We start from the raw sequence: 111,596 nt of genomic DNA, 5'->3' as shown, positions 1-111,596 counted from the left end.
TAAAAAATTCTGAGTGAAAATAGTGTACCTAAGTTCAGCTCCCTTTTCTTAATTAAACTTGTAATAAATTTACTAATACAAGTCTAAAGGAGTGAATTTGGACCTGCGCTAGCAGGAACAAATTTGTATCGAGAATGACGGAGTAGATTCCTGCCTCTGTTCTCGATACAATTTTCTCTCTCACTATCGTTCGAGAAAAAACTACTCGAACTGACGGCACTGCCACTTCTCGAAACATTTTCTCCTGCGCTTTTGCGCAGTAGAAACCACTCGAAGTGAAGGCACTGCAAATTAATTCGTACTTCTAACTTCGTCCTTCTAAAATCCGATCACTTCCACAAAAATATCCGGTTTGGGAGTAGCGCTTTTCAGGTCTTCCCTTTTGAAGCCTGATGAAATGCTGATGATCTGACCCAGGTGGTTTTCGAACAGCAAGTGCGGATAACCTTTGGCTGCAACCGTTGTCACCTTGCTGGTAGTAAGGTTGTAGATTTTGACCTTCTTTTCATGAAAGGATTCGTTGGTGATATTCTCCGTCGGATCGTTATTGCTGCCCAGGATCAAATTTCCATCCCGGCTGATGCCGGTAGGGAACTGAGGCGTCTCAAAGAATCCCTGCTCGCTCCAGGTAAGGGTTGAAAAGAGCTTGTTGTCCTGTAAATTGATCACATAATTCTGGTCGGGGCTGTACAGGGTTTTCTTTTGCCAGCGGGAGGTAATTGGAATATTAACCAGCTCCCCACCCGAGATTTCCCCACCCGCGTTAATGGTGAACTTATAGCTTTTAGGTTCCCGGTAGTGCCCCACCAAAATTTCTCTGTTTTTTAGAGGCAGCAGGTGATAATCGGTATTGCCGTAATGGGTGGTAAAATGCGATTTTTTGGCAATGAATTCCATGCTGTTACCCGAACGCTTAAAGGTATATAGCGTCTCATTATCGGTAAAGCCATAAATATTATCCCCCAGGTAAGCGAAATCATAGAAGAAAGGGGCATTATTAAGTTTCAGAGTGTATTTATAGGAAAGGTCTGCAGCATTATATACAGCCAGTGCATTGCCCTGGGCGAAGAATAACTCTGTTTCATTTTGGGTGCTGTGTACCTGCATCTGCACGCCGGTGCTGGCCTGCGGAGGCTTACTGGCTGTAGCTGAAACAGTGTGATCCCCGTAATTGTATTTGATCAACTGATATTCTCCGGCTTCCGTTCTTCCGTAGAAGAAGATTTCAGAAGAATTGGGAGCAGGGACCGCGAATTCTATCATTTCCAGATTCACTACTTCCGGATGGGTCCAGTTGAGTTCCCATGCATTTTTTTCAGCATAAAACTCTGTATTCACATTTCCGAAGATATCATAGGCATAAATGGCATACACAGGATCTTTGAGTCGGGGAGGGGTTTTATCGACATAACTTGTAATTTCTTTGTCTTCTATGACAGCTACCGGATATTCCTGGTAGCCATACCCGGTGCCGCCTTTATAATTGCGAACCCTGATCTCATAATGTGAAAAATATTTGCCTTCGAAGGCAGCCCATTCCAGCTTCACCTCTGCATTCTGCATCTCAACCTTAACAAACTCCACTTCGACCGGCCTCAGGTCTTCTGTAAAGAAGGTGATTAATTCACTTTCCCCAATCAGGCCTTTTTCGTTAAAGATCTTCAGGTAGTAACAGATTTCTTCGGCAACCGGCGGATTTTCATCTATAAAAAAGGTTTTTGAACTTTCCTTTATACTGGCCACCAGGGTTGCATTGGCCTTGCTACAGCCAGAGTCGCTCCTGTAAATTTCGTAACGGTCGAACTTATAAAAACCGTTATAAGCCTGCCAGGTAAATTTTATCTCATTACGGTTCTCATCTGTAATTTCAGATCCAAATGTATAGGAATATAAATCAAGATCGTTTGGCGGGGAATAGCGACGGGCTACAAAAATCAGCACTTCCAGGTCGGGATCATCATCTATGTCCATCTTCATCTTGAACACCAGTTTATCGCTTGTAAGCCCGGTGATCACCATTTCTTCTGAAGCGCCCCAATCATTGTGAAGGGTGACTACGCCTTTCTCCAGATCATAATTTAGATCCTGGACTTCCTTTTCACATTGATAGCTGGAGGTATAATAGTAATCTCTGTAGGTATTGGTGGCGGTGAATTGAAAGAAATCCCGGCCACATTCTTCATAGGTTGCAGCCACATTTGCACTCTTTCCTTCAAAAGCCACTTCATAGATCGCCCAAACTCCGGAAAGTTGCTGTATGGAGGCAGAGGTTAGTGCGTCTTTATAAAACTCATCCTGCGGTTGAGCGACTTCATCATCATCTTTTGAACATCCCGTGATTAGAATTAAAAACAAAAAGATAAGACTGCGGTTGATATTTATCTGTAAGGCAAAGGTAGAAAATGGTAGATGCATGTGTTTAGATATGAGCGGGATAGGTAGGGGCTATGCCTTTATTGTTGTTCAAAAATATCAAATAATTTGAATAATGTTAATTTAATTAACATTAAAAATGTGTTCATTAATTATTTTTAATTGCACTGGGAAATGGATAGAAAAAGGTGGCATTTTTATTCCTTCGTGAGGGAATTAGATCTGATTCTGATGCCTATTAAGTCAATGGGCACAGCTTCAATTTTGAACATATTTTCCTGCTTGCCTGGGTTTTTAGATATCTTAATCATTTTACCTTATACAATGTTGTCACCAAAACTCCTTTAAATTCGGGAGCCGGAACAGACAGCAAGTGTATTTTCTCTTTGATTTTTAGATTGAACGGTGATGACAAAAGATCTACACCACTTTGTTTTTTTAACCTGATTCCCTGTCCGGAGATAATATCCTTATTGGGTTCAAAATTCCCTTCCGGTAAGTGCTCGGTGAGAATCACATATTTGAAATCGTATAACTTTTCTACCACCCTCTTTATTTCCTCATTCGATAGGTGTTGCAACACCTGCCTAAGGATTGCGCAATCTCCCTTGGGTAGATCATCGGTTGCAATATCTAAAACATGAAATTCGAGATGATCTGCCTGGAATTGTTTTTTATTATGCTCTATTAGCTCCGGTACTATGTCTACAGCGGTGTACCTCAGGGTGTATTTCACGAGTCCCTTGCCAATATTAAAATCCCCGCACCCCAGGTCACAGACTACTGGTGGAATTTCAAGATCTTTTAAAAAACCGGAAACTACCCTAATATATTCATCTACTGTTTCAGGATGATGGGAGCCTAAACCGGAGTAAAATTCAATTTTATTGCCACCCCACAAATTGTTTTTATAGATCTGCGCCATGGCATCCTTGGTTGGCCAGGGTGTTTTTATTTTATTGTTTTTTGTCATTCTATAATAGTCAAGACTGGCATTTTTAGAGGGTCAATTTATTGGAGATTAGGCCTCACAGGTTTTTAAAACCTGTGAGGTATTTTTGACAAAAAGCAGATTAATCCCTCATCTCAATACTCACGCTGTCAGGTACCAACCATTCAGAAAAAGAACCATCGCTTTTCACTTTTCTGAATTTATAAAAATTTTCATCGAAGCTGTATTCATAAAGCACCTTGCCCTTGCTCTTTAAAAACCCGTTCTGTGGAGTTTGCTTAATTCTCACTTTCCAGTTCTGCCTGGTGCCGGGGAGGTTAAACAGGAGATACTCCGGGTAAATTCCGGTTCTCTCAAATTCGCGCATGCCACCCTGAACATGGGTCACCTCTAGTTTCATATATCTTTTATTTAACTGCCTGAAAATCACAAGAGCTCAGTTTTTTCAGCCGCCGTACAAATTTTTTTAAGTATGCTTCAAATCAGCAAGTTAAGCTTTGCCCAATTGATTTAATTTTTCCTTCAAATAGCACTAAATTCAGGTAGGAATTTAAGGTTTATAAAGATGTACCGGTTAATTTTGTTCTTCTTTTTCTGCAGCTATAGCTGTTTTGGGCAGTTCTATACGGGGATCGCAATAGATCCTAATAAAGCTTTTGGGATCATTGACAATCCCAGGACTGAACAGGATCACCGGGGGCTTCATTTTGATATTGAAACAGGGTTCATTAATAATGATTTTGCCATTTACTTACTCTACGGAAGATTTGAAGCAGCAAATTACCAGAAACTGGCTTTGGGAGGCGACTACTTCTTTTTAAAAGATAACAAAATAGAATTGGGGATTGGAAGCAGTGTTTCCAACATTTGGAAAAAGCAGGCTGATCAATCTAAAACCTCCACCTATTTTGGGTGGCTTGGACGGCTAACCGGAATCTTGTGGGTCTTTCCCAGGATAGGAATGGTGGGGCATTTTCAATATCAGAGCCGCCCCGATCTGGAAGTAACAGGTATCCTGGAAGGAAAGATCGGGTTGAGATATTTTTTTAGAAACTGAATTCATTTCATTGCTTAATTTCCACTCTAATCCCTTTGGTATGACTTGAAAATTCAGGTGCATACATGCTCTCAATAGAAGTGATCCCGTTTGAGAATTTTCCTGCGTTGTTTGCTCTTACTGTATACTCCAGCACATAGGTTCCCTTCCGCAGGTCATCAAAGAAAAAATGGGTCGCGGCGTCGCGGGTGCTTTCGTAGTAGGCGGTGCCGTCCTGATATTTGTATTCACTCAGCACATTGACGGGTTCAAATCCGCTGGCGCGCATGTCCTTCAGATGAATGAAATCCATGTCGGCCGTAGATCGCACAACCAGTCTTACCGTCACCAGATCCCCCAGCTCCAATATAGTCTCGGTGGTGATCTGTTTTAAGGTAGTACCGTCATTGCCGGAGATATTCAGATAAAGTTCTTTTTCTACATTGAGCGGACTCGTGCCGTGATCTTTTATCTTGTCCAGGTTTTCGAAGTACTGCAAGTAAGCTCCGCCATAACCTGCAGTAGCATTATTATTTTCCACTGTGATGCGACTAAAATCCTCAGTGATCTCTTCGGCTTTCCAAACCACTTTGCGATAACCTGTTCCCGCCTCTTTTTTAGTTTCTGCAAGTTTAGCATCTGCTATAGGTTTTTCCCCCAGCTTTAGCACGGTTTGATCTTCTGTTTGCAACCAGTCCTCTCCCTGCATGAGCAGCGCATAAGAAGCTTCGGTTGTGGCTTTGGTAGTGGGCCAGTGATTGGTGCGTTTGTTCTGTAGCAGCCATATCTTCATTTCTTCTACAGCTTCCGTTTCTCCCAATTCTGTAAAGGCTTCAATGAGCAGCGCCTGAGTTTCCACAGGAGCACGGTACCAGAACCAGCCCGACACATTTTCCTTCCAGTACATTCCGTAATCTTCAGACTTTACCGCCTTTTCTTTTAAAGAAAGACCAATTTTTTGGGCAAATTCAGTACCTCCGGTCCTGTCAAGGATAAGCATGAGCATACCTTTGTTGTACAAATCTTTTTCCAGCCAGTCCTTTTTATTAGCGGCAAGAGCTTTTTTCATAAGCTGCTCTATTTCTTCTGAAGGTGGAAACTTTTCCAGATAATAGGTGCGGGCATAGAGATAGTGCAGCAGGTAATTGCTGTGGTAAAAATTTTCTTTCTGGTAGCTTTCCTTTTCTCTTGTTAGTATATCCCTATCCAGGTAAGCGACTGCAGATTTTGTCATTTCAGAAACCTCCAGTTCTACTCCCAGTTTTTCAAGATGTGCCAGGCCGGCAACAATATGACGGGTGATGAAGGTATTGGTCCTCCCACCCGGAAACCAGGGCCACCCGCCTGAGGATTGCTGCATTTGCGCCAGCTTTCTTAAGTTATTCTGCTGCTCCTGTCGCAGTCTCTCTTTGTCGAACAGCTGAGCCATCACCTGTTTCTGAGCGGTTTCGGAAGCTGCATCGCGAACCCAGGGAGTTTCGGCCAGAATAAAATCCTTAAGATCTTCCCTTTTTTCGAGATCACTTACCAAAGAGGAATCCTTTTTCCATGCATCAAAAACTTCTCTAATCACCGGTTTTGAATTCACAATTTCACCCGCAACAGCGTTGGCGTAAAGTCGGGCAAAGGTCTGCTCTGAACATTCGTGTTCGAATTCCATAAGATACGGCAGACTTTGAAGCGCATACCAGGCAGGATTTGAACTGTATTCCAGCGTGTATTTGTGATTTTGAAGCGTTGGAGAATCATTCTCCTTCATGTTCTTAAATATATAGGATTCCGTTTCTCCTGCTCTCACAAAGAAGGGCAGGCTTTCTTTCACCAGCATCCTGTTGGATAATACTGGTAGGAAATTCTCTTCCCCGTCGGAGAAGTCTCCTGCTTTGGCAAGCACACGATAGGTAACCGCCTGCACTCTTTCAGGAATAATAAGCTCCCAGGAAAGGACTGTATTGCCCGATTCCGAAACACTAAAGTTTTTTAGCTTTTCGGTATTTCCTAAGAGATCATCAATGGGCTCCATAGTAAGAGCGTCATATAACTCCAGCAGTGCAGTTCCGGTCATTGCTTCCGGAGTAAGATTGGAGATCTTCGATTTGAATACGATAGTATCATTTTCCCGCAGGAAGCGCGGGGGATTAGGCACTACGCTGAGCTCCTTTTGGGTACGCACAGTATTTTCATAGCTGCCGGTGGTCCAGTTATTAGTGTGGGCCAGCAGGCGCAGTTTCCATTGGGTCAGTGCTTCGGGGGTAGTGAAACTGAATTCCAGCCTGCCATCTTTTCCCAGCCGCAGATCGGGATAGAAAAAAGCCGTCTCATCAAGATCTTTTCTTGCTTCTACATTTTGCAGGTCCTCCAGTGCCTTTTTGGTATTAATGATCACCACTCCGCCGGCAGCACGGCTGCCATACAGGGCAGTGGCTTCTGCTCCTTTCAAAATATTGACCGATAGTATGTCTTCACCCGTAATTTCATAATCGGTTACAATTTTCCCATCTACAACATATAGCATTGCACCTTCTGTAGTGGACGAGGTCCCTCTAATTCTAATTGTATTGGCCGATGTTACCTGTACGCCTGCTACTTTACCCTGCAGTAGTCTCACGCCGGCATCTTCTGCCTCTTCCTGTACCTCGCCATAGCCTGTAACCACCACCTCTTCCAGGTTAGAAGAATCTGCAGTGAGACTCACATAGACCTCCTGATTCTTGGTTACGAGCACTTCTTCGGGCATAAAACCAAGGTAGCTGAACACCAGAATGTCGCCGGGACTTGTATCCAAAGCGAACATTCCATCGAAGTCGGTGGTTGTGCCGGTGCTTGTGCCTTCAATGATCACATTTACCCCGGGCAGCGGAAGTCCCGCTTCATCGGTAACTTTTCCGCGGGTGTTGCCCGTAAGAGTACCGCTGCCCTGGCGCACTTCTTTGTTTCTAAGGTAGCTGCGGTATAAGTAGGAGTCGGGGTTGGACATAATAAACCCGAAGAGATGCAGCCTGTCAAATTTACGCTCCCGGGGCCGGTAATGCCAGGGAGAAGGAAATCTGTTGTATAAGCCTGTAGTACCACTCATGTTATCCAGTTTGTAGGAAGGAAAAGAGAGATAAGGCTGATAAAATCCCGGGTTTGTATTCCATTTTTCGGTTTTGAACTGGTCCAGGGACATATCATACATGGAAGCCAATACTTCGGCGTCGGGAATTTGCTGCTCAGCATCTTTTATCTGGAAGCTCCAGGTTTCTTCGACACCCGGGGAAATTTTGCTGCGGAAGGTTTCTGTGGTTATTTGTAAAAAATGCTCTGTCTTTGGCAGCTTCACACGGAAAGTTTCATTGAAAGCAGAATTGTTCTTTACTCCGGTGATCTGTACCTCAAGTTCTTTGGAACCGTTTTTCTTCAGCGGAATTTCCAGGAGTTTGCTACCCTTAACCTGTACGTATTCCGAATATATCTTATCATATTGATCGTAAACTCCCACATGCAAGTTGAGATTTTCGTAGTTCGTTTGCAGCAGGAGTCTGAGTTTTTTTTCTTTTTCCAGGTCCCGGTTGATCATGGAAGCGGCGAACCTCTGATTGTCCGGCAGGGAAGGATCGGCAGGATCATTAACATCAAATAACTTTTTCGCGGTAGTGGTATTGTCACCACTTTCTGCTTCTATAATGGTCACATATTTTCCGGTTTTCCAGTCGGAGGTAATTGGAATCTCGGGTTCGTAGCTACCGTCGGTATCCCACTTGGCTTCAAAAAACAGTTCTGCCAGCGGCCAGTTTTCCGGATCGGGTACATCTTCGTAAGGCTCCTCGGGGAAAAGTTTAATAAACTCTTCTTTGGGAATCGTCTGTATCTCGGGAGCCGGCCAAAGTCTGTCCCGCAGCAACCTGTCGGGGCCGCGCAGCTTATAGATCTTCAGGCTTCCGGTGACCGGAACAGGCGTGTCATTTAAATTGGTGGCCAGGATTTGAGGGCGGAGCGTATCCCGGCGGCTAATAGTTTCAGGCAGATCCAGCTTGAGCAACAGGTTCTTTTTTCCAATTTTCAGAATGGTGCTGCCTTCCCGGGTTTCCCCCGAAATATCCGTCACTGTGGCATTTATGCTGTATTCATAAATAAGTTCGGGTTTATGAGCATCTGTTCCCCGCATTTCCGCAGGAAAGCTAAGCGTAAAATTCCCTTTTTCATCGGTGAGTAAAGTGTCAGTCTTTACAGTAGAAAATTCACCACCGTCATAATACCACCAGCGGTACACCATTTCCCGCTGCTTTACGGTATAGATCACACGGGCATTGCTTACAGGCGAACCCATAAAAGCTTTTGCGATACCGTTTACTTTTATACTGTCCCCAAAGCTGTAGCTCTTTTTAATGCTGTCAAGAGAGACCTCAAAAGATGGCCGCTTATATTCTTCCACGTTGAAATACAGCTCGTCATAATGGTAGGCATCTTTGTCCCACACCTTCTCCCAAAAGGAAGTCTCAGACTCTGTGTCTTCCTCTGTATAGATGCTAAAGCTCCCGGTAATTCCATTTTTGGGCAGTAGGAATTCCCCGTGAAAAGAACCGTACTTATTCGTTTTAAGCCTGAAATTTGCAACCTCCTCATTGTTGGGGTCGTCAACATATACCACCACAAATTCGTTGGGAACAGTACTGGTTTTTCCGTTTTGATGGCTCAGCAATACCCCTTTAAAATGCACTTTTTGACCGGGGCGGTAGATGGCGCGATCCAGGTAAAGCAGCGTCTTCACACCAAACTGTTCTTCTTTGTCTTCCGAATAACCATAGTAGCCTTCCCAATAGCGGGAGATAAGAGTGTCCCTGCCTTTTGCTGCAATTACATAATCAATATTGCCGTAATTGCGCGGTTTATTAACCAGTACCTCTCCTTTTTGATCGGTCTCCTTTTCCCTCACCGGGTTTCCCTTATACATCCAGGTGAGTTGCACGTTGTTTTCAGGAAGACCTGTAGTGCGGTTCAGGACACGGTAGAGAAAGGCGTCATCAAAAGATGTCTGGGAGAGGCTGAGATCTGTAGCTCTCAAAAAGCCGAAACTGTAGCCTTTTTTCCCGAAGCTGTTCTCTCCTGAAATATGGATCATATAAGTTCCCCGTTCCAGCGGCGGAATAAGAGCTTCGGTGGAGTGAGGATTATAATCTCCGGCACCGGGAAGAGTGATGGTCTTGCTGAAAAAAGAAGTATGTTCTTCTGTAAAGGCTTTAATTTCGTCCTGCCGCCCGTACCATTGTGTCTGGTCCGGAAAGGTAGCCGGTACTTTAAAGATCTTCAGGTGCACCGAGTCTATGCTCTTATAGGAAAGCAGCATTCTGCCAGCATTGTTGGGCAGGAGAGTTTCGGGAATGCGCACGTCGAGTTGTACAGATTTGATGGCACTGATAAGGGAGAAAGCCCTTTGCTCCATTTCGGTATTGGGATAATTATCAACCACTTTTTGCGCCAGGTCCACAGCTTTGCGGTTAAAATCGGGGTGCAACAATTTACCGTCTTCCCCGGTTTCTCCCGCTCTTTCATAATAAGAGTGGGCATAGGTGTACAGCAAAAGTGGTGCAGCCGGGCTATTCTCGTATTTTTGAGAAAGCCTGTTGAGAGCCTCCAAGTATTTTTCCCATTTTTCACTCCCGCGGAATTTGGAATTCACATATTCCAGCCTTTGCAGCTGCGCATAGACCAGCGCGGTAGGATCTTTTTCTGCGGAATGCAGCTTTTCCAGCTGCTGATAGATCTTTAGTACATATACTTCGGAAGTATGCTGCGCCGCCTGCGGAAATTTTAATTGCTGAAATTCTTCAGTAGCACCATAAAGATCTGATGTGGTGAAGGCATATTCATCTTCGGGTCGTACTGCCGGAAAGTTGGAGGAATTCTGAAAATAATCCAGGGCTTCAAAAGCCAGCAGGTCGTACAGGGTAGGCTTGTACTTTCGGTTCAAAGGTTCCGGAATAAGTATTTCAGCAAGATCGCCTACAGGGGTGGCGATCAGCATTTCAGGGTTGTGAAGGGAGCGTTCGTAGCTGCTCATAATGCTGTCCTGCAAAGTGGCTTCCGCCCAGGTGGCTATGTCAGCAGGATCGGGATTATCGATCTCTTTTCGCTTTCTGATCTTCCACCGGTGCTGATTGTAATACTGCTGTAAAAAACGGCCTTTATAGCTTTGAAGTACATTTTTGAAGGGGACGGGAAGCTGGCCGATCGTCTGGTTAAGGTCCTTCAGAATAAATTGATCTGAGTTTTCATGGTTGACCTGGTAAAACTTGTATTGGAAGATCTTTGCTTTAATAAGCTGCTCATAATCCTTCTGCTTGCTGGCAGTTTTTAAAATGTCAGACACGATTTCGGCGGCGGAAGCCACTCTTCCCTGCAGTTCAAGGGAATCAACTTGTTGCCACCGGGAGGAATACTGGGAAAAGGCCACGGCCGAACATAACAAGGCAGCCGATAAAAATACATTTTTCATACGGGGGGATTTGTCGCTGCGCCGGTAGGGAAGACGTAGTAGCAGCTGAAGATACTAAATTTTGATTGTATAGTAATTCCAAATTTTAACGAGTGTATCTGCTTAAAGGGAATCAGCAATTTGTACCTGAAAAAAGGTGTCAAAAAAAGACATTTCAGAAAGGAATGTCGGGCTCCAGGGTGTAGGCTCTGGTCTCAAAGCCTTTTCCTTGTCTGATGCTGTTCATGTTAGCCTCTAAACATTGCTGAAAAGTAAATAAAAAGTTGTTTGCTTCAGCTGATGAACATCAAGCTTTTAAAAAAAATCCACGGTTATATACCGGTTAGTGGAAATGTTACAATTTATACTCCAGCCCAAGTGTAAATACAGAAGATTTTATGCTGTTATCTCTTTCAAGTATTCCAAAAAAGTAGCGGGCATTGATGATAATATCTTCCGATAGCTTATAGCCGGAGCCAAGACTAAGACTGAGATCAAAATTGTCAAAATCATAGTTTGGGGCAGTCCGGGGATCACCGGGCTCTTCAAAAGGGTCATTCTCAACCTTCTCATTTCTGTCGATAATGAAGCCAACCCGGGGGCCCGCATCCACAAAGAAAGAATCGGTGAAGTAATATCTCAGGATCAAAGGAAGCGCAATAATTGATTCTGTAATCCTGGTTTCAACGTCAAGCACAGTACTTCCTGCGTTAGGATCATTTGTTCTTATTTCGACTCCATTTGCAACAAAATTAGTTCGGTGCAGGGCGAAGTGCAATTCCGGTTGAAAGTATAATTTTTCTGAAAGCGATTTGCTGAAGAATCCTCCCAGGTAAAAGCCGGGTTTTCTTTGGTATTCGGCATAAACTCTTCCGTCAAGGCTAAAGTCGGGAGTGAATTTAGAATAGTTTGCTCCTGCTTTAATTCCGATTTCAGGATTTGAATTTTGGGCGTGAGTAGAGGTAAAAAGGCTAAATAGAATTGCTAATAATAAAAGGTTGTTAATTTTCATTTTTGTTTTTTCAGTATAGTTTAATTGTAGAATTGCATTGGCTATTTCGGGTCATTGTTCAAATCTTTCCGAAGAAAGCGGGTGATCTCCCTTACAACCACTTCAGTATTTTCAGATTTAATATCGCTTCCCAAGAAATGGTTTTTTGGTTTCACTAATCTCACAAGGCTTTTCAGCGAATCGGGCGTTTCAAGTAACTTATGGATTTCCGGATAAACCTCCACCTCAACATGCTCATCCTCCTTCAGAAAATTTTCATAATAATAGAGCGTCAATACAGGGCAATGTACCTCCTTAAACATATTTGCAGTAGTAATTGAAGCTAACAGCACCTGCAAGTCTACCAAAGCCTCCGAGGGATAGACCGTATCAAAATATTGTGCGGCTGTTTCGCTGCTGTGTTCGACTTTCATGTGATCACCCCAGGAAATAAGGTGAGCCAACTCATAGCCCCAGCGGGTATTCAGCAAAAATGCTCCATCTGTGTCATCTTCAATATAGGGGGATAAATTGATCAACGCATATACCTTTTCCGGATAGGTAGCAGCAAGCTTAAAAGCAAGCGTGCCCCCGGTGGAAGTGCTGATTATTATGACCTTCTTGCCAATTTTCTCCCCAATGGCCAATGCTTCCTTAGCCGACTCCCATGCGGCTTCGGGAGAAAAATTTTCCAGGGCCTCCTCTGCTACCATGCCATGACCTGCCCAACGGGAAAGGAAGATATTTGCGCCCAAAGTATCGGCTATTTTTACGTTAACGGGAAATCCATCCCGGTAACTACCGCCAAATCCATGAAGATAAACCACGCTGTAGTCGGTTACGCCGGGCTCCTGCTGTTGCCAGAGGATCCGCGCCTGATTATCCTTTCGTAAAGGAAGAAGGCTTTCCTTTTGCTGTATCAGGTTGTCCAGGTGTCTTAAATCCTTGGGCATGTCGGGAAGCTGGGTTCCGTATTCAGGATTGGGTGGCGTGGGCCCGAGGAAGTATGTAACAACCAGAACGAGGAGAACAAGGGCAGGGATCCAGAATCTTTTCTTCATTAGAGAAAGGCAATGAACAAGTATAGCTATTCCGGGGTTAAACAGCAAATTGGGGAGAGAAAGTAATAAGTTTTATTCCTGTTTTTTCGATTAAAACTATTCTTTCTTCTTTTTACATTTTTATGTATAGGCTTGATAATAAGTGCAGTGAGGATCTAAGGACGGCTTCAGGAAGCGGATTGTCAAAAATGGCTTTTTAAAAGGTAAATTTTTGAAGGACTACCAAATTACAGGGAACAAATTACCCTGAACAGGTTTGGGTTGCTCCATTGTTCCCGATACATTTTTTCCAGGCTTCCGCATTGATGAAAACACCTGAACTGATGGGGGAAAGTGAGCTCACCTATACCGCTTCTGAAAAGTATAGGCTAATCTTAGGTCTACGAATTCGGCTATGTGCCGGTGAGCCAGCAAATGGAATCCGGTGCTAAAGTGGCGGTTAATTCGGTACTGCAAGCCCCAGCGATGGAAGATGCGGTCATAGTAAGGCGTTTCGTCAAAAACGTACACGCCCAGTCGCTGACTAAACTGAAACTGACCCAACAAAAATTCATGCCCCAATAATAGCCCTGCCTTTACCGGACTGGCATCAATGTCCTCTCTGCGGAGTTTTTCCTGCAGCTCCCCGTCATGATAGGCTTCTGCTCCCAAAGTCAGCATATGTAAATTTCCCACCTGCCTTCCTGCCTGCAATGCAATTCCCGTTACAGGATATCTCTCACGATCACCCCCTTGAGTATAGCCGCGACGCAGGGTGCCAAGCAAAGCCATATCATATCGCGTAGAATAATTCTTCCAGTATTTTTCATTTGTTCTTGTGCCGGTGTACCATGGGCGGGAGAGGGGCTGGTAACTTACTGCAATTCCGGCAGTGGGCCAGTTAATACCTTTATTTGGCTGGCGCGTTCCCCCATTGGAAATGTGCTGATAGTTTAATCCCGGGTTTACCCACCAGGCTTCCGATATCTGTACCCAGATACCCACACCCACCAGTAAATAGGGGCTAAGATGGGTGCTGTAGGACTGGTTACCGGGATTGACAATGCTATCAAAGGGGTTGCTCAAATAGGAAACGCCGCCGGCACCTTTAAAGGAGAAAAGCACCCGATCGCTGATCCGGTAGGTAGGTTCCAGAAAATAAGCTGCGGTACCACTCTTGCCCAGCAACTCCACATCGTAATCATAATATGCCAGCAGCAGGCCCTGCCGCGGGTAACAGTGGCAAAGCTCAAAGATGGCGGAATCGTTGCGTTGCCAGCTAAGAATGGTTTCTATGCCCGATGGCCGTGCCCCGCGGGTATTTTGCACCTCCCTGGAATGGGCGAAGATAGAACCGTGCTGTACGCCCAGACCAACAGAAAAAAGCGGTTTCTGCTTAGCCGGTGCTACGATTGCTGCTGTAGAATCTGTTTGAGCAGTAGCCCGGGGTATACCGCATGCAGTATAAACGATAAGCCACAGCCACAGCAGGATCTTTACCTGCCTGCCCAACTCTCTAAAGGAACATTTATCTTTATACCACAGCATTTTTAAAAATACTCAAAAAGGACATTTTTGAGAGGTAAATATTTTTAAGTGGTAATATGAGATAAATGAGAATGTGTATTCCGCCGGAAAAATGAAAATTCCTTATTTTCAGGATCAAATTCAGTTTAGCGTGAAAAAAACGAAGAAGAAATACATTAAATATTTTCCTATTCTGGGTTGCATTTCCACCGGGCTAATTTATACAGCCATTGGAATAATTGCCATTCTTTCCCTGCTAAGGCTTAAGGAAGGAGGCGCTTCAAAAAACAGCCTTCTTGCCTTTTTGCAGGATTGGCCGGGAGGGGAAATTGTCATCTGGGCTATCCTGCTAGGCATGCTCTGTTATATCGTATGGCGAATCTATGAATCCTTTCGGGATCCTTATCATTACGGGAATGGGTGGAAAGGTCTTGCCCGTCGTACCGGGATCGGCCTCAGCTCTCTTGCCGATGCGCTTATAGCTTACTCTGCCCTGGTAGTTTTACTGGGTTCAGCGAACTATTCTGAACACGGCAGTCCGGAGCAAAAGAGGGAAATGACGGCTAATATGCTGGATTATAACTGGGGTAAATGGCTGGTTGTGGGCTTGGGCGTGCTAATAGCTGTAACTGCCGCAGTGCAATTGTTCTACGGAATTACCCGGGGATACCGGGAGCGACTTGATATTGTGCAGTTCAGCGGAAAGAAAAAGGCCGCTATTTTTTTCCTCGGATTTACCGGCTATGTTGCCCGCGGAGTCATTTTAGGCGTTATTGGCTTCTTTTTCATCAAATCGGGCATTCTTAAAAATCCCGGATACGTCGTCAATACAGATAAAGCTTTCAATTTAATTGGAGAACACCTTGGGAAAATTCCTTTTGCAATAATCGCCTTCGGAATTATTTGCTACGGACTTTTTATGTTTGCCCTTGGTATTACCTACGATTTGGATAATGATCCTTCAGACCCGAATTTTCATCCGCAGAAAGGCTGAGTTAACCGGGTAAAGAGTCTTGCTCTGTAATACCAGATTAAAGTGGACGCAGCAAGCTTCAGTAGCAACAAAAGGATTGGCGCCCGGAACATGAGGATTGGCGTAAATTCCCGCACCTACCTGCTCCCCGTAAATATAGCTTTCTTAAGCTCTCCGGCTTTAAAGTCAAAGCAAATATTCGGATGAAGTTTTTACCTACATTTGGCGCTCAAAATATTATGAGAAGAGCTTTAGCAAGATATAGAAACAGTGCTTTTGGAAGGTATGTTATTCGCAATCAAAAGTACGCTCCCATTCTTTTTTTTATGGGCGGTTTTATTTTTGATACGTTGACCTTAGGGCGAATAGATCGTGTTTATGATACGGTGGTGCTTTGCTCGCATATGACCTTATTATCCCTAACCCTTTATTTGTATAATACAGTGGATGAGGACAAGTGGGAAGGTACTTTTATCAGAGGTTATTCCGAATATTTTCCGCTGGTCATACAGTTCTTCTTTGGTGCACTTTCAAGTGCTTTTGTCATCTATTTTTTCAGGAGTGTGTCGATGTCAAAGACCATGTTTTTTTTCATACTGCTGGTGCTGCTCTTGTTTGCAAACGAATTTCTTAAAAAGAAGATCTCCAATAAATACCTTCAGTTCAGTATTTATTTTTTTATAAGTTTCACCTTTTTCGCCTTCATTATTCCCACGCTGATAAGGGAAATGAATACCTTTATTTTTATCATTTCGGGACTTGTAAGTTTGGGGTGTACGCTGGCACTCATCACGGTTATTTACAGGTCAAGCCCGGGCACACGAGCTGAGACAAGTCTTAAAAAACTGATCGGTCTTATCCTTTCCATCTATATAACGATCAATGTTTTTTACTATTTCAATCTTATTCCCCCGGTGCCGCTGGCTATGGATACCGGGTTGGTGGCTCATGATGTGCAAAAAACAAATAACGAATACATCGTTACTTACGAGAAGAATCCATGGTATGTATTTTGGCGTAAACATGACAGCAATTTTCATCGTCAGGAAGGTCAAAGAGTTTATGTGTTCACTTCTGTTTTTGCACCTACAGATTTAAAAAAATCCATTTTTCATAGATGGAAATGGTTCAATCCTGAAGCCGGGAAATGGGAAGTAACTGATAAGATTAGCTTTAAAGTTACAGGGGGGCGTGATCGTGGTTTCCGTGGATATACTCATAAAAACAACCTTAGGGAAGGCGAATGGAAAGTTGAAGTAATTACAGAAGAGGAACTGATACTTGGTGTCGTGGATTTTGTGATTAAAAACACTTCTGAACCTCATGAAGAAGGAATGGTAAAGAAATCATTCTAACAACTGTTTCCTACGCCGTCAGTTCGAGTTTTTTGGCTGAGCAGGAGCGAAGGCAAAAAGTATCGGGAACAGAGGCGACTTGGACCTCGATATGTTGTTGTTCTTTTTTGCATCGCCCAAAAAAGAACCAAAAAAGTCTAGGCTTACGAAAATGTTGCTAAAATTTTCATTCGGAGCCTAAATTTTAGGAACTCGCGGGAGAAATTTATCAAAAGAAGAAATAGCAGTTGCGCTCAAACAGCCTAAAATTTTACGGCTCGCTCATTTCAATTTTCACGCAAGATTTTCGGTAGGCCGCTTTGAAAAGGCAGTTCGATAAAAATTTGAGAATGTAAGATTCCTTATCTGTTTAAGTTTGCCGTCAGTTCGGGTTTTTTGGATGAGAAGGAGCGAAGGCAAAAAGTATCGGGAACCGAGGCGGGTTCGAAATCCTTACCCGTCACTGCCTTTTACCTGCGCATGATTGAGCACGGCAACCAGGATCACTCCTCCAAGAATATTTCCTATCAGCGCGGGCAACAGGTAGCCTCCCAATACTTCTCCCCAACTTGCTGCTCCGGAAAAGGCAAGCATGAAAGTTTCAGAAGAACCTGCGATGACATGGCTCAGCTCGGCAATTCCCACGATCCAGGTGATGATGATGATCACCCACACCCGCGCCGTTTCAGCAAAAGGTAAGAGCCAAACCATCAGGGCGATAAGCCATCCTGCAAAAATTCCACGCAGTAAAATAGTGAAAAAGTCGGGTTCCATTGCTTTTGTGCCCAGGGCTATGAAAGCCTCCTGAACTTCGGGTTCAAAAGCAGACGATTTCGCCGCGATCCATGAGACTAAAAATACGCCCAGTAAATTGGCCACCAGTACTACCCCCCATAATCGGAGCACATTTTTAAAGGTCTTCATATCCTTGCGGTGGAGCAGTGGCAGAATCGGAGTGAGGGTGTTTTCGGTAAACAACTGTTGCCGGGCTAAAATGATGGCTAAAAAGCCAATGCTGTAACCAAAGTTGGTGACCAGGGGTCTCCAATCGGCCTCCGGCAGGTACGTGTGCAAAATGCCTTCGGTGATCATGGAGAGGGTCATGGTAAGGCCTGCGGCAAAGCCGGACCAGAAAAGTGCGGTAGAAGAACGTTTCAATTCCGATTCTGCTTCCTTAAAAATTGTTTCATGAACAACGGCGGCTGAAGGGGATTGTCTTCTTTCGGTTTCGATAAAATAATCTTGCTTTTCTGACATAATTTCCTGGCTTAACTTCAAGGTAGTTCAGTCAACCGAACAGGGAAAAACTTTAACAAAACAATTGTTTTTCAGATCATCCGAATTACAGGGTTTCATGGGCGAAAAGGCCGGGTGATTTTGAAAACCGTATCGGGAACCGTGGCGTGATCCGACTTCCTTGTTCTCGATACATTTTCTTCAATGCTCCCGCATTTTCAGAAAACACCTGTCTGCCGACAGGCAGGCTCGAACTGACGGGTGTTTAAAAATGGCATTTTTGGGAGGTAATTTTTAAATTCCATCAATCTTGAATTTAAAATTTTGAATCCGGAATAATAGCGCCGTCAGTTCGAGTGGCTTTCGGCCTGCAGCGCAGGCAGAAAGGTGTATCGAGAACCGAGGCGATTACCGTAAAACAGGGATATATTTATAAGGTATAGATCTGGCTGCCATAGGCGGGTATATTCACTTGTCCTGTCCAAGGTTTGTCATCGGTGACTTTTTCTTCGGTATTCATTCCGTCGACGGGCATTTCCGAAAAATCCTCGTCATACCCCTTCCAGGCAATATTGAATCTCAGTTTCCAGTCCGTATCAGGTTCGATTCCGATGCCATAATTCTCGTAATCTTTATTGCCAAAATTGATGATCACAAGCACCGGCTGCTCATTTTCCCCGGGGTTGGTCCGCTTATAGGCAAGGATCTTTGTTTCCTGATTGAGATGTAAAACTTCGGTTTCCTGACCTCTTAAGCCTTCAGAAGCCCCAAATTCGCCGGTCCTTAATTTAAAGAGATCTGCTGCCAGGCGGGTGATCCCCTTCATGTTCTCAAATTTTCCCCAGTCCAGGGCTTCATGATCCTTAAAATATTCGTCTTCTAAAAATTCCTGACCCTGGAAGATCATTGGAATTCCGGGAGCCGTCATGACCAGTACCAGGCCTATTATAGATCTTTTCTTTGCAAAAGCACTCTCAGCATTCCCGGGATGTATCTCCTCGGGGACGCGGGCCTTTCCGTTTGCTACTTCATCATGTGATTCGGTGTAAATGACCCGGGAAAAAGCATCCTCACCATATCGATAGGTAAGTGCATTTGCAATGACCTCCAGGTCTCTGGCGTCATCTTCGGGATTAATCAAAGCCTCTCTTATGGGGTGCACAAAATGAAGGTCCCATTGAGCTCCGTAGCCAATTCCCCCGTCTTCTATCCTGTTAGTTATGAGATGCTGCCCTTTAAGATCTTCGGCTATAGTAAGTACTTTAGGGTACTTGTTCCTTATTTCAGTATTGATGTCGCGCATTAGGATAAGGCCTTCAACGATCTCGGTATCAAATCCCAGACCGCCCCCTTCATACCTGATATAGGAGGTCGCATCCATTCTAAGTCCATCACAGTGGTATTTCTCGATCCACATTAGCGCATTATCCCTCAAATACTGCCGTACTTCCGGCCGACCATAATCGGGGCGTGTATCTCCCCAGGGGGTATCACTCCTGTGGTCATTGTAGAAGTAAATACCGCCTTTTCCATTTTCACTCCATCCGTCAAACTGCCAAAGATCTACATCAGACGGACCGAAGTGGTTATATACCACGTCCATGATGATACCAATCCCATGTTTATGAGCCTCTTTTACCAGGCTATACAAACCATCGGGTCCCCCGTAGTCCTGTTCTACTGCAAAGGGATGAGCGGGATTATAGCCCCAGGAAATGCCGCCGGCAAATTCGGCTGCCGGTAATAATTCTATACAATTGATCCCCAGTTCCTTCAGATAGCCTAATTTTTCGATGACGTCACTAAAGGTGCCTACCTGGTCTGCCTGTTTTCGGTTAAAGGTGCCCACATGCAGTTCATAGATCACCAAGGAGTTCCAGGAAGGAAGTTCAAAATTATCCCCTTCCCAGTCAAAGTCCAGTCGGCGTATGATGGAATTCCCATCTGAGTTGGTTACTTCCGTCGCATAGGGATCATTTCTGAAGAACTTGTCCTCTCGGTTAAAGATCACATACTTGTATTGCTCCCCTTCTTTGGCTTTATCGGTAACACCCACCCAATATCCTGCCTCTTCTTTTTGGAGTTCCAGCCCGTCTTCTGCCCAGTCATTGAAATCACCGGCTACAAAAATACGGTCGGCATGGGGAGCCCAGACCCTGAAAGTCACCCAGTCATTCTCCACGATCGCACCCATACCTTTTGATGCCGCTATAGGTTGCATTACCTTTTCTTTGCTATTCATGTTATCCTTCTTTGATAGCTGTAAATGTACTTAGGTGAGAAATGCTACTATTTTATTTATGAGGAAATTAACCTTGATGAAAGTTCATATGACATTTTCTTCAATCATCAGGATGACCAAAATGTCATAACCACCGGTGCCCTCGCGGGTGGGCTGGAAAACAAGACTCTCATCCGGGAACTGGCTCTCTTTAAACATAGAACCTGAAAGAGGCGTTCGGTAATCAATACTTTAAAAGGATTAAATAGAAGCTCATTTGATCTTGTTGCCGTGACCTGATTTCTTTTGAAAACTATTACTAAATTTATGAGCGTTTAGCTCCTCACCAAGATTTTAAATCTCTATGAACCCTGATCCATCCTCTTCTACAACATCACGAACTATTGGATTTTTTGGAGCGCTGGGCATTGGAGTGGGAGCAATGGTGGGGGGTGGAATCCTTGCACTTGCGGGGGTGGCCTTTGCAGTAAGCGGCCCTTCGGCAGTTCTGGCCTTTGCGCTGAACGGATTAATAGCTTTTATTACCGCCCTTAGTTTTGCTGAAATGGCTTCCGCAAATCCGCAGTCAGGAGGGACCTATACCTATGCTAAAAAGGCGCTATCGCTGCAGGTAGCTTTTGGGGTGGGGTGGATCGTATGGTTTGCCTCACTGGTGGCGGCAGTGCTCTATGCGCTTGGCTTTGGGGCTTTTGCGCTGTTCGCCCTGCAACAGATCCCAGCAGAAGGCCTTAGCGGCATCCTGGAATGGGAGTTGCTGCCGGTGCTCCTGGCCCTGGCCGCTATTGGCTATTTCGCTTTCGGCCTTACGAGAGGTACCGGTGATGGCGGGGCAGTGATCAATGTGGGGAAACTGGCCGTATTCGCTGTACTCATCGCAGGCGGTCTCGCTCTTTTTGTGCAAACCCCGTTCGAACGGATTACCGAAAGTCTGGATCCATTCTTTTCCGGGGGATTTGGCGGATTGATCGCAGCGATGGGTTATACTTTTATCGCGCTTCAGGGGTTTGATCTCATTGGTTCGGCGGCAGGGGAAATAAAGAATCCGGAGAAAACAATTCCGAAGGCGATGATGGGCACACTGGCAGTAGGCCTGGCAATTTACCTGCCCCTGCTATTTTTTATGTCTACCGTGGGAGTACCTGCGGGGGAAAGTATTACTGAAATGAGCCTCGAAAATCCTGAGACGGTCCTGGCCGTCGCCGCTCAAAATTATCTCGGGGCTTTCGGATTTTGGCTGGTTTTGGTTGCGGGTATATTTTCCATGTTATCTGCTTTACAGGCAAACCTCTTTGCAGCTTCCCGCATTTCGCTTAGCATGGCAAAGGACCGGACTTTAAACCACCATCTATCAAATATTAGTAAGAAATATGGTACTCCGGTAACCTCTATTCTGGTGACCTGCGGAATTGTAGCCTTTCTTGTTTTGATCCTGCCCGACCTCGCGGCGGCCGGTGCGGCTTCCAGTTTGATCTTTTTGATCACTTTTGCCCTTGCACATCTTATCATGATCCTCATGCGCAACCGAGGCTATAAGGAGAGCAAGACCTTTAGAGCCCCCTTTTTTCCTGCCCTTCCCATCGCGGGAATAGTCACCTGTTTAGGACTGGCAATATTCCAGGCCATTGTTGTACCCGCTGCCGGTTTGATCGCGGTCTTGTGGCTTGCTGTTGGCGCCGTACTCTTTGCATCGTTTTTCATCAGAAAAGCCGAAGCTATTGAAGCGTCTGAACAGGCCCTGGACCCGGATCTTATCAGGCTCAGAGGTTTGAGTCCGCTGGTGATGCTTCCCATTTCCAACCCTGCCAATGCTCAATCCATGGTCTTTCTGGCCAATGCCCTCGCGCCGCCGGTTATTGGGAGGATCCTTATACATAATATTGTGATCCCCAGTACCGAAAAAGATGATCTTGACAAGCGTTTGTTGTCGAGCCGGGATGTGATGCAGTACGCCCTTAAAGCCTCCTTTGATGCCGGTCTACGTCCCGAATCCCTCACGACCATAGCCGACCATCCCTGGGAGGAGATAGAAAGGGTGGTAAAGGAGCATAACTGCAGGAGCCTGTTGTTGGGACTGAGTGATTTGAGTGATTTTCAAACCAGCCGGAACCTTGAAAAACTGGTGAGACATATTAAGGCCGATGTGGTGGTTTTCCGCCAGCCATTTAGCGGGTGGAAGATCACGGCGGCAAGAAAGATCCTTATTCCGGTGGCAGGGTTTGAAAGTCATGATCCCTTGCGTGCCAGGGTCGCTGCCAGCCTTTGGCGAGCCTCTCAGCCCGAGATCACCTTTATCCAGGTGCTGCCATCCACGGTATCTTCAGAAACAGTCCAAAAGAACAATATCAAACTTTCCCGCTTTGCAGGCCGCATCATTCCCGGAAAGACCGGAGTGCTCATCATTCAGAATGATGATCCTGTAGCAGAACTGGTAGCGCAGGCTTCCCGTCATGACCTTGTGATCATGGGACTGGGTAACCCAGGGAAACATCAAAAGGCCTTCGGACATGTAGCACTTGCCCTGGCCGAAAAAACAGAAACAGCGCTCATCTTTATAAGTAAAAAATGATCGGAAGGTAGAAGTACGAAATTAGAAGTACGAATTAATTAAAAGCGGTCAATTAATCAGGGAATTACAATTGGTTGAAGGGCGCGTAGCTTGTGGGATATTTCTCCATGTACATAAATTTAAAATTGAACCTGGAGCCTGGAATTTAGGATTTTTTTCTACTTAGATCCCTTTAAAAACATAAGCTGAGTATTCAATAGTAACCCCACCCTGCTAGTAAGCTTCCCGCGGCGGAATCATCCACAAGGTGTTCTTATCAGGAAACCTCATTTCATAAACAGTACCCTTAGAGCCATCACTAAAGATCCTTTACTTACCTTCGGCAATCTCTTCCCACATCATTTTATGGCTAAAGTTGACTTCAATGAAGACGCATTCCGGGATGTGGTGCTGTAATACGTATGTTGGAAAAAACGGTAATAATTTGGGAAAATACTGAGAAGGGACTGACTTCATATAAAAAAAATTGGGCCAATGCCTGTCGGCACTAACCCAATTTTAAAATGAAGACTTATTTTTTAATTCATATTTCCCGCATTCAAGTTGTTTGAGAAAAACTCAAGAGCTCTCGCTAATCTTTCGAAAACATGGGTGTGATGCCCGCCTTCATAAGTTTCAAAGGTATAATCCACATTGTAATTATCCATTTTAACTAAGACAGGTTGATGAGCAAGATGAGTGCCCAGTTCATCATATATCCCCACATCCAGATAAAGTCCGTCTAATGAATTCAAAACATCATGATAGTAATCCAGTAAATGAAATACATCATTTTGATACCATAGGCCTACAACCTCGGGAACTGGATAAAGGTTACCGTCTTCTCCAAATTCAACGGGAAGATCCACATAGAAAGGTGGGTTGTTTAAATTTGGAGACCAGGCAGCGCTAAAAGCATACATGGCAGTGGTAAAGAATTTAGTAGGATCGGGACCATTAAAACCTTCGGGGTTTTCCTGTATGAGTATCTCAGGCATTGCAAATAATGCATCTAAGTACAACAAACCGCTATGACTACCCACGGTGCCAAAAACATCCGGATGTAACATTCCAAATTTAAAAGCAGCGTATCCTCCCTGGGAATGGCCTATAACGGCTCGACCTGAAGCATTGGGAATGGTGTTATAATGAGAATCCATATATTCTACCAGGTCATTCACGATGTAGTCTTCAAAATTTCCGTTAAGAGCCGAATTGGTATACATGCTAAAACCATATGGCTCTGTACCGGCATTGGGCATCACTACGATCATAGGGTCAATAAGGCCATCGTTGATAAGACCATCCATCCAAAGTCTGAATCCCTCTTCGGGAAAATCGGGTATCTGTTTCCAGATTGGATATGGAGCTATAAAGTCAATGAACAACTGTTTATCTATAAATGCTTTTTCTGAAAAAGGCTCCCCATGTAACAGATATACTACGGGATATGAATGCTCCCCATTCTTTTTGTAGCCCGGCGGGGTATATATTTGCAGTTTTCTTGTAAACCGATTCCCTGCAAAGTTGTCCTTAAGAGCCTCACAATTCAATACCCTATTTTGCAGTTTACTTTCAATAAGTCCTGTTTCGTCCCCGACTTTATTATAATTCAAATCCAGGGATTGTTGATCCATTATCTCCTCCTCCAGGGAATCCCTTTCACAAGCGGAGACAATTAAAAACATAAAAAAAATGAACAACACTAATTTTGAGATTTTCATGACATATTATTTAATGGTTAATAATCTTTGTCAAAAAACACCATCAAAAACAGGTTAGTCCATTTTTAATCTTAGACCTGGTAGCTTCTAAAAGTAGCACATTGATCTCCCTTTTTAGATGACATAAGTCAGGATAAATTTTTTTCTCTTAAAAATTGTAAGTTATTGACTATTAAATTGTTATAATTTTTTAATTTGTTTAGCTTTAATCACCTGGTAATTGATAATTTTATCATTTCTCTCTTTTCGTCTTAACCCGGTGACAGTTAAATTCGATCTATGAAAATCTCGCTGCGATATATAATTTTTATAAGTGCGTTGTTCATGAGCATCGATCTCCACTGCCAGAATGCCGGGGACCGGTTAAAAGTTGAAAGTATATACGATGCCCTGCAGGATAGAGGTACATCCTCAAAAGATGTGGCCGGCCAAATGCCTTTCATAAACTGGAAAGATGCAGAACATTTGGAGCAAGCCACTAAAAAACATAGCATTACCCTGGCCGAACAAACAGAAACAGCGCTCATCTTTATTAGCAAAAAATAGCCTGAGGTTAGAAATACTATCCGGGTAAAGGGAGGTCTTTGCCATGCAGTCTTCACAGCTGTGAAAGAGAAGAGGTTTCTAAAAAGCCATTTTTAGAGACAATTGGTTGCTAAACCCTTTTCAATCCAGGTTTTGACGGTTTCGGTGGTATCATGTTCTTTTTAAAGGGCGAGAAGAAACAGAAGGTTGACAGGCTGCTCAAAGCGGTGTCCAAAATGTCATTTCTGAGAAGTATATGAGGTGATGAATTTTAGATTAAGGGAGATCACCTTAGGATCTTTTCCATTTTTCTTCCTTTCGCCAACTCGTCAACCAGCTTGTCAAGATATCTTACTTGTTTTGTAATTGGATTTTCGATTTCCTCTATGCGATAACCACAAATTACCCCGGTAATATGATGCGCATTGGGGTTAAGAGAAGCTTTTTCAAAAAAGGTCTCAAAAGTGACCTTTTCAGCAATCAATTGGTGCATTGTTTTTTCATCAAATCCAGTTAACCATGTTATGACCTGGTGCAACTCTGCTTTTGTTCTGCCTTTCTTCTCGATTTTGGTGACGTAGTGAGGATAAACAGAAGCAAATGTCAGATTGGCTATACGTGCGTCGTGAGTTTTTGAAGTACTCATCTTTGAGCTTTTTGAATTAGTGAAATTAAGGTACAAAAGACCTTACAAAAAAGATATCAAAAATGACATTTTTGGAAGATCTTGAATTCTGAATCCTGAATTCTGAATCCTGAATTAATTCCCCGGATTCATATAGTCATACTTCTTCCAGTTAGTTGGCAACTCGTTAGTGACTTCCAGTTTATTCGAAGTTACCGTGGGTTTGACCCTTATTACCTTCACGGTATCTGTCACCGTTACTTCATGCTCACTGCGCATGTTCACCAGATCCAGGTGCCGAAGGTTAAAAATGTGTTTTCCATTTGGCAGGTTGACAATGACGTAGTCTTTTGCACGCAATTGTCCCAGGTTTTTACCGTCCAGGACAATATTTAACTGCGAAGTATTGTCGCCTGTATGCAAGATGTTTGCATCATTATAGATTAGAATTTTACCGTTGCCCAAATTGTCTAAAGTGGTTTGCTCCTTATCCATTTGAACCAGGGTATGTTCACTCGGAATAGGCCTTAATGCACATGACGAAAAGAGGATAACCAGCAAAATCGCGAGGGGAGTGGTGGGAAGTTTCATTTTAGATTGGTTTGTTTCATGTTTGGTCAAAAACGTCATTTCTGGAAGATCTTTTTCCTTCAGCTTTTGATGGTATTGTTTTCTGATTTTTACCAGCTTGTAAAAGGTTCTAAAAATGACATTTTTGAGAGGTGTTGGAAGATGTCTTTATTTAGCAGCAAATTTTATCCGCAGTTTCATCTCTATAAATTTTCGACCGGTTCGTATTGCAGCTGAATTACCGAAACTTCTGCAGCGTTTAATTTCTGAAGCGCATTTTCATAATCCGCGGAAGTATTGATCACAACTCCGTTCCGGTGCTCCTTCAGGGTGGAGAAAAACTTTACCTCAAACCAGACCTTGTCCAGGATTTCCTGCTCTTTAGAAGTTATACCGGTGCTGCCGTTGATCATTGCGTCCATTTGTTTGCGGGCAATATTTTTAATGTTATCGGCCACATTACTGTCTGTTGGCAGGTTTCGGATTGCACCAATTACAAAAAAGATCTTTCCGTAGCCTACTTTTTCGATGTACTCATTTCCGTATTTCAGCTTGTACAAAGCTGGATCTTCATTATAAACCCCGGACAGGGAATCCCGTACCTTCCAATTGTCTGAAAAGGCTTCGAAACCGTCCTCGTATTTACCCCCACCGATCAAGACACCCTTTTCGGTCACGGGATACTGTTCAATGACCGACTGGTAGAGCTCGGTGCCGACAGCAAACCTGGTGGCAAAATAATTAGCCGGATTATAAAATTCATCGAATAAACGATAAGGGAACATGAATGATATTGGGTCGGCATCGTATTCCCAGGAAACTGACTGCGAAAAGGACTGATTAAGTTTGAAGTAGGAAGCTTCAGTAGCACCAAAAGGATTGGCGACAGGAACATGAGTATTTGTATAAATTCCGGCACCTACCTGCTCCCGGTAGGCATAGTTCTCATCAAGAACAGTTTCCCCGTTATTAATGATGGTCACATTACGGCTTCCCGCGGCTTTGTTGTAAGTGGTAGTGGCGGTGCTGCTGCCATCAGCCGCAGTAAATTCGACCGAACTCAACTCTCCGTCGGTATAGGTGTGTATGGCTGTACCTTTCTCGCTATATACTTTCTTGACTGAAGGAAGCCCGTTCTTGTATTCGGTTTCGAACCATAAGGATCCGTCAGGAAGGTAGTATTTTGACCAGAGCGGCTTATTATCTTCACTACGGCTCACTTCCATATACAGGTGGTGCTGCGGATAGCTGGCGTATACCTTAGCCGATTTAATAAAACCGTTCTCATAGTACTCGAACTCTTCGGTAGGATCTTCGGAAAGCTGATACCTGCCTTGCTTTATCCAGCCGTTCCCGTGTTGGTCAAGCAGCTCGAAATGTGGAGTAGATCCTATGGAGTAGTCTGTTTGCGGAACATTATCTTCTTTTTCGCAGGAAGAAAGAAGTATTGTAGCTGAAAGGAGCAGGTAGAGGAAGTAGTTTTTGAACACGATGTTGGTTATTAAAGTTGTCTGTTTTTTAATCTTGAATCCTGAATCCTGAATCCTGAATCCTGAATCTTGAATCCTGAATCCTGAATCTTGAATCTTGAATCTTGAATCTTGAATCCTGAATTTAAAATCCGGGAGTCAGCCTCTCTTTACGGTCTTGATATTTTTTTTGATGTAAAAGCTTAAATAATAGACCAGAAGTACAACGATCATAAGTTCATATCCCGTAGTTATTTCTGCATTTTTTCCCAGGAACAGAATTTCCATGAACAATTCCATGACTAGGACCAGAACCCCGACAATTACGGCAGAGGAAAGGGACCTGGATCTTAACCGGGAAATCCTTTCATTTTCATCTTTTTCTTTTGTGGAAACAAAAAGCAGCAGGCAGGAGAGGATTATGATCTTTAGGGTCCAGCTGAATTTAAAAGGATCAAGATTTAACAGCTCGGGATTTGATACATTAATGAACCAGATGCCCATAGCAAGCACAAAAATGCCTGTCGCAATCATTTTCCAGTAGTGGGGGAGTAGATTTACTTTCATTTGTTTTTTTAATTTGTTACGAAACAGAACATTTTAAGCTGCCTCCACGGCAGCGGTACTTTCCCCGGCAGTATTGATCCGTCGGAAAGAGGTAATTAAAGTGTAGAAGTAGTACACGCTCAACAGGGCGTAAAAGAAAAGTTGAGTGATCTCTTCCCAAACGGAATATTGGCCCGGCGGTATTACATAATGCTCTGCTATAAGGTTGATGATCGCCAGGATAAAAGCAAACAGAATCCCGATCACAAGTGTACGTATCGCGGCCACAAAGGAGAGGGAAATAAACCGCTTAAAGTAATCCCTGTTGTCTCCGCCTGTATTGATCTCATACGTTTTTTTTACTCCCCATATGACTGCTGCCAAACTTATAAATAAAAGAACCCATACCACCCACGTCGGGTCATCCCCTTTAGGAAGGTAGTCGGCCAGAGTTAAAAAGATGAGATGAACAAAGAGGTAATTGAAGGCGGTTTTATCAGAAAGCTTTCCGGTGATGAGCAGCCTTTCTAACTCTTTAATTTCGTACCAGATCATAATGCTGAAATTTATGGCGTAAGACAAACTTTTTGGCAAGAGTCTTTATTGTTTAGTAGGAATTTTCTCTTTTTCGTTACAGAAAAATGAATTTTTCTACGGATTGTGATTATTTCAATCTACGTCGACCGGATTTTTTTTGGTCTCAAACCTTATCGGACCCGGTTTTTCCTGCTCCTTTTAATTCAGATTTTAAATTTTCCAAAATCACGACATATTTTGTCGCCAACTCTTTGTTTCTTTACTTCATCAACCAGGAAAAACAATTATGAATATACTGTACCTGCATGGCTTAAAGAGCAAGTTAAGCGAGAGAAAACGTAAGATCCTTGAGGCATACGGAAATGTATTTGCACCCGATATTGATTATTCAGAGGAGCATGCCCGGCATCTAAATATTCTTAGAAAATATCCTCATACCGAATTTAATGTAGTAATAGGCAGCAGCATGGGCGCTCTAAACGCCTACATCATTTCCAACTGGATTGGTCGGCCGGCCCTTTTGTTCAATCCGCCTCTGGTAAAACTTCCCCGGAGTCTAATGCTTCCGGAGGAAAGATTCCTGAAGGCTGATTCTTCAAAACAAATACTACTGGGGGCAAAGGATGATGTGGTAGATCCCCGGGAAACCCTGGCTTTCCTTGGAAACCACCTTCAGCAGCATGAACTGGAGATCAAAGTAGATCCACTCCTTGGGCATCGAATACCGCCTGAGTTATTTAAAGAGCAGGTTGCACATTTCTTTTCTAAACTATGTTATTAATCACTATGTCTGTACGCCAAACCATAAAACGCCACTTTAAGATCATTTCCCTGCTAAGGACAAGACCCATGAGTTTTGAAGAATTGCAGGATGAAATGTCCAATGACCCCGATTCTATAGAAGAAAATCTGCTAAAATCTCAAAGGACGTTTCAGAGGGATCTTCAGGATATAGAATCCATCTACGGAATTACGATCACGTCTGATCGCAGTCACAACCGGTATTATATTAAAGAGGACTATGAAGACGATCATTCACAACGGCTAAGAGAGAATTTTGAGATTCTAAACGCCATTCGTCTCTCCAAAAGCTTCGGTAATAACCTCTTTTTTGAAAAGCGTAAATCTTTGGGAACGGAGCATATGGCCGGTCTGCTTCATGCCATTCAGAACCACCTCGCAGTAAGCTTTGATTATTTCAAGTTTTGGGATGAATCTGTGAGCAGTCGTACTGTAAAACCAATTGCCTTAAAAGAGGCCAGGAATCGTTGGTATTTAATTGCAGTGGATCAAGAGACGATCAAAAATTTCGCGCTGGACAGAATTAAAGAGCTAACGATCACCCCCTCCAAATTTACTCCTGTGCCATACAATGTGCATAAAGAATTTAAAGACAGTTTCGGGATCATCAATGGTACAGATGAAGAGCCGGTAAAAGTGGTGCTTTCCTTTACTCCCCGGGAAGGGCGTTATGTCGAATCCCTGCCGCTGCATCACAGTCAGGAACTGGTATTGAGGAATGAAAAAGAAATAAGGTTCAGCTATTTCATTCGGCCGACATACGATTTTAGAATGGAGCTGCTTTCCTATGGCGACCAGGTAAAGGTGCTGGAGCCGGCAGGCTTAAAGAAGGAGGTAAAAAAACAGTTACGGCAGGCGTTGAATAACTATCAATAAAATTTTTGCGCGTCATGCTTTGGCGCTGTCCGGTTTCAACTTTGGACCACAAAATAATAAGTAAATCCGCTTCGGGAACACCTTCTTCGGAATGTAGGGTGACGCAGAAGGAAGCCGGGGCGGAATTCTTTTGCCAATCGCTAAATCAACCATAAAGATCATGAACTACGGAAATAATACAGAACCTCAGTTTCTGCCCGATTTCAATCTGCAGCATGTAAACCACATGATGAACTTTTATCATGTACAGAAAATGTATCTCGGATATTTTGGAAAGGTGCCGAGTTATTACAGGTTTTACAACCGGGACATTGAAAGTTTTCATTTAAAATTCCCTGAGGAGTTTGGATCCTGTATCCTCGCAAGACATTTTAACCGGGATTATGATCAGAAGGAGGAAAAGGCTGATATTATCTATGTACTAAAACAGCAAATAATAGTAGAGCAGGAGCCCGATGAGGTGAGTGTATATTTTCAGGATGAAAATTCGGAACTGCTGCTCCAGCTCCTGGAATTCATTAAGGCCTTTAAAAAAGAAAAACCTGATAAAGCCAGTATTAACCTGATCATCATGCAACCTCACGGGCTGGACAATAAAAAGATAGATTTTGCAAAACCCGATCTGGATCTTTCAAGAAGTTATAACGATGACTTTAAGGTCTTTCACCATAAAATGCTGAAGATACTACAGGAGGAAAATAAAAGCGGACTTCATTTGCTCTATGGAAAACCGGGGACAGGAAAGAGTACCTACATCAGGCACCTGTGCGGACTTGTGAAAAAAGAGATCGTGTTCCTGCCGGGGCAGATGGCGCAGAACCTGGACAATATTGCCATGACCAGATATTTGATGGATAATGCCAACTGCATCCTGGTCATTGAGGATGCCGAAGAGCTCATCGTTTCCCGGGACCAGCAAAGAAACTCAAACCTGGCCATGATCCTGAATATCACCGACGGCATCCTGGGTGAATCCCTTGGAATACAGATTATCGCAACCTTTAATACCGATGTTCAAAATATTGATCCGGCACTAAAACGAAAAGGTCGGTTAAAATCTGCTTACGAATTTAAGTCCCTGTCTCCGGAAAAAGCTAATGCTTTGCTCAGGGAGCAGCAGACCGACTACTATACCAATAACGAAATGACTTTGGCCGAGATATATAACATTAGTGAAGAGGAGCAGTATAAGAGTCCGACGAGGAAGGCGGTTGGGTTTAGGTAAAGGCTTTGGAAGTTAGATTTTCGAAGTTAGAAGTACGAATCTCCTTACGGTAACTTCCGGATTCCATACGTTTTCTAATTCATCCTCTTTTAGTTTAACAGAAAATTTAGATTTGAAGGAAAAGTAATACAACCCTAAATCAATGCCGAACCTTTAGTAGGCTTTAATTCAAATCTATGGCGACTTACAAATGTAGAACTTGTGGCATAACAAAAAATGACACCCTAATTTCTCAAATGGCCGTTCTGGGAAGATGCAGACCGGCAAATTCTACTGCTTCACTTTCTCATCATTCGTGGACGAAAATTTCCAATAACAACTAGCCCCAAATCTTAGACATGAATCTTGACGAATTAACTTTAGGAGAAAATAGGGCGATGCTGCCCCAAATTATTGATGAGATCCGGGAGGTCGCCATTCGATTAGGCGATGCCAATGAGTACCTTACCAGACGAGACCTTGTGAAGGAATTAAATTCAACGATCTCCGGATTAAGCCTTACCGATGGGTTGATATTAAATTCGCTGGTGAAGGAAACTTACCTACAGACAACTGATCCGGTGATCCAAACAGCAGTTTCTGAATGCTTTCGAGATAATACCTCGGGCACACTTGTGTATGATCCGCACAATATTACCGATGTCAGTTTAAGCCTCACCTGCTCGGGTGAGGTAGCGGCAAACTTCAATGACTTCAATGAAATCACCAAAATCCTCGACAGGAAAGTGGAAGAATTAGGTGTAACCGATGCCATTGCGGAAATTACCGAAATGAAGAACACCATAGAAACGTATGTTCCCGAACAGAATTTCTCCCTTACCGGAAAAACCATGGTAAAAGACAATGTCACTTACGGAGAAAAAATACTTGAAGGCTACGGAAATCTGGTGGATTATTATAACTGGGCTAAATGTCAGAACCAACAGGTAATTGAAGATTTCAAGTTCCTGAGGGGGGAACTCGGCCGATTCAGAAGAGACGTGACCGAGTTACTTTTCGATGTAATTGGGGAAGACAAGAAGGAGACCCGCCCGGAATTGTTTGATTTCTCTCAGGTTGAGTTTATCGAAACCGATAGGATACTAAGAGAAATCGATCTGGAATACGAAAAACTGAACGAGAGTTTCGAGGTTTTCCAAAACGCATATGAATCCAGCATGATTAATATAAAGCATGCTGGACAGAAACACGCAGAAAATGCTCTAAACCGGTATTCCAAAACGGTTAAAAGGAAAGGCTATGCTTCCAGAGCAGATGTAAAAGGACAGGTAGCCACTGCAGCTTTAGGATTCGCTTTTGACGCTGCCCTGGAAATAATGGAAACCAGAAAGAATGCTGAACAAACAGTGGCTGCCATTAAACGCGATGTGGAAAAAATGAAACTGGGCCTTAAGGATGACGCTCAGAAAATAACGATTGATCTGGTGCGACTGCAGAAAATATATAACCGACTGAAGCACACCCTTATTCCGGAGGCCAAGAAATTCATCACCCAGGCAAACCTCATTTACAATGTCCCCATAAAAGATGCGTATTCTCAGTTGGTGCAAGGCGGAAATATTGATGAATTGAGCAAAGATAACAGGAAGCTCGTACTGGAAGAAAAACAAATTCATCTGGAGATTGAGGACAAGAATGAAGGGTTGCAGGTTTGTGGAGATGAAATATCCAGGTATAGAGAGCTAATTGCCGAAATTCAGGAGGAATACGATTTTGTAAATGCTATTAAACCGGACTTTCCCCGGGAAATTCAAATTAAACTTTCCTTTGGACTGGCAACAGGTATTTACAAAAAGCATCTGGCTAAATGGAACAAGATCACCGAGCCAATAAGATCAACTTATGCGTTCTATGTCGATTGCATAAAACAAGAAGAAGAAACTATAGAAAAATTCCATCAGCTTGTTCGTGAGCTGCAAAACCGACTAGGGGAAATTAAAAGGATAAGGAAAGACAACAAAGCCAAAATAGAGGCTCAGGGTATTAAGATCCATAATTTTGATGGTCAGTTGGAGGCCCTGGAAAATAACATCCGAAAAATCTCCGAAGCTTCAAAGAATTTAATGGGCAGGGGAATCGAGAGAGATCTTGTAAAGGTGCAGGGGCAGGCAGACCGAAATGAAAGTCTGCTTTCCAAGGGCATAGAAGGAGTTTCGGTCGCCAACATTCCGGACGCTTCCAATGTAGCCGATTCTTATCTGAACAGGCAAGAGTATAGAATGCAGCTGAAGATCGAGCTCCTAAAATATACTGAACTCGCTTTCACGGGAGAACTTATCAGCGGTTTGGTCGGGGAGGATAAAGAGCGCATCATAGCAGAACAATATATGAAAGTAAGAAACCATCTTTCGTCTAAAATATCTCAGCATTCAAAACTTGATGACTCGCAGGCAGAAAGATTGGTCGATCTTGGCTCGGGAATATTTCTCAGTATCCTTAAAACTCAGCAAATAAAAGCCGAAACAAATTTCCTGATGGAAATCAATATGAAGCTGGACCAGGAATTTATGGTGAAGTTTGAAAGAGCGGTAGCTGACATGAAAATGAGTCTTGAAAAAGACAGGCATGACACCCAAACAGTCGGTACTGCTTTAAATGAAGCCACAACGGCCGATGACCTGTTGAAAGCTTCCAGAATTATAGATAACCAAAACCTCTAACAACTCTAAACAATAGTATGAATATTAAAATTTTAAAAGAAGAATCCAGAGACCTAAAGGTTGCATATTTGTTATATTTTGTTCTTCAGGCCCCTTTTGCCTATGTGGGTCTCTGGGGGTACCAGCTCTTATACTGGATGGTTACCTATTCACTATATCTTTCCATATTCACCCTCTTTGGTGGGGGTGATACAGAGTTGGATTTCCTGCAGGGATTGGGAGTATTCTTAGCGGCAGTAGTACTTTCAGTCTGGCCGGTATATATGTTCTTTGCCCTTCCCAATCTGGTAAAGAAAGAGAACTTAAGGCTCTACGGAATAATGAAACACATTAAATAAAGGGGGATGACAGCACTAATAATTATCGGAATAATATTAGGTATACTCTTTTTTTTATGGCTTGGCTATTACCTATGGTCTACAGCCCGTGAAAAATATGATCATAATATTTTTGGGATAGGAGTAATAATAAGAGGGGTTGCTTCCCTGTTTTGTTTGACTTTTGCTGTTATGCTCAATACCGGAGATGGATCTCTTGTAGTCTGGTTAATCGTTGCCACTATACTGTGGGTTTGGACATTTTTTGCAACCTGGACCAGGAGTAGTTTTTTCATCGCTTTGTTTTCCCTGATCTATCAATTGTTCGCTGTTTTTTTCGTGTTAAAGGCTATTGACAGCATTAAGAGGAGGCTAGGCTAATAGAAGATTAAAGCTCGACTACCTCCCTAAAATACTCCCAGATCATCACCATCGCCAGGGTATCCAGCTCGCAATATTTCAGCAGCGACTGCTTGATCGCCAGGCGCTCTTCCTCGGGCATGTCAGTGTATTGTAGTTTGCCATAGGCGGTAAGGGCAGCACCGCCATCAGCTATATTTTCCATTCCTGAAACTGTGGCATCCAGTTGTTCTTCAGTCCAGTCGGCGAAAAGAGGCGGGAGCATCTTGTACGGACTCAGCGCCTTGCCATTCTCCACCTGTAACCATACATGTTCGGGATCAAAATTCATGGAGCTCAGGCCGATTGCCTGCAGTGGCTGGGAATATTTCTGTTGCAGGTATTTGGAAGAATTCAGTACTGCCGGCAGGACGGCTTTGATGGAATTGGAACCGCCCATGTGCGGATCGTAATAGTAATCCATTACCACCACACGCAGGTCGATCATGTCTCTTTCCCCGCGCCATTCCTCAGAGCTGTTACTTGTGGAGTGGCTGATAGACTTGATGAATTCCATCAGCTCCTCTTTGTCGGGTTCCTTGCTCTCCTTTAACTGCTGAAAAATGGCATTCAGGATGGTATTTTCATGAGCGGCATACTTAAAGATGCTGCCGTTGTTCTTTCCCAGTGCTTTCTTTAGCTCCCGCACGAACTGAAAGTTTGGAAAGTTCCCCGGTTCAAAGTCGATGTATTCGCTTTCGTGTTTTATGTTTCCGGCTTCGTCTAGGGTATGATGGGAAAACTGAAAAGCCACCTGCTCATAGGGCCGCCGACCTTTATTAAAGGGTAGGGCAGTGGCACTGGTCTCAAAGTCGATGAAATTAAGCGGGAATTTCCAGTTGCTCATTTCCTGTCTAAGCTCTTCCTTTAAAATATAGGGTTCGCTGTCACCGGTCCTGGTTTTCTCGACCTGTATCCACTGCCGCTCTGAAGCAGAGATCTTTCCGGCTTCAGGTCTTACCCTAATATCATCTTCATCAAGATCATCAAGAAAGATCTTTCCCTCTTCAAAAAGCCTGTTACCCCACCTGAAGTTCCATATCCCAAAGATATTCGCTCTGGCAAATTCTTTTTCCGTCCATCCCTGCTGACTTCCCCAGCATTCCCTGAAACCGGACTTCTTGCCTGCCACCAGTTCCTCCTCTGTGGCTGTAAATTCACAAGCTTTACAGTTGGAGAAAGAGACAGGAGAGTTGAAAAGTTTGTCGGCTGCATAGTGTTTTGAAAAGACCTCAATGCTTTGTTCCAGATTTAGATTCTCGTAGCACAGATGCTTCCCGGCTTCTATTTCGTCCAGAATGGTATCAATATTTATTTTGCCTAGAACGCTGCCGCCGATCTCCTCCAGGCTATTAACTTTTTTAGTAATTCCGGTGCGGTTACCTGCTGTTTTACTAATCCTAAATAGTTGATTAAGCCCCTCAACAGGTGACTCCTTGGATTTATCGGCCAGCATGAGGTAAGATTTGACCTTCCACTCAGGATGACATTTTTGGATCACATACCGCTGAAAAGCAACATCAAACAAATAAGGCTTCCATCCGCTGATTAATCCTCCCCGCTTTCCTACAAAAAGATTCTCATCTTCCGGATCAAATGACTTGGCCTTCACCTCGATCAGCTGAACCTCATTCCCCTTCTTCACAAGAATATCCGTACGGATGAACAGGTTCTCATATTTAAAAGCCGCCTCAAAGATCACCACGTTCTCCCGTTGCAGCAGTTCCTCTATCTGTTCCGCCAGCAGGTCGTAATTCCAGTCGTTGTTCTCAATTAAAACTCCATCAGGATAATGCAACCGCGCCAGTTCCTCCACCTGGAATCCGCCCTGTGCCAAAGCTTCCAAAAAGGGATCTTCCAGCTTGCTGTTCGCGTACTCCTCCTTTTTTGTATAGAAGAGCTTGTTTGGGCATTCCATCGCTTGCTTAAAACGGGATTTGGTGAGAAGGCGTTGTGACATGACTTTTGATTTGGTAACTAATATACAGAGAGGAGGCGACAATAACTGTCGCCACTTATTGTGCGACGTATATTGAATATTGTATGTTATATAGTGGGATAAATTTCAATCTCTCATTTGGATGATCATGCCCTCAGGTTGCATCCAATCAGAAAAAGATCCATCCTCTTTAACTATTCTGTATTTGCAACAGCTGCCGTCAAACCAATATTTAAAAACCACTTCCCCCTTGCTCTTCAAAACTCCCTGCTGTGGTGTTTGTTTTATCCGGATCCTCCAATTTTGGCATGTGCCGGGCAGGTTGAACAGCAGATACTCAGGATATATCCCGGTTCTCTCGAATTCGCGCATGCCGCCCTGTATGTGGGTGACCTCCAATTTCACTTTAAAATCTTTTCTTTATTGATCATGAAATTAAAGAGACTCTATCTTCTTCCAAGACTTCTTTTAGCTTCTTTACAAAGTACTCTCGATTTTCATTTGAAATATTTCTGTTATATCCTAGAATATGGGACTGATTAGGTTCGTCAAAGAAATAACCGAAATCTTTGTCGTTCCAAACTTTCTCCTCATAACATTCCTCAACAATAAAGTCGAACACAGTTTTACCTTCCAGTATAATTACTTTAGGTTTTAAAATATTAATTAGCTGGATTGAAAACTCAGCACTTTTGCTAAAATATTCCTTACTGCGATTTACATCCTTAAGCACTTTTTCCAAGTCTGTCCTATTCAAAGTGGCCAGATGAAAAAAGTTTGTTTTTACAGCTCTTTCTAAAAAGACTTCTTTAATTCTATGATCATCCCACCCGGCCTTGTGGAAAAATCTGATGGTTTTTTCTGCTAAATGGTAACCATTTTTATAATCTTCTCGATAATCTTCATTGTATACATCGAGATAGGAAATCCGGGAGGTTTCGAAAATTTTTCTTCCATAGTCTTCATTTCCTCTTCCCGGATTTATGCCGATAAAAAGAATATCCGGATGTTCAATTAATTTTCCGTCGACGACTTCAAAGCCGTAGTACAAATTTTTATGGTTAGATTTCTCATCGAGCACTGTTTTTAGAGCGGAATTATATTTCTCGACCTCTTGTTTCCACTGGAGTAAATCTTTCATGATATTTTTTATGATGATTTAATTATTATTGAGGCCAAAAGAATTTGTGCCTAATTTATTTTTGAAAAGCCTTTCTTTTTTGATTGCTTCATCTGCAGTTACCGTACGGGGTAAAAGCATTAGAATTGAAAACTGAAAATATCTTGCATAACTTGGATCGAGATTGATTTGCTCTTTTAGGGTTTTGTTGTTGCCATGACCATTGGTTCCAATATAATTAGCCCATCGCCCCCAAATCCCGTCTTCACCGTAAGCGGAGCCTATATATAACTTTCCTGAAAAGGTGTCGCTAATAAGATAGATTCCCTTTGTGATGGATAACATTCTTTTCCAGTCACTGTATTGATTGTTGACTATTTCTTTCAGTTCATGAAAATCGAGGATAAAATCTGAATAGTCGGTAAACTGCTTGTAATGAAGGCCAGGCTGAATTTCAATTACTTCCATCTCATTTTTGATCCACTGGTTCCAGCTTATAGCGGTTTTCCAGTTAATGATGACCCGTTCAACGAGATCTTCAAAACCCTGCACCCGTGCCATGTTGTAACGATATTCATCTTCTTGAATTTTTTCTTCATCCAAAACCTTAAATACGCCAATGAATCGGGAACGGTGACCTTCTTCTCCAATGAAGGAAACGATGTAATCAACTTTGTGAAAAACATTCTTAGACTGGCTATTCTGATAGTCGAGAAACCTATCGTAGTTAGTTCTATAGAGATTATACAGATCCTGCCTTTTGTCTTTATGGCGTACCAACTTTATTTTTGCAGTTTTCTCTAAACCGCGGTTAAATAATAATTCCTGAATCGTAATCATTTCAGTATTTAAATATATGATTGGTGTTCTAGCTCCTGTCGGTCATGAATAGAATTCTGTCTGAATTCATAAAATCTATATTCTAATATTCCAGAATTGATTTTACAGTTGTTGTTTAGACTGGGTCATAAATTGTAAATGTGCTTATGCAGTTTTATCGACGGTGAGAAATTGTAGCCGGCTTTTTTTGTAGGGGTAGTAAATCTAAATATTTTCTTAAAGCTTTGAAAGAGGTTTTCCGTAAAAGGGAGTTTTTTCTTCAGATGCTTTCATCTTCCAGTTCCTCCTCCGTAATCCCATTCAAATCCGCCAACGTTTTCATTACATCCTCCAGCTCATCAAAGAGCCCCAATAATAGCTGCAGGTTTTGATCTTTACTGTCGCGGAACATCTCCACGTCAAACTTAAAGCTGTCACCGGGTTGAAATACTTCATTGATTTCTGCAAATTCGCCGGTCATGCCCATGTTTATAATCCGCTCCATTATTTCTTCATGGGCATCTAGTAAGGCGCGGTAGGTGAGGATGATTTTATTCCGATAGCTCGTGCTCATTATAAAGAATTTGAAGTTTTACTCTTATTTTTTATTTCTTGTTCTTTTTCCATTGATGAAAAAGAACCAAAAAATCTAGGCTTACGAAACCCTGCCTAAATTTATCGTTCACCGCCTAAATTTTAGGAACTCGCGGGAGACCTCGGAGTAAAAAGAAAAACTCATTCCGCTCAAACAGCCTAAAATTTTACGTCAGCTTCACTTCAAATTTTACGGCAAACTTTCGTAGGCCCGGAAAAACCGTTCATTATTCCTTTAAGAAACTTAAGCGGCTTAAAATTTTCCGGCTCCCTCCGACACTTCGGGATAGGGGGGTGGTAAAAACGTAAAATTTTCTACCTCCAATTCCGCATGGCAAAAGTCTTGGCTCTTGATTCTTTTTAATCCTGAACTCATAACTCTTAACTTATAACTAAACCTCTAAATTAGCAAAACACCAATCTACCTCTCCCAGGTCAATTGTATTGTTCGTTTTCATCTCCAGGATACTACCAAACGAATTGGGAACTGAAACATTCAGACACAGCTCATACCCTCCAAAAACACCTTCTGAAAGATGTGTTCTGCTGTAATACTTGATCTCTTCCTGTATGTGCAGATACTGCTCTTCGGTTAGGGTGATCTCCAGTTTTCTCATTTTTTAAACCTTTTGTAGTACGAAAATAGGAGGAGAGGACGACAAAAGATGACGCGTCCGGAAATGTTATGGATATTGAAAATGTCCCCCTCCACCAAAAGTTGTGATTCCATACAAGCCTACAGTCATTAAATTTGACTATACTGTCCGCTTCGGAAAATATAACATCCGAATAAAAAGTTCACGATGAAATACATAATGACAATAGAGGAAGTCCGGACGGTCGATGAGATCAAAGAATTCTGGACGAATGAGGACTATGTTCAATTGCTGGAAAAGTTTGATTATCCCGATGCGGACGATACCGGAAGCGAGAGCTTACGGGAACTACTGTTTATGGCAATAACCGACTTTGAACCTTCTGAAGCTGCAGGGATTGTGCTGAGATACAAACTAGGGAATAAATTGACTGAAGGACAAATTGACCAGATCTCCAATGATATGTTACTGGATAAGGTATGTGAGGAATACCCCGAGATGGAACTGCAGGCTCCGTTATTCCATATCAACCAGTTACTTTTTAAGGCATACAACGGCAAATTTCCCAGCTCCAGCGCAACAATTATTAAATGCCTGATTACTTTTCAGGATGAGCCGGAAAAGAACCTTAATAAGGAAATGATCTTAAGAATATTAAACGATGGGTTGTCTGACAGGAATATCGTAAAAAGATTATTTGAAGAACAAATGAAGGGTAATATGGAATTTCCGGAAGCAGAACACATTATCTGGGACTTGCAAAATCCTGAAAAGGACAAATATATAATTACTACTTCCGGGAATTTGATTAAAAAGGAGGAAATAATTTCTTCTGAATGGGAAGGGGAATTAACGGTTTCTGAACTAGCTTCATAGAAATCGGGTTTAATAGTTCCCAACCCCTCGCGTGTTCCCGATACAAATTTTTCTCGCTGTAATGCTCGAAAAGTTCACCTGCCTGCCTGTTGGCAGGCTCGGAATGACGAGGGTTTACTACTCCATCTTTTTAAAAAAACAAGATAGTCCTGAACAGGTGGCTACGGGAAACCGTAAGGCTTACGAAGCAAATTGGTTTAACTTTAACCATTATTTTTCTATTTTTAAGACCTCTTAATAAAGACAAAAATCCCAAAAGAAACAGGAGAAGCTAACTCCTAAATTCAAAATCTTCATGAAGTATTTTCTGTTCCTAAGCCTGTTATTCTTTTCAGGCCACGGCATTAGCCAATCCCTGTCTCAAAATGAAGTCAATCAACAAGTGGGACTTGTTTGGGGGCTACTCAAGTATCATCACCCGGAGGTGAGCCGCGGAAAATTCAACTGGGAAAGGGAATTACTCGAGGTTCTGGAAGAAACAGAAGATGTTTCCAATCAAAAAGAACTCAATAAGATCCTCCTTCAGCTTTGTAAAAAAGTAACTTCGAAAAGAACCAGGTTTAAAGAAAGAAAGGTGTCTGCTTCCGAAGAACTTTTCAGCAAAAATGTAGATTATGAATGGATTTGGGAAACAAATTTTGGAGAGGAACTAACTTCAGAATTATTGAAGTTAAAGAATAACAGAAATATTGGTGACCATTACGCTTCCCGTGAACCACTTAACAATTTCCTGAGTTTTAAAAATGAGAAGGGCCTGGCAGATTTTGATGCTTCCCTGGAGGGGCATCGATTGTTGTTGCTGTACAATTTTTGGAATGCCATCCAATACTGGTATGTCAACAAATATCTTATGGAGGAGGATTGGAGGGAAAGCTTGGCGGCCCTTACCTCAGACCTTTCCGAAGCTACCACTGTCCAAAAATTTGAACTGGCAAAGCTGAAGATGATCTCGAGCCTGAATGACTCCCATTCCTACAGAATTTCCTCCTTTCTCGGGGACTCGATTTATAACCATTACCCGGCTTTTAACGGCAGCCTGGTGAACGACTCCCTGGTGGTCACAAGGACGTTCAATTCTGAGTTGATCGCTCCTACCAATATTAATCCGGGAGATGTCATTACCGCAATCGAAGGACTAACAGTAAACGATTATATCCAAAAGAATTTTGCGCCTTTGATCTCCGGGTCCAATGACAATTACCTTAGGAGCAAGATAGAAAAATGGCTGCTGTTGTCTTCAAATAAAGATTCAATAAAAGTGAGCGTGTTTTCCCCCGGTTCAAATACCGAAGTACAACAGACCATTCCATTGTATACCTCTCTGGGGAAAGAAAGTAAGCGAACAGATTTGTATAGTCCGCCAAAAGAGCAGTGGTTTGATCTTGATGAGGAAGTGGTCTATATCAATCTTGATACTATTTCTCCAAAGGAGTTGAAAACTGCCTTTAATTACGGAAGGGCCAAAAAAGCAATTGTGCTCGATTTAAGAAATTATCCTTCGAATATCAGGGATAAAGACCTTTCAGATTTTCTTTACCCCCGAAAAAAGAAATTTGTAAAGGTGCTCTTTCCTATAGGCTCCCATCCTTCTTACGGGGATGCAGATGGTAAAGCACCGCTTAGATTTTTATTAGACCCATTTAAGACCGGAAAAAGGAACAAAAATTATTACAAGGGGAAAGTGATCCTTCTGGTCAACCGGTATACCATGAGCAAAGCCGAGTATTTGGCCATGGTGGTACAGGGGGCACCAAATGTCACCACTATTGGGGAGCAAACTGCAGGTGCACCTATGAACATCTGGATGTACACGCTCTCTGATGGGCAAACAACTTCCTTTACCGGCTTAGGCGGGTTTTATCCCGATGGTCGTGGGGTGCAGGGCACAGGTGTGGCTTTAGATCATATTATTTCTGAAAGTGCAATTAATTATGATCCAGGGCTTTACCTTAAGGAAGCTCTAAAAATCATTTATGGCAAGGGAGAATACCGGCCAGACGAACCGGCAAGGGAAGGGATCTTAACTCAAAAAAATTATAAGAGAGCTGAAAAATAGAATTTCTGACCTGCCTTAAATTCCAAAACTCATTCTTAATCCACTTAAATGCCGGAATTGGATATTTTCCCTGCCCGAATTTAACCAAGAACCTGTTTCTGTTTATTATAAAAAGCATCGGCCTGCAGTTGCAGCAGTTCGCGTGCCTTTTTGCGTTTGTAGTTGTAGAGTTCCTGCTCTTCGGCAATGTCTGCATACATCCTGTTGTTAACTTCGGTATCTGTCTGTAGTATAAGTTCCCGCTGCTGCAGCTGTTGTGCGACCCAGGTTTGCAGTGCGCTTTCTTCCTCTTCCAGCTTCAGGTCGTAGGCGCCTTTGGGTGACAGCAGCTTGGCGATAATAGGGGCAGTCTCGATGGCCAGGAACAACAACATAATGAACAAAGAGGGTAGGAAAGGTAGTTTGTTTAAGGCGTTTATCCTCGCCATGAGTCCGTCAAAACCATCGATAACCGGCTGCGAATCATTTACTCTGGCTTCGTATTCAGTGTTCAGGGAAGCTATTGTTTCTTCTGCAGCTTTGATCTTTTCTGCATTTGTAGCTTTCAATTCCTGCAGGGCCAGCAACTCGGCGTCATGTTTTTCTCTTTTTTCAGCATATACAGGACCTTTGCCTAATCTTTTGGTGCCGGCGGTACCTTCGGCTTCTGCGATGTAGGTGCTGTAGAGGGCGTTGACCTCAGTTTCCTTGGCAGCTACTTCCTCTTTTAAGGAAGCTATTTCCGCGTCGAGCGCGGCTATCTGCGGATTGAATTGCGTGGCGATCTGCTCCCGGTTTGCCAGGGTCATATCATTTTTTTGTTCCAGTAGGACCCGGTTGATCTCTTTCTCAAAAATTTTGATCTCCAGCGGCTTTGCGATCACCAGGGCAATGATCACGGCTAAAATGATCCGTGGGGTGGCCTGCAGTAACTCACTTTTAAAATTGTTCTTCTTTTTGATCGTGGAAACTATAAACCGGTCCAGGTTAAAAATGAGAAATCCCCAGATCAACCCGAACAGCACAGCGGTTAGATAATTGTCAAATACGGTGTACAGCGCATAGGAAGAAGCAATGAATGCCATGACGGCCGTAAAGAAAACCGTGGCGCCTATGCCTGCATATTTTGTTTGTTCGCCGGGAGAACAGGAGTCAAGGATTTTGGTATCTGCCCCGGAGCAGAAAATAAAGAATCTTTTAAGCATGAGATGATGATTGATTGATGAAACCCTATAACGTTCATTTTCAGCTTTTCTTGCATCATCCCTTGAAATATCAAAATGCAGATCAAGGCTACAGAAAAGGGAAACCTTGTGATAATTGTTTTAAGGGTTAGAATTAAACCTGAACTTCACCAATCCCCTTCAAATATTTTCATCGTCCAATTCCTGCGGCGTTAACCCAGGGACTCTAAAGATATAAGTGGGTGGCACAATGGAAAAGACCGGGAGCCGGCGATGAGTCCCTTTAAAGAAAATTCCTTTTCTATATAAACAAAAAAGCTGCCTTTGAAAAAAGACAGCTTTATAGGGGAGGGGGAATTTCGGTTTATTCGGTTGCAGGGACAAGTACCGAATCAATCACGTGGATCACTCCATTGCTCGCCGCGATATCAAATAATCCGGCATCTACCAGTATGGAGGCATCAGCATCCATATTTTCATCATTGGTGTCTATTCCGGCAGAGCTGTTCACATAGATAGAGGGTCCCAAAAGAGTTGGAATTTCCCTCGGTGAACTTTCAGGAAGTACGCTGTCACTCATTTTTGTACCGTCGACCACATGATAAGACAGCACATTAGCCACCTGCTCCTTAGTGAAGGAATCCAGGGGGTTTCCGTTTAGGAATTTCTCAAATGCAGCGTCGGTTGGAGCAAAAACCGTGTATTCACCGGCTTCTGTAAACATAGCGGTAATTCCCGCATACTCCAGGGCAGCCAGTAACAGGGTAAATTGCCGGTCTTCTTCAGCTTCGGCAGTGGCATAGGAGGTAACAATTTCAGCAATAGTTTTGTCTCCGGGAGTTGCTTCAGGAGGTGCTTCTACATTTGCAGCTGTTGTGGTATCCACACTTACTTCACCGACAGCTGAGTCTTTATTCGCTTCATTTCCGCAGGAGGTGGTGATAAATAACACCCCGAGTAAGAATGACATGAATAGATTCGAATGTTTAAATAAATTTTTCATTTCTTTTATTATTTGATTTTGAGGTAAATATAGGATTAATAATTCTTTGTTTAAATAATTTAACCATAATTTAAACAAATGTAATTATTGGACCAGACTATGTTATCTGTTGTTTCTATATCATGAGGTAAGATTAAACTGTTGAATTATTGGAAATACAGATCCTTTTCCACTCCCGGGGATTCCGGGGGAGTGAAAAAACCCGCTTATGCCTTATCTTCCATTTACCGCCAACAAATTCCTCAAAACTGTCTATCTTGTAGTAAACAGAATAACAAATAGTCGAATATGCCGGTAATCAGGTTAGACACTCATATAAAGGCAGATATTCAAATTGTATTTGACCTGGCCAGAAGTATTGACTTCCAGTCGAAGGCGGTAACCTCTTCCAATGAAAGAGCAGTGGCAGGAAGAACCAGCGGATTAATTAAATTTAATGAGACTGTAACCTACCGGGGCAAGCATCTTGGAGTTACGCAACAGCTGACTTCCAGGGTTACCGAATTTGATCCGCCACATTTTTTTGTGGATGAAATGGAGAAAGGTGCTTTTAAGAGCCTGCGGCATGAACATTATTTCTCTGCAACTGAAGAAGGAACCCTGATGAAAGATGTGTTCAAATTTGAAGCCCCGCTGGGTCCCCTGGGATGGCTTGCCAACAAATTATTTCTCAAAGCTTATATGACCGCTTTCCTGAAGGGGCGCAACAGGACGCTTAAAGAATATGCCGAAAGTGGGAAGTGGCGGGAAGTGTTAAAAAGGAGTGATCAGTGATCGGTGCTCAGTGGTCAGAAAGTAGGCAGTGGGCAGTTACTAGTCTGCAGTTCTTTACGACTACTGTAAACCGGAATCTGCGGAAATCGGCGTGAGCAGCGGGAAAAGAATAGTGTTCAGTGATCGGTGCTCAGTGATCAGAAAGTTGCAGGGAGCAATTTTTGGCCGGCAGTTCTTTATTACCATTGTAAACCGGAATCAGCGGAAATCTGCGGAAATCGGCGTGATCAGCGGGAAAAAAATAGTGTTCAGTGATCGGTGATCAGAAAGTTTTTTAAAAAAAATATCTGTGCATCTGTGGCTTTAGACCACTTTCTTCGTGTTCTTACATTTTTGGCTTAGTGGGCTTTGTGTGAAATTTTTCATGAGGCATTTGAAAATATTATTAGGAATAGGAAGGGCCGGAGTGAATAGTAGACTCAGTAAAAACCATCAGCAGATTGCTTCAGTCGCCCCGAAAGGCTGGGCTCCTTCGCAAAGACGTATCTGCAAATTGTATATGGTATAATGTCTATTGAAGAAGTTTGAGAACAGAATTTCAGAATTAACCTGCAACATGTAACCTGCAACTTTTTCCAACCTGAAACCCGCAACCCGAAACTGAAAATACACAAGCACCAGGCACCAAATTCAAAGCACCAAATTCCAAGCACCAAATTCCAAAATCCGTAACCCGGAACCCGCAACCCGAAACTGAAAAATACACAAGCACCAAATTCTATTTCTCGACAACTTTCTTTGTGATCTTACATTCTTGGCTCAGTGGGCTTTGTGTGAAACCTTTCACGAGCATAAACCATCAGCAGATTGCTTCAGTCGCCCCGAAAGGTTGGGCTTCTTCGCAAAGACGTATCTGCAAATTGTATATGGTATAATGTATATTGAAGAAGTTTGAGAACAGAATTCAGAATTAACCTGCAACATGTAACCTGCAACTTTTTCCAACCCGCAACTCGCAACTCGGAACCCGCAACCCGCAACTGAAAAATCACAAGCACCAAGCACCAAATTCCAAGCACCAAATTCCAAGCACCAAATTCCAGGCACCAAATTCAAAGCACCAAAATCCAGGCACCAAATTCCAGGCACCAAATTCCATTTCTCGACCACTTTCTTCGTGATCTTACATTCTTGGCTTAGTGGGCTTTGTGTGAAATTTTTCACGAGCATAAACCATCAGCAGATTGCTTCAGTCGCCCCGAAAGGCTGGGCTCCTTCGCAAAGACGTATCTGTAAATTGTATATTGTATATTGTATAATGTATATTGAAGAAATTTGAGAATAAAATCCAGAATTAACCTGCAACATGTAACCTGCAACATGTAACCTGCAACTTTTTCCAACCCGCAACCCGCAACCGGCAACCGGCAACCTGCAACCCACAACCCGCAACCGACAACCTGCAATCCGCAACCTGCAACTTTTTTCCTAAACTGAGGAGAGTCATTTTTTTCCGCATCTCAAAAGTCTAAAATTGCATTTTAAATTAAATCTCTATGAAAGAATATTTGGCTCAGGGTCTGGAAGATTCTATGAATTACATGGAATACATGGACCTGATGAACAAGCTGGTGCTTACCCAAAGCACTACAGGAGAAACCGACAAGGAGCGCATTGAATTTACAGCTCTCAACTATAAACGTTCCCTGCGGCTGAATAAAACCATTCAGCTTACTGAAGCGGAAACTGCCATTTTTGGAGAGCTTCAAACAAGACAGATCTGGCTGCTTATCACCGAATCCTGGTGTGGGGACGCTGCCCAAACCCTGCCGGTGCTTAACAAGATCGCTGAAGCTTCAGAAAATATTGAGCTTAGGGTAGTCCTGAGAGATGAGCATCCTCAATTGATGGATCATTTCCTTACCAACGGTACCCGATCTATTCCAAAGCTCGTCATATTAAATCCGGATCTTGAGGTGATGGCCAGCTGGGGACCACGAACAGCTGCAGCTACTCAATTAGTCACCGACTATAAAGAGCAATTCGGAAAAATTGATGCCGCATTTAAGAGTCAGCTGCAAATCTGGTACAATAAGGATAAAGGTATAAGCATCATCAATGAACTTACAGCAGTAGTACAAAATATTGAGAAGCAGGAAGAGGTTTTACTCAAAATCGACGGGTAAAAAAGATTCTGCTATCTCAGGCAATTTTAGCGGTCAGTAGGAGCCATATTAACTCTATCTAATCACGGGAAGCCCTTATAATTAACCAGGGCATGAGATCATACTTCTAACTTCTAACTTCTAACATCGTACTTCTAACTTCTACAATCGTATTTCTAACTTCTAAAATCTTACTTCTAGAAACTTAGTCCGGCGCCGAAATTCAGGTTAGAGGTGTATTCTTTGGTATCCAGCGGAGTTTTGCTGTCGAAGTAGTAGTTGTAAATGGTAAAGATTTTAAACCAGTTGGAAAGGGGAAAATCCAGCCTGAATTGTTCCAGGATCCTGTAGTCCTCAAGTTCCCTGTAGAGCGGTTGGTAGTACAAGGTGTTGGTGACAGAAAACCTTCCCGATTTGGGAGCATAGGATAAGGTGAGGTAGGTGCTGTTTCGGTGGTTGTAATTGGTGGTGCCGGCCCGGTCGCTGTATTCCACCTCATACATGTAGCTGTTGCCGGCATAGCCGCTGAAACGCTCTTTATCCACCCATTTCACCCGCAGCCCGGCACCCACCAGGTTACGCTGTTCCACAACCAGCAGCTGATTGTATTGTCCCTGCAAAAAGCTTTCAAACCTTAGCACCTGATTGAACTTATAATTGAACCTGCCGTGCAGGAACCAGGAGTTCTGCAGGTTCTTCTCGTCTGAATCTATGAGTTTGTAATTGCCCAGCACAAAATAGATAATCTTAAGATCCCTGGATTTAAGCTGAGTAGTTAGGGCGGCATCGATCTGGTTCACCTGCTTGCCGTCGTTGTTGGTGTGATTAAAGGAAAAGTCGGCAGCTAAAGCGAACCTCACCGAATCGGTCTGCATGCGTTTGGCTTCAATGTTCACCAGTTGGGCTGAAACGAGAGAGGAAAATAAAAGGGCTGTAAGTAAAAGGAGAGTTCTTATCATGAGCCCGCAAAAATAAAAAGATCTTTTGAATGATAAAGGATAAAGGCTAAACAGGATTTTATCGGGAATAACTTTTGGTTGCAGATGTAGATATTCTTCCGGAAGTGCCGGGCAGAGAAAATTTCCTATAGGTATGGTCTGCATATCCTCAATGCCACAGGAGATCTCATGAGATCCTAAATGAAAGCAGGAGAGATGATCCCGTTGGTGAGACATTTTGCCACGAGCTCTGTAGTATTGGTGCAGTCGCTTTTTTTGAGGATATTCTTCCTGTGGGTCTTGATGGTGTGGGGGGAGAGGTTAAGTTCCTTCGCGACCTGTTCTGCACTGAGACCCTTTGAGAACTCAATGACGATCTCTTTCTCCCTTTCTGTGAGCAGCTCTGCGAGATCATGCGAAGCGGCCTCACTGCCATCAATGAGAAATTTTCCTTTGGAAACATCCACGTTGTAATAACTTTTCCCGCCGTTCATATGTACAAAGGAAACGCCGTTATTGCTGCTTACTTTGAGGTGGGAAACATCGGTATGCAGACAAAACACATGCTCGGGGGAGCCATTCTCCAGAACACTCAGCGGAAATGCCTGGTACAACATGGTTCTCACTCCGTTGTCGCCATCCTTCATGCGGTAGGAGAACATATTCTTATAATTGAGCACCTCTTTCCGGTCTACAAAGGAGGTGTAAAAATCACTGTTCACCTTGCTTTTAAGGCTTAAGATCTCCACCTCTTCGGGCAGGACGGCTTCCAGTAGATCCTGCAGGTCAATGCTCCCGGGATCCTTGCCCGTAAAAGCCTCTACAGAATCTGAAATGTACTCCAGGCTAAAGTTGTGTAGGTTAACCACATAGAAATAGGAGTTGCCCGGTGCGAACATGGAGGCAAACCGTGCAAATTCAGCCGAGATCTCGAACGGCCGGTATTCCTTTACCTGCCGGGAATAACTTTCTTTCCAGTAATCTGAAATTTCTTTGAGGCCTTTATCCATAAATCCTGGTTTGTGCTGTAAATATAGAAATTATAAAAATCTTGTCTGAAAGGGCACCTTTTCAAAAAAAAGAACCTTCAGGAAAAACCTGAAGGCTCTTAGGCCAAATAATTCTTACCGGTAAAAATTAGAGATACACTTTGTACATCCCACTATAATGATGAGGAAGTAACCCCCTACCTAAACTTCCTCAACCAGCTATCCAAATATAGAATATTGACGTTGCTAAGATATATATGTGGGAAGAGCCGTTCAATACCTTTAAATGGGTATTTTTTATCCGGCCTTCGCGCGGTGTACGATCCAATCAAACCTTCCGCCGATCGGTAAGTTTCTCTTTGGCCTCTAATAGCTGCTCATTTCAGGATTTAGTTTATAGATGTAGGCCCATCTTTCCTCCAGGGTGTCGAACCATTTCTCCCATAGAGCATTGGCCTTTTCTTCTCCCACCGCATCCGTATAGATCTTTGCAGGGCTATCCCTTTTTATGTCGATTTCGGCATAGCCTTTATAGGGTTCCACTACCATAAAATTGGGAGTATCGGGGGCGCCCAGCTGGAAGTTATACCATAGGCCCCGGGGTGCCCCTTCTTTTTGCTTAATAGCATTGGTAACCTCCCGAATTACTTCTTTAAAAACGTGTTCCTTGCGCACGTTGTAGTAGGTCACCCATATGTACTTTGTATCTTCGGGTGTGCTTCTGCTTACTTCGGGCATAGTGCTGGCGACCCTGGAATTTACTTTTTCAATGTGGGGCAGAATATGGTTTAATAGTGCTATATAGCATTCATTATCTACATCCCCTTTCAATTCCATTTCACTCCAGTTGGAAATTGTGCCGGCCATGATATAAACTTGGCCTGCTCCCTGTTGCCTGCTCCACATGGTCCATTTCTCACTTCCGTTGTTCTTGAGATAACATTCCTTCCATTTTTTTACACCTTCTATAAATTGTGCATTATGTCCCTGTTTTACAGTGATCTCTGTCGTTGTCAGGATCTCACTTGCAGCGGTTCCATTTTGTGCTGATAACACTCCTGTTCCATAAATCGCGACCACCAGTGTGGCAATGAAGATTCTCATCGTTCTCATAGCATCATGTGTTTAGATTATGCCTCTAAGTAACTGAGAATCAATTAATACTAAAAACGATCCGGGACGAAAGGGCTCAATGCTTGTCCCAAACATCCGGTTTCTTTAACGAAGGAATTAAATGGTCTGTAGCCGCTTTAGCAGCTCCTCTTTAAGGGATTTACTTATGGGAATGGCTTTCCTGCCTAGCACGATATGGCTGGTGGCCACTTCTTTTACCTGGGAGATATTCACTATATAGGAACGGTGGACCCTTAAAAAATGCCGGGAAGGCAGTTTACTATCCATCTCTTTTAGCGTCATGACCACCAGGTATTCTTTGCTGTTGGAGAAGATACGGCAGTAGTTGCGTTCGGCTTCGATATAAAGGATGTCTTTGATACTTACCTTTACCATAGAATTCAAATGCCTTACAAAGATGCAGTCGCTAAGGATAAAGGTTTCATCTTTTTGGGAATCAACAGCAATGTTGCCGCCGTCCCTGCAGCTTATCTGGCTCACGGTTAATTCGATGGCCCGTTGCAGATCCAGCTTTTTAAAAGGTTTTGCTATAAATCCGTAGGGATGCGTGTCTTTGGCCTTATTGAAATGCGCATCGTCTGCATTGGCGGTAAGATAGATAACCGGTATGTTCCGGGTTCTTTGCATTTGGCGGGCCGTTTCAATCCCGTCCAGCTCTCCCTTAAGATTGATATCCAGCAGGATGATATCCGGCGGATTTTCCTTTACATGCACCAGGGCTTCTTCCCCCCGTGGTACAATGCCTGTTACCTCATAACCCATTTCTGAGAGCTGGAGGGAAATATGTGCAGCGATGATCATTTCATCTTCTACGATCAATAATTTTACTTTTTCGCCCATTATGCACTTTTCTGAATAGCAAAGTCAAATTCCACGTGGGTTCCTTTTCCACTGCGCTCCCTCATCTTTCCGTTTAGTTGCCGGGTGAGTAATTCTATCAGTTGGGAGCCAAAGCCCGTGCCTTTGGGGGCTACTCCCATCGTTTTTCCAATGCCGTTGTCTTTTACTTCCAGTTTCAGGTTATGATGGGGATCCTTTTCCAGGCTAATATTGATAACCCCTTCCTGATCTTCCGGAAAGGCATATTTGAGGGCATTGGTAAGCAGTTCATTTACAATAAGGCCTATGGGAACTGCGGTATCCACATCCAGCTCCAGCTGATCCATAGCGCATTCGATCTTTACCCGGTCTTCGGCATTGAAAGTATCCAGGATGCCTTCACTCAGGTTGATGAAGTAATCTTTCATTTCAATACTCCCCAGGTTTTTTCCCTGGTACAGCTTCTGATGGATGATCCCCATGGACTGCACCCGGTTCTGGCTGGCGATCATGGCATCTTTGGTAACAGGATCTTCAATTTGTGCCGACTGTAATGCGATAAGGCTTTTCACCATTTCCAGGTTGTTCTTCACCCGGTGGTGGATCTCTTTAAGCAGGAGTTCTTTTTCTGCATTTTTGGCACGTATGATCTGCGTGGCTTTCTTGTTCCGGTAAAAGAAATACAGCAGGAAAAGCAGGAACAGCAATAACAGGGAAGCTATGATGATGAAGAGGTTCTGTGTCTTGTTTTTCTGCTGAAGCAGTGCGGCCTGCGAAGCCAGGGCCTCATCCTTTTTTCCGGTCTCATATTTTATAGCCATTTCAGACTCTATACTGCTAATTCTGTCCTGAAGCTGCTTTTCTGAATTGGCATGCGCCTTTTCCTTATAGAACAATGCATTCCTGTAATCTCCCAGGCTGCTGTAAGCTTCTGCCAAATCGAGATAGGGCTGAATTAATCCTACCTGCCCCTTATCCTCATAGGATTTTACCCCGGCTAACAAATGTCCCAATGCCCGGGAATAGTTTTTCTGCAGGAGATAGATATGCCCTATTTCTGTGCGGTAAGTGGCGCAGCGTTCTTCGCCAATCTCTTTCTTACACATTTCCCAGGCGGTCAAATAATCTTCCAATGCCCGGTCCAAGTCTCCGGCTTTAATGTACACATCTCCACGATAGGAGTAGGCTCTCACTGCCACAAAGACCTCTTCGGGGACTTTTGTCTTTACGAGTTCCAGGCATCTTTCTGCAGCTTCATAGGCTTTTTCATATGCTCCCAATTCCCCGTAACCTATGATGAGATTGAATTGGGCAATGGCCAGGGAGCTGTAATCTTCGGCTGCTTCCAGGTAAGGCAGCGCTTCATTGGTGTAGGCTATGGATTTTTCAAAATCTCCCGTTACGCGGAATTTTACTCCCAGGGTGCGATAGGCGCTGCCAAGCCCGGCGTCATCCCCAAGCTCTTCATAAAGGGCAATAGCCTTGAACAGCACTTCCTGAGCCTTTTCCAGATCTCCCGTGTTGAGGTAATCAATAGAAAGGGACCGGTAGGAATCTGCAATTTTCTGTTTGCTTCCTTCTTTTAAATGATAGTCCAGGGCTTTTTCTGCATGGTACACCACCGAGTCCGGCGGAAATTTCCCGTTATAGGAGTGCCAGCTGGCCAGGGATTCATGGATCTGCGCAACGGTACTGTCGGGGGCAGTGCCAATGCTGCGTTTTAAGGTTTTGAGGGCGAGCTCATGGAATTGCTCGAGGTTTTCTGCGGAAGTCTCATTGGCGCGCATCCAGGCCAGGCTGGCATCTACGGAAGCACCCGGGCCCGGAACCTCTCCCTGTGCAAAACTGAAGCCGGTCCACAAAATGAGTATTGTGAAGATCGATTTAACCATCAGAATAAATAAAACGGGGGAGAAATACTAACCGGTAAGTTACAATAAACTCAAAATAAATTTCAGAATATTTTATATAAATCCCTGAAATTCAAATTTTTGACCGGCTTGGGAAATATTTTCCTTCCGCGGAGAGAAAATCCAGACTGAGAGATAGGGGGTAGGGGGGAAAAGAAATCCCTTCCGAAGGAACTTTTTGAACCTGCTCCCAAAACAAAGCTTACAACAAAAGAAGGGGGGCAATTATGCCAACTCTGGCTTCATTCTTATTATAATCCCCGGCTCCCAGTACATCTGTGGCATAGGAGGAATAGTCATAATAGCGCCCTATGTATGCCAGGAAAAAGCGGATATCTATATTTTTAAAGGGGCTGTAATAAATTGTGGGGATCCAACCGTAGCTGGTTCTTAGATGGTCTTTTTCGGTTTCCGGTTTGCCGTAGGCACTGCTGGTCATAAGCGTGAGTAACCCCTTAAACTTAGGACTAAAACTGTATTCGGCTCTTATCCAGTTCTCCACATAGGTCACCTCTTCCGCAATCTGGTCGTTATTAAACAGGTTGGTGAGAATTCCTTTGGTATCCACCTGTTCATAGCTATAATCAAAGTCATACATCAGGGTGAAATTCCGGTGCTGGTATTTATGGCCTAAAGTGAAAAAATAGGTACCTCTTCTTTTTACCTGGTTGGAATAGCTCAGGCTGTAAATGGTCTGGATCTTACCGTCAAAGAAGTTGCCGCGCCAGTTTCCCACCACCGCAACCGGCCAGTCGGGTTCTTTGATATTTTCTGCAACCACATCCCCGTAAAGGTCGTCATAGTGCATGGTACGTGAATTCAGGATCTGGAAACCGAATTTATGATCTTCAAGAGCCTGCCAGGTGATCCCGGCACCCGTAACATAGGCGAGGGCATTATTATAGATGTCATTGAATTCCAGTACATCCATGGCACTGAACTCATATTCATATCCGCCATAAAAAGCAAACATCTTTCCCATGAGGAGATTGATGGTAGGGGTAAGTTCCACATCGAGGTAAGCCAATTCAATATCACTGCCCAGCCGGTCCAGGGTTTGCACATCGCTGTCTTTATTAAAGCGGTTCCTGAAACGAAAATCAACCCTGTCATGAAGTTTGGCTGCAATTCCAAGGGCTGTAAATCCGTTTGAAAACTGAATTCCGTTGTAATACTGGTCGCCGCCACGAAACATATAAGCCTGGAATTCCATCCGCATATCAAAAGTGATATTGATATTTTTTAAGAGCCCTGCTTTTTCTACAGGAATGAGCGGTTCCCTAAGACTATCATTTACCTGGGAAAATCCGAAGAAAGCCGTTAGAAATAAAAGGCCCGAGAGTATAGTTTTCTTCATCTGAATTATTTTAGGCTTAAACGCTTGCAGCCGGTTGAAAGCTCAAGGGGAGGAGGAAACGGCACGGCTAACTCAGTGAAGTTAAGAATAATAACTGAATTGCATACCCGTCACGTCCCGGGACTTAGAATGATCCACTTGAAATGCCATTTTTGAGTCCCTGAGTTTAAAGGTGTCTTAGTGGCAAGTAAAGGCTGAAGAAAATTCAGATTTTTAAGAAAGTAGTAGTCGGTTTGCAAGCTCCCTTCCAAAGATTTCTCTGAATTTTTTGCTTTTTCAGAAGTCATTTTTTGTAGCGGGACATCACCGGATTCATTATTTTTGGAAGGAATAACTTAGAGTGCAATGAGATCCCGGGCAGTCACTTTCGCCAATTTTCTCCGGCAGCCGTACCCTTATTATTTCACTCAGGACAAGCTGGGTAAGCTGGCATTGGCGATTTGTGTTCCGGCTTTTTTATTTGTGTACCTGTTTGAACCTTTTAATGTAAATCCCGAAGAGCATAAAATGGCTTATTTCTGGATTAGTTTTATACATGTGGCTGTTTCCAGTCTGGTGTTATATGGTTGCTACAGCCTGGCTAACCTGCTGAAAATAGAGGAGGAGAAATGGACTCTCGGAAAGGAAATAGCAGGTCTGGCCCTGGTGCTGCTGTTCATGATTAATAATGGTGCGGGAAAACGGGTAGGCGTGGTTCTTTCTAACCTGCGCCACTACAAAGACGTTGTAGACATGCTTTTTCATTCCGGATTTTACTTCGGAAGGGAGGCAGTCCGGCTGGAGGGGATGATCTTGTTAAGTAGTTCCCCCTTTTTCCGGAATGGTGATTATAAAGCTCAATAAAAAGACCTATGAAAAATACGATTTTTGATACCCCTGTGATCCTGGAGAATAACGGTGTGAGGTTGGAGCCATTGGCGCAAAGGCATTATGCCTCCTTGTTGCCGGTAGTCCTGGAAAATCCTGATCTTCTAAAATTTTCTCCCTCGCCCTTTGGTACTCCCGAAGCATTGCAGGACTATTTCGATCTGGCTTTGCAGCAGCGCCGGCAACAAACCCGTTATGCATTTGCCATTTTTGACAAGCAAACCGATACCTATGCCGGCAGTACAAGTTTTGGTGCGATATCCCATGAACACAGTCGGTTGCAGATTGGCTGGACCTGGATAGGAAAGGATTTTCAGCAAACAGGCCTCAACAGGAACTGCAAGTATCTCATGCTGCAATATGCCTTTGAGGAACTCAGGTTTGAACGGATAGAATTTGTCACCGACGCCCGGAATTTTCAATCCCAAAAAGCCATTGAAGCCATAGGAGGCAGATTTGAAGGGGAACTTCGCAGCCACACCTTAATGTCCGACGGATTTAGAAGAAATTCCCGGTATTACAGCATTCTTTGTGAGGAATGGAAGGAAATAAAAGAAACCCGTTTTGCCCCACTTTTCACCTAGCCTGTCCAGACTACACACAAGTTTTATTCTTCAGTTTTTACAGTTCAGTCGATTAGTTATTTCGATTTTGAGGAGCTAAGACATTTTTGTTTTAACAAAAATTTAAATCTTCAAAGAAAACTTTCCCTATTCCTGCTTCGTAGGTATAAGTAGAAGCCTTTATTATGGAAAAATGCTCAGTAAATTTTTTGATGGGCTTATTTCTAAAATTCCGCTTCTCAGATTTTTGAATTAAAATTTTATAAATAATTAAAAAACACACAGCTTATGAACGCTCTTGTAACGCCATTAATGATTGGCACCCCGCAGATTATTTTAATTGTAATTGTAGTTCTCCTCTTATTCGGGGGCAAGAAACTACCCGAATTAATGAAAGGACTGGGAAGTGGTATTAAGGAATTTAAAGATGCTTCCGGAAAGGAGACGGTGGAAGAAAAACCGGATAAAAACGTGACCTCTAAATAAGCATTACCTAATAGTTCACCTGAAATTGTAATTATGGAAAGAAACATTATGGCCACCCGGGAATTGTCTTTTTTAGATCACCTGGAGGAATTGAGATGGCATTTGATTCGTGCTACTTTAGCGGTTGCAATTGGGGGAGTGCTGGCCTTTATGGCTAAAGGCTTCATCTTTGATATCTTGCTCTTTGGCCCCAGCAATGTGGACTTCTTCACCTATGATGTTCTATGCAGGCTCACGACCTGGGTGGGTTTCGAAGGAGGCTTTTGTTACCGGGGAGAGATGCCCTTCAGCATTCAAAGTAGAACAATGGGAGGCCAGTTTTCTGCCCATGTCTGGACGTCGGTAACGGCAGGCTTTATTATTGCCTTTCCATATATTATCTATGAATTCTGGAAATTCATTTCCCCCGCAATGCACAGGCAGGAACGAAATTCTGCCCGCGGCTTTATCCTTATTTCTTCTGTTCTTTTCTTTATCGGAGTATTATTTGGATACTACGTAATTTCCCCGCTCTCAATTAACTTTTTGGGACGCTACCAGGTAAGCTCACAGGTGCTTAATGAATTTGATATTGGAAGTTATATTGGGCTGGTACGATCCTCTGTGATTGCCAGCGGTCTCATTTTCGAATTGCCCATCATCATATATTTTCTTTCCAAAATTGGGATAGTAACTCCATCCGGATTAAGAAAGTACCGAAAATTTGCCCTTGTAGGGGTTTTGATCCTCTCGGCTATTATTACCCCTCCGGATATTTTAAGTCAGATTTTAGTAGCTATTCCTGTGCTTGTATTATATGAAATAAGCATTGTGATTTCCGGGATTGTCCTGAAAAGAAGTAAGGCTAATTAACGGAGCTAAGCGGAAAACGGTTAATCTTGTGAGACTGATCTCTCTGCGGAAATTTTTTCAGTGGAAAAAATTTCCTTCCGCTGAAAAACCTTGAAGAATCTTATTGCCAACAATTTTAAAAATATTCAAAATGAATCCTATTCAAATCATTCCATTGTTTGTCAGCTTTACTGAAATCTCCTTTATAATCTTTGTGCTGGTCATGGTCTTTGGAGCTGATAAAATTCCGGAGATAGCTAAAGGCCTTGGAAAAGGAGTCCGGGGTATTAAGAGTGCAACAGATGAAATAAAGGGAGAGGTTATGAAAAACGTCTATGATTCAGGAAAAGAAACCGGAGACGTAACCCGTGAAGTTAAAAAACACATCCCTGAAGGAAAACAGGAATTAGAAAACCTTACAGGGTCTGTCAAAAGAAGATAATAAGCAGCCTTGAAAAAAAAACTGCTTCAGGCTTTTTTGCCTGGTGTTGCGCCTCCCAAACAATTCTTTTTCTGTTGCTGAAGAACTTTTAATTCTGCAGCATGTCTTTCTCATCTATTACTGCTTTACAACATTTTCCGGCTCAGATTCCCTCTCTTCCGAAGCAATATATTATTGTTTTAACAAAGTTTTAGGGCTTTGATTAAAACCGCCGGTATTTCTGCTCCGTAAGTATTTATATAACTGAAACATTTTATTATGAAAAAACCACTTATTAAAGTGCAGCCTGCAGCAAATGCCGGGATCGATTGTACTAATTCACGAAGAAACTTTCTCAAGATAGGAAGTATGGCCGTTGTAGGTTCAGGATTTTTGCTTGCCTGCAGCAGCGACGATGACATGTTAAATCCTCCGGTCCAGCCGGGAGCTCCTTTTGATTTGGGAAGCGGCGATCTGGGAATTTTAAATTATGCCTATGCCCTGGAACAACTGGAGGCAGCGTTCTATACCAATGTCATGGACGGCGCGTATTGGGCAGGAGCTAATGCCGAAGAACGTCTTATCCTTGAAGACCTTTACAAACACGAGGTGATCCATCGGGATTTTTTTAAAGCAGCTTTAATGGCTGCAGCCAATGGAAATGCCGATGTTGTATTACCCGAACTGGAATTCGATTTTTCCTCTGTAGATTTCGGAAGCAGGGATTCAGTTCTTGGCACAGCAAGAATACTTGAAGACACAGGTGTTGCTGCCTATAATGGAGCAGGCAGCCTTATCCAAACTCCCGATTACCTTGTAATTGCAGGTAAGATCGTTTCGGTGGAAGCCAGGCATGCTGCAGCAATTCGTTCCATCTATTTAGAAGATCCAAAAGCTTTTGCCGGGGATGATGTTGTAGACGCAAATGGGCTGGATCTGGCCCTGGCTCCACCTGCTATTCTGAATGCTGTGAAAGAAACAGGATTTATAAAAACCGAATTTACCGCAAACCAATTGCCTACAGGCTAATAACCACTTTAAAAATTGTAATTATGAACATATTAAATTTCTTAGAGGAATTCACTTCAGAAAACCTTGTCAATAAAACATCTTCAAGAAAAGATGCCTTAAAAACATTTGGATCTCTTAGTAAAAAGGCTCTTCTGGTTTCAATTCCGTTTGGATTGGCCGGTTCCTCCAAGGCCTATGCTTTTCAGGATCAAAATGCTGCAACCGGTGCACTTCAGCTTGCCCTTACCCTGGAATACCTGGAAGCGGAATTTTATAGGAGGGCTTTGGACTCCGGCGTTCTTCCTGCGGGAAGTCGTGCCGAGGCTGTTTACCAGCAAATTTCAAAACATGAAACTGCTCATGTGGAATTCCTGAAAGCCGGCCTGGGCGATAACAGCCTGGAATCTCCTCAATTTGACTTTACAGCAGGAGGAGCGTTTGACCCTTTCAATGAAAACTCCACCGGGCAGGAAGTTGCCTATGCACAATTACTTGCCCTTGCCCAGGCTTTTGAAGACACGGGGGTGAGAGCTTATAAAGGCCAGGCCGGTAATTTAATGGGAACCGCATTTCTTACTCCGGCACTTCAAATCCATTCTGTCGAGGCAAGGCATGCTTCGGAAATTAGAAGATTAAGAGCCGATGTAATGGGGTATGACCTGGATCAAAATGCCCTTGGATGGATCACGCTTGATAACCGGGGACCCGGGATGCCCGAAGCCACAGCTGCGGTCTATGAAGGGGAAGAGCAAATTACCCAGGGCGGGGTGAACCTTGTTGATGCCACTGCCTTTGATGCCATTGCTGTTAGCCAGGCCTTTGACGAACCTATGACAGGTCAAAAGGCTTCAGAAATTGCCGGACTTTTCATTGTGTCATAATTGTCATCTCCTTTTTTTATCCTTTATCGTCCCGGCCTCCTTCGGGACGATATTTTTTTAATCCCGTACAATTATTTTTAATTCATACATTTAGAGCTCAGCTAAACCTATATGCAGCAGGATTTTCTAATTAATCAACTCCAGGAAGGCAATGAAAAAGCCTTTGAAAAAATATATCAACTTTATTCTAAAAGCATTTTTGGGGTGATTTTTACCATACTTAAAGATGAGGAATTAGCTGAAGAAGTACTTCAGGATGTTTTTCTGAAGGTGTGGGAAAAGGCACCTACCTATGAAGCGTCAAAAGGGAGATTTTTTACCTGGATTTTAAATATTGCCCGCAATGCCTCAATTGATCAACTAAGGTCTAAAACCTATAAAGACCGGCAAAAGAATGTGGAGGATGAAACCTTTGTTGATGTGATTGAGAGCCCGCATCAATTAACAGATAGTACCGAAGCCATTGGGCTGCAAAAATATATCAAACTTCTTGAACCCCTTTGCAGGAGTATCATCGACCTGTTGTTCTTTAAAGGTTATACGCAACAGGAAAGCGCAAAAGTTCTTGAGATGCCTCTTGGTACCCTCAAGACACGTAACAGGATGTGTATTAAAAAATTAAGAGCTTCGATAAGATAATGGAGAATATTCAGGAATATTTGGAATCAGGGATTCTGGAATTATATGTTTATGGTGCGCTACCCGAAGCAGAACGGGAGGAGGTGACCCGTGTGCTCCGTGAATATCCCGAGCTTAGGCAGGAGGTGGAGCAAATTGAAGAAGCCCTGCAGGAATTGTCGGGTGCTGCGGCTCCATACGATCCACAGGATGTTTTGATCAGCCTTAAAAAGAAAATAAGACAGAGACCGGAAAGAACACCTGAATTCTCTAAAAAGAAAAACATAAGTGCCATTTTGGGATGGGCCGCCAGTATCATCCTGTTGATCGGATTATTTATGATGTATGATGCCAATACAGAGTTGAATGAGAGACTGACTGAAATGGAACAGGAACAGGCCGATCTTGAAACGCAGATTGTAGAGGCCAGGGAAGATTCAGAAAAAACGGAACAGTTATTAAGGGCACTTCGTTCCAGGAATATTGAAAAAATTCCGCTGCAGGGTCAGGACTTTGCTCCTGAAGCCTATGCCACCGCTTACTGGAATAAGGCACAGAATATCACCTATATCGATGCCCAGGACCTTCCTGCACCACCCCCGGGTATGGTGTATCAGGTTTGGTCTCTCAAGTTGGACCCGCTTACCCCCAGTAGCATAGGTTTGCTGGAAGATTTTGAAGGGAACAGCAAAAGGATCTTTATCGTAGATAATTCTTATGATTCAGAAGCTTTCGGGATTACCCTGGAGCCTGCGGGAGGAAGCGAAACCCCTACGCTTGAAAAGCTGATGGTCTTAGGTACGGTTACCATAACTTAGGAGGAGCTTTTTAGATTAAATAAAACTTTCCAATTCGGATTTTATTTAAACTTAAGCGGAGAATAAATAAAGAGCTAATGTTTTTTATTCCGGTGCCTGTTTTTGAAGTTTCTCGGGAGCTTTTTTAGAAATATGCTCATTGGGTAAGGCCATTTGAGTTCGGCGGTAAATCTGTTAAAAATCTCCTTTTAAAAAGGTATTCAAAAATGCCATTTTATAGAGGTATTCTGCAATGGGAGTGGCAAATACAGGAACAATCAAATTGTATTTATGGATAACCCAAATTCATTTAAAAGAAAATACAGGGCACAATGGCTGCATTTACCTGTCTTGATTTACAGAGAAATAAACGGAAAAGGTTGAACCTTTCCCCAGCTGGCTTTCCACCATAATTCTTCCGCCGTTATTTTCCACCATGCGTTTGATGATATAAAGACCCATTCCGGTGCCTTCAATTTTGTGGGAAACCCTGGTGGATTTATGGAAGATAGCCTCCTGATGCTCCAAGGCAATTCCAATGCCGTTGTCCTTTACCTGTAAGATTACACGATCCTCCATTTTAACTGTAGAAATGTGGATCTTTAATGGTTTCCCGGCCTTCTTATATTTAATGGAATTTCGCAGCAGGTTATATAAGATACTTCTTAAATTATTTCTTGAGAAGATGATTTCTGAAGTCTGAAAATCAGTAGTTATTGAGATCCCTTTATTAAATATTTCCGACTTTAAAGAAATGATCACGTCCTGCGCGATGTTCTCAATATTTACCCTAACCGGTTCCCCATCAAGTTCGGGTTGATCTTCACTTACTGCTATAAAATCCTTTACCAGATCTCTCATGGCATTGGAGCTGGCCTTTAGGGTAGCTATATATTTCTCGAACTGAGGCGTATTCTGTTGGTTATAGGCATTCATTAAAGCATCAGAAAGCAACACTATAGCCGAAAGCGGCTGCCGTATATCGTGGGAAAGAGCGTCTATTAGGGTATGATATTCAGAATTTAACTTCTCAAGTTCTCCTATAGCCCTGATTCTTTTGGTGATTTCTACAAAAGTAATAATTACCCCATCGGTCCTGTTCTCCTCAAAAACTATGTAGGGAAGTATATTCATCTGGTACCATTTCCCGTCTGTGGTTTGCACTTCCTTCTCAAGGATCTCCCCGGATTGGATCACTTCTTCAATATTTTCAATAAGCGTGGGAAACCGAAAATTTTCTTTCACATCATGAATGTCCCTGTCTACATCGGCATCTGTAAGAGAGAATTGCCGCATCGCAGGAGGGGTGAATTTCTTCAGGATAAGATTTCCATCGATGAAAAGCTGCGGAATTATTGTATTGGCGAAGTAATTCTCAAGATCCTGATTTTTCTTATGATTGGTTAGGGTTTTACTTTTATTAATTACTTCAGACATAGGGGGGAATATGATTTTTTAAGAATTTTTTAAAGGTAAGCCTAATTAAAGTACCAAAATCTTATTATGGAAGCTTATTACACAATCTTTTCTTCTGACGCTCAAAATCTTAGACAGGTATTTGTTTTTCCTGCTTTATGTTCTTCTTTTCCAAAGAGGTGATCCTTTTAAGAATCGTAGAAAGGATCAAACTGAAGAGGACGAAAACAATGAAAATAAGAAACCCGGGTTGTAAAGAGGTTTTGTTGGTGGAAATACTCACGAGGGAATCAGTTTCCATATTAAGCAATGAAAGCTGGTTATCCAGTATTCCCTGAAAACCTATATAAGCCATAAAGATCGCAATGACATAAACATCGGCCATACTCCATTTTCCCGATTTAAAAGCAAAGAATTTCAGGATCCTGTTCCTTCTTATTTTGTCATTTCCGCCCAGGTAGATTTGTGTAGCCAGTAACTTGGCCACAGGAAAAATGATACTGAAAACAAGAATAAGGATCCCTACCAGGTAGGAGTCGGCCTTTCCGTTATTAAAGAGAATCCCTATTACGTCCAGGATGCTTTTGCTTTGAAAGAAGATCACCTGGTCATTAAAGGTGATACTTTCCCCAATCAGTAGAAAATTTACCTGTTGAAAACGGGCATCTATTTCGATCATTGGTGCGGTAAGTCCCGAAAACAGCACCACCAGGGAAACCAGGACCGAAATAATAAAAAGCGGGGTGTGTACTGCTTTTTGACGTCTCAACAGCCACCACAGGAGAAGGAATGTCCCAATAATTCCAAGTAAAATATAAGTGTGAAAATAGGTCTGATCTTCCAGGTGATCTATTTTCTGCGGAATTTTCTCATTGAATCCGGCAAGATCTTCGACCTCATATTTATCCAACAGGGCCTTTATTTTCAGGCTTGCTATTCGGGAATCATCATGGGTAAGGTCGCTGTATTCCTGTAATTTGCTCTTGATGACATATTTCAAGGCCTCTTTATTTTCCGGCTTTTGAATTTCATTGACAATGGTCTGCGCGAACATGGGGACCAGAGCCCTTATTTTATCTTCAGGCACCAGGGTCTTTACCGCAAATTTTCGAAGTTTGGCTTTAATTCCCTTCTGTTTTTGATCCAGAATATCGGCTCCCTTGTCAATGCCCGCCGTTAGTATATTTTCCACCTGGTGTACCAGGGTATCCTCCTGGTCTTCTGTAAACTCGAATTCATCGATCCGGTTTAGAACCATCGTGGTGAGATGATCCCGCCAGATGTTAACCGACATTATTCCATGAGTGATACTGTTGAGCTCGCTGTAATCTCTTTTGATTTCTGCTGCTTCTGAAGAGTACTTATATATAGAATAGCTGCTCCATCCCGCGAGTAGCAATAAAGCACCTGCGAAAAGAATTACAAGGAATTTCTGAAGGATCCTGGACATGGAGGTTGGAATTTATCAAAGGTAGTCTTTAGGATCGATTATGTTACAATGAACAATAAACAATGAACAATGAACAATAAACAATGAGCAATAAACAATAAACAATAAACAATGAACAATGAACAATAAACAATGAACAGTTACCTACTTCACGTCATTCTACTATTAGGTGCAGCGATTTAAATTTTATGGAATTCAATATTCCGTAATCTACCCACATCATTGAACCTGAAGCCTGATATTTCATTCCTGTCATTCCGCAGAAACTCTATAATTCCCAGCCTGTCGGTATTAAATACGTCCCCGGCAACCGGGCTGAGACCTGTGGTATCAAAATTCAAATACTTCTTAAAAGTACCGGGCAGCTGTACAAAAAGTTCTCCGTCTTTTTCGATGAGGAGGTAAGTGACGTCCAGGGCTTTATGGTGATATGAACCAACAAGCTCATGTGGGGCGGGTGAAGGTTTTATGAGCTCCCGTGGTTCCACATAATCTCCTGTTTGTATATTCTTACCCTGGATGAGGTTCAGTTTAAGGGGTTTTTCCAAAAAGGCAATTTGGGCATCAAATTCCTGAATAAAGAAATTTGTTTCCGCTTCGGGGTGTAGCTCAAATCTTTGCCCCTGAGAAAGATCCAGGATCAGTTTTTCCTCTTCGTGCAGGATCTTCAGGATCATTCCGTCCTTCATGCGATAGCTTCCTGTCCATTTTTTGAGTTTGTCCGGGGGTAGGGAAGTGGCAATTCGTTGTACCGGAATTTCATCGATCACGAACTCCTTAAGTATTTGGTCGACCAGCTGATGGGTCATTTTTACCACATTAATTTTTTCGTTATTGGTAAGGATGCTAATTCCCAGTTGATGTTCCGGAAACAGCATCATATAGGAGGCAAAGCCCGGGGTACCGCCGCTGTGATATATTGCAGGTACTCCCCGGTAAGCTTTTACCTGCAGGCCAAAGGAGTAAGGAATGCTATCTCCTTTAATTAATCGAAAAGAAGGCCGTATCATTCCGGAGATCTGAGGATGATATAGGCTATTATCCTGCAGGAAGAGGTTCATCCAGGCAAGCATATCATCCATACAAAAATAAAAATTGGATCCTCCGGGAACACTATCTGCTCCGGTCAATGCGTTTTGGTACTTATCTCCCGCAGGGGTGTATCCTTCTGCACGGTCCTTTATCGTTTTTCCGGGGATATTGTATGCCGTTGCTCCCAGCTTAAGGGGTTCGAAAACTCTTTTCCTAAAAAAGTCTCCAAAGTCCTGTCCGCTTGCTGCCTCAATGACAGCGGCCAAAAGGCTGTAACCTCCATTAGAATACAAATAGTCTGTTCCCGGCTCGAAATTGAGTTGCGAATAGCTTTTTAAAAGCTCCAGTTCGTCTGCAAGTGTCCAGGGAGAATCGAGCCCAATACCCGCAAATAACCTTAAATTATCTGTGGATGGTATTCCCGCAGTGTGATGCAGGAGCTCATTTATAGTAACCTGTTGATATTTCTGTGGGAGATCGGGCAGGTGGGTGCCAAGCTTATTCTCAAGATTTAGTTTTCCCTCAGCTTCAAGCAGCAGAATTCCGAGGGCGGTAATATGTTTTGAGACAGACGCCAGATTATAAGCTGTGCTGCCTGAAGTCTTAAGCTCGTCATCCAGGTTCATCAGGCCGTAGTGCGCATTAAGCACCGGCCGGCCTTCGTAAACGATCCCTACCGACAGGCCGGGCTCATTTTCCTTCACAAGACCTGCGGCAAGAGAATCTGTAGTCTGTTTTAGGTTTTCAAAATTTATCTTTTGAGAAAAAGTTGTGGATACTGCAAGAAGTAAGATGGCGGTTAGGAATGATTTCATTTCATAAGAATTAGAAGAGAAGCTTTTGAGGCAATGGCTGCACCTCACCCGGTAAAGCTTAATCTTTTGACGAATCAAATGAGAAAATGTAACAGGTATCAGGTTTTTTAGAGGCAATTGGGCCCTAGAAGGAAGTGCATGCTGCGCTACATGCAACTTTTGATAAGGGGTAGGTTAAAATTAAATTTATCAAAGTCTGAGAGCAGAAATCAATTCTTTTATTTTTCAATACAGGAATAACTTTTTTAGGTTTTATGGGCTCTACGAAGATGCTGGATACAAAAAGCTCCGGAAAGTCGCACGGAAATTTTCATTTTACCCCTCCGGAAAACTAAGTTAGTATTCTCTCCAATAATCTCTCCTTTGGTGTCCCTTATTTTTCCTAAATTTTTTGAAAAGGATAGGAAGGAATAGTACATTTTTTCATTTCTCATTTTTCAGGTACAAATGAGAAAATTGAACTATTAATTAGAATTAGGTACAAAGATGATTTTCTTAATTGCGATTTCCTGGTGTTATCCCTCTGCTATAGGGGATAAATTCCTACATTCGTTGTGCTATAATAGGTGTGTCAGTTTGTAAAATATGAAGAAGAATATTTCATTTGTAAGTCATTTAGGTGTAATCGATAAAAGTCTGACTGCAGATGATCTTAAAATGGCATTTTTGTGGTATGATGAAATTGTTTGGGAAAATTTGCGTGTAGATTTGATTGACCGCTTTTATGATAATTTCTTTGAAAAAAATAAGCTCCCAAATCAATACCAAAAAGACTTTACAGATGTCTTAATACCCTTATCAAAAAGAATTAAACTAGAAAATATTCCCGATCGACAGCAAATAGGATATCCTAGAAATTATAATTCGTCCAAATACTATCATTATCCTAACCCTTCAACACCAGAGGAATATGCTCATAACTTCTTATTAAGGCAAGCAGAAAATCAATATAATGTTAATATTATAGAAGATAAAGCGGTTCAAGCTGTTGAAGGATGGGCTAGATCTGCAATCGATAATATTGTAAGATGGGAATTCATTAGTCAAGAGTTCCCTTCCTATTTTTTAGCAAATCAAATAGAGAAAGATGCTAGACTAGCTTTAAGTGAGTTTAACAACAAAAATGGAAAAACATCACCCATAATTTTATTTAAAGAATCAATTCCTTCTTTAGAAAAAGTGCCTTGGTTTTCAATAATTGAACTTAAGAGAAAAGGAAGATTTGATTCGTTAAAAAAGAAAATGGAAAGAATTTTAATATTATCCGATAACGACTTGGAATCAGCAAGAATAACTTTAGAAAGGGAAGAAATTACCTCGTATGACGAAATAATAGAACAGTTTCGTCCAAAAATTAAATCTACCTCAATAGAAGCAGTGTTATCTAATATTCCAACTGGCCCAATTCCCAACCCCATTAGTATTTATTCTGGAGGAAAATCTATATATAAAGAAATAAACAAAGGCATAAAATATAATTGGCTTTATCAACTTCGTGACATAAAATCGCATATTGCCAAATCTGAATTGAATAAATAGTTATTGATACAGCTTGGTATAAGTTTGAGGTTTGAACAAACTGTACACAATAACGCATCATGACTCAAATAGGCGGCACCCCGCCAGCTTGTGTTATGCGAACCCATTGGTTATAGTTATTAAAGAATGAATTCGATATTAATAGACAATTTAAATTATAGGTGGCGTAAAAAAGGAAATACCTATCATTTTGGCTCAGATTGGAGTAACTCTGGAATTCCATTTAACTCGGATGAAAGAGGATTTTTTATAAATCCTTTTATAAAATCTCTTTTACTATTCGATAAGATCTATATAAAGACTCAACATTTAGAAGAGTTCATCTTTTTGTTTGGTATTAAAGATGCACACAAACTGTTTATTACAGATAATATCGTATTAATTGATGATGGAGGAACTAGAACCGCGTTCTTACCGCATAATGATGATTACCTATTGATGAACTTGAGTGATGTTTCTAAATCACAATTAGATTCTATTCAAGAAAGGCTTTTAGACTATTATAAAGGAAGTGCTGATCGACATTTAGTTAAACCTTTAATTTTTAAGGCAGAAAAAGTTAAGGTAGATATTGATGGCGATTGGATCGGTCATCAATGCCAGGAAGAAGTTTGTTTGGATTTGAATAATAAAAATGTCACCAAATATTTAAATTTTAGAAATTCCTATGATAATGTAATAGTCAAACCCGACGACATTGTTCCACTGATGAGATTACAATTCGCAAATAAAAGTTTATTTTATCAAAATGAACTTGGGATTCAAAATCTAAGCACAGAAGCATCTATTCAGCATTTAATAAACATCAAATTAAATCCAGTTTTAACTGGTAAAAAAGGGGAGGCTTTAGAACTGTTCTCTAAAATAATTCAGGATAAACAATTACCTGATCTTACCAGATTATATACAAATAACATCATTGACATTGACCTCATTATCTCTTTAAAAAATGATATTTCTGGTAAGAAATTTAGAGCTTGGTTTGAGGATTCAGATTATGACGAGAAAAGCGTTTATAAGCAGCTTATGTCTAAATCTAAAAATTTATCCGATTATACAGTAACGAGGTTAATTCGTTGGGGAGTACCTAATCTAATTGGAATAATTGAGCCAATTTCTGGTGCAATAGCTTCTACAATAGATAGCTTTGTAGTCGATAAAATTATGAAAGGTTGGCATCCAAACTTTTTCCTTGATGATGTTTTGACAAAAAAAATTGATCAAGCTACGAGAGAACAAAGATCTCTAGAGGAGGGGAAAGCACTGGAAAAAAAATTTGGAAAAATAGGAAGGAATGATCCGTGTCCGTGTAAAAGTGGTAAAAAGTACAAAAAATGTTGTATGACTAAATAACTGTAGATAATAACATCGGGTCACGGCAAATAATAGGTGTCATTGGTAAAGTACTTTTAGAAGCCAAGATTCAAAAAAGATAATCCGAAGTCCGCGTCCTCTACTCGTCGCTACATATCGCTATAAGAGACTTTTATATGCAACAATATGAATATCGATAAAAAATTAGAGTTTATTAATTCAACTGTATATCACGAACTTGGGCATGTTCTTGGTTACTGCTTAGCTGAGAAATCAGAAAAAACCTCTTTAGGACCGATCCAATATATAGAATTGGGTTTTCCAAATAATTTTGTAACTCCGAAGACCTCCTATTATCATGAAGAAGGTAACATTTTAGAAGAACTTGATAGGTTCAAGGAAGCAACTTCAAATATTCCTAGAACTATAGCTTGGTTTATTGAAGTGATTTTAGGATGCACACTCGAAGCTCTGTATGAAAGCAAAGAATTTAAGACCTGCTTTTCTTTTGGCAGTAATTATAACGGACATATAGATTTCAGCAACCTAGGCCTCGTCAGAAACGTATCAAGTTTTAATTGGAATTTTGACGATATCTACGAGCTTCAGGAAGAAGTAAAAATTTTATTGATAAAAACAGAAATTCTAAAAAAAGTTGAAACAATAGTTGAGGGTTTATTGAAAAGAATCGGAAACTCTCCGGGGCTACAACTAAGAATTTCTGATAAAGAAGCCATTCGATTATCAGAGAAGGTTAATTCTATTATTTCGGTCGATTTACAGGAGGGTTATGATAAAATAATTAAAAAACATTCCGCCATATTTGAGACAGATCCTGATTTGGTTGCGGTTATAAAATTCCAAAAGGACTTAAATGGCAATAGGATACATCGATCTCATGAAAAATTTGGTATGGATTTTTTTGGGAATAAAATAATAGCCGAGAATAAAATTAAATTTATACAAAAGAACAATGTTCGACCAGGTGAAGAAATACATGGCGAAATTAAATTATCCGAAACATCTTTATTATCTGGAAAATTAAAATTGAGACAGGAATTTCAAATATTTAAAAAATCGCAAAATATTGGTTCAGGAATTATTATGAGTATAAAAAATAATAATTTGCTAGAATAGGCTGAACTTAATCGTGGTCACTGCAATTTGCGGGTTTAGGGAATGAGAAATTTGATTAGAAATTGGGTTAAAACTCGTAACACATTGTTATTTAAACAGTTATGGTTATCGTGGTGTGAGGTGACTGAGAACTTACTCATCGCTTTATACATATTAAGTGTAATGAAAAATAGCCTTTAAAAAAGGTCGTTTTTGTCTTCTGCATAAATTGTGAATAAGTATTTTTTTCTAAATGGAGGAATTCCTCCATTTAGCTTTAAATTGCAGGAAAATAAATTTTATGTCAGTTTTACGTTTCTCGGGGCATGATACTTTTCATTGCCGTGAGCAGTGGCTTTTAAAGGGTTTAAATCTTATTGAAAAGAAGGATGAAAGTTTAAGTTTTGAAGGAGGTATTTCAAATTTCAAGGTAAATTCGGCTATACCTGAATTAGGCGTCGGTAAAAATATGGTTCGATCAATAGCACATTGGATCAGAGCCTTTAAAATTTTTGATGATCAAAGCAACGAAATAGGAGAACTGTCTAAAATTTTATTTCAAGACTTAGCATTAGATCCTTATTTGGAAAATGAAGGATCGCTTTGGCTAATGCAATATTATTTGTGTTCTACTGAATATGCTTCTATTTTTAAACTTATATTCTCTGACTATTTCTCAGATAAAGCTAGTTTAGAATTTTCAGAATCCCAGGTTAAGTCTTTCTTACATAGAGAGATAGAGAGGAATAATCAAAGATCAGTCACCGATAATACTTTAAATTCCGATTTTAAAGTCTTCATCAAAACTTACGTTGCTCCCAAGAAAAATATAAAGACGGTTGAGGATGATTTTAATACACCTCTTTTAGCTTTGAATCTGGTATTTAGTACTGGAAGAAGAAATGAAAAGAATGAACCTATTTTCAGAATCAATCGTACTGTACAAAAATCCCTAACTCCTGAAATTTTCGGCTATTGTTTACTGGCTGAGTTTCAGGGAAATTCAGCAATCGATTATGATAAGATTAGAACTAGTGTAGCTTCTTATTTATGTTTGTCTAATGAAGGTCTGGAGAGGATAATTGATAATTTGGGTGAAAGTTATCCTGAATTTATCTATAAAGATGATGCTGGTGTAAGGCAGATTCAAGTAAAAAATACTTCTGAGAAGTTTAAAATTAATCTTTTGAAAAAACATTATGAGTTACACAGTTAATATTTCTACTAATATTCTAAGGGATCAGGAGCAGGATATTGATTATGTAGTAACTCCTAATGCTAAGGAAATTTTTGAACGAATATTCTTATACAACCACGGCGCGACTAAATCTTTTAATCTAATCGGTAATTACGGGACCGGTAAATCTACTTTTCTTTGGGCTCTGGAAAAGAACTTAAAGAATGAAAAATTATTTTTCACCCATTTAGATTCAGTTAAAAAAGTTGAAGGCTACGAAATAATAAAACTTGTTGGGAGTAATAAGCCCTTTTCAGAGGCTCTTTCCAACGTGCTAAAGCTGGATAATGCAGAAAGTGAAAATATTATTTATTCACTAAAAAAGAGGAGGGAAAATGCCCAGAAGAAAAATTTTGGATTTCTTCTATTAGTAGATGAATTTGGAAAGTTCCTGGAGCAAGCTTCAAAGAATAACGCCATTGATGAACTCTATTTATTGCAACAAATTTCCGAATGGACTAATGACGAAAGATATGAATCCTACTTTATAATTACTCTTCATCAAAATTTCAATTCTTACGGAAAAAATCTCTCCAACCAAGATAAGTTAGAATGGGAAAAGGTAAAGGGGCGATTTGTAGATTTACTTTTTAACGAACCTGTTGAGCAACTAATATATTTTGCGAGTAAAAAGTTGCATGAATTCAGTATTCCTTCTGATTGTTTATCCCGTTTTGAAGAGCTCAACGAATTAATTAGAAACTCTGGCTTAGCAAATAGTAAAATCAGTAACGACTTAACAACTTCACTTTTTCCTCTTGATTGGCTGTCTACCAACATGCTTGTGAACTCTTTACAAAGATATGGTCAAAATGAGCGCTCACTGTTTTCATTTTTAAATGACGATTCCAAGTACTCAGTTAATAGACATAAAAATAATTTTTATCCAGTCTTTAAGGTCTTTGATTATTTAACTCATACTCTGCCGTCGGAAATCAATAGTCCCGAAAACCCCCATAGGCCCCAATGGTTCTCCACATTTAGAGCTTTAGAAAGAGCTGAGTTGCTGTTTGATGCTGATTATGACTTAGCAACCGAAGTAATTAAGACTATAGGATTAGTAAATATTTTTTCTAAGGCTGGCGGAAATTTTGATAAAGAATTTCTGAAAAAATATTTTGTTTATACTCGAGGAAAAGATATTTCTAAAATTATTGAAAAATTAATATCAGCTTCACTCATTCGATATTACAAGCATAGCAAAAAAATTAATTTTTTAGAAGGGACTGATATTGATCTTGAACAAGAACTTATTTCTATAAGTAAGGAAATAAATCCGGATTTTAATGTAAGTGATGAGATAAAGAATTTGGTGGAGTATCCCATTGAGTTAGTTAAAAAGTATTCTTTCGAAACCGGAACTCCACGATTTTTCGAATTTCGCCTGATGAAAACTTATAATCCTCAGAAAATAGAGGCTCCAAGTGGAGCTATTGATGGATATATTAATCTTATTTTCCAAGATGTAGATTTAAAAGAATTGATTACAATTTCAAAAGAGAAACCAGGGAATATTTTTGTAGTATACCAAAATTCTAATGAAATTAAGGATGAACTTTTTAAGATCAAACAATTTGATCTATTGATTGAGCGTCATCAAGAAGATAAGAATGCTTTAAAATTATTAAGTGACGAAAGACAATTTCATTTAAACAATTTAAAGGAAATAGTAGTAAATCAAATTTTCGACAAAAATTTGAATACCTGGATTCACCAGGGGGTCAAAAAAATAATTCCTAATAAACATAAATTACAGAATTGGTTAAATGAAATCTGTTATCAGATTTATTCACACACCCCAGTTCTTAAGAATGAACTCATTAATAAGGAGTACTTAAGTGCTCCAATAAACGGTGCCAGAAAAAATTTAATAAGAGCTTTATTAAAAAATAGAGCTAAGGCAAATCTGGGGTTTGATACTTCAAAATTCCCTCCTGAAAAAGCCATCTACATTAGCCTATTGCAACAAACCGGAATCCATAGAATTCCCGACGGGTTAAATCATTATGATTTGGTCCAACCACACGAAGGATCTGACTTATATGACTTGTGGACAGAAAGTGATAAATTCTTGGAATCTTCGCTCTCTAATAAAAGGAATTTAAATGAGTTCATTGATCTGCTTAGCAAACCACCATTTAAGTTAAAAAAAGGTTTAGTTGATTTTTGGTTACCAATTTTCCTTATTGCACGCCAGGAGGATTTTGCACTTTTCCATATAGAAGGAGGATACATACCCTATTTAGATGAAGATGTCCTGGATTTAATCCACCGGAAACCTGAAAGTTTTTTAATTAAGAGTTACGATGTCTCAGGATTAAAGGTGAATTTATTGGAAAGCTATAAGGAAATGGCCCAGCTAGAAGAAACCGTAGGTAAAGGTACACAAACCGTGTTCTTGACAATTTTCACTAATTTTTTGAAGTTTCGAAAAAGCTTAAATAACTATGCTTTGAAGACCAAAAAGCTTTCTAATAAGGCAACTAATCTTCGTCAAGCTATTATTGAAGCCAAAGACCCTGAAGATGCTTTATTCAATTTGTTTCCTGCAGCTTTTGGATATCACTCGTTATCAATTAAAGAAGATGAAAAGGTGTTAGAAAGCTACTCTAAACAAGTAGGGGAAGCGATCACAGAATTAAAACATGCTTATGATGAGCTATTGAATAATATTGAAAACACTATTAGAAAGTCTTTCTATTGTAAAAATGAGGATTTTCCTGATTATAAAGAGGAGATTAGAGAAAAATTGGCATTTATAAAACCGAACAGCTTAGGGGAAAAACAACGTATATTTTATAAGAGATTGATTTCACCTTTAGATGACCGAACCAGCTGGTTAAAATCTGTGGCCGATGTTACTATTGGGAAAAGTATTGAAGATTTAATAGATGAAGAGGAACCACTATTAACCGCCACAATTGAGGATTTTGGTGAAAGTCTAATAAAGGTAAATGATATTCACTCATATAATAAGTCTTCAGAACAGGAAAAACTTTTATCAATAAGATTTATTAACGAGGCCGGTGAAGCTATAGAAGAGAGACTTGTTGTGAACAAATTAGAAAGTAATTCTGAATTCTTAGGTGAGATTAAAAATGAGATTGATATCTTAATAAATGGTTTAGAAATTAATAAACGAAAAGAACTTTTAATGGAGCTCTTATCGAAAAATATGAATGTGTAGTATGGAGCAAGTTAAACACCTTTTAGGTATATCAGGTGGCAAGGATAGCGCAGCCTTAGCCATATATATGAGCAAAAACTATCCAACTTTGGATATTGAATATTATACATGTGACACCGGAAAAGAATTAAAAGAAACCTATGATCTTATCAAAAAATTGAATTCTGTTCTTGGGAAAAACATAGAACTTTATAACTCGATTGATGAGGAAAATTCTCCTATGGATAATCCATTCGATCACTTCTTAGCTTTATATGGAAGTTATTTGCCGTCTCCAATGGCTAGATGGTGTACAAAAAAGATGAAATTAGAACCCTTTGAAAATAGAGTGGGTGATGCTCCAACAATTTCTTATGTTGGAATTAGAGGAGATGAAAATAGGGAAGGTTATGTTTCAAAGAAGGAAAATATTCAGACCATATTTCCTTTTAGAAAAAATATTTGGAGTGAGGATGTAGTTAAAAAAGTACTTGCTAACGAAAATATTGACAAACTAAAAAACTATTACGAAAGCGTTGTACATGAAAAAAGCCTACTTGAAAATCTTTTAGAATATGTTTGTCGTCCAATCTCCGTACAGTTTACTCAGAAACAGAAGGTAAATGCACTTCTAGATGCAGATATTAAATCTTTTAATAAAGTAGTTTTTGAATATTTGAAAACAACCGATTATCCTGTAGGTCAATTGGATTCCTTTTCTTTAATTGAAAATACTGATAATATAGGTTTACAAGATGTTTTTGATATTTTAGAATCTAGTGGAGTAGGAATCCCTGCTTATTATAAACCTATTGAATATGAAGTTGAAATAGATGGTGAAATAAAAAAAGGGACCTACTCAAGGAGTAGATCAGGTTGTTTTTTCTGTTTTTATCAGCAAAAAATTGAATGGGTTTGGCTGTTAGAGCAACATCCAGACTTATATGAAAAAGCTGTTGGATATGAAAAAGACGGATACGCCTGGGCAGAGGAAACATTGGAAGAGCTTAGAAAGCCGGAAAGGGTAAAAGCAATAAAAAAAGAACATTATTTAAGAACTCTTCGTCAAGAGAAAAGATCTAGAACTAATTCCTCTTGGCAAGATGAAATTCTGCAGGCCGAAGGGGAAGGTTGTGCAAGTTGTTTTATTTAAAGATGATTTTCTATTATTTCTTGGGGGTTTCTTAAGCTTTTCAATATTTCAAATAATTCATTTGACAGCTCGATATCCGTCACAACTTCTCTAAGCTGATTATAGCTTCTGACCCCTTGAATTTGATCTTCAGTAATTCTGAGGTGAATTAACTCGGCGCGCTGTAATGCCTTTAAAGGCATTACAATATCAGTATTATTCGACCGGAATAATTGTTCTTTATGAAGCCATATTTCATCGAAAATTTCTTTGACCTGTGGCAATGGAAGTAACTGCCTTCTATATTTTTCAACATGGTTAGAAATTGCTATTAAGAGAATGACTTGATGAGGGGCAATATTTCCTCTAGCTTTGTCTCTATTTAGGTGCTCTAAAATCGTCTCTAATTGATTTGAATAATTCATTTTATAACTTATGACCTGGCTGTACTTAGGAGTCGACCAGGTAAAGTCGTCGTCGAAATAACAGATCCAGTGATACAATATATTTACAATTAATTCTTGTTTCATTTCCCAACTGCGAGGAGTAGGTACTGTAGTTGTATTTTCTTGAATCCAACTCAGAACACCTCCATATCTCATTGACTGTTCGTGTCTAATTTTTTGTTTCAAAGCAGATATGAATGGGTGAGAATTAAATTTTACTTTTAATTCTTCATCAAACTGTAATTTATTTAATCCACCTGGAAGTTCGTATAATGCCAAATCATGTCCTGCATAAATTAAATCATCAGGAGTAGCCTTCTCGGGATTTGAATAGGTCCTAAAAAGATCTTCGGTAGATCTGCTCATCGGTAAGTCAGACAATAGAAACTTTTCCTGATTACTCTCACTACCTTTTTTTATAACATAAGGTTCCTGAGGGTCTTCAATTCTCCCAATTCTTTCAACTTCTTCAACTATTCGGTTATACAAACTTGAGCTTACTAATTGACTATTCCTCAAAATCTGGTTAAAATACTGTATTGAATCAATATCGATAGTTTTTTGCAGTCCATTAAGTTCATAGTTATAAGTCCCTTTTTCTCCAATGCCTCTATTCGTAACATTGGCAGAGCCGAAAATGACCGTCGTGGCATCATTCCAGAATGCCTTCATGTGAAGACGAGTATTTCTAAATAAAATGATGTTATTCTCAAGACAGTAATTATAAACTTCTAAGTCAGAAACCTCCCGGCAAAGGTCTAAGATTTCCCAACGCACAACGATTCTTTTGATATTTTTAGATCTATTAATCTTTTTGAGTTCCTCTAACTTCATGTAAGCTGAAAAAACAGTAACTTTTTCATTAGAATCAACAAATTCAATTGCACTAGACTCTAAATTAGTTCCACTAGTAAATAGCATTAAGTGAGTTTTTATTTTATTAAAAATATTAATTAATATGATTTATCCAGAGTTTTTTCCGGAAGAAAGAATAAGCGAATTTTCTGAAAAAAAGGTTTTTGAAAAGTTGAAAAGAATATCCAAAAAATACGATGTTTTTTATTCCAGAAAATTTGTGACCGACGGCCTTGGAAAGACTCCAGAGTTTGAAATTGATTTTATAATCGCGCTTCCATGTGAGGCAATGGTGTGTTTAGAAGTAAAAGGCGGACTAATAAATTATGATGGTCCAACTGATAAATGGACCCAGAATGGCCGTGTTATGAGTAAAAAGCCGGACTCCCAGGCCAGTGCAGCAGCTCACTCTTTGGCTGAAAATTACTCTGAATATTTAGGGGGAATGCCTGTGGGTTGGGGAATATGTTTTCCCGATTGTTCAGTTTTGAATTTAAAGTCATTACCGGAATCAATTAAAAAACAACAATTAATCGATCAAGACCAATTACATTATATAGAAGATGCCCTGCCATATCTTATGGATTTTGTAAAAAAACAAAACTCGCACAGAACTGGAATTCGTAAATGGGAATACGAGAAATTTAAGAGCAGATTACTGCGAGGTATTGGTTTTGTTCAAATCCTAAGTACAAGAATCAAATATGATGAACAAAGATTTGTTGAGTTAACTAATTATCAGTTAGATCTTTTTAAAAGGGCCTCATCCAATAAAAATATTATAACTAAAGGGCCTGCAGGTTCTGGCAAGACTATAGTAGCTAAGACCTTAGCTCAGGATTTTATTAGTGACGGAAAGAGTGTTCTTTTCCTGTGCTTTAATCGAACTTTAGCAAATAAAATTAGATATGAATTTGATAGGGATGTTGAAGGTTTGGAGGTTATGACCTTTCATTCTTTTGCAAAGAATATTATTGAAAAATATGATTTCGGATGGTGGAATGAAAATGCAAGTAAAAATGAAGATTTTTGGAATTTGGAGGTTCCGATTAAGTTACAAGAATTGGCGCAATATTCAGATAAAAAGTATGATATTTTAATTATTGATGAGGGTCAAGATTTTAAAGAATTTTGGTATGAAATCATGTTTGATCAAGTAAGAAGAGATGGCCAAAAATTTATTTTTTTAGATGCCATGCAGGATATTTTTAATCACTATACATCCATTCCCAAAATATCTGAGTTTTTCACTTACACCTTACCTGAAAATTGCAGAAATACCAGAAATATTGTTGGGTACTTATCAGAGCAGTTAAATGGAGAAATCAAATGTTTTGAACACACACCAATAGGCTCTGAGGTAGTAATAAAAGAATTTGCTGACACAGAACACCAGGTTAAATTTTTGGAATACGAAATATCAAATCTTCTAAGAAATGAGAAGGTTGCATTAGACCAAATTTTATTACTTTTAAATTCCAAAAAAGCCGAGAGCTCATTAGTCGATTTAAATAAGGTTGCGGGTTATTCCCTTAGGGCTTTAGATAATAAAGCTAGATTTCAAAAGGACAGTATTAATTACACTACAATTAATACTTTTAAGGGATTAGAAGCTGATATCATCTTCATAATTGACATCAACTTAATAGACGGAAAAAATAAACCCGAGAAACTTTATACTCAAGCTTCTCGGGCAAGACATAAATTGTATATACTTAGGCTAGAACGTTGATATGTTCAGAATTCTGTTGAGTAAGTAGATATTTTAAATCTTTAGACATTAGCTCATAAAACTCTTTGATTAGGTCCTTTTTATCATCAAAAAAAGCGTTTTCTCCAGCCCTACTCATTGAGCTAATTAAGAGCTCAACACTAGCAAGCATATCATCCTCATTTTTTTCTTTAAGGGGTGCTATAACGCTAAGGTAGAACTTATGTTTTATATTAATTAATGTCAAATTAACTCCTTGATGGGAATCCGTCTGAAAAAGGTCTCTATCATCCAATTCACAGTAGATAATTATATTCTTCAGGCCGATTTCACTATACCTTACAACTGCATCTTGAATTTGCTTTTGAGGAATGTTAGGCAGGTATCTTTTCAGTTTAGCTACTAAATTATTTTTTTCTGTTTCGGATAATTCAGCTCCCTTTCCCAAAGCTTTTAAGAGAACATCATATGTTTTTTGAGTGGGTCCAGGAAGTCCGCCTCCAGAGGAAGTTCCTTTAATAGCCTCTTCAAATGATGCCCAATTTCTGGCTTGCTGGTTCAGTCTTTTATTCGCTTTACTAATTCCTGTATTTAGAGCCTTAGTAATCTTAGCAATTAATTCTTGTTTTTTGTCATTAATATTTGCACTGTCACTTAAGTCCTCTGGAAAATCAGAATCCGGTATAAATTTAAGACTTTGTTTGCTGTTTGATAAACCTAATAGATTATCTAAGAAATTTTCATTGTCATTTTCTGTACTATAATTTAATTCTATACTCCAGAATCTTTGATTTTCTTGGGTTACATTGAATAAGGAATAATTTCCCGATGTGATTTCCCTATTATTTCTTACCCAGGAAATGTTCCCAGAAGGATAATTTGCTGTACCACGGACTTTGATGCCGCACTGCTTTCCAAATTCTGTTCGCCCTCCTTCTCGAATACCCGGCTTTTGGACCTCTTGATAGGCAACAGCTACAATCATTTTAATGCTATAGATTTTACCTCTCCAGCTAATTTCTATAGTTTCTTGGGCTTCTTCTGGTAAGTAAAAAAGAGGATTTATTGTTTCTTTTTTCTCATCGAGAATGAACTTCTTAAAGTAAGTGCCTACACAAAATCTTTTATCTGGATTCTTAAAATCTTTAGATAATTCGATAATTGCTGGTGATATCCAAGATTTTCCCGTAGTGAGAAATAACGGATCATTTTCTACAAATAAATGTTCTATATCCGGTTTTTTGTTGTCATCAGAGAAATTCAAAAACCTGATTTGGAGTCCCTCCCTTATTTTATATCTATGAATTTTACCTAATAGCCTTTCCGCTCGATCATTTAATGTTTTTGCTCGTACCGTGTCAATGCGGTCGAGATCTGTCCAATGAATAATTGTTGTAGGATTTTTTACTCTAGTTTTACTTAAAATTCCCTCCAGGTCTTTAAGATTTGATTCATAGACCATTCTGACATCTAAAGATCCTTCAGCTTTCATTTTCCTGAAGTCAACAGTATTAGTCAGCCATTTTTCAGAAATTTTACATGTTACACTGAATTTAGTACATTGAGAAATTGAAGAATTAGGTAACCCCATTCCAAAAACTCCTGTTTTTTTCGTTCCAGATGGATTATTTGATTCTGAAAAAATCACACACTTTTGTAGAATTGATTCTGACATTCCCTTGCCATCATCAATAAAGTAGATGTCTGTAATTGAATTATTCTTAGTAATGGTTAGAATATCAATATTTTTTGCCTCGGCATCAACCGAATTATCCACTATTTCTGCAATGGCATAAACTGAATTCTTATAATCTGAACTTCTAACCTTTTCAAGGTAGTTAGGACCAATAATACTATACTTGCTCATATTTAATACATATTTTTTATGGTGTTGTACAAGTCTGAAGGTTCATTTATGAAATCATGATTTCCTTTTATACTAATAATTTTATTATGATCATTTCCTCCATTATAATGTCCTCTTAAAGCCCTTCCAAGAACTTGCATTGCTGTTGTGTATTGTCCAAACTTTCTTAAAAGAAACAGAGTATCCACTTTGGGTAAATCAATCCCAGTTGACAGAATGTCATAATTTACTAATATCATAAGATCTCCATTACTGAACCTTTCAAAAAAACTCTGACGCTCCTCATTAGTTGTTTCCCCAATAATACATTCACTTTTAAGAGCATGGTATTTTAATAGAATGTCTAAAGCAATGGCGTGGTCCTTTGACCTGGCAAATACAATAACCTTTTCTCTATCTTTCTGGCAAAACTTTAATCTGTTTACGACGGCATCATTGAAGTCCTTCGACTTTTCATCAATAAATTCTTCAGGTAAAGAAAGAAACTCAGTTTTAATTTTTGCTAAGTAGCGTTTATTCTGGAGATATTTTATTGGATCGTCAATTTTTAAATTTTTTTCGTCTTCGAACTCTATTAAATGACTATTGAAAAAAGTTTTTAAGTTAAAGAAGTCATTGTCATCTGGGCGCATAGGGGTAGCAGTGAGTCCAATTTTAATAAGGTTATTATTTTTCTTTTCTAGATCTGATATGATATGCTCGTACGTTTCTGCTAATGAATAATGTGCTTCATCCACTATTAGTAGATCAATGTTTGATTTGAGGACATTATAAATTTTAGCATCTTTTTTTTTATAACTCGTAAGTTTATCAAAACCAGCAAAGATGACATTGGTGTTATGGTCTATGTTAACCTCAGGATTGAATTTGTTGTAAGACCTATGGAATAGAACTGATCTATCTCCTCTTAATTGCCATAATTTTTCAAATGAACTTAAAGCTTGTTCAGCTAACTCTGGTTTTTCTACTAGCCACAATACTGTTGACATTCTTCGTATTCTGATAAAGTCAATCATTATTTCAATTGCCGTTCTCGTCTTACCTGAACCGGTAGGCATCACAATTAAAAATGAAACTTTTCCGCTTGCTTTAGTCATTCTTTCTAAAGCTTTAAGTTTTACAGAATTTTGGTATGGATGAGGGTAACCCAAACTCTTTATATCATCATCATATTCTATAGAAATTTCTCCTGTTGCGATCCTTTTGTCCTTAGGTCTTGGAGTTAAATAATAAGTTGGTTGTTCAAAGTACTCAAGAAGTAAGGGTAAATTTGATTTTTTGTTGGCTTCAAGTATTAAGGTCTCATATATATCGGAGGATGTTTTGATACCCAGATAATTAGCAAGTTCATTTGCCTCCTCCCTTTTTAACCGATTAATAATGGATTCTAGAATTTTATACCGAGGATTAAATAAATCTACTCCATATTTGCTGAGTAAAGCGGATGCTAATTGAATTGATGATATTCTATCAAAATATTTTGAGAGAATATCATCAATTTTTTTGCCGACCAAAGCCTTTCTTCCCGGGTCCGAAAGGTGAGTGTCAAATAGATTCGATAAAGAGTTTATTAATTTATCCTTACTATAATTCTCCATAAAATATTTCAAAATTTTCAAAAAAGAGATCTACCTCTGGGTTTCTATGCTTTGACCTCTGTTTAAACAATTTTCCTACAAAAGTTTCAAATTGAAAATGCAAATTTTCTGAGCGCTCCTGAAAAACTAACTCTTTTCTACAAAAATCTATGTGAACTGGTTTACTCAGCGAATTGTCAAAAATTATTTTCCATTCAGTATCAACAATATCAGTAGTATTCAAATCCTTAGAATCAAATAAGGACATTTGTTTAACGTCTTTCAGTGAGTACTTGTAATCTTTCAAGTCATAGATTATAAGATCTTTAAGGTCATTCCAGATTATTTTATTAATTTCTTTCTTAGATACTTTTAAATCCGAATGGTTTTTTTCAAGAAGCCTTAGAATTTCCTTTGTTTTTAAAGGTCTTTTATTCTCTTGGAAGATTGTCAATATTAAGTTTTTCAATTGGACGCAAGTAATCATACTACTTAATCAATACTAATTCTTATTACCTTCTTAATATCAGGAATTTTTTGAGCAGCTAAAACATGGGAAGAATTGATATATCTAGAGCTGCACGCACTACCTGTCGAAGCTAAAAATTCTTTAGATTTCAACATTAAAAATTCATCAGCCTCATAATTATTCAATGTTATACTTAAGATATATGGTGTGGTGGCAACACTCTTAAAATTCACTTTTCCTATTTTAGTTGCTTCAAAATATCGTTCAAGATCTCTTTTTTTTGAAATTGCAGCTTCACGGTTTAGAGAGAATTCGGCTTTAAGTAATTCACAAGCCTTTCCTAAACCCACTATCAAGGGAGTATTATATGTGCCTCCTCTCAAACCTTTTTCCTGGCCACCTCCATGAATAAGGGGTGTAACTTCTATATGTTCCCTTTTTACCAGTACACCAACCCCTTTTGGACCTTTGATCTTATGGCCACTAAAACAAAGCATGTCAATACCGGATAAATGAAAATCGATTTCAATTTTTCCTACTGCCTGGGTAGCATCACAAAAAAATGCAACTTCACGACGTTTCGTAATTTTTCCGATTTCCGAAATGGGTTGAATGACTCCTGTCTCGTTATTGACAAACATTATAGAAACTAACAGTGTAGTTTCTTTTATAGCTGAATTTAATTCATTTAAAGAAATTAATCCGTTTTCATCTACATCCAAATAGGTGACTTCTACTCCTTTGTTTTCTAAGTATTCACAGGTATTCAGTACAGCTTTATGCTCTGTTTGCACTGTGATTATATGATTGCCCCTATGAGAGTTTGCTTCTACATAACCTTTTAGGGCCAGATTAATAGATTCTGTTGCACCTGAAGTAAAAATCAATTCGTCTTCAAAGCATTTCAGCAATGTTGCCACCTGGGCTCTGGACTTAGCAATAGCCTTACTGGCAATTTCACCATACTTATGTGAACTTGATGCATTTCCATAAAATTGGCTAAAAAAAGGGAGCATTTCTTGCAATACTCGTTCATCAACTTTTGTAGTTGATGCATTATCGTAATAAATAGGCTCTGATATGGATTGGTCCATTCAAAATTTATTATTAATAAGTACTTATTGAGAATTAAAGTGTAGGGGACTTATGCTCGCTACAATTTTAAGTTTTTTTTAGGTTATTTCCTATATCTTACCTCCAAAAATTGTTTGTTTAAAAGTAAAAGTAAAAGCAACCGCAAAAGCAACCGCAACAGCAACAGTAACAGTAGTAGTAACAGTAACAGCAATAACAACAGCAACTGGATCAGTAAATGGAGCAACAGCAACTGCAACTATAGCAACTGTACCCGTTTTTTATTTGTTCTCTCCAGTTGTTTCTTCTCTAGTTTTAAATTTTTAAAATCGATAACTCTGGGGAGGGAAATTCATGGTTGTGACTGTAGAGAGGGGTGCAAGAATAGTAGCACATTATATATTGGAATTTGTAGCTAAATATCAAATAAGCTTTTTTCTCAAATTGGCCATTTGAAAAAGGGAAAAAGTATTTCCATGTCGCACGAAAAAAATGAAAATTATTAATACCGCAATTCCCGTGGTCCTTGTCGCATAATAGACGGCATCTCATGAGGATATCTTTCTACTTTACGGGCTTCATCCTTTTGTCTACATGTTCGGCAAAGAACCATCAGCCTATCACCGGATGCAACATGGCTCTTGAATTTACTTTCTAAGTCTGAAATTAAAACCTCTTGCTTAGCTTTCTTCGGATAGCCCTTCAAGACCATCTTTAAAATGGTTTTAGAAAGGATTGGAGGGTTTTCGACTACTTCCGGAAATTCCATGCTTTTGCAGCGCTGACATTGAGGATTATCAATAAGATATTTTTCCTGAACTTCATTTTCCCAATCATTAATGAAAGAGATAAGATGTTTTGAAATCTGTTTCCGGGTGCCAACAAAAGAATCTGCTGGAATTTTCTGCAGATGCTTTTTTTGGAACAACCTGGTAAAAAAATCAATGATCTTTTGAGCAAAGGTCTTACCCTTTTCTTTTTTCCTCTTAATAGAATTCTTTGTTGAAACCTTGATGGTTGTTATCTGCGGAGCTATAGGCTCTTTTACGGATTGAGACCTTCTAAACCTATAATAAGCTTTGACAGCTGCTCGATAGAGACCATGACTCTCATAACCAAATTCAGAAAATCTTCCATAGGTTTCGTAACTGTCTTTTATCTTCTTTAGAAGCTCCAGATCCACGTTATAAATATCTATGGGAATTCCGGTAGAAGTACTGTAATGGTCCGAAAGCCTATTTATGGCTCTTGAATAACTGCGGCCGGTCGCCTCCAGTTTTCCTTCCCTATTTACGAGCCAGGAGCTAAATTTTTCTTCCATGGTGTGTTATGGCTTTGTTCTTTCAGTATCAGTTTATTAAATCTAGTAAATTATTCGGTATTAATTACAGTTTTTTACTGCAATATGTGCAGATTTCTATCTAATTTATAGACTTTCAGTGGAGATTTTAATGTGACCATCCGGCTGGTGAATAGTTTTTCAAAAATCATTATTAATCCCATTGCCAAAGCCGTTGCAGATTTCAACCGGATTCTTTTGCGTAGTTCTTGTTAAGCAATGATATAATTCCTACTGCACGACGATTGAGCTATTGCAAAGCAGCAGTTGTTATTGATCGTGAACCGTTGCTGTACACGGTTGCTGAACGGTTGCATTTTTCAACCGTAGCCGTTGCTGTGCGGTTGCTCTGCTGTTGCATCTTTCCAACCGTGGCCGTTGCTGAACGGTTGTTCAGCCGTTGCATTTTTCAACTGTAGCGGTTGCTGAACGGTTGCAGAAGTGGGCTGATCACTTACCAGAGGGGGCCCACCAGTTGCTATAGCGGTTGCTGAACGGTTGCAGGAGCGGTTGCTGACCAGTTGCCAGTACCGTGTTCTCCTAAATAATTACCTCCAATTTAAAGCTCGATTTCGTTATAAGTTTTTAGAATTGCTTCTAATATTGAACCCTTTGTTGTTTTGGGTTTTTTCTCGGAAAAATCATTTACCTCATTCTTAATTTTATTTAGTCTCTTCTTTACTTGATCAAAACGAAATTTACCCGAAGGTTCGATCAGTCTATATTCTGTTCGATCCAAAAAGAAAAATAGCAACAAATGCCTTAGGTCCTCTGATGTTAAGAGATACAGATTATCCTGTTCCGTTCACCAGTCGGAGATTTGTATGTTTTCATTATCAAAGTAGATTTCCTTCCTGCTTTTCCTGTTTAACTTAAATGCATGTTTTCCTTTTCTTTTATCGCGACAAGAGCTAGTTTCTATAAATCCTTGCCCTTGCAGTACTATTTTAAGCTCTTCATTTGCCTTATAGGTTTTCATGGCTTTTATTGTTTTTATACATAGTAATTTAAAGTTTTAAAACAAAACAGTGCTTGCTGCCAACGGTTGCAACCGTCCCGGTTGATTTACGGTTGCACGGTTGCAACCGGTACTGTTGCTGAACGGTTGCCGACCAGTTGCAGGAACGGTTGCTTACCAGTTGGGGGAGTGGTTAACAGTTACTTACCGGTTGCCATAGCCGTTGCTGACCAGTTGCCATAGCGGTTGTTAACCAGTTCCGGGAGCGGTTGCCGACCAGTTGCAGGAACGGTTGCTTACCAGTTGCGGGAGCGGTTGCTGACGGTTGCAGGAACATTTGCTTACCAGTTGCAGGAACGGTTCTTAAATGATGCTAGACAATTTTTTGCAGCCGCGACGTTCAGAGTCAGACTACATTCAGCACAAACGTTTTTTGAGAATTTATTTTCATTTAACTTGGTTCAATTGAATTACTAGCCCGTTGCAATTTTTTTAATAGTGGTGAAATAAGAACGGAATGGGTTTGCTACTGTTGAAATGTTGAAAATAGACATAACCATTAGATAATCAGAAGGGTAATAATCAACACATTTTCAACGAACGTCTAATATCAGTTGGTCAATGAATAGAGGATAAAGACATAAATGTTGCTTTGTCAATTGTCAATAGTGTTCATTTTGATCTTAGCACATGTACCTTAGAGCATCAAATCGGAATAATTACAAAACGAAAGATTTGGTGGTGGACAGTGGATATGATAATATGATAAAAAGACGATTCAACAGAAAGAAGATCTCTTTTGTTGAATCGCCGTTGAACATAAACAAGATTAATAATAAAGGAAATCAGGGCTTTATATACTTTTTCAACACTTCAACATAGAATCAATAAATTCCCGAGAAAAGGTGTAACATCGCCCTTTGATGTTTTCATGCGAAACCTGCCATTCATTTGTTCCTGGGTGAATAGAATGATGATATCTAAAATAACTCGAATTAATGTTTTTCAATCCCCATTTGCCTTTAATAATCTCTATGATCTTGTTCCGGGGAGTCTTATACAATGAATCCCTGAGAAGGTTTTGAAGATCTTCCGTGGTAAATTTTATCTCTTGAAGATCATATTCTTTCAGCAATTCATCAAGTGTAACTATTAACTCTTTTTCCAAATTTACCTTAGTGCCTTTTATCAATTTGTCTAGAGCACTCGTATGGATCTGTTCTGGAGTAAACCACATGCGAGTTCTTTTTGGGCAGGATATTTTCCTCTGATTAAGAAAAGCAATAAATTGTGGTAACTCCTTAAGCAGCTTATCCTCAAAATCAGAGTCGACAGACTGAAGGGGGGAAATTTTTAATACCCAATACCTTATTTCCTTGTCGTCAATAAGTACAAAACTATCTTCATTGTTGGAGCATAAAATGAAGTGTCCAAAGAACCGAACTTCAACTTTATCCTTCCCTTTAGCCTCTGGTTTAACGTTTTTTGCAGTAGAAAGGTTCTTCAATCTTTCGCTATCTTCTCGCCTCTCGAGTAAAACCTCGTCTATAGCTATTATAAGTTTTCCAAGAGCCCAGTCACTATTAAACCTGCTTCTAAAGTCATCGTTGGTATTTGTGGTCATGTTGTCTTGAAATATGGACTTTAACCAGTTAAGGAAAGTTGTTTTTCCTGTATTCCTCTCCGAACTTGTTAAACAAAGAATAGGCAACATTTGTGTTGGTTTTTGCCACAATAAGGTTATAAAATCAAGACCTAATTCTAACTGATCACCAAAAATATGGTTTAAAAATGATAGCGTCAAGGGTATAGATCCTGGTGAATACTCAATAGTTAAATCATGAGTAAGAGGTGCATACAAATTGTAAAAATTTTTTACCGAGTACTGATAGTTAGAATGGGATGGTATAACAGTAAAACCTTCATATCTTTTGACAGACTCTAACGCATCCTTTTTGTGGTCGTCAATAATGGCTTGTCTCGTCCATGGAACAATTACTGGGAATATATTTCCATCCAATTGAGGTTGATACACTAATTTATAGTAATTAGTACCAATTCTAAAATATCCTTCCATTAGGTAGTGTAATTATAGGTTAGTAATGAAAAATTTTGAGGTCTTTCATGTATCTTTCGAACTATAAAATTTACCTGTAGGACTTCAATTTCAGGATCTGCTTTAAACAGTTTTGCCATATCTTCTCTTAAATTATTTTTGTACATCATCTTTTGAATTTTCATGAGGAAAATATTTTTCCATTTCGGCTCATGCCATATTCTGTGAATATTAATAGGAAGTATGGATTTTGGATAGCCGTGAAGACGGCAGCAAATGGTGCTTAATCTTAAGAGACAAGGTTGTTTCCTCCAGTTTATGATCATTTGAAAAGATAAAGTCCCTATTGTTATAGCGGTAACTTTCCTTTCCGAAAACACGATAATTAAGTTCCCTTAAAACGTCAATATTTTGAATGATTTGGGAAATTAATTTAATGATTTCTTGGCTTGCGAGAAATTCGGTCTGGCAGACAGAATCACAGAAATGAGGTCCATTTCCGAGAAGATGTGGTGGAATTGAATGTGGTGTCCAGCAATTCTTGCATAGTTGATCACTACATTTTTTACATAGGTAGTTTGAATCCTCTGTAGCATAAAATTTACCACATTCTAAACAATTCTCACTAGGTTTTTTGGAAGTACACATAAATTGTTTTTTTAATGGTTATAAAATTTGGTTTAATAAATATTCATTAGCTTTTTTTTCTATTTCCCGGCTGGAGATCTTTTTTCCTGCTTTTAGCCACTCTAGAATTTCGGATTTCAGAAAAAACAACTTTCCTTTCTTGTGATATGGGATTTTGTTCTTCTGAACCAGGCCATAAATGGAAGTTTTTTTATAACCGATAAGTTTCCCTAACTCTTCAATAGTCAGATACTGTTCTTCTTGTAATACTTCCTCCTGCCGAGCTTCTTTGAGGAGCATCTTCGCTATAAGGAATGCGTTTTCTTTGGTTACTTCGTAAACTACTTTTTGCATAATATTTGAATTAATGATTTCTTCTGGACAAATAAAAGTTGAAATCACAAGATAATTGTTGCGGGTAGTGTAGGAGTAGAGGAGAGGTAGTGGAAAGACAAATCCCTCATAAATAGGATTTTATGAGGGATTTAAAAAACTTAAAATATCCTAATATGGACTTAAATAGTTTACAATTATTTAGTTTTGTTTGTTTATCAATTTGAAATTTTTTTCAACTTCAGCCTCAGATCAGGAGTTACCGTAGGTAGACCTAAGGGTTTAACTGTTTCTAAAAGTGATAATAAAAGTTTTTCTCTTTTGATCTTCCCCCAGTAGTCCGGTCCTTGCCGTATCTGGTTATAGTATTTATTGAACTTTGCCTCTTCTTTAAAAAGAGTATGGCCTGTCTTTGTTTCTCCTATTAGTGAAAGGATTTTAGCTTTTTCAACTTTACTTGCGGATTCTGAACAAATTAGATAATGAGCAAGAATAAGTCTTTCAGACTCTTCAAATTCTTCCTCTTCAGAGAGGGAAGAAAAGTCATTTAGTCTTTTCTTCTGCGCTTCTTTTTCTGTTATTTCGGTAATTTGAACTCCTGACTGCTCCTTTAGTTTCTTTTCAATAAGGTTCCAATCTTTAACATTGGGTCTATATCCTTTGTCATCGGTTTTTGCCTGAGTTGAACTATCATGTAAATAGTTTAGAAGCATCTGACTATTGCTGATTCCTTTTTTATAGATGCCAAGGGTATATTTCTTATAGTCTTCGTTATAATATATATATTTATTAAAGTCATAATTCCATTTATGGAGAAGGCAAGCACTTGTTAAAGCAAATCTTGTAGAAAAAAGCTTTACAAAACTGGAATATGATTCTTGCTTGTAACTTTTGTTAAAAAGCTCCTGCATTTCATTTTTTAATATGTTGCCAGCTATCTCAGTGGAATAGTAACTATGGCGCTTGCTAAAGAGATCCGAGAAGTTATTTAGATCATAAGGTGATTTACTATTACAATTTTTGAGTTCTTCGAAAAATATTTGGCTAATCTCAGAGTGTGCATAGTCGAATGTTCTATTGTCTTTTTTAAGTTGAGGCATCAGTTTAATAGCTAATCCTTCTTTCTTTTTAATTTCTAAATCATAAATAGTGTGAAATACTTTATTATAGTCCATCAAAATCCAGGTTTAATTTCTTAGAAGCTTCAATTTTTTCGCGATCCATTACCTTTGCATAGATTTCAGTAGTAGATATATGTTTATGTCCTAACATTTTTTGAAGGGTGTAAGGGCTAGTTCCTTTTGAAATTTGAAGTGTAGCATAAGTATGTCTGAAGTTATGGAAAGATATTTTTTTGTCAATTCCTGCCGCATCTACCCAAACCTTTAAAGGACGCGTAATTTGGGAGTATTTTATATTCTGGAAAACTTTTCCTTCTGTGGTGCCTTCTTTGATAAGTAAAGCATGAGCATTATCCGGAATAAAATGGTTTTGAATATTACCTGTTTTTTCCTCCTTTAGTTTGATATAATATCCCTGGGATCTATCGTGAACTACATTCTTCCATTGAAGGCTGTGGATATCGGAAAACCGCAGCCCGGTCATAACGGAAAAGAATGCCATTCGTTTTAGTGAGGGTAAGGCACAATCAGCTTTGGAAAGCATTTGCAATTCCTCTTCTGTCAAGTATTCTCTGTAGGTTTCCTCCTCTTTAATATAGACTGCATCTTCAGCCAAATTAGAAGATAGAAGTTTTTTCTTATAAGCTCTTTTAAGCACATTTATGAAGTTCTTGTAGTAAGTGGAAGCGGTATTCTGGGTAAGCTTCTTTTCATTGTTTCTAAGCGATTTAGTTGCCAATAAAAATTCCCTGTATTTTTCTACGTGATAGGGTAGAAGCTGTTTACTATTCAAACTTTTTCCTATGTATTTTTCCCAGTAGGCCAAGGAGGATTTCCAGGAGTGGTAATTGCTCTTACTTCCCTTGTTATAGTATTCCTCCACAATACTGGCGAAGAAATTATAGAAGTTGATATCCAGGTCCATGTGCTCTTTTAAACCATATTCTTTATTCCTGAGATCCATGAGCCGCTTTGCACGGATCTGTTCTGCCAGCTGTATTTGTGTGGAGTTATGCTCCCGCTCAATTTCATTCTTAGGATTCTCAAAAATCTTAAGTTTGAGAAATTCTCGTCGAGTAGGTTTCCCTGTCTTGGGGTGTATTATCGCAGGGTAGAAGTCGAGATATAGGCTAAGTTTTCCCTTAGCGAGTTTTTTGCTTCTTAATGTTACATTGGCCATAGAATTCTATTCTTTAAATAAATTATCAATCTCACTTCTTTTTATCCGTGTCGACCTTTGTGAGAATTTAACCGCTTTTAAATTACCTTCTTTGATTAGTCTATAAACTGTAGCCTTTGATAGACGTAATAGTTTAGCGACTTCTGGAACAGTAAGAAACTCTGTTTCTCTAATTTTACTGAGGTAGGAGGTGGAAGGTGCTGGTATTGTTTTTTCTTGTTCACCAGCTTCGGTGGTGTTTAAGCCGTTTAGTTTTTCATACCGTTTTCTCTCTTTATATGCCCTGCTGTTACAGATGTGTGAGCAGTATCTGGTCTTCATTGTCTTTGCAATAAATTTTTCATTGCAGTGTTCACAAATTTTTTCAACTCTAATACTCGTAGCCATTTCGGGAATGTGTTGGTTCTATTTAGCCTTATGTGGTTTTTATCAGACCTGTTAATTACATTAAGAATCATTTTCTCGCCTTAAACAAATCGATAAATATCAATTTTAAAACGAGGTACAACAAAGATACAAATTTGGCCTAAAATTAACTGATTTTAACTAAAAATAAATTAGGGAGAAAAATAAAAGCCCTTTAAAATTAAGGGCTTGTGAGATTTTTAAGTTTTTTTTGAGTCAAATCATTTGCCAATACAGAAATTAGCAAAAATGTTCCCCAGCAGGTCGTCGTTAGTGATCTCCCCGGTAATCTCCCCGAAGTAATGCAGCGCTTCACGAATATCGATGGCCAGCAGGTCTCCTGATAAATTGTGGTTGAGGCCTTCCTGCACCTTATTGATCTCTTCCAGGGCGCTTAAAAGGGCATTGTAGTGCCGGGTATTGGTAACGATGGTGTTGTTGTTGCGCAGCTCGCCGGTATTCACGAACTCCAAAAGTTTTTGCTGTAGCTCTTCAACGCCTTCTCCGGTTTTGGCTGAAATAGTATTGAGATCTGAGATTGGAGATTTGAGATTTTTTAACTGGTCCTCATTCAGCTTATCTGTCTTGTTCGCCAGGATCACTAAAGGTTTCTGCGGAAACTGATTTTTTATCTTCCCGATTTCAAATTTGACTTGCGAATAGTCTCCCCCTTGGGGGGAGATGCCGGAGGCAGAGGGGGATGAAGCGTCAAACAAATACAAAACCACCTGAGCTTGAGAGATCTTCTCAAACGTTCGTTTGATCCCAATGCTTTCCACCACATCTTCGGTTTCCCGAATTCCGGCAGTATCAATAAATCTGAAGCCCACCCCACCAATGGAAATCTCGTCTTCAATGGTATCGCGGGTGGTTCCGGCAATTTCTGAAACTATGGCGCGTTCCTCGTTCAAAAGGGCATTGAGTAGGGTACTTTTTCCCACGTTGGGTTCGCCCACAATGGCTACCGGAATTCCGTTTTTAAGCACGTTACCCACGGCAAAGGAGTCGATAAGCCTTTTCAACACCTGCTGTATCCTGGTGATGAGTTTCTGAAATTCATCACGGTTGGCGAATTCCACATCTTCTTCAGCAAAGTCAAGTTCCAGTTCAATAAGGGAGGCAAAATTGAGCAGTTCCTCCCGCAGCTTCTGTATTTCATTGGAAAATCCGCCCCGCATTTGCTGCATGGCCATTTGGTGGCTCGCCATATTTTCAGAAGAAATTAGATCGGCCACCGCTTCTGCCTGACTCAGATCCATCTTTCCGTTTAAGAAGGCGCGCAGGGTGAATTCCCCGGCTTCGGCAGAGCGACAACCTCTGCGGATCAACAACTGAATGATCTCCTGCTGTATGTACGGACTTCCATGGCAGGAGATCTCAATGGTGTTCTCTCCCGTATAGGATTTAGGACCGTGAAAAACCGACACCAGCACTTCGTCCAGGATCCGTTCTCCGTCAACGATATTTCCCAGGTGCAGCGTATGTGAAGGCTGCTCCATTAGGTTTTTGTTGCTCTTTGCTTTAAAGACCGGAGTCACCAGCTTTATAGCATCGGGGCCCGAAACACGTATTATGGCAATAGCTCCCGCCCCCGAAGGTGTTGCAAGGGCTACGATGTTGTCGTTCAATTTCATGCTGCAAAAATAGTAAAGCCAATTTACAATTGGCAATTAACAGTTAACAATGAACAATAAACAATGGACTGTCGGTTAGTAGGCAGTTCTCAGTATTCAGTAAGCAGTAGATATCACAATAGAAAAGTGAGGTTTGTTAAATGTCACACGCAGCCACGACTTCACATTTGGCGAAAAGCAAGTCTAAAGGAGCGGAGTCGGGTGGTGTCTTACTCACTGCAAACTTCCTATCTCTTTTTTCAACCCCCAACACGCAACCCGCAACCCGGAACCCGCAACCCGCAACTGAAAAATGCACAAGCACCAAGCACCAAATTCCAAGCACCAAATTCCAGGCACCAAATACCAAGCACCAAATACCAAATTCCAAATTCCAAATTCCAGGCACCAAATTCAAAGCACCAAATTCCATTTCCCGACATCTTTCTTTGTGATCTTACATTTTTGGCTTAGTGGGCTTTGTGTGAAATTTTTCATTACTATAAACCATCAGCAGATTGCTTCAGTCGCCCCGAAAGGCTGGTCTCCTTCGCAAAGACGTATCTGAAAATTGTATATGGTATATTGTATAATATATATTGAAGAAGTTTGAGAACAGAATTCAAAATTAACCTGCAACATGTAACCTGCAACTTGTTCCAACCCGGAACCCGCAACTCGCAACCCGCAACCCGGAACCCGCAACCCGGAACCCGGAACCCGCAACTCGCAACCCGCAACCCGCAACTCGCAACCCGTAACCCGGAACCCGCAACCCGCAACCCGGAACCCGCATCCCGCAACCCGCAACCCGCAACCGAAAAATACTCAAGCACCAAATTCCATTTCTCGACAACTTTCTTTGTGATCTTACATTTTTAGCTTAGTGGGCTTTGTGTGAAATTTTTCATTACTATAAACCATCAGCAGATTGCTTCAGTCGCCCCGAAAGGCTGGGCTCCTTCGCAAAGACGTATCTGCAAATTGTATATGGTATATTGTATAATGTATATTGAAGAAGTTTGAGAACAGAATTCAAAATTAACCTGCAACATGTAACCTGCAACTTTTTCCAACCCGCAACTCGCAACTCGCAACTCGCAACCCGCAACGGGAAAGGCTTCGACCTTCCTCCCTCCGGTCGGGCTCAGCCTGACAAGGGTACTTACTCAGAAAAGTCTTGACTCATGACTCTTGGCTCTTGATTCTAAAAAAAACACGTATCTTTTATAACATAGTACTATATTAAAGCGTATATTTGTTAGACAATCATCAATCAAATCAAAAATGGAATATTCAAACGCTACAATTATGAGAGAAGACAGACAGTTATTAATGCTAACTCACCTTAGTCAGTTATTGGACCTGGTAACGGGGATCGGGGGATTCATAGTGCCGCTGGTGATATGGCTTACCCAAAAAGATAAGGTGTTGGGGATGGATGCCCATGGTAAGATGATCCTCAATTTCCAGATCTCGATCTTCATCTATTCTATCATCTCTATTCCGCTTATCCTGCTCTTCGGAATCGGAATATTACTGCTGATAGGTATAGGTATCATCGCCATCGTCTTTCCAATCCTGAACGCTATCAAGGTGAACAACGGGGAGATCCCGTCCTATCCTTTGAGCATTGAGATCATTAAATAGTGGTCAGTGATCGGTGATCAGTGATCAGAAGTTGGCAGTAGCCAAAATTTAATCGCTTGTTGTCAAATTTAAATTAAACCTGCAAGGTCTTTTTTAGACCTTGTAGGTTTTTTTCTGCCAATACAGAAATCCAATTGCTTAGCAGAACCAATTCCCTCTCCTGAGAGGACGGGAGGAGATGATGAGTTCAGGACCCACCCACCCCGCCTTTCAGGCACCCCTCCGAAGGAGGGGACGAAAATAAGAAGCTCCGTAGGAGCGATATATTGGTAGCCCGGGGTGAAACCTTGGGTTATGAAATGCATAAAGAATTAGAGCCCTGTAGGGGCGATACATCGACAGCCCAAAACAAAAAGACCCTCCAAAAATGCAATTTTTGGAGGGTCTTCTAAATTAAGTCTAACAGCTGCCGCAGGCAGCGGTCTCATATCTAATATCTAACAGCGAAGCGTTCTAACAACTAAAGCGCAGCTTTAGTTGTTCAGCATTACCGGCATTACCAGCATGGTCACATTCTCCCCGTCATCGAGTCCGTCAACGGGAGTGAGGATTCCGGCGCGGTTAGGCAGGCTCATTTCCAGCTGCACCTCATTCGCGTTCAGGTTGGAAAGCATTTCGGTAAGGAAACGCGAGTTGAATCCAATCTGCATATCGTCACCCTGGTAAGAACAAGTCAAACGTTCTTCGGCCTTATTGCTGTAATCCACGTCTTCCGCAGAAATATTTAACTCGGCTCCTGCGATCTTCAGGCGTACCTGGTGTGTCGTTTTATTGGAGAAAATAGAAACCCTTTTTACGGAGCTCAGGAATTGTCCGCGGTCGATCACCAGTTTATTCGGATTCTCTTTCGGAATTACCGCTTCATAGTTCGGGTACTTTCCGTCGATAAGCCGGCAGATAAGTGTAGTATCTTCAAAAGTGAAACGTGCATTGGATTCATTGTATTCGATAAGCACTTCAGAATCTGATCCCGAAAGAATTCCTTTCAGCAGGTTCAAAGGCTTTTTAGGCATGATGAATTCCGCAGTCTGAGACGCAGAAATATCATCCCTTGAATATTTTACAAGTTTATGAGCATCTGTAGCTACAAAGGTAAGATGGTCCGGAGTGAATTGGAAAAACACTCCGCTCATTACGGGCCTTAGGTCGTCATTTCCTGAAGCAAAAATGGTTTTGCTGATAGCGGTTGCCAAAATATCACCCTGAATGGTAGTGCTGCTTGGCTCTTCCAGGTTCACGGCCTTCGGGAATTCTTCGCCCCCGGCATATGCCAGTGCATATTTCCCGTGGTTGGAGCTCAGCTCAATGGTGTTATTGTCCTCTACCACAAAGGTTAGCGGCTGCTCGGGAAAAGTTTTTAAAGTCTCCAGTAAAAGTCGGGCAGGAACAGCGATCTTGCCCTGGGAATCTGATTCTACAGTGAGCTTGGCAGACATTGTTGTCTCCAGGTCAGAAGCAGAAACGGTAAGTTGATCTTGATCTAATTCGAACAGAAAATTGTCCAGGATGGGTAAAGTGTTATTGTTATTGATCACTCCCCCGAGTATTTGTAGCTGTTTCAGCAAATATGTGCTCGATACAATAAATTTCATTGGCTTCGTAATAAGTTAATCTTGATACAAATATATCCTAATCCTTCAAAAACTGCGGGTAAGACGTCTGTTTTTTATTAACAGCAGAATCTCAAAAATACCTTCCAAAAATGTGATTTTTAGCACCTTATATTTTTAAATGCTTCGGAATTGTTAATAAACCCTATGTTTTGCGGAAGCTTAAAGCTCCACTCTTATTTCCTGATGTATTTTCTTTTTCTGAAAATCCCAAACAGCACAGCAAATATACCCAGCAACACAAGCGGAAGTACCAGGTTCACCACCTGCCAAAAGTTTCTGTTTTCTTCAACTTTTTCAAGATCAAGAAAAGCGATCTTCACCTCTTTGCTTCTAATGTTGATAAGCCCGGTATCATCCAGCAGGTAATTCACGGCATTCAGCAGAAACTCTTTATTTCCATAGGTAGTGCCGGTAAAGCGGTCAAAGCCAAGCTCCAGCGGTTCCCCGCGTTGCAACTGATTTTTCCCCACATCGCCGTCGCTAATTACCAGCATTTTTGTAGGTTCGCTTTTGCTTCGGAAATTATTGAGTTCAAAAGGCAACACCCTGTTCTCATAAACAGAAGTAAATTCCCCCTGCAGCAGCACCGCCAGCGGTTGTTCGCCTGCAGTAAAGGCGGCCGGATCCGGCTGGGCATTGATCTCCTTAAGGCTGATTTCCCGCGGCAGGCCTTCAATGGCTGATCGCGGAGAGGAAGCCAATAAAACCGTTTTCTGAATATTATTCTTTAGGGTGTCAATAGGATTGGCGTATTCGAATTTCACTGCCTCCAGATTGTTCACAATAGGATGGGAAGAAGGGGAGGAGGAAAGCGGAAAATAGAACCAGGGATAAGGGTTGAATTCGGTATTGTTCCCGCTGCCGCTGGCCAGCACAATGGGAGCCGAATAAAGATCTGTCACCAACGCCGGATTTATCCTTATCCCGTACTTGAAAAAGTAATCTCCCAGGTTCAAGTCCCGCGGCAGGGCAAATGCACTACCTGTGGGCGTGAAAAGACTGTCGGTTTCCATTGCCGAATTTTCCAGCAGCCATAGCTGTTTCCCGCCACTCATGAGATACTGGTCCAGCACGAGTTTTTCGGCCTCGGTATAAGCTTCGGTAGGCTTAGCTTCAATGAGCAGGTCGTATTCCTTAAGCTGCTCGAGGGTTCCCGTGGAATCTACAGCTACGGAATCCAGGGTGAAGGGCGCTATAAAGTAATATTCCTGAATACTTTTAATAAAATCGGCTATATACCTGTCTTCGAGTTCGCCGTTACCCCGCATTACCGCCACCTTCTTTTTCCGTGGCTCCAGCAGTCTTTTAAAGGCGTCTGTAAAGGCATATTCCAGCTGCTGCACCGAACTCGCCACGCGCTGCTCTGTGGTAGCGCCCAACTGATTCTTTAACAGCGGAACAGCAACAGTTTTATTCCCGTAATTGGCCATAGCCCAGGGAAAAACGATAGCTTCACTGGTACGGCCATTCTCCACCACGTTGATACGCGCCGGTGTCATCCCCATCTCGTAGAATTGAGTCGCAATGGTATTGGCATCGCCCCCTTCCTCCAATGGATCTGTAAACCTGAATTTCACCTGCGGGTTCACGGCTGCGAACTCCTCCAGCAGCTGCCTGGTTTCTGTTTGAAGTCTGCGGAATTCAGGAGGAAATTCCCCTTCCAGGAAGATGTCGATGATCAGCGGAGCTTCAGCTTTTGATACGAGCTCTTCTGAAGCTTCAGAAAGGGTATAACGCTTATCGGCCGTGAGATCAAATCTTCCGAAGAAATAATAGGAAATAACATTGACAGCAATAATACCGGCCAGTACGACTAAGACCTGCTTAAAATAGGATTTTTGAGGTCTCATGCTTTTACCGATTTTTTGGAGATGAGACTTAGGTTTGTCAGCGCCAGAAAAAGGAAAATAAAGCTGAGGAAATATATTGTATCCCGGGTGTCGATGATCCCGCGGCTAATGCTTTCATAGTGGGCGTTGATGCCAAGATCTTCAATACCAAAGGCTCCGCCGTTAAAAAGGTTAAGATTGGCAAGTGCTTCAAAGGCGAAATAGGCGATAAAGCAAAGAAAGACTGCAAGAATGAAGGATACGATCTGGTTTGGGGAAAGAATAGAGGCGAAGATCCCGATGGCTGCATAACAGGCGCCAAGAAATATAAGTCCAAAATAGGAACCAATGATCACCCCGCTGTCAGGATTATTTCCTGCAGCACCCAGCTTCCAGATCGCCACCACATACAGCAGCGTCGGTAAAAGCGCGAGGAGGACCAGGAACAAAGCTCCAAAATATTTTCCCAGTACCAGTTGCACAGTAGATAAAGGTTTAGTGAGCAGCAGCTCCAACGTTCCCTGTCTAATTTCTTCGGAAAAGCTCTTCATGGTAATCGCCGGAATGAGGAACAGGAAGATCCAGGGCGCCAGGGTAAAGAACGGCTCCAGGCTGGCAAAGCCGCTGTCTAAAATATTATACTCGCCCTTAAAAACCCAAAGGAACAAGCCGTTGATCACCAGAAATAACCCGATGACCAGGTAGCCAATGGGTGAAGCAAAAAATGAATTGATCTCTTTTCTAAATACTGCTATCAAAACTGTATAATGTATATTGAATCTTGTATAATGTTTTTAAGCACCAGGCACCAAGCACCAAGCACCAAATTCCAAGCACCAAATTCCAAGCACCAAGCACCAAGCACCAAGCACCAAGTACCAAGCACCAAGCACCAAATTCCAAGCACCAAATTCCAAGCACTAAGCACTATATTTTAATAGAGGACAGCGCGGATTTTATTTCCAATTAACCATTCCCTAATCCCCAATTTACCGGTTACAACTGCCAACTAATTACTGCGGACTGCCAACTGATTCCGAAGACCAAATCCTATCCACACTCCACGCCTCCGGTTTCCCGGAAAACATCTGCTTCGTCTCGCTCCATACCTCTTCAAAAAGGGCAGAATTACGATAGTTTTCCAGCGCATCCTCGTCGTGCCAATAACTGTACGTGAAAAAGATATTTTTATTGTTCTTTTCCCTGTACAGCTCCAGATGCTCACAGCCTTTAAATCCTCTTATCTTCTCTTTATTCCTTTGAAACAACTCCTGAAAAGCCTCCGTTTTGGAAGGTTCAAAAGTCATTTTCACAATTCGTATTAACATTATTCAATTTTCAATAAATAATTAAAAATAAACGAGCCATTTTCACTGTCACCTCTCCTGGTTCTTTTTTTAACCTGCGACCTGCAACCGGCAACTGAAAAATCCTGCAACTTGTAACCTGCAACTTTTTATTATTTCTGGCTCCAGACTCTGGACTTTATCTCAATACTCAATTCTCAGTACTCAATACTAACCAAAATTCACCGTCACCGTATCCCTGTATTCGAGTCCGAAGAGGCTCGCAGCGCTACCCACAGTGCTGGGATTACTTTTATAGATGGCCAGTTCGATATATCCGCCCGAATTAAAGATAGCCAGTTTCTTTCCGTCTTCCCGGCTAATCACTTCACTATCAAAATTAATGGCTTCACTGTAGGTGCTGTAGATCTCACTAAAAGTGGCGGTACGTGCCTGCATGGTAAATTTTCTGCCTTTGCCTACCTTATCAAACAGCTTCCTGGAAATATTGGTGACCACATTTCCATAGTTGTCTATAAAGATCACGTTCCCTTTGATCTGGTTTCGATCTGAATTTATCAGCGGCTCCATCTCTTTGAGCTGTTTCACTTCGGGAATAAGTTTCCCAATGACTTCCAGGGTACCACCGCGGGCGAGATGTCCTGCTACCTTTACAAATACATCAAGAACAGGAAAATTGCTTTGCACCTTATCATGAATATTGATCTCCACGATCTTTTCAGGAACATATTCCGACGCAATGAGGGAGAGAATTCCGTTGTTGGCACAGATAAAGTAATGCCCGTCCAGCTTTAGGGCGATATGTTTATTTTCAGGAGTTAGTTCAGAATCAACACCAATGATATGAATACTGCCTTCGGGAAAACTCTTATAGGCGTTTTTTATGATGTAGGAAGCTTCTGTAATATGAAATGGAGCAATTGAATGTGAAATGTCTACAATCTTTGCCGAAGGTAATTCGGTATAGATCGCTCCTTTAACTGCCCCTGCAAAATGATCTTTTTCCCCAAAATCTGTCGTTAAGGTAATTATGGCCATGGGCAATTTCTAATAATATTTTTCCTAACTTAAACCTTTAATTATTTAAGTTTGTAATGCAAATCTAAAGATAATAAAGACATTTTTTAAATTTAATCCAACCGCTTTTGAACGAACTTATCATTGAACTTTCGGAAATAAGTCCGAGGGATTTTTTTGGAGAACAAAATTCACATATCGAGCTTTTAAAAAGCTATTTTCCGAAGCTTAAAATTGTGGCAAGAGGCAATAAACTTCGCATCTATGGTGACGAGGAAATGCTTGAAGAATTCGACAGAAGGTTCAATATGTTGATAGACCACTACGGGAAGTTCAACAGGCTTGATGAAAATGCTATCGAAAGGGTACTTACCAGTCAAAGCAAGGAGGAATACGACACCTCAAATGAAAGCGGAGAGGTGCTGGTGCATGGGGTAAGCGGCAGGATGATCAAACCTCAAACCGCAAACCAACGCAGGCTTGTGGAGCTGATGAAGAAAAATGACATGGTCTTCGCCATTGGCCCTGCCGGAACTGGAAAGACATACACGGGAGTAGCCCTTGCTGTTAAGGCTTTGAAGGAAAAGCAGGTAAAAAGGATCATTCTTACCCGTCCCGCAGTGGAAGCAGGGGAGAACCTCGGATTTTTACCGGGGGACCTGAAAGAAAAGCTGGATCCTTACATGCAGCCTTTGTATGACGCGTTGCGCGATATGATTCCCCATGAAAAGCTGGAAAGCTATATAGAAAAAGGAGTAATTCAAATTGCACCTCTTGCCTTTATGCGTGGGCGTACCTTAGATCATGCTTTCGTGATCCTGGATGAAGCGCAGAATACCACGCACGCACAGATGAAGATGTTCCTTACCCGAATGGGAAAGAGCGCCAAATTCATGGTGACCGGTGACCCCGGCCAGATCGACCTTCCAAAAAGGGTGATTTCCGGTCTTAAAGAGGCCATCCTTGTGTTACAGGATGTGGAGGGGGTTGGTATCATCCATCTGGATGATAAGGATGTCATTCGTCACAAGCTTGTGAAAAAGATCATCGCCGCCTACAAACGAATAGAGAACGCCGAATAAAACTGACATTTTTGAGACCCCGCACGTGTGGGGTTTTCATTTACAATAACTTATATTTCATGAATACCATTACCGCTACCAATTTTAGTTTTCCGGGTCAGAAGTCCGTATATAAAGGAAAAGTCCGCGATGTTTACACACTTGAAGATGACCGGTTGGTTATGATAGTGACAGACAGGCTATCGGCTTTTGATGTGGTCATGCCGAAAGGTATCCCGTATAAGGGACAGATCCTGAATCAGCTGGCCACAAAAATGATGAAAGCTACAGAAGATCTCGTACCTAACTGGTTACAGGCCACTCCCGATCCCAATGTGGCAATAGGACTAAAATGCGAGCCTTTTAAAGTGGAAATGGTGATTCGCGGATATTTAACGGGACATGCCGCCAGGGAATACGCCAGCGGAAAACGCAGCCTCTGTGGAGTTCATATGCCCGAAGGCATGAAAGAAAATGAAGCTTTTGCGGCACCCATCATCACACCGACAACAAAAGCTGCTTCCGGGGAACACGACATGGATATTTCCCGGGACGAGATCCTTGAAAAAGGAATTGTTTCTGAAGAAGATTACACCAGCCTTGAACTCTACACCCAACAGTTGTTCCTTCGCGGAACTCAGTTGGCGAAAGAAAACGGCCTTATCCTGGTCGATACCAAATACGAATTTGGAAAAACCGCGGAAGGAAAGATCGTCCTTATCGACGAGATCCATACGCCGGATTCCTCCCGGTATTTTTATGCTGAAGGTTACGAGGATCGCCTGGCCAACGGAGAGCCGCAAAAACAGCTCTCAAAGGAATTTGTGAGGCAGTGGCTTATACAAAATGGCTTTCAAGGGAAAGAAGGACAGCAGATCCCGGAAATGAGTGATGAATATATCCAATCCGTTTCTGATCGCTATATTGAGCTTTACGAACAGATCACAGGGGAAGAATTCATTAAAGCGGACATTACCAACATCGAGGACAGGATCGAGCGGAATGTTTATGATTATCTGAATAAATAGGATTGAGTATTGAGTATTGAGTATTGAGAAGTGGTCGAGGACTGACATTTATAATGATTTCTCATTGCTATACTTAATTTTCTCTGTATTTATATTGTCAGGCTGAGCTGTTTTCACGGCCGGCAGGGCGTGGAAATATGGTCGAAGCCTTTAGGTAAAGATATATCTCTGACTTAGTCCAACTTCTTTGTGCTCTTAATTTTTCCTTAGTGAACTTCGTGTGAAATCTATCGGAAATAAACCCCATCTCTTATCCGTTTCCCGCTGATCCCGCTGATTTGCGCAGAAAAAGTTCTCTGGCTGAGCTTTTTTTGCAACCGGAAGAGCGCGGAAAAATGATCTAAACTTTTCTTTTGGATAGTTGTCAGGCTGAGCTTTTTCTGCAACCGGGAGGGCGCAGAAAAATGGTCGAAGCCGGTTTTGAAGTGAGCGACTTCAAATTTAAACTTGCTTTGTGCGCTTAATTTTTTCCTTAGAGAACTTTGTGTGAAAAAAGTTAGGAAGTATTGCACTCATCGGTTTCCCGCTGATTTGCGCAGAAAGAGTTGTCTGGCTGAGCTTTTTTTGCAACCGGGAGCGCGCGAAAAATGATCTAAGCCTTTCTTTTGGAGAATTGTCAGGCTGAGCTTTTTCTGCAACCGGGAGGGCGTGGAAATATGGTCGAAGCCTTTAGGTAAAGATATATCTCTGACTTAGTCCAACTTCTTTGTGCTCTTAATTTTTCCTTAGTGAACTTCGTGTGAAATCTATCGGAAATAAACCCCATCTCTCATCGGTTTCCCGCTGATCCTGCTGATTTGCGTAGAAAGATTTGTCTGGCTGAGCTTTTTTTTTCAACCGGAAGAGCGCGGAAAAATGATCTAAGCCTTGCTTGTGGAGAGTTGTCAGGCTGAGCTTTTTCTGCAACCGGGAGGGCGCGGAAAAATGGTCGAAGCCGGTTTTAAAGGGAGCGACTTCAAATTTTAACTACTTTGTGCGCTTAATGTTTTCCTTAGAAGACCTTGTGTGAAAAAAGATAGGAAGTATTGCACTCATCGGTTTCCCGCTGATTTGCGCAGAAAAAGTTGTCTGGCTGAGCTTTTTTTGCAACCGGGAGCGCGCGGAAAAATGATCTCGGCCCTGCTTGTGGAGAGTTGTCAGGCTGAGCTTTTTCTGCAACCGGGAGGGCGCAGAAAAATGGTCGAAGCCGGTTTTGACTACTACAACTGACCACTGAATACCGACCACTGATCACTACTTCGTCCTTCTAATCTCGTACTTCTCCTTTCATTTCACTTCCAGCACCAGCAAGTAATCCGGTCCGCCGGAAAGGGGATAACCTTCGATCTTTTCTGCAACTATGGTGACTTCTTCATTTAAGTAATCATCGAGCTCAATTGCTTCACTTTTAAGAGCATAATATTCGTCATCGGCGGTAGTGATAGTATGAGTTCCATATTGGTAGGAAGTCATTCCCTGTTGCTCGATGGTACCGGTGATTTCCATTCTTTCGCTGTTAACTTCAGTAGTATTAGTATTTGGTGTTTCAGAGGTATTGTTGCAGGTCTGCGCAGAGATGAGCAGCAGGAAGGCAACAAAGGAATTCAGTAGTAATTTCATAGCATTGGGTTTAATTAATCTTCAAATCTTCTTAAACGGTTTTCAAGCTGGCGGACCTCATTTTGTAGCCGGGATACCTTTTCAAGCAAATGATTGATGGCATCTATTCCCTGCATGTTGATCTCAAGGTCATAATGTAGACGCAGCATTCGCTCCAGATCCCTTATTTGCTCCTGCTCCACATATTCGTCTTCTTCGATCACAATTGTTTGCAGCAGGCCGTGTTCTGTAAGAGAATGTATAAAAGAGATTTCGACCTGGTGACAGTTGCAGAATTCTATTATTGAGATATATCGATCATCCATTTCCCCTGAGTTTTTTAAGTTCCTGTAAAAGTTCTTTTTCCCGGGCGCTAAGGTGGGTTGGGATCTTTAGTTTATAGGTGATATAAAGGTCTCCGTAATGACCTTCCTTCTTGTAGACCGGAAATCCCTTTCCTTTAAGCTTTACTGTGGTGTCATTTTGAGTTTCGGGCTTGATCTTTAGTTTAGCTTTCCCATCGAAAGTATCCACTGTGATCTCTCCTCCCAGGGCAGCAGTAAATATATCCAGATCAACATCCTTATAAAGATCCTTGCCGTCCCGTTTAAAGGAAGTATCGTTTTTAATGGCAAAAGTGATAAAAAGATCCCCGGCAGGTCCTCCATTCATTCCCTCCCCGCCATAGCCTTTTATTTTAATAGTTTGCCCGTTCTCCACACCGGCCGGAATGGTTAGCCGGATATTTTTTCCATTGACGGTAATGGTCTGCTTTTGGGTTTTATAAATGTCTGAAAGGTTCAGGTGCAATTCGGCATTATAGTCGGGGCCCTGAAAACGAGTTGTTCTGCGTCGGCTTCCGGAGGTTCTTCCCCCACCAAACATGGATTCGAAAAATTCAGAAAAATCCCCCTGTTCAAATCCGCCGCCGCTAAAACCTTCTGCACCTCCAAATCCGCCGCCCGAATACTGACGCTGATACTGTTGCTGTTGTGCTTTCTGTTTTTCAAATTCTTCGGCATGTTGCCAGTCTTTCCCGTACTGGTCATATTTTTTTCTTTTTTCCGGATCAATCAGAACCTCATGGGCTTCATTGATCTGCTGAAATTTCTTTTGTGCTTCAGCATCTTTGGGGTTAAGATCGGGATGATATTTCCGGGCAAGTTTGCGGTAGGCTTTTTTAATGTCACTCTGGGTGGCATTTTTATCAAGCTCCAAAACCTTGTAGTAATCTATAAATTGCATTGGGTTTATAGCATTTTTGAAAAGCGTAGACTAAAGATACATATTTTTCAGCAAGGCATTTTACACCTAAAAGGGTTAAATGTTTCCCATAACTTTTATTTCTTCGGAAGAGTTTATGAAATAAGATTTTGAATATTAAGGCTGTAGCAATATTTGTTTTTGAAGCTGCTTTTCCTAAATTTAGAATATGGAAAATCTTAAGATACGCAGCTTCGCAGAATACAAGAAGGCATACAAAAAAAGTGTTCAGGATCCTGAAGCTTTTTGGTCTGAAATTGCCAATACTTTTACCTGGCAAAAAAAGTGGGATAAGACCCTGGAATGGGACTTTAGGAAACCCGAGGTGAAATGGTTCCAGGGGGGGCAGATCAATATTACCGAGAACTGTCTGGACAGGCACCTGAAAAAACTGGGGAACAAGACCGCCATCATCTGGGAACCCAATGATCCCGATGAAGAATCCCGTTACATTACCTATCGTCAACTTTTTGTAAAAGTGTGTCGCTTCGCCAATGTGCTGCGGAACAACGGCATCAAAAAAGGGGATAAGGTATGCATCTATATGCCCATGATCCCCGAACTTGCTATTGCCATGCTTGCCTGTGCGAGGATTGGAGCAGTACATTCCATAGTCTTTGCAGGTTTTTCCAGCTCTGCCATTGCACGACGCATCAATGATTCCGAATGTAAGATGCTCATTACTGCAAATGAGGTATACAGAGGTTCCAAAAAGGTGAATTTAAAGGAGATCTGTGATAAGGCTTTGGAAGAAACACCATCCATAGAAAAAGTGATCGTCTATCGCCGTACTGTGGAACCCACCAACATGGTGGAAGGCAGGGACAGTTTCTGGTTCGATGAATTGCAAAAGGCATCACAGGATTGTGAGGCAGAGATCATGGATGCAGAAGATATGCTCTTCATTCTTTATACTTCAGGTTCTACCGGAAAACCTAAAGGTATGGTGCATACTGTAGGAGGTTACACAGTAGGAACTACTTATACTTTCGCAAATGTCTTTCAGCTGGAAAAGGATGACGTGTACTGGTGTACTGCAGATATTGGCTGGATCACCGGGCACTCCTATATTATATATGGTCCCTTGGCTGCAGGTGCTACCACGGTCATGTTTGAAGGTATTCCCAGTTATCCTGACTACGGAAGGTTTTGGGAAATTGTGGATAAACTAAATGTCACCCATTTCTATACTGCCCCAACAGCTATCCGTTCCCTTGCCAAACAACCTCTGAAGTTTGTTGAACAACATGATCTTTCGTCCCTAAAAGTATTGGGTAGTGTAGGGGAGCCTATCAATGAAGAGGCATGGCACTGGTATAATGATAATATTGGAAAAGGAAATTGTCCTATAGTTGATACCTGGTGGCAAACTGAAACCGGAGGGATCATGATCTCCCCCCTTGCAGGGATCACCCCCACCAGACCCACTTTTGCGACTTTACCGCTTCCCGGGGTGCAGCCCGCTCTCATGGATGAAACCGGAAACGAGATCAAAGAACTCAATGCCGATGGCAGGCTCGCTATCAAATTCCCGTGGCCCTCAATTGCCCGTACTATTTATGGGGACCATCAAAGATATAAGGAGGTCTATTTTTCAGCTTTTGAAAACATGTATTTTACCGGTGATGGTGCCTATCGCGATGCAACCGGAAATTACCGAATAACCGGAAGAGTGGATGATATTGTAATAGTTTCGGGTCACAATTTGGGGACTGCCACCATTGAAAATGCAATTGATGAACATGAAGGGGTAGTAGAGTCTGCTGTTGTTGGATTCCCGCACGATGTTAAAGGAAATGCCCTTTATGCTTATGTCATTCTGTATAATGATGTGGAACCATCAGATAAACTCATAAAGGAAATCAAGGATTTAGTGGCGAATACCGTAGGACCCATTGCCAAGCCGGACAAGATACAGTTCGTGAACGGACTACCAAAGACACGCAGCGGAAAGATCATGAGAAGAATTCTGCGGAAAATTGCCTCCAACGACACCGGAAATCTGGGAGACACGTCAACCCTGCTCAATCCTGAAATTGTAGATGAAATTATGGCTGAAGCCAAAAATATATAGCTATCTAACTGTATCAAGACAAAACTTAACTCCGGTCAGACAAGTTCAGGCCGGAGTTTTTTTTCTTTAAACCCGCAACCTGCAACCTGCAACCCTAACCAGCAACCCCACAAATCTACTTCTGAACTTTCTTCTCTTCGAGCTCTATCTCGTAATCCCCGAGCATCTCCAGCAGGATCTCTTCAGTCTGAGAAAGATTGGGTTTGGTGGTGCGTTTTCTTTCCACTTTTTCAAAATAAGGCACAATTCCTCCTGATTCGTATAACTGCACTACATGCGGATGTACATAGTAGCTTCTGCAAACACTTCGGGTATTTCCCAAAGCTTCCGCAGCAGTGTCATAGGCTTGCAGTATATTCGATTTGTTTTCTTTTTCGGGTTCGACGTAACCTATTTCCATAAGGGTTTCAAAGAAAATCTTCGTCGCGCTCCAGGTTCTGAAATCCTTTGCCGAAAATAATGCCCCGCTTACTTCCTGTATATACTGGTTCACCATGCCGCTGTCAATGCTCCTTTTCGTGCCTTCCTCATCATAATATTTAAAAACTTCCCATCCCGGAATTTCTTCACACTTATTGACCAGCTTGATCAATTTCTTATCCTGTACAGAAACGGTGTGCTCAATTCCTTTTTTACCGGTGAAATTGAATTTCATTTTTCCGCGGGAGATCTGCACGTGGCGACTCCTTAATGTTGAAAGGCCGTAGGACTTATTCTGTTTTGCGTAAGCATCGTTTCCGATTCTAATATGTGTTTCTTCCATAAGCCTTACTACCAGGGCCAGAACTTTTCTTTGTGGCATTCCCCGCAGGTCCAGATCTTCATCTACCCGCGCCCTGATTTTTGGTAGAACTTTTCCGAAGGCATGAAGTTTATAGAATTTGGTGAGATTCCTGAATTTAGTCCAGTCGGGATGATACATATACTGCTTCCGGCTTTTTGCGTCGAGGCCAACTACCTGTAAATGGCCGTTGGAGTAGGGGCAGATCTTTACCTTTTCCCACGCGGGAGGAATAACCAGTTTTTTGATCCTTTCCAGTTCCTCTTTATTCTGAAGCGGCTCTCCGTCTTTAAAATATTGATATCCTTTACCCCTTTTCCGGCGCATGATGCAAAGATCATTTTCAGAAACATATTGAAGATTTGCTTTTTCGGCAGCAAGATCGGGGTTGGAAATTAAGGAAGTAACTTCTTCAGAAGTAAGTACCATAGAATTTTTTTTCTAAATATAACCTGCAAAGACCTATGGCATTTCTAATTAAATGTGAAAATTCTGAAATAAAAAAAGCCTCCCAAATTAAGGAGGCTCTAAAATGTCATTTTTGCTTTCTATTCAAAATAGCTGAAGGTATCACCATCTTTTAACTGCAGCAGGCTTTCATAGATCAACCTTATCACGTTCTCCACATCATCGCGGTGCACCATTTCCACAGTGGTATGCATGTACCTTAGTGGTAAAGAGATAAGTGCAGAAGCTACGCCGCCATTGCTATAGGCAAAAGCATCGGTATCTGTCCCGGTCATTCTGGAAGATGCCATCCGTTGAAAAGGAATGTCTTTGTCTTCAGCAGTCTTGATAAGCAGATTTCTTAGTTTGTTCTGAACCGCCGGAGCGTAAGAGATCACCGGACCTTCTCCAATTTTGGTATACCCGTTGGTCTTTTTCTCGATCATGGGAGTCGTGGTGTCATGAGTAACATCGGTCACTATCGCTACATTAGGTTTAATGCGATGTGTGATCATCTCGGCTCCTCTAAGGCCTATTTCTTCCTGAACCGAATTGGTGATATAAAGACCAAAAGGCAATTTCTTTTTGTTCTCTTTTAGCATCCGTGCGACTTCGGCGATCATAAATCCACCAATTCTGTTGTCGAGGGCCCTACTTACGAATTTGTTTTTATTCAGAATAAAAAATTCATCGGGATAAGTGATCACACAGCCCACATGAACTCCAAGTGCTTCAACTTCGGCTTTAGTAGAGCAGCCAACATCTATCGAAATATTGTCCAACTTAGGCGCCTGTTCCTTTTCCTTATCGCGGGTGTGGATAGCGGGCCATCCAAAAACCCCTTTTACGATCCCGTTCTTTGTATGGATATGCACCCTTTTTGATGCGGCGATCTGGTGATCGCTACCTCCATTTCTAATCACGTAGATGAGCCCGTCATCAGTAATATAATTTACGTACCAGGAGATCTCATCGGCATGTCCTTCTATGACTACTTTATATTTGGCTTTGGGATTTATGACTCCTACAGCAGTCCCGTAGGTATCGGTGATGAATTCGTCTACATAAGGTTCTATGTATTTCATCCAGAGTTTTTGACCCTCCCATTCATAGCCCGTAGGGGCTGCGTTATTTAAATATTTCTCTAAAAAATTTATTGATTTTTCGTTGAGTATTTTTTCCTGAACCATTTATAAAACTTTTGCACGAATTTAATAAGAATTAGAGAGCTGACAATTTATAGATAATGTAATTTTGGAATGATTTTCGCGTCACAACCTAAAAAAATAATTTGAAGAAAATATTTTTCTTTTTGCTGGCCATGATTACTGTTCCTGTTGTTGCCCAGGTAAAGGAACCTGTGGAAGATACGCTGGAATATTACTATTATATAATAGAAGGAGATACTATTGCCCGAAGCCATATCGATCTTGACGAGGTGTTGATCCTGGGAAGGTTGAAATTTGATAATGATCTGGAAAGGAGAAAATATCTCATTCTGCGTCGTAAAACATTGAAAGTCTATCCCTATGCCAAGTTAGCGTCAGATAGGCTGGTAGAGTTGAACGACCGGTTGGGACAGATCAAATCCCGCCGCGACCGTAAGCGATATACTAAGATCGTCCAGAATTATATCGAAAATGAATTTTCGGCAGAACTTAAAAAACTTACCCGTACGGAAGGGCAGATCCTTGTTAAACTTATTCACCGCCAAACAGGAACCACTACCTTTGACCTGGTTAAAGATCTAAAGAGCGGCTGGAGAGCTTTTTGGTACAATACTACCGCGAGCATGTTTGATATTTCGTTGAAAGAAGAATTTAATCCCGCAGGCAACCAGGAAGATTATTTAATAGAAGACATTCTACAAAGGGCCTTCCAGAGCAGGCAATTGGAAAAACAGCCCTCTGCACTGGATTTTGATTTTCTGGAATTGACAGATAAATGGTCTTCTCCAAAAAAGTCCGATAGAAAATCTTAGAACTTTTTGGGCGTTCCCCCGCCATAGCCTCCGGCGTAGATGGGGTCGGGCTATCCGCTATAGTTTTAAAGCGCCATAAATTGCAGCGCTTTAAAAGCTGCCGCTGCTATCCCTAACGCTTTTTATTCAGGGTTCAAAATTCAGAATTCAAAATTGCTTTTGTGAACCTTCACTTACTATAGTTGAAGGCTGTAAGCCTTCAATAATGGAGCCCGGGGCAGCGCCCCGGGAGAAAGTACAGCAAGTAAACCAGCCTGTAAGGCTGGCACAAAGAAAGAAGATGTGGCATTCTCATCTAACCCTTTCAAGGTTTGGAACCCTGAAAGGGTTAAAAAAAGATACCTTCAAAAATGTCATTTTCAGCACCTTAATTCCGTGGTTTTCAAAAATGTCAAAAAAAGCTTAAAATATTTTTTGCAGAAGCTTGCAGAAGTTGAATTCGGTTGTATATTTGCAGCCGCTTTGAGAGAGAGTG

At 41.0% G+C, this 111,596-nt stretch carries 90 protein-coding genes; 36 read left to right on the top strand and 54 right to left on the bottom strand.

Translation table 11 applies throughout. The features are described 5' to 3' along the window. Positions 1-318 precede the first annotated feature (318 nt). The 3 genes from CRO16_RS15985 to CRO16_RS15975 all read right to left on the bottom strand — a co-directional run bounded on the left by CRO16_RS15985 (position 319) and on the right by CRO16_RS15975 (position 3,725). Complete coding sequence (locus CRO16_RS15985; RefSeq protein ID WP_097057414.1) at positions 319-2,415, bottom strand: lipocalin-like domain-containing protein; 2,097 nt, start codon at positions 2,413-2,415, stop codon at positions 319-321. A 265-nt stretch (positions 2,416-2,680) separates the two neighbouring features. After that, on the bottom strand, positions 2,681-3,346 hold the full coding sequence (locus tag CRO16_RS15980; RefSeq protein WP_097057413.1) for a class I SAM-dependent methyltransferase: 666 nt from the start codon (positions 3,344-3,346) through the stop codon (positions 2,681-2,683). Positions 3,347-3,446: 100 nt separating this feature from the next. Continuing rightward, positions 3,447-3,725, bottom strand: coding sequence for a hypothetical protein (locus tag CRO16_RS15975; protein WP_097057412.1), 279 nt, complete (start codon positions 3,723-3,725; stop codon positions 3,447-3,449). Between the two features lie 165 nt (positions 3,726-3,890). Between CRO16_RS15975 and CRO16_RS15970 the strand changes: the two genes are divergently transcribed. Continuing rightward, on the top strand, positions 3,891-4,382 hold the full coding sequence (locus tag CRO16_RS15970) for a hypothetical protein (protein ID WP_097057411.1): 492 nt from the start codon (positions 3,891-3,893) through the stop codon (positions 4,380-4,382). A gap of 7 nt (positions 4,383-4,389) precedes the next feature. Here CRO16_RS15970 and CRO16_RS15965 read toward each other — a convergent pair whose 3' ends face one another. The 4 genes from CRO16_RS15965 to CRO16_RS15950 all read right to left on the bottom strand — a co-directional run bounded on the left by CRO16_RS15965 (position 4,390) and on the right by CRO16_RS15950 (position 14,394). Further along, complete coding sequence (locus tag CRO16_RS15965) at positions 4,390-10,836, bottom strand: alpha-2-macroglobulin family protein (RefSeq protein ID WP_097057410.1); 6,447 nt, start codon at positions 10,834-10,836, stop codon at positions 4,390-4,392. 334 nt (positions 10,837-11,170) lie between these two features. After that, complete coding sequence (locus CRO16_RS15960) at positions 11,171-11,827, bottom strand: porin family protein (RefSeq protein ID WP_097057409.1); 657 nt, start codon at positions 11,825-11,827, stop codon at positions 11,171-11,173. Between the two features lie 41 nt (positions 11,828-11,868). Then, on the bottom strand, positions 11,869-12,867 hold the full coding sequence (locus CRO16_RS15955; RefSeq protein WP_097057408.1) for an alpha/beta hydrolase: 999 nt from the start codon (positions 12,865-12,867) through the stop codon (positions 11,869-11,871). A 339-nt stretch (positions 12,868-13,206) separates the two neighbouring features. Beyond that, the gene (locus tag CRO16_RS15950) at positions 13,207-14,394 is read right to left on the bottom strand and encodes an acyloxyacyl hydrolase (protein ID WP_097057407.1); all 1,188 of its coding nucleotides are present in this window, start codon (positions 14,392-14,394) and stop codon (positions 13,207-13,209) included. A 130-nt stretch (positions 14,395-14,524) separates the two neighbouring features. On the opposite strand from CRO16_RS15950, the gene CRO16_RS15945 reads away from it, so the two are divergent. Together CRO16_RS15945 and CRO16_RS15940 are read left to right on the top strand one after the other, a co-directional pair. Beyond that, positions 14,525-15,367: a DUF1206 domain-containing protein gene (locus CRO16_RS15945; protein ID WP_179670567.1), complete on the top strand. Its 843-nt coding sequence runs from the start codon at positions 14,525-14,527 to the stop codon at positions 15,365-15,367. 218 nt (positions 15,368-15,585) lie between these two features. Next, entirely contained in the window at positions 15,586-16,701 is a 1,116-nt protein-coding gene (locus CRO16_RS15940) for a DUF2914 domain-containing protein (RefSeq protein ID WP_097057405.1), read from the top strand. A gap of 432 nt (positions 16,702-17,133) precedes the next feature. On the opposite strand, the gene CRO16_RS15935 is transcribed toward CRO16_RS15940, so the two are convergent. Next, the gene (locus CRO16_RS15935) at positions 17,134-17,937 is read right to left on the bottom strand and encodes a formate/nitrite transporter family protein (RefSeq protein ID WP_097057404.1); all 804 of its coding nucleotides are present in this window, start codon (positions 17,935-17,937) and stop codon (positions 17,134-17,136) included. A 409-nt stretch (positions 17,938-18,346) separates the two neighbouring features. Continuing rightward, a complete protein-coding gene (locus CRO16_RS15930) occupies positions 18,347-20,158 on the bottom strand; it encodes an alpha-amylase family glycosyl hydrolase (protein WP_097057403.1) in 1,812 nt (603 codons plus the stop codon). Between the two features lie 343 nt (positions 20,159-20,501). On the opposite strand from CRO16_RS15930, the gene CRO16_RS15920 reads away from it, so the two are divergent. Next, positions 20,502-22,724 (top strand): amino acid permease, encoded by a 2,223-nt coding sequence (locus CRO16_RS15920; RefSeq protein WP_097057401.1) that lies wholly within the window; start codon positions 20,502-20,504, stop codon positions 22,722-22,724. A 518-nt stretch (positions 22,725-23,242) separates the two neighbouring features. Here CRO16_RS15920 and CRO16_RS15915 read toward each other — a convergent pair. Continuing rightward, a complete protein-coding gene (locus CRO16_RS15915) occupies positions 23,243-24,427 on the bottom strand; it encodes an alpha/beta hydrolase (RefSeq protein WP_097057400.1) in 1,185 nt (394 codons plus the stop codon). 279 nt (positions 24,428-24,706) lie between these two features. On the opposite strand from CRO16_RS15915, the gene CRO16_RS15910 reads away from it, so the two are divergent. Continuing rightward, complete coding sequence (locus CRO16_RS15910; RefSeq protein WP_143544569.1) at positions 24,707-24,973, top strand: hypothetical protein; 267 nt, start codon at positions 24,707-24,709, stop codon at positions 24,971-24,973. Positions 24,974-25,238: 265 nt separating this feature from the next. Here the strand turns inward: CRO16_RS15910 and CRO16_RS15905 are convergent, their stop codons facing one another. From CRO16_RS15905 to CRO16_RS15885, 5 genes are all read right to left on the bottom strand, one after another. Next, positions 25,239-25,598 (bottom strand): DUF2200 domain-containing protein, encoded by a 360-nt coding sequence (locus CRO16_RS15905; RefSeq protein ID WP_097057398.1) that lies wholly within the window; start codon positions 25,596-25,598, stop codon positions 25,239-25,241. 114 nt (positions 25,599-25,712) lie between these two features. Then, positions 25,713-26,168: a hypothetical protein gene (locus CRO16_RS15900; RefSeq protein ID WP_097057397.1), complete on the bottom strand. Its 456-nt coding sequence runs from the start codon at positions 26,166-26,168 to the stop codon at positions 25,713-25,715. A 182-nt stretch (positions 26,169-26,350) separates the two neighbouring features. Further along, complete coding sequence (locus CRO16_RS15895; RefSeq protein WP_097057396.1) at positions 26,351-27,637, bottom strand: hypothetical protein; 1,287 nt, start codon at positions 27,635-27,637, stop codon at positions 26,351-26,353. 138 nt (positions 27,638-27,775) lie between these two features. Next, a complete protein-coding gene (locus tag CRO16_RS15890) occupies positions 27,776-28,183 on the bottom strand; it encodes a hypothetical protein (RefSeq protein ID WP_143544568.1) in 408 nt (135 codons plus the stop codon). A gap of 33 nt (positions 28,184-28,216) precedes the next feature. Beyond that, entirely contained in the window at positions 28,217-28,717 is a 501-nt protein-coding gene (locus CRO16_RS15885) for a hypothetical protein (protein WP_097057394.1), read from the bottom strand. Between the two features lie 268 nt (positions 28,718-28,985). Between CRO16_RS15885 and CRO16_RS15875 the strand changes: the two genes are divergently transcribed. From CRO16_RS15875 to CRO16_RS15850, 6 genes are all read left to right on the top strand, one after another. After that, positions 28,986-29,480, top strand: a complete 495-nt coding sequence (locus CRO16_RS15875) for a YqiA/YcfP family alpha/beta fold hydrolase (RefSeq protein ID WP_097057392.1) — start codon at positions 28,986-28,988, stop codon at positions 29,478-29,480. After that, positions 29,471-30,376, top strand: coding sequence for a helix-turn-helix transcriptional regulator (locus CRO16_RS15870; RefSeq protein WP_245859095.1), 906 nt, complete (start codon positions 29,471-29,473; stop codon positions 30,374-30,376). The genes CRO16_RS15875 and CRO16_RS15870 overlap by 10 nt, the downstream gene beginning before the upstream one ends. Before the next feature lie 160 nt (positions 30,377-30,536). Next, on the top strand, positions 30,537-31,601 hold the full coding sequence (locus CRO16_RS15865; protein WP_097057390.1) for an AAA family ATPase: 1,065 nt from the start codon (positions 30,537-30,539) through the stop codon (positions 31,599-31,601). A gap of 338 nt (positions 31,602-31,939) precedes the next feature. Then, positions 31,940-34,261 carry a hypothetical protein gene (locus tag CRO16_RS15860; RefSeq protein ID WP_097057389.1) on the top strand — a complete coding sequence of 774 codons (2,322 nt, stop codon included), beginning with the start codon at positions 31,940-31,942 and terminating at the stop codon, positions 34,259-34,261. Between the two features lie 17 nt (positions 34,262-34,278). Further along, complete coding sequence (locus tag CRO16_RS15855) at positions 34,279-34,599, top strand: hypothetical protein (protein ID WP_097057388.1); 321 nt, start codon at positions 34,279-34,281, stop codon at positions 34,597-34,599. A gap of 6 nt (positions 34,600-34,605) precedes the next feature. After that, on the top strand, positions 34,606-34,959 hold the full coding sequence (locus CRO16_RS15850; RefSeq protein ID WP_097057387.1) for a hypothetical protein: 354 nt from the start codon (positions 34,606-34,608) through the stop codon (positions 34,957-34,959). Between the two features lie 7 nt (positions 34,960-34,966). On the opposite strand, the gene CRO16_RS15845 is transcribed toward CRO16_RS15850, so the two are convergent. The 5 genes from CRO16_RS15845 to CRO16_RS15820 form a co-directional block, all read right to left on the bottom strand. Then, complete coding sequence (locus CRO16_RS15845) at positions 34,967-36,937, bottom strand: DUF2779 domain-containing protein (protein ID WP_097057386.1); 1,971 nt, start codon at positions 36,935-36,937, stop codon at positions 34,967-34,969. Between the two features lie 406 nt (positions 36,938-37,343). Beyond that, positions 37,344-38,057 carry a uracil-DNA glycosylase family protein gene (locus CRO16_RS15835; RefSeq protein ID WP_097057384.1) on the bottom strand — a complete coding sequence of 238 codons (714 nt, stop codon included), beginning with the start codon at positions 38,055-38,057 and terminating at the stop codon, positions 37,344-37,346. An 18-nt stretch (positions 38,058-38,075) separates the two neighbouring features. Next, positions 38,076-38,876, bottom strand: coding sequence for a GIY-YIG nuclease family protein (locus CRO16_RS15830; RefSeq protein WP_097057383.1), 801 nt, complete (start codon positions 38,874-38,876; stop codon positions 38,076-38,078). A 259-nt stretch (positions 38,877-39,135) separates the two neighbouring features. Continuing rightward, positions 39,136-39,429, bottom strand: a complete 294-nt coding sequence (locus CRO16_RS15825) for a hypothetical protein (protein ID WP_097057382.1) — start codon at positions 39,427-39,429, stop codon at positions 39,136-39,138. A gap of 412 nt (positions 39,430-39,841) precedes the next feature. Beyond that, a complete protein-coding gene (locus CRO16_RS15820; protein WP_097057381.1) occupies positions 39,842-40,066 on the bottom strand; it encodes a hypothetical protein in 225 nt (74 codons plus the stop codon). A gap of 186 nt (positions 40,067-40,252) precedes the next feature. On the opposite strand from CRO16_RS15820, the gene CRO16_RS15815 reads away from it, so the two are divergent. Beyond that, entirely contained in the window at positions 40,253-40,921 is a 669-nt protein-coding gene (locus CRO16_RS15815) for a hypothetical protein (protein ID WP_097057380.1), read from the top strand. A gap of 295 nt (positions 40,922-41,216) precedes the next feature. Then, positions 41,217-42,977 (top strand): S41 family peptidase, encoded by a 1,761-nt coding sequence (locus CRO16_RS15810; RefSeq protein WP_097057379.1) that lies wholly within the window; start codon positions 41,217-41,219, stop codon positions 42,975-42,977. Positions 42,978-43,057: 80 nt separating this feature from the next. Here the strand turns inward: CRO16_RS15810 and CRO16_RS15805 are convergent, their stop codons facing one another. Continuing rightward, positions 43,058-44,161, bottom strand: coding sequence for a DUF4407 domain-containing protein (locus CRO16_RS15805; RefSeq protein ID WP_097057378.1), 1,104 nt, complete (start codon positions 44,159-44,161; stop codon positions 43,058-43,060). A gap of 343 nt (positions 44,162-44,504) precedes the next feature. Continuing rightward, positions 44,505-45,110 (bottom strand): fasciclin domain-containing protein, encoded by a 606-nt coding sequence (locus CRO16_RS15800; RefSeq protein ID WP_179670566.1) that lies wholly within the window; start codon positions 45,108-45,110, stop codon positions 44,505-44,507. Between the two features lie 321 nt (positions 45,111-45,431). Between CRO16_RS15800 and CRO16_RS15795 the strand changes: the two genes are divergently transcribed. After that, positions 45,432-45,917 (top strand): SRPBCC family protein, encoded by a 486-nt coding sequence (locus CRO16_RS15795; protein ID WP_097057376.1) that lies wholly within the window; start codon positions 45,432-45,434, stop codon positions 45,915-45,917. Positions 45,918-47,413: 1,496 nt separating this feature from the next. Continuing rightward, complete coding sequence (locus CRO16_RS15780; protein ID WP_097057374.1) at positions 47,414-48,043, top strand: thioredoxin family protein; 630 nt, start codon at positions 47,414-47,416, stop codon at positions 48,041-48,043. 176 nt (positions 48,044-48,219) lie between these two features. Here CRO16_RS15780 and CRO16_RS15775 read toward each other — a convergent pair whose 3' ends face one another. The 6 genes from CRO16_RS15775 to CRO16_RS15750 form a co-directional block, all read right to left on the bottom strand. After that, complete coding sequence (locus CRO16_RS15775; RefSeq protein ID WP_097057373.1) at positions 48,220-49,197, bottom strand: DUF481 domain-containing protein; 978 nt, start codon at positions 49,195-49,197, stop codon at positions 48,220-48,222. After that, positions 49,158-49,970 carry a response regulator transcription factor gene (locus CRO16_RS15770; protein ID WP_097057372.1) on the bottom strand — a complete coding sequence of 271 codons (813 nt, stop codon included), beginning with the start codon at positions 49,968-49,970 and terminating at the stop codon, positions 49,158-49,160. Before CRO16_RS15770 ends, CRO16_RS15775 begins: the two co-directional genes overlap by 40 nt. A 345-nt stretch (positions 49,971-50,315) precedes the next feature. Beyond that, entirely contained in the window at positions 50,316-51,062 is a 747-nt protein-coding gene (locus tag CRO16_RS15765; protein ID WP_143544566.1) for a hypothetical protein, read from the bottom strand. Between the two features lie 117 nt (positions 51,063-51,179). After that, positions 51,180-51,923 (bottom strand): LytR/AlgR family response regulator transcription factor, encoded by a 744-nt coding sequence (locus tag CRO16_RS15760; protein WP_097057370.1) that lies wholly within the window; start codon positions 51,921-51,923, stop codon positions 51,180-51,182. Next, positions 51,923-53,794 (bottom strand): tetratricopeptide repeat-containing sensor histidine kinase, encoded by a 1,872-nt coding sequence (locus tag CRO16_RS16370; RefSeq protein ID WP_097057369.1) that lies wholly within the window; start codon positions 53,792-53,794, stop codon positions 51,923-51,925. The genes CRO16_RS15760 and CRO16_RS16370 overlap by 1 nt, the downstream gene beginning before the upstream one ends. 220 nt (positions 53,795-54,014) lie before the next feature. Next, a complete protein-coding gene (locus CRO16_RS15750) occupies positions 54,015-55,169 on the bottom strand; it encodes a porin (protein ID WP_097057368.1) in 1,155 nt (384 codons plus the stop codon). A gap of 345 nt (positions 55,170-55,514) precedes the next feature. Between CRO16_RS15750 and CRO16_RS15745 the strand changes: the two genes are divergently transcribed. The 9 genes from CRO16_RS15745 to CRO16_RS15705 all read left to right on the top strand — a co-directional run bounded on the left by CRO16_RS15745 (position 55,515) and on the right by CRO16_RS15705 (position 61,665). Next, positions 55,515-56,012: a hypothetical protein gene (locus CRO16_RS15745; RefSeq protein WP_097057367.1), complete on the top strand. Its 498-nt coding sequence runs from the start codon at positions 55,515-55,517 to the stop codon at positions 56,010-56,012. A gap of 8 nt (positions 56,013-56,020) precedes the next feature. Beyond that, complete coding sequence (locus CRO16_RS15740; RefSeq protein ID WP_097057366.1) at positions 56,021-56,620, top strand: GNAT family N-acetyltransferase; 600 nt, start codon at positions 56,021-56,023, stop codon at positions 56,618-56,620. A 267-nt stretch (positions 56,621-56,887) separates the two neighbouring features. Further along, entirely contained in the window at positions 56,888-57,085 is a 198-nt protein-coding gene (tatA, locus tag CRO16_RS15735; RefSeq protein ID WP_097057365.1) for a twin-arginine translocase TatA/TatE family subunit, read from the top strand. A 33-nt stretch (positions 57,086-57,118) separates the two neighbouring features. Further along, entirely contained in the window at positions 57,119-57,937 is an 819-nt protein-coding gene (gene tatC, locus CRO16_RS15730; RefSeq protein ID WP_097057364.1) for a twin-arginine translocase subunit TatC, read from the top strand. 139 nt (positions 57,938-58,076) lie between these two features. Then, complete coding sequence (locus CRO16_RS15725; protein ID WP_097057418.1) at positions 58,077-58,358, top strand: Sec-independent protein translocase subunit TatA/TatB; 282 nt, start codon at positions 58,077-58,079, stop codon at positions 58,356-58,358. 258 nt (positions 58,359-58,616) lie between these two features. Then, positions 58,617-59,366: a ferritin-like domain-containing protein gene (locus tag CRO16_RS15720; protein ID WP_097057363.1), complete on the top strand. Its 750-nt coding sequence runs from the start codon at positions 58,617-58,619 to the stop codon at positions 59,364-59,366. A gap of 23 nt (positions 59,367-59,389) precedes the next feature. Next, a complete protein-coding gene (locus CRO16_RS15715; protein ID WP_097057362.1) occupies positions 59,390-60,229 on the top strand; it encodes a ferritin-like domain-containing protein in 840 nt (279 codons plus the stop codon). Between the two features lie 111 nt (positions 60,230-60,340). Further along, a complete protein-coding gene (locus CRO16_RS15710) occupies positions 60,341-60,868 on the top strand; it encodes an RNA polymerase sigma factor (protein WP_097057361.1) in 528 nt (175 codons plus the stop codon). Further along, positions 60,868-61,665, top strand: coding sequence for an anti-sigma factor (locus tag CRO16_RS15705; RefSeq protein WP_097057360.1), 798 nt, complete (start codon positions 60,868-60,870; stop codon positions 61,663-61,665). The genes CRO16_RS15710 and CRO16_RS15705 overlap by 1 nt, the downstream gene beginning before the upstream one ends. A 321-nt stretch (positions 61,666-61,986) precedes the next feature. On the opposite strand, the gene CRO16_RS15700 is transcribed toward CRO16_RS15705, so the two are convergent. The 3 genes from CRO16_RS15700 to CRO16_RS15690 form a co-directional block, all read right to left on the bottom strand. Further along, positions 61,987-63,081: a sensor histidine kinase gene (locus CRO16_RS15700; protein WP_097057359.1), complete on the bottom strand. Its 1,095-nt coding sequence runs from the start codon at positions 63,079-63,081 to the stop codon at positions 61,987-61,989. Between the two features lie 109 nt (positions 63,082-63,190). After that, positions 63,191-64,510, bottom strand: coding sequence for a paraquat-inducible protein A (locus CRO16_RS15695; RefSeq protein ID WP_097057358.1), 1,320 nt, complete (start codon positions 64,508-64,510; stop codon positions 63,191-63,193). Positions 64,511-64,689: 179 nt separating this feature from the next. Next, positions 64,690-66,357 (bottom strand): serine hydrolase domain-containing protein, encoded by a 1,668-nt coding sequence (locus CRO16_RS15690; RefSeq protein WP_143544564.1) that lies wholly within the window; start codon positions 66,355-66,357, stop codon positions 64,690-64,692. Between the two features lie 585 nt (positions 66,358-66,942). Here CRO16_RS15690 and CRO16_RS15680 point away from each other — a divergent pair. From CRO16_RS15680 to CRO16_RS15655, 6 genes are all read left to right on the top strand, one after another. Continuing rightward, entirely contained in the window at positions 66,943-67,896 is a 954-nt protein-coding gene (locus tag CRO16_RS15680; protein WP_097057355.1) for a hypothetical protein, read from the top strand. Positions 67,897-68,022: 126 nt separating this feature from the next. Then, on the top strand, positions 68,023-69,249 hold the full coding sequence (locus CRO16_RS16270; RefSeq protein ID WP_218839746.1) for a YecA family protein: 1,227 nt from the start codon (positions 68,023-68,025) through the stop codon (positions 69,247-69,249). A gap of 147 nt (positions 69,250-69,396) precedes the next feature. Beyond that, a complete protein-coding gene (locus tag CRO16_RS15670; RefSeq protein ID WP_097057354.1) occupies positions 69,397-70,347 on the top strand; it encodes a hypothetical protein in 951 nt (316 codons plus the stop codon). 280 nt (positions 70,348-70,627) lie between these two features. Then, positions 70,628-71,542: a DUF4007 family protein gene (locus tag CRO16_RS15665; RefSeq protein ID WP_179670565.1), complete on the top strand. Its 915-nt coding sequence runs from the start codon at positions 70,628-70,630 to the stop codon at positions 71,540-71,542. Further along, positions 71,526-74,750 (top strand): hypothetical protein, encoded by a 3,225-nt coding sequence (locus tag CRO16_RS15660; RefSeq protein WP_097057352.1) that lies wholly within the window; start codon positions 71,526-71,528, stop codon positions 74,748-74,750. Before CRO16_RS15665 ends, CRO16_RS15660 begins: the two co-directional genes overlap by 17 nt. 1 nt (position 74,751) lies before the next feature. Next, positions 74,752-75,882: a phosphoadenosine phosphosulfate reductase family protein gene (locus tag CRO16_RS15655; RefSeq protein ID WP_097057351.1), complete on the top strand. Its 1,131-nt coding sequence runs from the start codon at positions 74,752-74,754 to the stop codon at positions 75,880-75,882. Here CRO16_RS15655 and CRO16_RS15650 read toward each other — a convergent pair. Next, positions 75,879-77,228: a phospholipase D-like domain-containing protein gene (locus tag CRO16_RS15650; protein ID WP_097057350.1), complete on the bottom strand. Its 1,350-nt coding sequence runs from the start codon at positions 77,226-77,228 to the stop codon at positions 75,879-75,881. The genes CRO16_RS15655 and CRO16_RS15650 overlap by 4 nt on opposite strands. A 37-nt stretch (positions 77,229-77,265) precedes the next feature. Here CRO16_RS15650 and CRO16_RS15645 point away from each other — a divergent pair, with 37 nt between their 5' ends. Beyond that, positions 77,266-78,894 carry an AAA family ATPase gene (locus tag CRO16_RS15645; protein WP_097057349.1) on the top strand — a complete coding sequence of 543 codons (1,629 nt, stop codon included), beginning with the start codon at positions 77,266-77,268 and terminating at the stop codon, positions 78,892-78,894. Here the strand turns inward: CRO16_RS15645 and CRO16_RS15640 are convergent. The 12 genes from CRO16_RS15640 to mnmE form a co-directional block, all read right to left on the bottom strand. Further along, positions 78,878-80,740, bottom strand: a complete 1,863-nt coding sequence (locus CRO16_RS15640; protein WP_097057348.1) for an ATP-binding protein — start codon at positions 80,738-80,740, stop codon at positions 78,878-78,880. The genes CRO16_RS15645 and CRO16_RS15640 overlap by 17 nt on opposite strands. Before the next feature lie 2 nt (positions 80,741-80,742). Then, the gene (locus CRO16_RS15635) at positions 80,743-82,338 is read right to left on the bottom strand and encodes a DEAD/DEAH box helicase (protein ID WP_097057347.1); all 1,596 of its coding nucleotides are present in this window, start codon (positions 82,336-82,338) and stop codon (positions 80,743-80,745) included. Then, positions 82,325-82,771 (bottom strand): hypothetical protein, encoded by a 447-nt coding sequence (locus CRO16_RS15630; RefSeq protein WP_097057346.1) that lies wholly within the window; start codon positions 82,769-82,771, stop codon positions 82,325-82,327. Before CRO16_RS15630 ends, CRO16_RS15635 begins: the two co-directional genes overlap by 14 nt. Positions 82,772-82,809: 38 nt before the next feature. After that, positions 82,810-83,880 carry a cysteine desulfurase family protein gene (locus CRO16_RS15625; RefSeq protein WP_097057345.1) on the bottom strand — a complete coding sequence of 357 codons (1,071 nt, stop codon included), beginning with the start codon at positions 83,878-83,880 and terminating at the stop codon, positions 82,810-82,812. 482 nt (positions 83,881-84,362) lie between these two features. Continuing rightward, a complete protein-coding gene (locus tag CRO16_RS15620) occupies positions 84,363-85,181 on the bottom strand; it encodes a hypothetical protein (protein ID WP_097057344.1) in 819 nt (272 codons plus the stop codon). Between the two features lie 1,841 nt (positions 85,182-87,022). Further along, a complete protein-coding gene (locus CRO16_RS15605) occupies positions 87,023-88,234 on the bottom strand; it encodes a primase-helicase family protein (protein ID WP_097057341.1) in 1,212 nt (403 codons plus the stop codon). Beyond that, positions 88,234-88,398 (bottom strand): hypothetical protein, encoded by a 165-nt coding sequence (locus CRO16_RS16235; RefSeq protein WP_179670564.1) that lies wholly within the window; start codon positions 88,396-88,398, stop codon positions 88,234-88,236. Before CRO16_RS16235 ends, CRO16_RS15605 begins: the two co-directional genes overlap by 1 nt. Before the next feature lie 481 nt (positions 88,399-88,879). Beyond that, positions 88,880-89,242, bottom strand: a complete 363-nt coding sequence (locus tag CRO16_RS15600; RefSeq protein ID WP_143544562.1) for a helix-turn-helix transcriptional regulator — start codon at positions 89,240-89,242, stop codon at positions 88,880-88,882. A gap of 149 nt (positions 89,243-89,391) precedes the next feature. Next, the gene (locus CRO16_RS15595; RefSeq protein ID WP_097057339.1) at positions 89,392-90,348 is read right to left on the bottom strand and encodes a hypothetical protein; all 957 of its coding nucleotides are present in this window, start codon (positions 90,346-90,348) and stop codon (positions 89,392-89,394) included. After that, complete coding sequence (locus CRO16_RS15590) at positions 90,338-91,474, bottom strand: tyrosine-type recombinase/integrase (protein WP_097057338.1); 1,137 nt, start codon at positions 91,472-91,474, stop codon at positions 90,338-90,340. Before CRO16_RS15590 ends, CRO16_RS15595 begins: the two co-directional genes overlap by 11 nt. 6 nt (positions 91,475-91,480) lie before the next feature. Then, entirely contained in the window at positions 91,481-91,861 is a 381-nt protein-coding gene (locus CRO16_RS15585; protein WP_097057337.1) for a helix-turn-helix transcriptional regulator, read from the bottom strand. A gap of 239 nt (positions 91,862-92,100) precedes the next feature. Then, positions 92,101-93,513: a tRNA uridine-5-carboxymethylaminomethyl(34) synthesis GTPase MnmE gene (gene mnmE / locus CRO16_RS15580; protein ID WP_097057336.1), complete on the bottom strand. Its 1,413-nt coding sequence runs from the start codon at positions 93,511-93,513 to the stop codon at positions 92,101-92,103. Between the two features lie 1,290 nt (positions 93,514-94,803). Here mnmE and CRO16_RS15565 point away from each other — a divergent pair. Further along, entirely contained in the window at positions 94,804-95,142 is a 339-nt protein-coding gene (locus CRO16_RS15565; RefSeq protein ID WP_097057416.1) for a DUF4870 domain-containing protein, read from the top strand. A gap of 473 nt (positions 95,143-95,615) precedes the next feature. Here CRO16_RS15565 and dnaN read toward each other — a convergent pair whose 3' ends face one another. The 5 genes from dnaN to CRO16_RS15530 form a co-directional block, all read right to left on the bottom strand. After that, positions 95,616-96,734 (bottom strand): DNA polymerase III subunit beta, encoded by a 1,119-nt coding sequence (gene dnaN / locus CRO16_RS15555; RefSeq protein WP_097057333.1) that lies wholly within the window; start codon positions 96,732-96,734, stop codon positions 95,616-95,618. A gap of 194 nt (positions 96,735-96,928) precedes the next feature. Continuing rightward, on the bottom strand, positions 96,929-98,605 hold the full coding sequence (gene gldG, locus CRO16_RS15550) for a gliding motility-associated ABC transporter substrate-binding protein GldG (RefSeq protein ID WP_097057332.1): 1,677 nt from the start codon (positions 98,603-98,605) through the stop codon (positions 96,929-96,931). After that, entirely contained in the window at positions 98,602-99,342 is a 741-nt protein-coding gene (gene gldF / locus CRO16_RS15545; RefSeq protein WP_097057331.1) for a gliding motility-associated ABC transporter permease subunit GldF, read from the bottom strand. The genes gldG and gldF overlap by 4 nt, the downstream gene beginning before the upstream one ends. 255 nt (positions 99,343-99,597) lie before the next feature. Next, positions 99,598-99,912, bottom strand: coding sequence for a putative quinol monooxygenase (locus CRO16_RS15535; protein WP_097057329.1), 315 nt, complete (start codon positions 99,910-99,912; stop codon positions 99,598-99,600). A gap of 189 nt (positions 99,913-100,101) precedes the next feature. Continuing rightward, positions 100,102-100,929: an SAM hydrolase/SAM-dependent halogenase family protein gene (locus CRO16_RS15530; protein WP_097057328.1), complete on the bottom strand. Its 828-nt coding sequence runs from the start codon at positions 100,927-100,929 to the stop codon at positions 100,102-100,104. 107 nt (positions 100,930-101,036) lie between these two features. Here CRO16_RS15530 and CRO16_RS15525 point away from each other — a divergent pair, with 107 nt between their 5' ends. Further along, positions 101,037-101,990, top strand: coding sequence for a PhoH family protein (locus CRO16_RS15525; protein WP_097057327.1), 954 nt, complete (start codon positions 101,037-101,039; stop codon positions 101,988-101,990). 59 nt (positions 101,991-102,049) lie between these two features. Continuing rightward, positions 102,050-102,997, top strand: coding sequence for a phosphoribosylaminoimidazolesuccinocarboxamide synthase (locus CRO16_RS15520; RefSeq protein ID WP_097057326.1), 948 nt, complete (start codon positions 102,050-102,052; stop codon positions 102,995-102,997). 1,266 nt (positions 102,998-104,263) lie between these two features. Here the strand turns inward: CRO16_RS15520 and CRO16_RS15500 are convergent. Genes CRO16_RS15500 through CRO16_RS15490 form a run of 3 tightly spaced genes read right to left on the bottom strand, consistent with a single transcriptional unit; the run spans position 104,264 to position 105,820 of the window. After that, positions 104,264-104,596 carry a hypothetical protein gene (locus CRO16_RS15500; RefSeq protein ID WP_097057322.1) on the bottom strand — a complete coding sequence of 111 codons (333 nt, stop codon included), beginning with the start codon at positions 104,594-104,596 and terminating at the stop codon, positions 104,264-104,266. Positions 104,597-104,610: 14 nt separating this feature from the next. Continuing rightward, on the bottom strand, positions 104,611-104,901 hold the full coding sequence (locus CRO16_RS15495; RefSeq protein WP_097057321.1) for a chaperone modulator CbpM: 291 nt from the start codon (positions 104,899-104,901) through the stop codon (positions 104,611-104,613). Then, positions 104,894-105,820 carry a DnaJ C-terminal domain-containing protein gene (locus tag CRO16_RS15490; RefSeq protein ID WP_097057320.1) on the bottom strand — a complete coding sequence of 309 codons (927 nt, stop codon included), beginning with the start codon at positions 105,818-105,820 and terminating at the stop codon, positions 104,894-104,896. The genes CRO16_RS15495 and CRO16_RS15490 overlap by 8 nt, the downstream gene beginning before the upstream one ends. Positions 105,821-106,007: 187 nt before the next feature. Here CRO16_RS15490 and acs point away from each other — a divergent pair, with 187 nt between their 5' ends. Continuing rightward, complete coding sequence (gene acs, locus CRO16_RS15485) at positions 106,008-107,912, top strand: acetate--CoA ligase (protein ID WP_097057319.1); 1,905 nt, start codon at positions 106,008-106,010, stop codon at positions 107,910-107,912. A 115-nt stretch (positions 107,913-108,027) separates the two neighbouring features. Here acs and CRO16_RS15480 read toward each other — a convergent pair whose 3' ends face one another. Both CRO16_RS15480 and CRO16_RS15475 read right to left on the bottom strand, forming a co-directional pair. Further along, the gene (locus CRO16_RS15480; RefSeq protein ID WP_097057318.1) at positions 108,028-109,122 is read right to left on the bottom strand and encodes a DNA topoisomerase IB; all 1,095 of its coding nucleotides are present in this window, start codon (positions 109,120-109,122) and stop codon (positions 108,028-108,030) included. A gap of 119 nt (positions 109,123-109,241) precedes the next feature. Beyond that, positions 109,242-110,330 carry a M42 family metallopeptidase gene (locus tag CRO16_RS15475; RefSeq protein ID WP_097057317.1) on the bottom strand — a complete coding sequence of 363 codons (1,089 nt, stop codon included), beginning with the start codon at positions 110,328-110,330 and terminating at the stop codon, positions 109,242-109,244. A 131-nt stretch (positions 110,331-110,461) separates the two neighbouring features. Between CRO16_RS15475 and CRO16_RS15470 the strand changes: the two genes are divergently transcribed. After that, entirely contained in the window at positions 110,462-111,121 is a 660-nt protein-coding gene (locus CRO16_RS15470) for a DUF4294 domain-containing protein (protein WP_097057415.1), read from the top strand. Positions 111,122-111,596: the final 475 nt, after the last annotated feature.

The sequence above is a fragment of the Salinimicrobium sediminis genome, from assembly GCF_900215295.1.
Taxonomy (GTDB): domain Bacteria; phylum Bacteroidota; class Bacteroidia; order Flavobacteriales; family Flavobacteriaceae; genus Salinimicrobium; species Salinimicrobium sediminis.
The sequence above is the reverse complement of the archived record's forward strand: the minus strand, read 5'-3'. Positions and strand labels throughout refer to the sequence as shown.

Coding starts and splice junctions, on each gene's coding strand:
- CRO16_RS15985 (WP_097057414.1), bottom strand. CDS start 2,415: ATGCATCTACCATTTTCTACCTTTGCCTTACAGATAAATATCAACCGC.
- CRO16_RS15980 (WP_097057413.1), bottom strand. CDS start 3,346: ATGACAAAAAACAATAAAATAAAAACACCCTGGCCAACCAAGGATGCC.
- CRO16_RS15975 (WP_097057412.1), bottom strand. CDS start 3,725: ATGAAACTAGAGGTGACCCATGTTCAGGGTGGCATGCGCGAATTTGAG.
- CRO16_RS15970 (WP_097057411.1), top strand. CDS start 3,891: ATGTACCGGTTAATTTTGTTCTTCTTTTTCTGCAGCTATAGCTGTTTT.
- CRO16_RS15965 (WP_097057410.1), bottom strand. CDS start 10,836: ATGAAAAATGTATTTTTATCGGCTGCCTTGTTATGTTCGGCCGTGGCC.
- CRO16_RS15960 (WP_097057409.1), bottom strand. CDS start 11,827: ATGAAAATTAACAACCTTTTATTATTAGCAATTCTATTTAGCCTTTTT.
- CRO16_RS15955 (WP_097057408.1), bottom strand. CDS start 12,867: ATGAAGAAAAGATTCTGGATCCCTGCCCTTGTTCTCCTCGTTCTGGTT.
- CRO16_RS15950 (WP_097057407.1), bottom strand. CDS start 14,394: ATGCTGTGGTATAAAGATAAATGTTCCTTTAGAGAGTTGGGCAGGCAG.
- CRO16_RS15940 (WP_097057405.1), top strand. CDS start 15,586: ATGAGAAGAGCTTTAGCAAGATATAGAAACAGTGCTTTTGGAAGGTAT.
- CRO16_RS15935 (WP_097057404.1), bottom strand. CDS start 17,937: ATGTCAGAAAAGCAAGATTATTTTATCGAAACCGAAAGAAGACAATCC.
- CRO16_RS15930 (WP_097057403.1), bottom strand. CDS start 20,158: ATGAATAGCAAAGAAAAGGTAATGCAACCTATAGCGGCATCAAAAGGT.
- CRO16_RS15920 (WP_097057401.1), top strand. CDS start 20,502: ATGAACCCTGATCCATCCTCTTCTACAACATCACGAACTATTGGATTT.
- CRO16_RS15915 (WP_097057400.1), bottom strand. CDS start 24,427: ATGAAAATCTCAAAATTAGTGTTGTTCATTTTTTTTATGTTTTTAATT.
- CRO16_RS15910 (WP_143544569.1), top strand. CDS start 24,707: ATGAAAATCTCGCTGCGATATATAATTTTTATAAGTGCGTTGTTCATG.
- CRO16_RS15905 (WP_097057398.1), bottom strand. CDS start 25,598: ATGAGTACTTCAAAAACTCACGACGCACGTATAGCCAATCTGACATTT.
- CRO16_RS15900 (WP_097057397.1), bottom strand. CDS start 26,168: ATGAAACTTCCCACCACTCCCCTCGCGATTTTGCTGGTTATCCTCTTT.
- CRO16_RS15890 (WP_143544568.1), bottom strand. CDS start 28,183: ATGAAAGTAAATCTACTCCCCCACTACTGGAAAATGATTGCGACAGGC.
- CRO16_RS15885 (WP_097057394.1), bottom strand. CDS start 28,717: ATGATCTGGTACGAAATTAAAGAGTTAGAAAGGCTGCTCATCACCGGA.
- CRO16_RS15875 (WP_097057392.1), top strand. CDS start 28,986: ATGAATATACTGTACCTGCATGGCTTAAAGAGCAAGTTAAGCGAGAGA.
- CRO16_RS15870 (WP_245859095.1), top strand. CDS start 29,471: ATGTTATTAATCACTATGTCTGTACGCCAAACCATAAAACGCCACTTT.
- CRO16_RS15865 (WP_097057390.1), top strand. CDS start 30,537: ATGAACTACGGAAATAATACAGAACCTCAGTTTCTGCCCGATTTCAAT.
- CRO16_RS15860 (WP_097057389.1), top strand. CDS start 31,940: ATGAATCTTGACGAATTAACTTTAGGAGAAAATAGGGCGATGCTGCCC.
- CRO16_RS15855 (WP_097057388.1), top strand. CDS start 34,279: ATGAATATTAAAATTTTAAAAGAAGAATCCAGAGACCTAAAGGTTGCA.
- CRO16_RS15850 (WP_097057387.1), top strand. CDS start 34,606: ATGACAGCACTAATAATTATCGGAATAATATTAGGTATACTCTTTTTT.
- CRO16_RS15845 (WP_097057386.1), bottom strand. CDS start 36,937: ATGTCACAACGCCTTCTCACCAAATCCCGTTTTAAGCAAGCGATGGAA.
- CRO16_RS15835 (WP_097057384.1), bottom strand. CDS start 38,057: ATGAAAGATTTACTCCAGTGGAAACAAGAGGTCGAGAAATATAATTCC.
- CRO16_RS15830 (WP_097057383.1), bottom strand. CDS start 38,876: ATGATTACGATTCAGGAATTATTATTTAACCGCGGTTTAGAGAAAACT.
- CRO16_RS15825 (WP_097057382.1), bottom strand. CDS start 39,429: ATGAGCACGAGCTATCGGAATAAAATCATCCTCACCTACCGCGCCTTA.
- CRO16_RS15820 (WP_097057381.1), bottom strand. CDS start 40,066: ATGAGAAAACTGGAGATCACCCTAACCGAAGAGCAGTATCTGCACATA.
- CRO16_RS15815 (WP_097057380.1), top strand. CDS start 40,253: ATGAAATACATAATGACAATAGAGGAAGTCCGGACGGTCGATGAGATC.
- CRO16_RS15810 (WP_097057379.1), top strand. CDS start 41,217: ATGAAGTATTTTCTGTTCCTAAGCCTGTTATTCTTTTCAGGCCACGGC.
- CRO16_RS15805 (WP_097057378.1), bottom strand. CDS start 44,161: ATGCTTAAAAGATTCTTTATTTTCTGCTCCGGGGCAGATACCAAAATC.
- CRO16_RS15800 (WP_179670566.1), bottom strand. CDS start 45,110: ATGTCATTCTTACTCGGGGTGTTATTTATCACCACCTCCTGCGGAAAT.
- CRO16_RS15795 (WP_097057376.1), top strand. CDS start 45,432: ATGCCGGTAATCAGGTTAGACACTCATATAAAGGCAGATATTCAAATT.
- CRO16_RS15780 (WP_097057374.1), top strand. CDS start 47,414: ATGAAAGAATATTTGGCTCAGGGTCTGGAAGATTCTATGAATTACATG.
- CRO16_RS15775 (WP_097057373.1), bottom strand. CDS start 49,197: ATGTCTCACCAACGGGATCATCTCTCCTGCTTTCATTTAGGATCTCAT.
- CRO16_RS15770 (WP_097057372.1), bottom strand. CDS start 49,970: ATGGATAAAGGCCTCAAAGAAATTTCAGATTACTGGAAAGAAAGTTAT.
- CRO16_RS15765 (WP_143544566.1), bottom strand. CDS start 51,062: ATGAGAACGATGAGAATCTTCATTGCCACACTGGTGGTCGCGATTTAT.
- CRO16_RS15760 (WP_097057370.1), bottom strand. CDS start 51,923: ATGGGCGAAAAAGTAAAATTATTGATCGTAGAAGATGAAATGATCATC.
- CRO16_RS16370 (WP_097057369.1), bottom strand. CDS start 53,794: ATGGTTAAATCGATCTTCACAATACTCATTTTGTGGACCGGCTTCAGT.
- CRO16_RS15750 (WP_097057368.1), bottom strand. CDS start 55,169: ATGAAGAAAACTATACTCTCGGGCCTTTTATTTCTAACGGCTTTCTTC.
- CRO16_RS15745 (WP_097057367.1), top strand. CDS start 55,515: ATGAGATCCCGGGCAGTCACTTTCGCCAATTTTCTCCGGCAGCCGTAC.
- CRO16_RS15740 (WP_097057366.1), top strand. CDS start 56,021: ATGAAAAATACGATTTTTGATACCCCTGTGATCCTGGAGAATAACGGT.
- tatA (WP_097057365.1), top strand. CDS start 56,888: ATGAACGCTCTTGTAACGCCATTAATGATTGGCACCCCGCAGATTATT.
- tatC (WP_097057364.1), top strand. CDS start 57,119: ATGGAAAGAAACATTATGGCCACCCGGGAATTGTCTTTTTTAGATCAC.
- CRO16_RS15720 (WP_097057363.1), top strand. CDS start 58,617: ATGAAAAAACCACTTATTAAAGTGCAGCCTGCAGCAAATGCCGGGATC.
- CRO16_RS15715 (WP_097057362.1), top strand. CDS start 59,390: ATGAACATATTAAATTTCTTAGAGGAATTCACTTCAGAAAACCTTGTC.
- CRO16_RS15710 (WP_097057361.1), top strand. CDS start 60,341: ATGCAGCAGGATTTTCTAATTAATCAACTCCAGGAAGGCAATGAAAAA.
- CRO16_RS15705 (WP_097057360.1), top strand. CDS start 60,868: ATGGAGAATATTCAGGAATATTTGGAATCAGGGATTCTGGAATTATAT.
- CRO16_RS15700 (WP_097057359.1), bottom strand. CDS start 63,081: ATGTCTGAAGTAATTAATAAAAGTAAAACCCTAACCAATCATAAGAAA.
- CRO16_RS15695 (WP_097057358.1), bottom strand. CDS start 64,510: ATGTCCAGGATCCTTCAGAAATTCCTTGTAATTCTTTTCGCAGGTGCT.
- CRO16_RS15690 (WP_143544564.1), bottom strand. CDS start 66,357: ATGAAATCATTCCTAACCGCCATCTTACTTCTTGCAGTATCCACAACT.
- CRO16_RS15680 (WP_097057355.1), top strand. CDS start 66,943: ATGAAGAAGAATATTTCATTTGTAAGTCATTTAGGTGTAATCGATAAA.
- CRO16_RS16270 (WP_218839746.1), top strand. CDS start 68,023: ATGAATTCGATATTAATAGACAATTTAAATTATAGGTGGCGTAAAAAA.
- CRO16_RS15670 (WP_097057354.1), top strand. CDS start 69,397: ATGAATATCGATAAAAAATTAGAGTTTATTAATTCAACTGTATATCAC.
- CRO16_RS15665 (WP_179670565.1), top strand. CDS start 70,628: ATGTCAGTTTTACGTTTCTCGGGGCATGATACTTTTCATTGCCGTGAG.
- CRO16_RS15660 (WP_097057352.1), top strand. CDS start 71,526: ATGAGTTACACAGTTAATATTTCTACTAATATTCTAAGGGATCAGGAG.
- CRO16_RS15655 (WP_097057351.1), top strand. CDS start 74,752: ATGGAGCAAGTTAAACACCTTTTAGGTATATCAGGTGGCAAGGATAGC.
- CRO16_RS15650 (WP_097057350.1), bottom strand. CDS start 77,228: ATGCTATTTACTAGTGGAACTAATTTAGAGTCTAGTGCAATTGAATTT.
- CRO16_RS15645 (WP_097057349.1), top strand. CDS start 77,266: ATGATTTATCCAGAGTTTTTTCCGGAAGAAAGAATAAGCGAATTTTCT.
- CRO16_RS15640 (WP_097057348.1), bottom strand. CDS start 80,740: ATGAGCAAGTATAGTATTATTGGTCCTAACTACCTTGAAAAGGTTAGA.
- CRO16_RS15635 (WP_097057347.1), bottom strand. CDS start 82,338: ATGGAGAATTATAGTAAGGATAAATTAATAAACTCTTTATCGAATCTA.
- CRO16_RS15625 (WP_097057345.1), bottom strand. CDS start 83,880: ATGGACCAATCCATATCAGAGCCTATTTATTACGATAATGCATCAACT.
- CRO16_RS15620 (WP_097057344.1), bottom strand. CDS start 85,181: ATGGAAGAAAAATTTAGCTCCTGGCTCGTAAATAGGGAAGGAAAACTG.
- CRO16_RS15605 (WP_097057341.1), bottom strand. CDS start 88,234: ATGGAAGGATATTTTAGAATTGGTACTAATTACTATAAATTAGTGTAT.
- CRO16_RS16235 (WP_179670564.1), bottom strand. CDS start 88,398: ATGAAAATTCAAAAGATGATGTACAAAAATAATTTAAGAGAAGATATG.
- CRO16_RS15595 (WP_097057339.1), bottom strand. CDS start 90,348: ATGGACTATAATAAAGTATTTCACACTATTTATGATTTAGAAATTAAA.
- CRO16_RS15590 (WP_097057338.1), bottom strand. CDS start 91,474: ATGGCCAATGTAACATTAAGAAGCAAAAAACTCGCTAAGGGAAAACTT.
- CRO16_RS15585 (WP_097057337.1), bottom strand. CDS start 91,861: ATGGCTACGAGTATTAGAGTTGAAAAAATTTGTGAACACTGCAATGAA.
- mnmE (WP_097057336.1), bottom strand. CDS start 93,513: ATGAAATTGAACGACAACATCGTAGCCCTTGCAACACCTTCGGGGGCG.
- CRO16_RS15565 (WP_097057416.1), top strand. CDS start 94,804: ATGAGAGAAGACAGACAGTTATTAATGCTAACTCACCTTAGTCAGTTA.
- dnaN (WP_097057333.1), bottom strand. CDS start 96,734: ATGAAATTTATTGTATCGAGCACATATTTGCTGAAACAGCTACAAATA.
- gldG (WP_097057332.1), bottom strand. CDS start 98,605: ATGAGACCTCAAAAATCCTATTTTAAGCAGGTCTTAGTCGTACTGGCC.
- CRO16_RS15535 (WP_097057329.1), bottom strand. CDS start 99,912: ATGTTAATACGAATTGTGAAAATGACTTTTGAACCTTCCAAAACGGAG.
- CRO16_RS15530 (WP_097057328.1), bottom strand. CDS start 100,929: ATGGCCATAATTACCTTAACGACAGATTTTGGGGAAAAAGATCATTTT.
- CRO16_RS15520 (WP_097057326.1), top strand. CDS start 102,050: ATGAATACCATTACCGCTACCAATTTTAGTTTTCCGGGTCAGAAGTCC.
- CRO16_RS15500 (WP_097057322.1), bottom strand. CDS start 104,596: ATGAAATTACTACTGAATTCCTTTGTTGCCTTCCTGCTGCTCATCTCT.
- CRO16_RS15495 (WP_097057321.1), bottom strand. CDS start 104,901: ATGGATGATCGATATATCTCAATAATAGAATTCTGCAACTGTCACCAG.
- CRO16_RS15490 (WP_097057320.1), bottom strand. CDS start 105,820: ATGCAATTTATAGATTACTACAAGGTTTTGGAGCTTGATAAAAATGCC.
- acs (WP_097057319.1), top strand. CDS start 106,008: ATGGAAAATCTTAAGATACGCAGCTTCGCAGAATACAAGAAGGCATAC.
- CRO16_RS15480 (WP_097057318.1), bottom strand. CDS start 109,122: ATGGTACTTACTTCTGAAGAAGTTACTTCCTTAATTTCCAACCCCGAT.
- CRO16_RS15475 (WP_097057317.1), bottom strand. CDS start 110,330: ATGGTTCAGGAAAAAATACTCAACGAAAAATCAATAAATTTTTTAGAG.
- CRO16_RS15470 (WP_097057415.1), top strand. CDS start 110,462: ATGATTACTGTTCCTGTTGTTGCCCAGGTAAAGGAACCTGTGGAAGAT.